The organism is Pseudoalteromonas sp. NFXS53 (assembly GCF_056629255.1).
Genome location: NZ_JBWVBR010000018.1, coordinates 1 through 111,487 on the forward strand (window position 1 = coordinate 1; position 111,487 = coordinate 111,487).

106 protein-coding genes are annotated in these 111,487 nt (G+C 41.8%); 30 read left to right on the top strand and 76 right to left on the bottom strand.

Translation table 11 applies throughout. The features are described from left to right. Window positions 1–95: 95 nt before the first annotated feature. The 3 genes from AC1HJP_RS16935 to AC1HJP_RS16945 form a co-directional block, all read right to left on the bottom strand. The gene (locus tag AC1HJP_RS16935; RefSeq protein WP_480362783.1) at window positions 96–542 is read right to left on the bottom strand and encodes an REP-associated tyrosine transposase; all 447 of its coding nucleotides are present in this window, start codon (window positions 540–542) and stop codon (window positions 96–98) included. A 350-nt stretch (window positions 543–892) separates the two neighbouring features. Next, window positions 893–2,746, bottom strand: coding sequence for a choice-of-anchor I family protein (locus tag AC1HJP_RS16940; protein WP_480362784.1), 1,854 nt, complete (start codon window positions 2,744–2,746; stop codon window positions 893–895). A gap of 103 nt (window positions 2,747–2,849) precedes the next feature. After that, the gene (locus tag AC1HJP_RS16945; protein WP_480362785.1) at window positions 2,850–3,737 is read right to left on the bottom strand and encodes a LysR substrate-binding domain-containing protein; all 888 of its coding nucleotides are present in this window, start codon (window positions 3,735–3,737) and stop codon (window positions 2,850–2,852) included. 200 nt (window positions 3,738–3,937) lie between these two features. Between AC1HJP_RS16945 and AC1HJP_RS16950 the strand changes: the two genes are divergently transcribed. The 5 genes from AC1HJP_RS16950 (at window position 3,938) to AC1HJP_RS16970 (ending at window position 8,967) form a co-directional block, all read left to right on the top strand. Further along, the gene (locus AC1HJP_RS16950) at window positions 3,938–5,068 is read left to right on the top strand and encodes an S-(hydroxymethyl)glutathione dehydrogenase/class III alcohol dehydrogenase (protein ID WP_058031687.1); all 1,131 of its coding nucleotides are present in this window, start codon (window positions 3,938–3,940) and stop codon (window positions 5,066–5,068) included. A 62-nt stretch (window positions 5,069–5,130) separates the two neighbouring features. Continuing rightward, on the top strand, window positions 5,131–5,973 hold the full coding sequence (fghA, locus tag AC1HJP_RS16955) for an S-formylglutathione hydrolase (protein ID WP_480362786.1): 843 nt from the start codon (window positions 5,131–5,133) through the stop codon (window positions 5,971–5,973). Between the two features lie 146 nt (window positions 5,974–6,119). Further along, the gene (locus AC1HJP_RS16960; RefSeq protein ID WP_480362787.1) at window positions 6,120–7,400 is read left to right on the top strand and encodes a LysM peptidoglycan-binding domain-containing protein; all 1,281 of its coding nucleotides are present in this window, start codon (window positions 6,120–6,122) and stop codon (window positions 7,398–7,400) included. A gap of 46 nt (window positions 7,401–7,446) precedes the next feature. Continuing rightward, a complete protein-coding gene (locus AC1HJP_RS16965) occupies window positions 7,447–8,238 on the top strand; it encodes a hypothetical protein (protein ID WP_480362788.1) in 792 nt (263 codons plus the stop codon). A 27-nt stretch (window positions 8,239–8,265) separates the two neighbouring features. Continuing rightward, entirely contained in the window at window positions 8,266–8,967 is a 702-nt protein-coding gene (locus AC1HJP_RS16970; protein WP_480362789.1) for a glycoside hydrolase family protein, read from the top strand. Window positions 8,968–8,974: 7 nt separating this feature from the next. Here the strand turns inward: AC1HJP_RS16970 and thpR are convergent, their stop codons facing one another. The 11 genes from thpR to AC1HJP_RS17025 form a co-directional block, all read right to left on the bottom strand. Then, a complete protein-coding gene (gene thpR, locus AC1HJP_RS16975; protein ID WP_480362790.1) occupies window positions 8,975–9,508 on the bottom strand; it encodes an RNA 2',3'-cyclic phosphodiesterase in 534 nt (177 codons plus the stop codon). A 65-nt stretch (window positions 9,509–9,573) separates the two neighbouring features. Further along, on the bottom strand, window positions 9,574–11,910 hold the full coding sequence (locus AC1HJP_RS16980; RefSeq protein WP_480362791.1) for an ABC transporter permease: 2,337 nt from the start codon (window positions 11,908–11,910) through the stop codon (window positions 9,574–9,576). Further along, complete coding sequence (locus tag AC1HJP_RS16985; RefSeq protein WP_480362792.1) at window positions 11,897–12,580, bottom strand: ABC transporter ATP-binding protein; 684 nt, start codon at window positions 12,578–12,580, stop codon at window positions 11,897–11,899. Before AC1HJP_RS16985 ends, AC1HJP_RS16980 begins: the two co-directional genes overlap by 14 nt. A 30-nt stretch (window positions 12,581–12,610) precedes the next feature. Further along, window positions 12,611–13,846, bottom strand: coding sequence for an efflux RND transporter periplasmic adaptor subunit (locus AC1HJP_RS16990; protein ID WP_480362793.1), 1,236 nt, complete (start codon window positions 13,844–13,846; stop codon window positions 12,611–12,613). Between the two features lie 86 nt (window positions 13,847–13,932). Next, window positions 13,933–14,502 (bottom strand): hypothetical protein, encoded by a 570-nt coding sequence (locus tag AC1HJP_RS16995; protein ID WP_480362794.1) that lies wholly within the window; start codon window positions 14,500–14,502, stop codon window positions 13,933–13,935. A 26-nt stretch (window positions 14,503–14,528) separates the two neighbouring features. Beyond that, window positions 14,529–15,098: a hypothetical protein gene (locus AC1HJP_RS17000; protein WP_480362795.1), complete on the bottom strand. Its 570-nt coding sequence runs from the start codon at window positions 15,096–15,098 to the stop codon at window positions 14,529–14,531. A 23-nt stretch (window positions 15,099–15,121) separates the two neighbouring features. Continuing rightward, window positions 15,122–15,673: a hypothetical protein gene (locus AC1HJP_RS17005; RefSeq protein WP_480362796.1), complete on the bottom strand. Its 552-nt coding sequence runs from the start codon at window positions 15,671–15,673 to the stop codon at window positions 15,122–15,124. A gap of 61 nt (window positions 15,674–15,734) precedes the next feature. Beyond that, entirely contained in the window at window positions 15,735–15,917 is a 183-nt protein-coding gene (locus AC1HJP_RS17010) for a hypothetical protein (RefSeq protein ID WP_480362797.1), read from the bottom strand. 217 nt (window positions 15,918–16,134) lie between these two features. After that, window positions 16,135–16,650, bottom strand: a complete 516-nt coding sequence (locus AC1HJP_RS17015; protein ID WP_480362798.1) for a hypothetical protein — start codon at window positions 16,648–16,650, stop codon at window positions 16,135–16,137. 391 nt (window positions 16,651–17,041) lie between these two features. After that, the gene (locus AC1HJP_RS17020) at window positions 17,042–20,227 is read right to left on the bottom strand and encodes a lantibiotic dehydratase (RefSeq protein ID WP_480362799.1); all 3,186 of its coding nucleotides are present in this window, start codon (window positions 20,225–20,227) and stop codon (window positions 17,042–17,044) included. Between the two features lie 3 nt (window positions 20,228–20,230). Then, the gene (locus AC1HJP_RS17025; protein ID WP_480362800.1) at window positions 20,231–21,442 is read right to left on the bottom strand and encodes a lanthionine synthetase C family protein; all 1,212 of its coding nucleotides are present in this window, start codon (window positions 21,440–21,442) and stop codon (window positions 20,231–20,233) included. Window positions 21,443–21,634: 192 nt separating this feature from the next. Here AC1HJP_RS17025 and AC1HJP_RS17030 point away from each other — a divergent pair, with 192 nt between their 5' ends. From AC1HJP_RS17030 to AC1HJP_RS17045, 4 genes are all read left to right on the top strand, one after another. Continuing rightward, window positions 21,635–21,823: a hypothetical protein gene (locus AC1HJP_RS17030; RefSeq protein ID WP_480362801.1), complete on the top strand. Its 189-nt coding sequence runs from the start codon at window positions 21,635–21,637 to the stop codon at window positions 21,821–21,823. Between the two features lie 379 nt (window positions 21,824–22,202). Next, window positions 22,203–22,424, top strand: coding sequence for a hypothetical protein (locus AC1HJP_RS17035; protein WP_421965463.1), 222 nt, complete (start codon window positions 22,203–22,205; stop codon window positions 22,422–22,424). Window positions 22,425–22,452: 28 nt separating this feature from the next. Next, a complete protein-coding gene (locus AC1HJP_RS17040; protein WP_421965464.1) occupies window positions 22,453–22,671 on the top strand; it encodes a hypothetical protein in 219 nt (72 codons plus the stop codon). A 614-nt stretch (window positions 22,672–23,285) separates the two neighbouring features. After that, entirely contained in the window at window positions 23,286–25,361 is a 2,076-nt protein-coding gene (locus AC1HJP_RS17045; protein ID WP_480362802.1) for a winged helix-turn-helix domain-containing protein, read from the top strand. Between the two features lie 6 nt (window positions 25,362–25,367). Here the strand turns inward: AC1HJP_RS17045 and AC1HJP_RS17050 are convergent, their stop codons facing one another. The 14 genes from AC1HJP_RS17050 to AC1HJP_RS17115 are packed head-to-tail and all read right to left on the bottom strand — an operon-like array spanning window position 25,368 to window position 36,104. Then, window positions 25,368–25,646: a 2TM domain-containing protein gene (locus tag AC1HJP_RS17050; protein WP_058031446.1), complete on the bottom strand. Its 279-nt coding sequence runs from the start codon at window positions 25,644–25,646 to the stop codon at window positions 25,368–25,370. Between the two features lie 6 nt (window positions 25,647–25,652). Continuing rightward, a complete protein-coding gene (locus AC1HJP_RS17055) occupies window positions 25,653–26,570 on the bottom strand; it encodes a ketopantoate reductase family protein (RefSeq protein ID WP_480362803.1) in 918 nt (305 codons plus the stop codon). 12 nt (window positions 26,571–26,582) lie between these two features. After that, window positions 26,583–26,927, bottom strand: a complete 345-nt coding sequence (locus tag AC1HJP_RS17060; protein WP_421965468.1) for a pentapeptide repeat-containing protein — start codon at window positions 26,925–26,927, stop codon at window positions 26,583–26,585. Window positions 26,928–26,962: 35 nt separating this feature from the next. Beyond that, window positions 26,963–28,195: an ATP-grasp domain-containing protein gene (locus AC1HJP_RS17065; RefSeq protein ID WP_480362804.1), complete on the bottom strand. Its 1,233-nt coding sequence runs from the start codon at window positions 28,193–28,195 to the stop codon at window positions 26,963–26,965. Between the two features lie 13 nt (window positions 28,196–28,208). Next, on the bottom strand, window positions 28,209–28,799 hold the full coding sequence (locus AC1HJP_RS17070; protein WP_058031450.1) for a hypothetical protein: 591 nt from the start codon (window positions 28,797–28,799) through the stop codon (window positions 28,209–28,211). Further along, window positions 28,789–29,172 (bottom strand): ApeI family dehydratase, encoded by a 384-nt coding sequence (locus tag AC1HJP_RS17075; protein WP_480362805.1) that lies wholly within the window; start codon window positions 29,170–29,172, stop codon window positions 28,789–28,791. Before AC1HJP_RS17075 ends, AC1HJP_RS17070 begins: the two co-directional genes overlap by 11 nt. Window positions 29,173–29,181: 9 nt before the next feature. Further along, complete coding sequence (locus AC1HJP_RS17080; protein ID WP_421965471.1) at window positions 29,182–29,553, bottom strand: hypothetical protein; 372 nt, start codon at window positions 29,551–29,553, stop codon at window positions 29,182–29,184. 2 nt (window positions 29,554–29,555) lie between these two features. After that, window positions 29,556–30,794 (bottom strand): AMP-binding protein, encoded by a 1,239-nt coding sequence (locus tag AC1HJP_RS17085; protein ID WP_480362806.1) that lies wholly within the window; start codon window positions 30,792–30,794, stop codon window positions 29,556–29,558. 33 nt (window positions 30,795–30,827) lie between these two features. After that, on the bottom strand, window positions 30,828–32,243 hold the full coding sequence (locus tag AC1HJP_RS17090; protein ID WP_480362807.1) for an AMP-binding protein: 1,416 nt from the start codon (window positions 32,241–32,243) through the stop codon (window positions 30,828–30,830). Window positions 32,244–32,259: 16 nt separating this feature from the next. After that, window positions 32,260–33,546, bottom strand: a complete 1,287-nt coding sequence (locus tag AC1HJP_RS17095; RefSeq protein ID WP_421965473.1) for a beta-ketoacyl-[acyl-carrier-protein] synthase family protein — start codon at window positions 33,544–33,546, stop codon at window positions 32,260–32,262. Between the two features lie 15 nt (window positions 33,547–33,561). Further along, a complete protein-coding gene (locus tag AC1HJP_RS17100; protein WP_480362808.1) occupies window positions 33,562–34,659 on the bottom strand; it encodes a beta-ketoacyl synthase in 1,098 nt (365 codons plus the stop codon). A gap of 12 nt (window positions 34,660–34,671) precedes the next feature. Continuing rightward, window positions 34,672–35,037 (bottom strand): acyl carrier protein, encoded by a 366-nt coding sequence (locus tag AC1HJP_RS17105; RefSeq protein ID WP_421965474.1) that lies wholly within the window; start codon window positions 35,035–35,037, stop codon window positions 34,672–34,674. Window positions 35,038–35,089: 52 nt separating this feature from the next. After that, complete coding sequence (locus AC1HJP_RS17110) at window positions 35,090–35,806, bottom strand: SDR family NAD(P)-dependent oxidoreductase (RefSeq protein ID WP_480362809.1); 717 nt, start codon at window positions 35,804–35,806, stop codon at window positions 35,090–35,092. A 19-nt stretch (window positions 35,807–35,825) separates the two neighbouring features. Continuing rightward, window positions 35,826–36,104 (bottom strand): hypothetical protein, encoded by a 279-nt coding sequence (locus tag AC1HJP_RS17115; RefSeq protein ID WP_480362810.1) that lies wholly within the window; start codon window positions 36,102–36,104, stop codon window positions 35,826–35,828. Window positions 36,105–36,910: 806 nt separating this feature from the next. Between AC1HJP_RS17115 and AC1HJP_RS17120 the strand changes: the two genes are divergently transcribed. Then, on the top strand, window positions 36,911–37,315 hold the full coding sequence (locus tag AC1HJP_RS17120; RefSeq protein ID WP_480362811.1) for a DUF2306 domain-containing protein: 405 nt from the start codon (window positions 36,911–36,913) through the stop codon (window positions 37,313–37,315). Between the two features lie 236 nt (window positions 37,316–37,551). Here the strand turns inward: AC1HJP_RS17120 and AC1HJP_RS17125 are convergent, their stop codons facing one another. The 38 genes from AC1HJP_RS17125 to rpmH form a co-directional block, all read right to left on the bottom strand. After that, complete coding sequence (locus tag AC1HJP_RS17125; protein ID WP_480362812.1) at window positions 37,552–38,073, bottom strand: DinB family protein; 522 nt, start codon at window positions 38,071–38,073, stop codon at window positions 37,552–37,554. A gap of 124 nt (window positions 38,074–38,197) precedes the next feature. Next, window positions 38,198–38,980 (bottom strand): class II aldolase/adducin family protein, encoded by a 783-nt coding sequence (locus tag AC1HJP_RS17130; protein WP_480362813.1) that lies wholly within the window; start codon window positions 38,978–38,980, stop codon window positions 38,198–38,200. Between the two features lie 39 nt (window positions 38,981–39,019). Further along, on the bottom strand, window positions 39,020–39,175 hold the full coding sequence (locus AC1HJP_RS17135; protein WP_157599100.1) for a hypothetical protein: 156 nt from the start codon (window positions 39,173–39,175) through the stop codon (window positions 39,020–39,022). A 26-nt stretch (window positions 39,176–39,201) separates the two neighbouring features. Beyond that, window positions 39,202–39,957, bottom strand: a complete 756-nt coding sequence (locus AC1HJP_RS17140; protein WP_480362814.1) for a 4'-phosphopantetheinyl transferase family protein — start codon at window positions 39,955–39,957, stop codon at window positions 39,202–39,204. Between the two features lie 12 nt (window positions 39,958–39,969). Further along, entirely contained in the window at window positions 39,970–40,740 is a 771-nt protein-coding gene (locus AC1HJP_RS17145) for an outer membrane lipoprotein-sorting protein (RefSeq protein ID WP_480362815.1), read from the bottom strand. Next, on the bottom strand, window positions 40,733–41,947 hold the full coding sequence (locus AC1HJP_RS17150; protein ID WP_480362816.1) for an ABC transporter permease: 1,215 nt from the start codon (window positions 41,945–41,947) through the stop codon (window positions 40,733–40,735). The genes AC1HJP_RS17145 and AC1HJP_RS17150 overlap by 8 nt, the downstream gene beginning before the upstream one ends. Further along, window positions 41,947–42,642 (bottom strand): ABC transporter ATP-binding protein, encoded by a 696-nt coding sequence (locus tag AC1HJP_RS17155; RefSeq protein ID WP_475163766.1) that lies wholly within the window; start codon window positions 42,640–42,642, stop codon window positions 41,947–41,949. The genes AC1HJP_RS17150 and AC1HJP_RS17155 overlap by 1 nt, the downstream gene beginning before the upstream one ends. Window positions 42,643–42,647: 5 nt before the next feature. After that, a complete protein-coding gene (locus AC1HJP_RS17160; RefSeq protein WP_480362817.1) occupies window positions 42,648–43,238 on the bottom strand; it encodes a hypothetical protein in 591 nt (196 codons plus the stop codon). A 237-nt stretch (window positions 43,239–43,475) separates the two neighbouring features. Beyond that, window positions 43,476–44,264, bottom strand: a complete 789-nt coding sequence (locus AC1HJP_RS17165) for a LytR/AlgR family response regulator transcription factor (RefSeq protein WP_480362818.1) — start codon at window positions 44,262–44,264, stop codon at window positions 43,476–43,478. Then, window positions 44,248–45,297 carry a sensor histidine kinase gene (locus AC1HJP_RS17170; protein WP_421965486.1) on the bottom strand — a complete coding sequence of 350 codons (1,050 nt, stop codon included), beginning with the start codon at window positions 45,295–45,297 and terminating at the stop codon, window positions 44,248–44,250. The genes AC1HJP_RS17165 and AC1HJP_RS17170 overlap by 17 nt, the downstream gene beginning before the upstream one ends. A 4-nt stretch (window positions 45,298–45,301) precedes the next feature. Continuing rightward, complete coding sequence (locus AC1HJP_RS17175; protein WP_480362819.1) at window positions 45,302–46,486, bottom strand: hypothetical protein; 1,185 nt, start codon at window positions 46,484–46,486, stop codon at window positions 45,302–45,304. A 169-nt stretch (window positions 46,487–46,655) separates the two neighbouring features. Further along, the gene (locus AC1HJP_RS17180) at window positions 46,656–48,785 is read right to left on the bottom strand and encodes a peptidase domain-containing ABC transporter (RefSeq protein ID WP_480362820.1); all 2,130 of its coding nucleotides are present in this window, start codon (window positions 48,783–48,785) and stop codon (window positions 46,656–46,658) included. A gap of 46 nt (window positions 48,786–48,831) precedes the next feature. After that, the gene (locus AC1HJP_RS17185) at window positions 48,832–50,076 is read right to left on the bottom strand and encodes a beta-barrel domain-containing protein (RefSeq protein WP_480362821.1); all 1,245 of its coding nucleotides are present in this window, start codon (window positions 50,074–50,076) and stop codon (window positions 48,832–48,834) included. A gap of 343 nt (window positions 50,077–50,419) precedes the next feature. Further along, window positions 50,420–51,781: a bifunctional UDP-N-acetylglucosamine diphosphorylase/glucosamine-1-phosphate N-acetyltransferase GlmU gene (gene glmU, locus AC1HJP_RS17190; RefSeq protein ID WP_480362822.1), complete on the bottom strand. Its 1,362-nt coding sequence runs from the start codon at window positions 51,779–51,781 to the stop codon at window positions 50,420–50,422. Between the two features lie 210 nt (window positions 51,782–51,991). Further along, window positions 51,992–52,219 (bottom strand): hypothetical protein, encoded by a 228-nt coding sequence (locus AC1HJP_RS17195; protein WP_480362823.1) that lies wholly within the window; start codon window positions 52,217–52,219, stop codon window positions 51,992–51,994. 65 nt (window positions 52,220–52,284) lie between these two features. Then, window positions 52,285–53,670 (bottom strand): S41 family peptidase, encoded by a 1,386-nt coding sequence (locus tag AC1HJP_RS17200; RefSeq protein WP_480362824.1) that lies wholly within the window; start codon window positions 53,668–53,670, stop codon window positions 52,285–52,287. A gap of 84 nt (window positions 53,671–53,754) precedes the next feature. Then, entirely contained in the window at window positions 53,755–54,126 is a 372-nt protein-coding gene (locus AC1HJP_RS17205; protein ID WP_480362825.1) for a hypothetical protein, read from the bottom strand. A 192-nt stretch (window positions 54,127–54,318) separates the two neighbouring features. Continuing rightward, window positions 54,319–57,180 (bottom strand): insulinase family protein, encoded by a 2,862-nt coding sequence (locus AC1HJP_RS17210; RefSeq protein WP_480362826.1) that lies wholly within the window; start codon window positions 57,178–57,180, stop codon window positions 54,319–54,321. Window positions 57,181–57,545: 365 nt separating this feature from the next. Then, complete coding sequence (locus AC1HJP_RS17215) at window positions 57,546–59,660, bottom strand: winged helix-turn-helix domain-containing protein (RefSeq protein ID WP_480362827.1); 2,115 nt, start codon at window positions 59,658–59,660, stop codon at window positions 57,546–57,548. Window positions 59,661–59,829: 169 nt separating this feature from the next. Further along, the gene (locus AC1HJP_RS17220; protein ID WP_058031477.1) at window positions 59,830–60,246 is read right to left on the bottom strand and encodes a F0F1 ATP synthase subunit epsilon; all 417 of its coding nucleotides are present in this window, start codon (window positions 60,244–60,246) and stop codon (window positions 59,830–59,832) included. 14 nt (window positions 60,247–60,260) lie between these two features. Then, on the bottom strand, window positions 60,261–61,646 hold the full coding sequence (atpD, locus tag AC1HJP_RS17225) for a F0F1 ATP synthase subunit beta (RefSeq protein ID WP_058031478.1): 1,386 nt from the start codon (window positions 61,644–61,646) through the stop codon (window positions 60,261–60,263). Between the two features lie 32 nt (window positions 61,647–61,678). Then, a complete protein-coding gene (atpG, locus tag AC1HJP_RS17230) occupies window positions 61,679–62,539 on the bottom strand; it encodes a F0F1 ATP synthase subunit gamma (protein WP_058031479.1) in 861 nt (286 codons plus the stop codon). Between the two features lie 57 nt (window positions 62,540–62,596). Beyond that, window positions 62,597–64,138 carry a F0F1 ATP synthase subunit alpha gene (gene atpA / locus AC1HJP_RS17235; RefSeq protein ID WP_138483147.1) on the bottom strand — a complete coding sequence of 514 codons (1,542 nt, stop codon included), beginning with the start codon at window positions 64,136–64,138 and terminating at the stop codon, window positions 62,597–62,599. A 14-nt stretch (window positions 64,139–64,152) separates the two neighbouring features. Further along, window positions 64,153–64,686: a F0F1 ATP synthase subunit delta gene (atpH, locus tag AC1HJP_RS17240; RefSeq protein WP_480362828.1), complete on the bottom strand. Its 534-nt coding sequence runs from the start codon at window positions 64,684–64,686 to the stop codon at window positions 64,153–64,155. A gap of 15 nt (window positions 64,687–64,701) precedes the next feature. Further along, window positions 64,702–65,172: a F0F1 ATP synthase subunit B gene (gene atpF / locus AC1HJP_RS17245; RefSeq protein WP_058031482.1), complete on the bottom strand. Its 471-nt coding sequence runs from the start codon at window positions 65,170–65,172 to the stop codon at window positions 64,702–64,704. Window positions 65,173–65,226: 54 nt separating this feature from the next. After that, entirely contained in the window at window positions 65,227–65,460 is a 234-nt protein-coding gene (gene atpE / locus AC1HJP_RS17250) for a F0F1 ATP synthase subunit C (RefSeq protein ID WP_058031483.1), read from the bottom strand. Window positions 65,461–65,516: 56 nt separating this feature from the next. Next, window positions 65,517–66,377, bottom strand: coding sequence for a F0F1 ATP synthase subunit A (atpB, locus tag AC1HJP_RS17255; RefSeq protein ID WP_058031484.1), 861 nt, complete (start codon window positions 66,375–66,377; stop codon window positions 65,517–65,519). 15 nt (window positions 66,378–66,392) lie between these two features. Further along, window positions 66,393–66,773, bottom strand: coding sequence for an ATP synthase subunit I (locus AC1HJP_RS17260; RefSeq protein ID WP_480362829.1), 381 nt, complete (start codon window positions 66,771–66,773; stop codon window positions 66,393–66,395). A gap of 138 nt (window positions 66,774–66,911) precedes the next feature. Continuing rightward, the gene (locus AC1HJP_RS17265; RefSeq protein ID WP_480362830.1) at window positions 66,912–67,868 is read right to left on the bottom strand and encodes a ParB/RepB/Spo0J family partition protein; all 957 of its coding nucleotides are present in this window, start codon (window positions 67,866–67,868) and stop codon (window positions 66,912–66,914) included. A 14-nt stretch (window positions 67,869–67,882) separates the two neighbouring features. Next, window positions 67,883–68,668, bottom strand: coding sequence for a ParA family protein (locus tag AC1HJP_RS17270; protein WP_480362831.1), 786 nt, complete (start codon window positions 68,666–68,668; stop codon window positions 67,883–67,885). 12 nt (window positions 68,669–68,680) lie between these two features. Further along, window positions 68,681–69,301, bottom strand: coding sequence for a 16S rRNA (guanine(527)-N(7))-methyltransferase RsmG (gene rsmG / locus AC1HJP_RS17275; RefSeq protein WP_480362832.1), 621 nt, complete (start codon window positions 69,299–69,301; stop codon window positions 68,681–68,683). 16 nt (window positions 69,302–69,317) lie between these two features. After that, window positions 69,318–71,207, bottom strand: a complete 1,890-nt coding sequence (gene mnmG / locus AC1HJP_RS17280; protein ID WP_138633460.1) for a tRNA uridine-5-carboxymethylaminomethyl(34) synthesis enzyme MnmG — start codon at window positions 71,205–71,207, stop codon at window positions 69,318–69,320. A gap of 425 nt (window positions 71,208–71,632) precedes the next feature. Further along, the gene (mioC, locus tag AC1HJP_RS17285) at window positions 71,633–72,076 is read right to left on the bottom strand and encodes an FMN-binding protein MioC (RefSeq protein WP_480362833.1); all 444 of its coding nucleotides are present in this window, start codon (window positions 72,074–72,076) and stop codon (window positions 71,633–71,635) included. 663 nt (window positions 72,077–72,739) lie between these two features. After that, window positions 72,740–74,104, bottom strand: coding sequence for a tRNA uridine-5-carboxymethylaminomethyl(34) synthesis GTPase MnmE (gene mnmE / locus AC1HJP_RS17290; RefSeq protein WP_480362834.1), 1,365 nt, complete (start codon window positions 74,102–74,104; stop codon window positions 72,740–72,742). A 151-nt stretch (window positions 74,105–74,255) separates the two neighbouring features. Beyond that, entirely contained in the window at window positions 74,256–75,899 is a 1,644-nt protein-coding gene (gene yidC, locus AC1HJP_RS17295) for a membrane protein insertase YidC (protein WP_480362835.1), read from the bottom strand. Between the two features lie 8 nt (window positions 75,900–75,907). After that, on the bottom strand, window positions 75,908–76,201 hold the full coding sequence (yidD, locus tag AC1HJP_RS17300) for a membrane protein insertion efficiency factor YidD (RefSeq protein WP_480362836.1): 294 nt from the start codon (window positions 76,199–76,201) through the stop codon (window positions 75,908–75,910). A gap of 81 nt (window positions 76,202–76,282) precedes the next feature. Beyond that, window positions 76,283–76,711 (bottom strand): ribonuclease P protein component, encoded by a 429-nt coding sequence (gene rnpA, locus AC1HJP_RS17305; RefSeq protein WP_058031496.1) that lies wholly within the window; start codon window positions 76,709–76,711, stop codon window positions 76,283–76,285. Between the two features lie 6 nt (window positions 76,712–76,717). Next, window positions 76,718–76,852: a 50S ribosomal protein L34 gene (gene rpmH / locus AC1HJP_RS17310; RefSeq protein WP_008488847.1), complete on the bottom strand. Its 135-nt coding sequence runs from the start codon at window positions 76,850–76,852 to the stop codon at window positions 76,718–76,720. Window positions 76,853–77,404: 552 nt separating this feature from the next. Between rpmH and dnaA the strand changes: the two genes are divergently transcribed. The 7 genes from dnaA (at window position 77,405) to AC1HJP_RS17345 (ending at window position 87,388) form a co-directional block, all read left to right on the top strand. Further along, a complete protein-coding gene (gene dnaA, locus AC1HJP_RS17315) occupies window positions 77,405–78,802 on the top strand; it encodes a chromosomal replication initiator protein DnaA (protein WP_480362857.1) in 1,398 nt (465 codons plus the stop codon). 19 nt (window positions 78,803–78,821) lie between these two features. Further along, window positions 78,822–79,925: a DNA polymerase III subunit beta gene (gene dnaN / locus AC1HJP_RS17320; protein WP_480362837.1), complete on the top strand. Its 1,104-nt coding sequence runs from the start codon at window positions 78,822–78,824 to the stop codon at window positions 79,923–79,925. Between the two features lie 3 nt (window positions 79,926–79,928). Then, window positions 79,929–81,014 carry a DNA replication/repair protein RecF gene (gene recF, locus AC1HJP_RS17325; protein ID WP_480362838.1) on the top strand — a complete coding sequence of 362 codons (1,086 nt, stop codon included), beginning with the start codon at window positions 79,929–79,931 and terminating at the stop codon, window positions 81,012–81,014. 15 nt (window positions 81,015–81,029) lie between these two features. Beyond that, window positions 81,030–83,453 carry a DNA topoisomerase (ATP-hydrolyzing) subunit B gene (gyrB, locus tag AC1HJP_RS17330; RefSeq protein ID WP_480362839.1) on the top strand — a complete coding sequence of 808 codons (2,424 nt, stop codon included), beginning with the start codon at window positions 81,030–81,032 and terminating at the stop codon, window positions 83,451–83,453. 178 nt (window positions 83,454–83,631) lie between these two features. After that, entirely contained in the window at window positions 83,632–84,531 is a 900-nt protein-coding gene (gene glyQ, locus AC1HJP_RS17335) for a glycine--tRNA ligase subunit alpha (RefSeq protein ID WP_058028283.1), read from the top strand. Window positions 84,532–84,533: 2 nt separating this feature from the next. Next, window positions 84,534–86,603 carry a glycine--tRNA ligase subunit beta gene (glyS, locus tag AC1HJP_RS17340; protein ID WP_480362840.1) on the top strand — a complete coding sequence of 690 codons (2,070 nt, stop codon included), beginning with the start codon at window positions 84,534–84,536 and terminating at the stop codon, window positions 86,601–86,603. 344 nt (window positions 86,604–86,947) lie between these two features. Continuing rightward, the gene (locus tag AC1HJP_RS17345; RefSeq protein WP_480362841.1) at window positions 86,948–87,388 is read left to right on the top strand and encodes an early set domain-containing protein; all 441 of its coding nucleotides are present in this window, start codon (window positions 86,948–86,950) and stop codon (window positions 87,386–87,388) included. Window positions 87,389–87,422: 34 nt separating this feature from the next. On the opposite strand, the gene tusA is transcribed toward AC1HJP_RS17345, so the two are convergent. The 3 genes from tusA to fadB all read right to left on the bottom strand — a co-directional run bounded on the left by tusA (window position 87,423) and on the right by fadB (window position 91,261). Then, window positions 87,423–87,662 (bottom strand): sulfurtransferase TusA, encoded by a 240-nt coding sequence (gene tusA, locus AC1HJP_RS17350; RefSeq protein ID WP_138561454.1) that lies wholly within the window; start codon window positions 87,660–87,662, stop codon window positions 87,423–87,425. Between the two features lie 262 nt (window positions 87,663–87,924). Then, the gene (gene fadA / locus AC1HJP_RS17355) at window positions 87,925–89,091 is read right to left on the bottom strand and encodes an acetyl-CoA C-acyltransferase FadA (RefSeq protein ID WP_480362858.1); all 1,167 of its coding nucleotides are present in this window, start codon (window positions 89,089–89,091) and stop codon (window positions 87,925–87,927) included. Between the two features lie 7 nt (window positions 89,092–89,098). Continuing rightward, window positions 89,099–91,261, bottom strand: coding sequence for a fatty acid oxidation complex subunit alpha FadB (gene fadB, locus AC1HJP_RS17360; protein ID WP_480362842.1), 2,163 nt, complete (start codon window positions 91,259–91,261; stop codon window positions 89,099–89,101). Between the two features lie 361 nt (window positions 91,262–91,622). On the opposite strand from fadB, the gene AC1HJP_RS17365 reads away from it, so the two are divergent. The 5 genes from AC1HJP_RS17365 to AC1HJP_RS17385 all read left to right on the top strand — a co-directional run bounded on the left by AC1HJP_RS17365 (window position 91,623) and on the right by AC1HJP_RS17385 (window position 98,190). Continuing rightward, complete coding sequence (locus tag AC1HJP_RS17365; RefSeq protein ID WP_480362843.1) at window positions 91,623–93,509, top strand: lytic transglycosylase domain-containing protein; 1,887 nt, start codon at window positions 91,623–91,625, stop codon at window positions 93,507–93,509. A 91-nt stretch (window positions 93,510–93,600) separates the two neighbouring features. Continuing rightward, a complete protein-coding gene (gene pepQ / locus AC1HJP_RS17370; protein WP_480362844.1) occupies window positions 93,601–94,923 on the top strand; it encodes a Xaa-Pro dipeptidase in 1,323 nt (440 codons plus the stop codon). A 330-nt stretch (window positions 94,924–95,253) separates the two neighbouring features. After that, window positions 95,254–95,868: a YigZ family protein gene (locus AC1HJP_RS17375; protein WP_480362845.1), complete on the top strand. Its 615-nt coding sequence runs from the start codon at window positions 95,254–95,256 to the stop codon at window positions 95,866–95,868. A 52-nt stretch (window positions 95,869–95,920) separates the two neighbouring features. Next, the gene (locus AC1HJP_RS17380; protein ID WP_058028291.1) at window positions 95,921–97,372 is read left to right on the top strand and encodes a TrkH family potassium uptake protein; all 1,452 of its coding nucleotides are present in this window, start codon (window positions 95,921–95,923) and stop codon (window positions 97,370–97,372) included. Window positions 97,373–97,500: 128 nt separating this feature from the next. Next, window positions 97,501–98,190, top strand: a complete 690-nt coding sequence (locus tag AC1HJP_RS17385) for a flagellar brake domain-containing protein (RefSeq protein ID WP_480362846.1) — start codon at window positions 97,501–97,503, stop codon at window positions 98,188–98,190. Between the two features lie 15 nt (window positions 98,191–98,205). Here the strand turns inward: AC1HJP_RS17385 and trkA are convergent, their stop codons facing one another. The 4 genes from trkA to def are packed head-to-tail and all read right to left on the bottom strand — an operon-like array spanning window position 98,206 to window position 102,358. Further along, a complete protein-coding gene (gene trkA, locus AC1HJP_RS17390; protein ID WP_058028293.1) occupies window positions 98,206–99,582 on the bottom strand; it encodes a Trk system potassium transporter TrkA in 1,377 nt (458 codons plus the stop codon). 11 nt (window positions 99,583–99,593) lie between these two features. Further along, on the bottom strand, window positions 99,594–100,877 hold the full coding sequence (gene rsmB, locus AC1HJP_RS17395; protein ID WP_480362847.1) for a 16S rRNA (cytosine(967)-C(5))-methyltransferase RsmB: 1,284 nt from the start codon (window positions 100,875–100,877) through the stop codon (window positions 99,594–99,596). Next, the gene (fmt, locus tag AC1HJP_RS17400) at window positions 100,877–101,821 is read right to left on the bottom strand and encodes a methionyl-tRNA formyltransferase (protein ID WP_480362848.1); all 945 of its coding nucleotides are present in this window, start codon (window positions 101,819–101,821) and stop codon (window positions 100,877–100,879) included. Before fmt ends, rsmB begins: the two co-directional genes overlap by 1 nt. A 27-nt stretch (window positions 101,822–101,848) precedes the next feature. Next, on the bottom strand, window positions 101,849–102,358 hold the full coding sequence (def, locus tag AC1HJP_RS17405) for a peptide deformylase (RefSeq protein ID WP_138483195.1): 510 nt from the start codon (window positions 102,356–102,358) through the stop codon (window positions 101,849–101,851). 118 nt (window positions 102,359–102,476) lie between these two features. On the opposite strand from def, the gene AC1HJP_RS17410 reads away from it, so the two are divergent. The 6 genes from AC1HJP_RS17410 (at window position 102,477) to hemF (ending at window position 107,354) form a co-directional block, all read left to right on the top strand. After that, window positions 102,477–103,598 (top strand): LysM peptidoglycan-binding domain-containing protein, encoded by a 1,122-nt coding sequence (locus AC1HJP_RS17410; protein ID WP_480362849.1) that lies wholly within the window; start codon window positions 102,477–102,479, stop codon window positions 103,596–103,598. A gap of 40 nt (window positions 103,599–103,638) precedes the next feature. After that, complete coding sequence (dprA, locus tag AC1HJP_RS17415; RefSeq protein ID WP_480362850.1) at window positions 103,639–104,736, top strand: DNA-processing protein DprA; 1,098 nt, start codon at window positions 103,639–103,641, stop codon at window positions 104,734–104,736. Window positions 104,737–104,738: 2 nt separating this feature from the next. Next, on the top strand, window positions 104,739–105,212 hold the full coding sequence (locus tag AC1HJP_RS17420) for a DUF494 family protein (RefSeq protein WP_058028302.1): 474 nt from the start codon (window positions 104,739–104,741) through the stop codon (window positions 105,210–105,212). A gap of 89 nt (window positions 105,213–105,301) precedes the next feature. Beyond that, entirely contained in the window at window positions 105,302–105,868 is a 567-nt protein-coding gene (locus AC1HJP_RS17425) for a DNA topoisomerase family protein (RefSeq protein ID WP_138561436.1), read from the top strand. Next, window positions 105,868–106,437 carry an L-threonylcarbamoyladenylate synthase type 1 TsaC gene (gene tsaC, locus AC1HJP_RS17430; RefSeq protein WP_480362851.1) on the top strand — a complete coding sequence of 190 codons (570 nt, stop codon included), beginning with the start codon at window positions 105,868–105,870 and terminating at the stop codon, window positions 106,435–106,437. Before AC1HJP_RS17425 ends, tsaC begins: the two co-directional genes overlap by 1 nt. 2 nt (window positions 106,438–106,439) lie before the next feature. Next, on the top strand, window positions 106,440–107,354 hold the full coding sequence (hemF, locus tag AC1HJP_RS17435) for an oxygen-dependent coproporphyrinogen oxidase (RefSeq protein ID WP_480362852.1): 915 nt from the start codon (window positions 106,440–106,442) through the stop codon (window positions 107,352–107,354). A gap of 73 nt (window positions 107,355–107,427) precedes the next feature. Here the strand turns inward: hemF and AC1HJP_RS17440 are convergent, their stop codons facing one another. Both AC1HJP_RS17440 and AC1HJP_RS17445 read right to left on the bottom strand, forming a co-directional pair. Further along, window positions 107,428–109,038, bottom strand: coding sequence for a methyl-accepting chemotaxis protein (locus AC1HJP_RS17440; RefSeq protein WP_480362853.1), 1,611 nt, complete (start codon window positions 109,036–109,038; stop codon window positions 107,428–107,430). Between the two features lie 101 nt (window positions 109,039–109,139). Continuing rightward, the gene (locus AC1HJP_RS17445) at window positions 109,140–109,598 is read right to left on the bottom strand and encodes a group II truncated hemoglobin (protein ID WP_480362854.1); all 459 of its coding nucleotides are present in this window, start codon (window positions 109,596–109,598) and stop codon (window positions 109,140–109,142) included. A 23-nt stretch (window positions 109,599–109,621) separates the two neighbouring features. Here AC1HJP_RS17445 and aroE point away from each other — a divergent pair, with 23 nt between their 5' ends. Next, complete coding sequence (gene aroE, locus AC1HJP_RS17450; protein WP_480362855.1) at window positions 109,622–110,440, top strand: shikimate dehydrogenase; 819 nt, start codon at window positions 109,622–109,624, stop codon at window positions 110,438–110,440. A gap of 1 nt (window position 110,441) precedes the next feature. Further along, a complete protein-coding gene (locus AC1HJP_RS17455; RefSeq protein ID WP_480362856.1) occupies window positions 110,442–110,681 on the top strand; it encodes a DUF1488 family protein in 240 nt (79 codons plus the stop codon). Here AC1HJP_RS17455 and AC1HJP_RS17460 read toward each other — a convergent pair. After that, window positions 110,664–111,206 carry a gamma carbonic anhydrase family protein gene (locus AC1HJP_RS17460; RefSeq protein ID WP_404392478.1) on the bottom strand — a complete coding sequence of 181 codons (543 nt, stop codon included), beginning with the start codon at window positions 111,204–111,206 and terminating at the stop codon, window positions 110,664–110,666. The genes AC1HJP_RS17455 and AC1HJP_RS17460 overlap by 18 nt on opposite strands. Window positions 111,207–111,487 lie beyond the last annotated feature (281 nt).

A 111,487-nucleotide genomic window follows, 5' to 3' on the forward strand; every position in this document is an offset into this window, starting at 1 on the left:
TTAATTACTCTTTGTCCCGCTAAAGCACGACCTACAGGAGTTTTACCTTCACTTGTAGGTCGTCGTTTACGGCGACATAATCATCAGAAGCCGATTTAAAGATAAACACTATTCCAATATGGATAACAGCCAATATTCGTCACTAACCCTGCTCGCAAAGGGTTAGCAACAATATATCTAGCAATCGCTATTCGCTGTTCTTCGGCTCTCAGAGCACGATCATAATAGGCACCCTGCCAAACTTTGCTATTGCCTTGGACACACTGGTTTATCATGTGGGATGAGTAACCTTTTAAATGCCCTATCACTTTACCTAATTCGGTATTTCCTAACCTTACTAGACCATGAAAATGATCTGGCATAAGTACCCAAGCCAACCAACTGCAATCGTGTTGCTGCTCGTTATATGAAATAGACTGACAAAAACGCTTGGCTAAATGATGTTCTATGAAAGTGGCATGGCGGTTGTGGCATGTAAAAGTAATAAAGTACTCGCCGAGTGGTTTTGAATAACGTCCTTTTTTCAACTTCTGCCAGCTCATTTATTGCGCCTCTTAGTAAACCAAGTTACTAAGCTTAGCTCTTTGTCGCGCTAAAGCACGACCTACAGGAGTAAAACCTTCACCTGTGAGGCGTCGTTTACGGCGACAAAATTTGCTACGCAGGTGTATTTTGCACTGAAAAAAAAGCGCACTTCTCACAAATGCGCTTTTTGGTATGGGTAAGTTGTGCAACTTTTCTAAATTGTCGCGCTGAAGCACGACCTACAGGAGCCAAGCCTAGCCTGTAGGTCGTCGTTTACGGCGACAAACTTGGTTTCGTAAATACCTCAATTTAAATCCATCTAAACTTGCTCATTTCACATTGCGCAAAAGTAATCTGCTTCGCAGATCTATTTTGCACTTAATGCAACCTGCCAAACGGCGATTGAACCTGAGATTTCATTACCAATAATCAGCAGAGGCTTGCCTGTAGCGCTTTGCTCAGCAGGCACGAATGACATGCCTTCAGGCGCTAAGTCACCAGTAATATCAGCGCCTTCAACCACGCCGCGGTTAAAGAAGTAGTCAGCAAACTTGACGTCATAAGGGTTAGTGATGTCGTACACCATAATACCGCCCATGCGCTCTAAACCGATAAACGCAAACATACGCTCGCCAATTTGGCCCAATGCCAACGCTTCTGGTTCAGCGCCTTTTGCATCAGAACGCGTGTCGCCTTCATTGGTATCTTCATCGTTGTTAAATGCAGCACCATGAACTGATGCTGTGATACGGGCAATTTCATCGCCAGAATCAAAAACAACTAAACCATTGCTGTCCCAAATCGTGAAAGAACGCGCACCATAAGTGTAAAGTGCTTCGTATTGACCATCGTTATCAGTGTCACCTTTCACTGTTGTGACTTTTAGGCGACCAATATCGTCATCATCGTTGCTTAAATAAGAGAAGTTACTGGCAAGCGTTAGGTCTTCTACTCGAGATTCATCGATATACGATAAACAACCATCTTTATCGTCAAAGTCTAGACCGCCCTTTGCGGTACAATCAGCAGCATCTGTGGCATCAAAGAAGCATTCACGACCGTCACCTTCATTGGCAGACACGACAAAGTTTGCACCTTTCCAGCTAAAGCTTGCGATGGTATCTGGCTGGTACATACCGTACAGACCCGGGTATTTCTTAAAATTGATCTTGCCGTCTTTGTCAGACGCATCCATGACTAAATTAGACCAATCTTTGAAGCCTAACCCCATTAACTTGACACTGTTGTCGCTTAAATCAACCACAGCTAAGCCATTGTTTTCTTGAATAGATACATAAGCATAACGGTTGTCTTTAGAAATACTGACATACTCAGGCTCAAGGTCCATCGCAACCGTAGTATTAATTAGCTTGCCGTTGATTGTGCGACCCGTTGGGTTTGCGAACACCATCCCCATGGCTTCTAATTCAGCCTGTTTGCCGTTGTATTCTGTGAAGGTAATCTGAGTTGCAGTATCCGCCACTGTACCGCTGGTAATCGCAATCACACTGATGCTGCCTTCAGGATCAACACTGTAATCACCCTCTGGCTCACCTTCGTTCGCCACAACGACTTTGCTGCCATCTGGGCTGAACGTCACCATGTCTGGTAATGCACCCACTGTGACATTTTTGATAAATACTGGCGCATCACCTGAAATATCATAAAACGCGATTTGACCATTTTCGCCAGTGGTTTTTGCTGCCATCGCAACCGCTAACAATTGATTGTTTTCGTCAATTGCTATGCTATTCGCATCGCCTGGGGTGTTGTCGTTTAACGTTAACGTGATCGCACTACTTAAGTTAGTCGTCGTGATCACACCTTCGTTATTTTTCACCAAACCGGCAGCATCAAAGCTGTCTGCTGCAATGATGTTTACCACAGCACTGTCACCTGAGCTATTGATTGCGTAGATCCACTTTTTAGATGCTTGGTAAGCCACGATTTCGGCCGCCCCCTCTGGACTTTGTGCGTTTAATACTGCACGACCAACCATTTGAATATCTAACAGACGATTGGCATCTTTACCATCAACTCCATTGGTGCCGTTGGTGCCATTTGAACCATCACTACCATTTGTGCCGTTTGAACCATTGGTACCAGCAACACCTGCTGGGCCTTGTTCACCTTGAGGGCCTTGTTGACCATCATCGCCATCAAGGGAACAACCTGTTAGAGCCGTTAATAAAGAGAGCGCGATCAGAGAGCGTTTAAGCATGACTAAACCTATTGTTGTTTATTGTGTAATATTTAATAACGAACAATTAAACAGCAGGTTTATGACGTTTAAGTTTCTGCGATCTTAAGGATTGATTGCAGTTTTATTGCGTATTATTGTCGGAATCTAAATGCGCATTCAGATAATCCACCAGCAATCTGACTTTAGGTGATAAATGACGATTATGCGGATACAGCGCCCAAATTCCCTCTTCAGCTTCTAAGTATTGCGATAACACTTCAACCAAGTTGCCTTGCTTTAAGTCATCTGCAATGTAGTAGTCGGGTAACTTGATTATCCCCAAACCTTTAAGTGCCGCATCTCTAAGTGCAAAGCCACTATTACAATTGAGGCGACTTTTCATTTTTAATGTGCGCTCTTTACCCTCAACGAGAAAACGCCAGTACTCGCTGTTCCCTGTTAAACAGTGGTGTTTTTTCAACTCGTCTAATGTATGAGGTGCGCCATATTGACGTAAATAATCGGGCGAGGCGCAAACATATTGAATTCGGCTGGTTAAACACTTTGCCATCATGGTTGAGTCATTCAATTTGCCAAGACGGATGGCTAGATCAAACCCTTCTGCCACCAAGTCAAAAGTTTGGTTGCTTAAAAACATTTGCACTTCGACTTCCGGGTATTGGCGCATAAAGTCATGTACTAGCGGCATGATAAACTGCTCGCCATAGGCAACTGGGGCAGTCATTTTAATTAAACCCTGCGGCGTGTCTCGCAAATTACTAATGGCGCGTTCAGCCTCTTCAAGCCCCGTTAGCGCGTGTTGGCAATGATGAAAAAACACTTGGCCCTCTTCGGTCAGGGCAACCTTGCGCGTTGAACGATAAAATAGCTTAGTACTGTGCTTTTCTTCTAATGCGGTGACTTGGCGGCTGATATGCGCAGTCGATACGCCTAATCGCTTCGCTGCTTGAGTAAAACTACCCGATTGCGCCACCGCGACAAATTCATTAATGCCCTGCCAACTATTCATATCGCCCCATTATTACCGCTGAGTAAAAGTAATTTACAAAAATAAGGGATTATCGAACAGGAGTAAACAAACTACACTTTCTCTCGTCAAAAATAATATGGCAAATACGCGTGAAGCACGTCGCGAAAACGGCTTTGAGTGCCTACGCTCTTATTTGCACAAAACACTTAAAACAATTCACTTAAAAAGCTGAGGACAACATGGCAGATCAATTTATTAAATCTAAGGCGGCCGTCGCATGGGGCCCAAATGAGCCACTCAAAATCGAAGAAGTCGATGTAATGCTACCGCGTAAAGGCGAAGTATTAGTGCGCATCGTTGCGACGGGTGTCTGTCATACCGACGCATTTACATTATCGGGTGATGATCCTGAAGGTATCTTCCCATCAATTCTAGGCCACGAAGGCGGTGGTATCGTTGAGCAAGTGGGTGAAGGTGTAACCGGTCTAGAAGTAGGTGACCATGTAATTCCACTTTACACCGCAGAATGTGGTGAGTGTAAATTCTGTACATCTGGTAAAACCAACCTGTGCCAAGCGGTACGTGAAACGCAAGGTAAAGGCCTAATGCCAGATGGCACAACGCGCTTTTACAAAGACGGTCAGCCAATCTATCACTACATGGGTTGCTCAACCTTCTCTGAGTATACGGTATTACCTGAAATCTCTTTAGCCAAAGTAAACAAAGAAGCACCGCTTGAAGAAGTGTGTTTATTAGGTTGTGGTGTGACAACCGGCATGGGTGCGGTACTGAACACAGCAAAAGTACAAAAAGGCGACACAGTAGCGATTTTTGGTCTAGGTGGCATTGGTCTTTCAGCGATCATTGGTGCAACCATGGCAGGTGCAAGTCGCATCATTGGTGTGGATATCAATGAAAGCAAATTTGATTTAGCGAAAAAGCTAGGTGCAACTGACTGTATCAACCCGAAACATTTCGATAAGCCAATTCAAGAAGTGATCGTTGAAATGACTGACGGCGGCGTAGACTTCTCATTTGAGTGTATTGGTAATGTCGACGTGATGCGTTCAGCCCTAGAGTGTTGTCACAAAGGCTGGGGTGAGTCAGTGATCATCGGTGTAGCAGGCGCAGGCCAAGAGATCTCAACGCGTCCATTCCAACTGGTTACTGGCCGTGTATGGCGTGGTAGCGCATTTGGTGGCGTAAAAGGCCGTTCAGAGTTACCTGAAATCGTTGAGCGTTACATGGCGGGTGAGTTTGGCTTACAAGACTTTATTACTCATACCATGGGCCTTGAAGACATCAATGAAGCCTTTGATTTGATGCATGAAGGTAAGAGCATTCGCTCGGTGATCCATTACAACAAGTAAACAGTTCAACACCCCAAAAGAGCTTGTATAAACAAGCTCTTTGTTCTTTATGGATATCAAAAATGAACTTAGAGAATATCAGTAATAACAAAAGCTTTGGTGGTTGGCATAAGCAATATACTCATCAGTCTGAGGTGCTAAACTGCGCCATGCGCTTTGCCATTTTTTTACCGCCGCAGGTGAACGAAGGCCATAAAGTGCCTGTGCTGTACTGGCTTTCTGGCCTAACCTGCACAGACGAAAACTTTATGCAAAAAGCCGGCGCTCAACGTGTTGCCGCAGAATTAGGCATAGCGATAGTGGCACCTGATACCAGCCCGCGTGGCGAGGGGGTGGCAAACGATGAGGGCTATGATTTAGGTCAAGGCGCAGGGTTTTATGTGAATGCAACACAAGCCCCTTGGGCGGCGCATTTTCAAATGTACGATTATATTCTTGATGAATTGCCAAACTTAATTGAAGCGAACTTTCCGGTTACCTCACAGCGAGCGATCAGTGGTCACTCTATGGGTGGACACGGCGCGTTGATGATCGGCCTTAAAAACCAATCTCGTTTTAGTTCAATCTCCGCATTTAGTCCTATCACTAACCCAACGCAGTGCCCGTGGGGTGAAAAAGCCTTTACTGCGTACTTAGGTGACAACAAGCAAGCATGGGCTGAATACGACAGTGTTGAGCTTCTTCAGGCAGGTAAACCGAGTTTACCAATCTTGGTTGACCAAGGTAGCGAAGATGGCTTTTTAGCAGAGCAATTAAAGCCTGAAAACTTAATTGCCGCAGCTAAGTCAGTCGATGCCGAGTGTGAGCTGAGAATGCAAGCAGGCTACGACCACAGCTATTACTTTATTGCCAGTTTCATAGAAGACCACCTGCGCTTTCACCACCAGCATTTAAATGCCAAGTAACTAAACGGCTTTTACAGAGTGCGCGACGTAAAGTCGCGCCTACCATGTCGCACCCTTCCCCGTAAAAATTTTCACTTAACCCCTGTAACTAACTTCTATACAATTGTTGTGATATTCAAAAATAACTCTAACTAAAAAGAATCTTCATGCGCATTGTATTTATCTCACTTTTTCTGCTTTTATCTGGCTGTGCAAGCCTAACCAACTCACCCACTGAAGTTGAAGAAACTCTTGTTCATACGCCTCCAGTAGAGGACAACGCATTCACAGAACCAAGTGAGCCAGTGGCGCCGGTATTCGTTGAAAATATCTTACCGAGTGAAGCTGAAGATGTTTGGCATCGTATTAGAATTCAATTGCAATTTGCGCCATCTAATCACGAACGTGTACAAAACCGTGTTGATTGGTATTTAAAACACCCGAACTACATGGAAACTATTACAAAGCGTGCCGAGCCATTTTTATACTACATTGTCAATGAAGTTGAGCGCAGAGGTCTGCCAATTGAATTGGCTTTAATGCCATTAATCGAAAGTGATTTTGATACCAGCGCTTATTCGCACAAACATGCTTCTGGCCTTTGGCAACTAACGCCGCTTATCGCCAAGCATTATGGTGTAAAAATTGGCCCTTGGTATGACGGTCGCCAAGACGTGATTGATGCCACTAATGCCGCACTCGATTTTTTAACCTATTTACACAAACGCTTCGATGGCAACTGGTACCATGCTATTGCCGCTTACAACACAGGTGAAGGTCGTGTTGCACGTGCCATTCGCAATAATAAGAAGCTGGGCAAATCGACCGACTTCTTCCATTTAAAGCTACCTAGGCAAACGCGTCACTATGTGCCAAAGCTTTTAGCTGCCGCACAACTACTTCGTGAAGAGCAAATGGCCTTTCCAAAAATCGCCAACCAGCCAACCATAGATGTGATTGATATGCGTCATGGGGTAATTTTAGATGACAAAAAGAAATGGGCGCAGCTTGAAGTATTAAACCCGGGTTACACCCGCTTCCCAGCGTTATTAGACGGACCTAAACACTTAGTTTTAAGAAAAGGCGAAAGTAAGAACTGGCAAGATTATGTCGCGAACTTACCCGAAATGCCAAGTGAACAATGGCAAAAGTACACCATCCGCCGCGGTGACAGTTTAAGTGTGATTGCCCAGCGTCACTCTATTACGGTTTCGCAATTAAAAAGCTTTAATCAATTAAAATCGAGCCGTATTCGCGCGGGCGACACCTTAATGCTGCCAATTTTGGCAGATAAGCAAATAGAGTATAAAGTTAAGTCAGGTGACAGCCTATGGCGCATCGCCAGACACTTTGATGTTACGGTCAGTAAAATTAAGCAGTGGAACAGCTTATCGAAAGACGTTTTACGAATTGGCGATAAGTTAACGATTTTCTTAGCCGCACCTTGAATACGATTTAAATAAAACAATAAAAATAACACGTTAAGGCAAGGACATGAGCGAACAACCCAAACAAGAACAAGCGCAACAGGTCTCAGACTCAAATAAAGAGACACTCCATGCGCTCTCTGAGCAAGCCGTGCTAGATCATCACGATGATAAAAAGCATAAGCTCAGAGCAAAGCGCCCACCGAGAAAAGGCCTTACCCGCTCAAAGATAAACTCCATGCTCGCAGTGTGTGCCATTGTGATTTCTGCAGCCTCGTTTTATGCTACGTATCTACAAGCAAAAGCCTCACAAGAACAAGTTGCTGCCGCCAAACGTCAGCTTAAAGCCGAAACCCTACCTTGGCTCAAAATGGGCTATTCTAATTTCGATATTAATCAAGAAAAACAATATATTAATATCAATATTTCTAACTCTGGCACCGGCCCTGCCATGGTTCATTACATCGAGTACATTTATAACGATGAGAACCATTTTCACATTGAAGAGTTACTCGACACTTGCTGCTCGTTAAATGCGTATAAAGAGGCCCTCGCTGAGATAGAGCAAGACCAAAGAGACATTAATTACCGCAACGCCTTCGGCTGGTTTGCTTCAAGCGATACCACCAACTTTTTACTTGCCGACGGTGAAGAATTTAATGTCTTTATGATGCAAAAGACCAACTTTAACTCAGGCCTTTGGCAGCAAATTGATCAAAGTATATTTGATGTAAAAGTGAACGCTTGCTACTGCTCTATCTTAAAGCATTGCTATATTGTTGATGAAAAGTCTAATATTGAAGAGGTACAGAGTTGTGACCTTCCTAAGCAGGAAGAAACACAAGAATTGACCGAATAATCCGTATTTTCGACAGTATGAGTAGTTATGCCGAGCAACGACACCCAGTTTATACAGCAACTAAAACGCTTTGAGGGCGAAATCGCCCATCTCTATTTAGATAGCCGAGGCAATCCCACCATAGGGGTTGGATTCTTAATGGCCAACGCAAACCAGTTTTGTGCGCTCAATCTGGTCCATAAAAAATCAGGAAAGCCCGCAAGTAATAGCGAAAAACAAGCCGAATACAAAAAGATAAGCAAACAAAAGTCAGGTTATAAGGCCAGTTGGTATGCGCAGCTTTGTGAACTGACACTACCCAGCCATGAAACCGATAAGCTCCTTCACAAACACCTCGCCCAGTTTAAGCAAGAATTGAACAAGGTCTTTAGCAAACAAAGCGGTTTTAACTGCCAATTTGAACAAATGCCACTGAGTGCCCAATACGCCTTGCTTGATATGGCCTTTAATTTAGGTACCCCGCATTTGGCGAAAAACTGGCCGAAGCTACACCAAGCCATCAAGCAACAAGACTGGCACTGTGCCGCCCTAGAATGCAGCCGCAGACATATTCAAAGTGAACGTAATGCAGCAACCGAGCAGCTTTTTAAACAAGCTATCAGCAAGCAGCCAAACAAACATCACAATGGTAAAAGCGTAAACTATCAAACTTCCTTGCTTACTAAGCTTTTCAGCGCTTTTTTTTATTGGTTACTAAAAAAAGCAAAAAAGAAGCTGTTTAAGCGCTAGCAAAAATCTAAGCATTCAGCATAAATGTTTCAATAGGCTCATATACAAGACCTCGCTTTTCACATCGGTAAGAATGGTAAAGATGAAACTGCTTCACGGTGAGCGAAAAAGGGGTAATCGCCTGCACAACCTGAGGGCAAGGTTTGTGACTGCGAAATAGCGTGATATGCGGGGCAAAACTAAATGGGTTGTGATAAATATCAAGCTTACTCCCCTTGTCTCTTAACGGCTCAGCCAGCAAAGACAACGACTGAGGTATTGAGTCGGGCTGCAAATAAAAGATGCCGTTATGCGGCCAATAGCCAGTTGCGCTAAACGTTAACGAGAATGGCGCAACCTGCAAACTGCGCGCAAACTCGACGAGTTGGTTTTGTTGATCGGATTGCACATTCGGCAAAAACGCCAAAGTGAGATGCCAGTTTTGTACTTTAGTATGTGGCTTTTTGCCTACAACTGAATTGTCTAACCAAGCCTTGATATGCCCTTTGGCTGTATCATCTAGGCCTATACCAAAAAATAACCGTTTACTCTCATTCAACATAAAAACTCTGAATTACATATTGAAGTGGCCTGAAGCAGCATAACTCAGGCCACAATTAGATTACCTTATAACTCCCGTAAAGATTGCTGGATTGGTTGGTTCAACAACTTTCTCAGCGGTAATACCACTGCTACTGCAGATAATGCAAACGTCACTAACACCGCGCTTAAAGCGGCAAGTATGTCTAGTTGCAGGGTATTGAACGAGGATGAATTGAATAGTACAAACACAGTTAAGCTCGTGAATATGGCTACAGCTAATGCCAATAGGCAATACTTCAATCGCGTCAGCAGCACAAACTGCTCAGAAGCACCGATTGCAAGCAACACACTAATAGTTTGCTTTTCAACGCGTAATTGCGCCTGAATTTGATACCACAAACCACTGAATACACCTCCCACAATCACAGCAGCAACCAATAACGCAAACCACAGTACATCTTGCGATTGCTGATCGAACACTTGGATCACCAGTTCAAGCGTCTGGGCGTCAGATACTTTGGCACTTGGTACTTGTGATTTCACCCACGCCGCTAACTGCGCATGCTGTTTTGACTGCGGTGACTGTAGCACAGTAAATACTGCCATCGTGTCTGAGTTAAGCTGCTCTAAAGGTAAATACAAAGTTGGTTGCACACTCTGAGATCGCCCCCAATGTGGTATGTCTTCAACAATACCTGTGATGGTATAGGTTTGCTCTTGCAGGCCATATTGAACCTGAGTTCCGAGTAAAGACATCTGATCATCATGTTGGTTCAAGCGCTCCGCAAATGTGCGATTGATCACAACACCACTTTGCCATTGCTTAGACTCTAACCCAGTTACTTTAGCATCGAGTACATTAAAAAATTCAGAACTGGCATGCATAGTCGCAATATTAATCTCTTGCCCGGTTTGTGGTGCTTTAAACTCATAACGATTAAGTTGAGCAAAAGAAGAGCTCAAAATCGCCTTTGCTTCAGCGCCCTTGTCTTGTGCCAATAATTGTCGCCAAGATATAGGGAAATTGCCCGTATCAACTTGAGTTTGGGTTGCAGACAAGCCAATACTGGTTTGCTGATACTGTTGCCACTGCTCTTTCACCACAAAAGTCAGAGTATAAATAGCTACTAAGGCTGCGCTTAGTTGCAACACTAAAATGCCCTGACTCAATAACTTTTGCCATAAAGAAGCACTGTGGTTGGTTTGTCGCGTAAACAAATCTTTCTTCAATAGATTCAGCAATGGAATACCGGCACAGGCCAATAAGCTCAGTATCATCATCAAAATGGCACTCAGTAACACGGCGCCATTGAGCACCATGTCTTGCTGACTAAAATACTGTTGGTAACCGGCGGTGCTTTGCACCATGGCTTTTAAGAAAGCTAAACAAGGATAAATTAAAACACAGACCACACTGGCCATGACGAACGCAAAGCGCATAGCAGAGCGAAAAAAGTCTCGGTTTTGAGCGCCTAACAACCTCAATGTTCGCAATTCATCTGCTATTAAAATCGCCCGACTGCTTGAAAGCGAGAATAGTGTAAAGATTAAAATGAGCCACAACGACACCACTAACCCAAGCAATAGCTGCCAAGTAAACACTAGGCGCTGGTAACCTTTAGGATCAAACTGAACACCAGATAAAATGGCCAGAGGCAAAGTTGATTTACCGAATGACATACCTTTCACAGACAAGTCTAGCTCAGCCAATTGCGCAGTCGCTTGGTGTGGCTCAAACTCACCCGATGCCGATACCAAACCATAATACATTGGCGCCGCCAGTAAAAAGCGATCGAGCATCATGCCACCAGTGAATGGAGCTGAATACTGCAACATGTCTTCTGGCAACCAAGCATCGAGTAATTCAGCGCCAACTTGGTCGTATTTTTGGTCAAGTACCCCCAACACTGGCAGCCCTTGTGGTAAGCGCTTAAAGCTAAACACCTTACCAACCACTTCAGGGTCACTATTTAGGTTTTCTTGCCAAAAGCGGTGGGTTAGCCAAATACCCAAGACACTACTTTGCGCCATACCTAGTCCTATATTCTCCGCTGAATTTGCAGAGAACACCGCACTATTGACCGCATTAAAGGTTTGGTTATTTAGCGAAAAACTATATTTTTTTATCACCAACCAAGAGACATCTTCAACCATAGGAAATGATTTCAGCTTCTCTAGGGCCTGCCGACTCACCGGGCTTAAACTGTTATTCTCATGTAACCTTCCAACCGTATAAAGGGGTTTGTCGGTGTTTGTCCACTGTGGATTTTCGTAAAACAGCATGCCACCTAAACGCAGCGCAATGGCCAACAAGGCTGCTGAGAAAGCAAAGCCAAATAAAATGAGTGCAAGCTTAAAATACTGACCGCGCCAACGTCGCCACTCACATAGCAACTCAAAGAGTGTATTATTCGCCGTCATAAGTCACTTGCCCATCTAGAATTCGGATCTTGCGCTGACAACGCGCGGCAACATTTTCATCATGGGTAACTATGACCAAGGTTGTCCCTTGTGCCGACAGTGACAATAATAAGTTCATGACTTCTTCACCGGTTTTTTGATCTAGGTTACCCGTAGGTTCATCGGCAAGAATTAACGCAGGCTCATTAATGAGTGCTCGCGCAATGGCAACGCGCTGCTGCTGACCTCCAGAGAGTTTGTCGGGCGTGCTATTGCTTTTATCAGCTAATCCTACCTGCGCTAATACACTTTGTGCTCGAGCGATATATTCAGCAGGTTTAATGTCAGCGTTAAACCGCATCGGTTGTATGACATTCTCGAGCACTGTCATGCTGGCGATCAGGTTAAAGTTTTGAAAGATCCAACCAATATGACGATTTCGCAGTTGGCTTTTCTGCTTTTTGGTTAATGACGTGACGTTTTCTGTGCGCAGTAAATATTCACCTTTGCAAGGCTCATCCAGTAACCCGATGATTGAAAGTAAAGTGGATTTACCACTGCCTGACGGCCCCAAAATCGCAATCGACTCACCATCGTCAATGGTCAAGTCGATGTCTTTTAAAACCGCTTCATTATTTGCTGCTTGAGCAAACGATTTGTTAACCCTGTTTAGAGCAATAAGAGTATTCACGCTTTAATCCTTAGCTTTATTGTCTGATTACTATAATTTTATTGCTGAGCGAGACTGAGGTAATGCCTTTAACACCTGCTCGCCTATTTCAACGCCCGCCAGCACTTCAATAAACTCACTGCCTTGCATGCCAATTTTTACCTGCTTTTTATGCACTTCGTCACCATCAAAGACATATAAGACTTGGCGCTCTTCACCCGCCTTTAAATACAGAGGCTTAACAACGCGAAGCGTATTGTCTTTACTGGCTAACATGACCTCGGCTGAGACCGACAAGTTATTTACCGCAGAAGAGGGAATGTGTTCTGTAAAGGTGGCTTCAAACTTAATTTGATTGGCTTCAACATTTGGGTGTACGCGCACCACTTGTGCGGCATACGTTTTGCCCTTGATGCCAATATTCACTGCCATTCCCGCCGATAAGATATCAATGGCACTTGCTGGTGCTAATAACTGAGCGAACAAGCTATTTTGACTCGATAATTTAGCCAATACTGTGCCCTTAGAGACCGCCTGACCTATTTCTATGTCTGCTAATAGCTCAGTTAAAATGCCCGACTGTGTGGTTGTTACTTGCAAATTGTAAACGTCATCTTGGGTCATCGCCAGTTGCTGCTTTTCGCTTTCAAGCTCAAGCGCCAAAGCTTGTTTTTCGTACTCTAAGGTGTTTTGAAAGGCCGCTTCACTGCGCTTGGTTAAATCGAGCTGCAATCGCAATTGCTCTAACCGCGTTTTTGCACGTAAGAAGTCCAGCTCACTCAATAGTTTGGTTTTATGCAGCTTACTTAAGGTCTCTATCTCTTGTTCTGCAAACTTTAATTCGCTGGCAGCCATCGCGACGTCGTTTTGCAATTGCGTGGCTTCTCGCTGCAATTTCGCCAGCGCTGAGACATGCTTTGCTTGCGCCTTTTGCCAGTTAAGCTTCGCGATTTGTAGCTGTCGTAATAATTGTGGGTTTGAGAGAGTAATAATAGCCGTATTGGCATCAACCTCTGCGCCTGGTAACACATTCAGTTCGCTGACATGCCCGTCGACCTGAGCCACCAAACTATTTGATGCTCTTGGCGTAAGACGGCCAAATACCGCTAAGGTCTGTGTTACTGAGCCACGTTCAACAGCAGCAAGCTGCAGCTCACTGGGTTGCTCTGCAAATAATTGTCGAGCAATAAACCATACAACCAAGGTAGTCAGAGCAACACCACTCATAACAAATATAAGCCGCTGTAAATGTCGACTGTTTGAGTCTTTTTCAGGGATTGTCAGCATCTAATATCCTTATGCTAGTTCAATTACCACAACCTATTAAACACTATATCATTATGATGAATATAATTTTTTAGCAGCATACCCTACTAAAATTGCTGATTTTTAAAGCCGATTAAAGGAATTTCTATACGATACCAAGGTACCGTCTTAAGCCCTTTTAATATTGTCGCAGCCTTTTGCCTGTGCGCCTGTGCTTTTTCTAAATACTTTCTAAAATTAGGATTATCAGAGAATTCATAATTTCCATTCTTTTTAACTGGAAGATCAAAGTAGATAAAAACATATTTATGCTTTTTTTTATCGGGAAGCGCGATATTAAAAGTACCTTCAATCTCCGAATGGCTGGCAGAAAATTGACTATTTTTATCTGTTAAAACTGGCTCAATCTCTTCGTAAATTGATATCGCATTATCATGACTTAAAACCTCTTCTGACTCTAGATCGTACAAATATCCGCATCTGTAATATGCTTTCTGACCTTTTTTTAAAAAATACTGCTCGAATGTGTCCCACCGTTTAGTCGTGCCCAATCGCCATTGCTCAATTTTATTTTGTTCATCAGTAAATCTGACCAGATCTTGAGGATGAACATGGTTTGCGAATGCAGAAAATGCCGATGCTAAAAGCAATAAGCAGCTCCATAGAAGAGTTTTCATAGTGATGTCCTTATTAAAATACACGACTAAAATTGCTGGTTTTTAAAGCCAATAAAAGGGATTTCTATACGATACCAAGGTATGGTCTTAAGCTCTTTTAATATTGTCGCAGCCTTTTGCCTGTGCGCCTTGCCCCTCTCGAGAAAGCTTCGCGCATTAGGGTCTTCAGAGAAGATATAATTTCCTTCTTTATTAACGGAAAGATCAATATAAATATAAACATATTTATGCTTCATTTTATCGGGAAGCTTTATATTAAAAGTCCTTTCTATCTCAGAGTGGCTGGCATTAAACTGCTTGTGTTTAACGGGTAAAACAGGCTCAAGCTCAGGAAAAGCTAATACTGAGTTTTCAAAGTTGAGTATCTCTTCAGACTCTAAGTCATATAAGTACCCACACCTTTGATATGCTTTCTGACCTTTACTTAAAAAATAATCTTCAAATATATCCCACCGTTTAGTCGTGCCCAATCGCCATTGCTCAATTTTATTTTGTTCATCAGTAAACCGGATAAGGTCTTGAGGGTGAACATGGTTTGCGAATGCAGAAAATGCCGATGCTAAAAGCAATAAGCTGCTCCATAGTAGAGTTTTCATTTGTGGCGCCCTTTGCTTATCACCTAGAAAGTTTGAGGCTTGTAGCCAATGAGCGGTATTTGAATTAAGTAACCCGTCACATCATGCTGTTGCTTTACAAGCTTTGCGGCGAGCTTACGCATTTCAATGCTTTTCTTTAATTGCTTTGCAAATACCTCGTTACCAGCAAACAGGTACTTGTTGTTATTATCTGTATCTATAGGCGTATCAAAGAAAAATAAGGCATATCGCTTAGCATCTCTGATATCAACATTAGTAAAACTAACAACCTCAGCCAAAGTTAATTTAACGTCCATATGCTGTACATTCAGAATGGGTTGCAAAGCGGGCTTTAGTGACTTCGCGTCTTCATAAGACAGCCATTGCTGCTTTTCAACATCATATAAATAAGCTGTTCGGAAGTAAGCATCTGAGCCATACTTAAGAAAGAAATTTTGAAATGTATCAAATCGTTTTGTGGTACCGAGTTGCCACTGTTCAGTTTTATTATCTTCGTCGGTGAAAGTGCTGGCATATGAATAGAAATTGCCAAACATCAAAAAAACAATCAATAGCAATGCTTTAACTTTTAACATACTTTTAAATACTCCTTTAAAATAGCCAGCATTCGCTGGCTAGGTAATCCTGTTATATGATTTAACAAGATATGGTGCAGCGATTATCCTCATCACAGATTTTGATGCCTGATGGTGTTTCAACAGCACAAGTCCACTTACCATTGTTATCACCGCAAACACTATCACCACAAGCTGCATACACACCGTAACTTGCACTACTTAATACCAACGCCACTAAAGTGGCTTTAATTGCTTTTGTCATTTTTAAATCTCCGTATAAATTAACAATTTTCCCTATATAGGGAAAAAGCAAAATAACAGCAGAACAAAAAACAAGCAACGATAAATAAACAATTAATTTACAATAAAAATTTAAATGGGAGCAACGTATTAAGTTACCCTTAATCAGGTATTGCTGAGGAGACTATGTGGCTAACATTGAAGTGAACCACATAGAAAGAAAGGTATTCTAGAGTGTGCTATTTGAACTTTACTTGTTTATTACTGCGCTGATAGCTACGTGACTGTGGCGCAGTCCATTCACCATTTTTTAAATATTGTGTCGAGACTTTAAACTCACCATCAACGAACTGGCTGGTGGATTTCACTTTGGTGATGCCATCTTTGTTTCCTGTTACGTCTTCATAAGCCACAAAGGCACCATTGGGTAATACCTCCATACTGCCTTGGGTGTAAAAACCAGCGGTTGTGAAATAGTAAAACACTAAGCTTTGTTTAGTTTTATCCCAAAATATCAATGACTCACCACCATACATTCCTTCATTGATTGAGTGTAGGGTGCGAATAGCTGTGCCATTCAATGCGCGCTCCCACTTACTGACATCTTGCATGGCAGGTTGACCTTTTGGCACGGCAAAATCAGCCTGCCAAGTACCAAGATAAGGTTCAAATACCTGTAACTCTTTTACCAGTGAACCTGCAAACGTGGGTATGCTGAGTAACAGAGAAATGATTAATATAAATGCTTTTTTCATGTTGTTATGTCTTTTTTAAGCGGTTTGGAATAGTAATGTTAGTCAGCATTTGATGAATAGACAATAAGCAAGAAATGGAAGCTGTTCGTTTAAGGTGGAGATAAAGACAGACCCGACATAAAGTCGGTGCTACCGAGGTTTAGAATAACTCAAAAAGCTAGGCTAAGACTAAGTGAGAAAGTTGAATAAACCCGACATAAAGTCGGTGCTACCGGGGTTTAGATTGACTCAAAAAGCTAGGCTAAGACTAAGTGAGAAAGTTGAATAAACCCGACTTAAAGTCGGTTCTACCCAAGTTTAGGCTGAGTTCAAACACTTTTAAACATGATTGTTAAGCACAAAAAAGCACTGTAGAAACAGTGCTTTTTTTACGTTGAATTGCGATAGCCTGCTAGTGGCTTTGGCCTTTGTCTGCCGAGAAATATTTACGGCGCATCAGGTCATGGATCACCAGTTCTTGCTCACGACCATAGGCTTTAAACATACGGTTGTTATGCATGTGTAACAAAGAGCTCAGCAGTGAGTCTCGACTACAGTTGAGCTTGTCTTCTTCTAGCATCTCATTGATCTGCGCAGCTACAGGTTGTGCTTGCTGTTGCCATAAGTTAAGCAATTGGGCAATCGCGTTTTGAGCCTCATCATCAGGTAACTGAGTTAAATCAGCTAGTTTCTCGAAGTCGCCTTCTAACTGAGTTTGGTAGTCGCGGTAACGATTACCTAGCTGCTTGCGCAAATGACTGGTTTCGTTAAATTCATTACCAAATCCGGTTCTTAAACCACTGATTAAGTTAAACTTGTCTTCATCATTGTAATTGAACAAGTTAAGCAGTTTATCGGTGCACTGCAGCGCCACACGCCAACGAATGTCTTCACCATACTCATCAATTAAGCCACAAGTACGGGCAATTAATTCACTGTCTAGCATGAATAATGACTCAATCAATGCCATAGACTCTGGACCACCGTAGCGCTCTACTTCACGCTCGTATGTCATTAGCTCGACCTTGTGTAGCTCGCCCGACTCAACCATAGGATCGAGCAACTGATTCAACTTAGGTAACAACTGACCACATAACTTGCTTGGCTCGCCATAGAAACGCAAACGTAAATGCCAGTCAGGATCGCCATAGCGAATGAAGAACCATTTTTCAAAATCACCTTGCTGCTCAGCAATAAATGGCAATAACTTTTCAGTTAATAGCTGCTCGACGATTGAATTACCAGAGTAAATTTTTAAGCTTAACCATTCTGAGCCAGCACTAAAGCGACGTTTAATCGGCTTAGCTGTTATATTTGCAAGTGGATCGTCTGAGAAATGATGGTGTATTGGCGCATTACCATTGAATAATGGGATCACCATTTCGTTGTTATAGTGCTGACCTTGAGTGTCGACAACACGCGAAGCATATTGCGTTGTTAGCACTTCTTTTAATTCAACGCGAGGTTGCCCCTTGGTTTCTGATAGTAATACCGCCAGCATGTCTGGATGACGCAGGTCTAGCTGAAGTACATTATCGGCCATGGCATAACATACTTGTGGATCAAGCTGATACTTGGCCAATAATGCCTCTAGCTTTTCAGATGAGAATTTGCCGTTTTTACTGATGGCTTCGAGCTCTTTACGTTCAATACGCCACGTTTTTTCATTTAAGATCAGATTATCAAGCATCACTCTAGGCACAAACGCGTCATTGGCGGTGCTACTTGGCATGCCGAAGTTCGGTGCGCGGCCTTCTTGGTGTTGCAGCATGCATAAGAACTTATAAGCACTAAGACTACGCGCTGAGTAGTTATGTGCACATGATAAACGAGGGATGATCTGCTTATTTAAACGCTTGCTCCACAGTTTAACTTTTTGCCCTTCAACCCAGACAAATAAATCACTGAGTGGAATTTGATATTCACTGTCTAAACTACTGTCGGCCATAAAGACGATTTCATACTCGCGTAGATGTGGGCGAGCAATCACGTTGCCTGGACGACCTTCTGGCATATGCGCAATTTCGGCAAAAATCACATTTTCTGAGTGCGCTTGCTCTTTTTGCAACTCATCAATCACAGACTGCTTTAGGCCATCATCTAAGTGACAAAAACGGCCCAATAAATTGGCTGATGATGGGCCAGCACAGCCGCCCAGCTTGAACACAGGGTTTGCCCTGTCGTCTTGATACGCACTGAGCATCACAGAAAAAGAGGCCGGGAAGTTTTTGCTAACGGGTTCTTTACTGTTTACTTTGCTTCTTAGCTCTTTGCTTTTTAGGACTATGCTGTCTTTGCTGCGATTCGCCGGTAAGCTCAGGGCTTCTTCAATGATCTGGTTGAGCAACGTCGGTCTTGGCGCTTCACCCGCGCCTTGATTGCCCTTAACTAGGTTTAAACCTGCCACCAGCGGGGCTTCGTATCCAGTTTCATTTGAAACGCCAATACCTGACTCGTCATCTAAGATCACATCAAGCGGTACAAACTGCCCTTCAAAACGAGCATTAAACTTAGTGATAAAGTTACTCAATGGGTTAGATTTATCGGTATCACCTAATTCAGCTAATAACTCGAGTTGCTTTTGCACCCGTTGCACTTCTTGAGCGCTTAATTGACACTGTTCAAAGGCGCGATAAACGTCGGTTTGAAAAAGCTTATTTTCTTGCGCTTTAACTGGCATATTCTGAAAGTGTTCAAGCAATTGCTTGTAAGGTTTAATCTCACCACTTTTCTCGTTATCGAGCTTTTCAATCATGGCCAGAGCGGTTGCAAGTTGATCTGCAGTTGCCAGCTCTTCCATATTTTGTAATGACTTTAACAGGGCATAGTCAGGTGAGTCGCCCGTCAACGGCAGCGGGATATCGGCCTGGAGTATTTTTTCGTCAATCAGATCTTGAATGTATGCTTCAACGTCTTCTTTTTCGGCTTCGGCATACTGTGCGCAAAAAGCATCGACCAGACCATTAAAGCTTAAGCCGCCTTTTGCAAGCTTAAGCACACACTGAAAATATTCATCACTGTCTACCGCGCTTAAACGATACTGCATGCTGTCTTCAGAGAGATAATTCTCGATATAACGACATTGCTCAGCAACAAAGTAGTGAGAAGGGTTCGGCCGGTACATCAAGTTATCGGCACGTTGTGCTTCTTTCACGAAATGCTCTTTTAATGCCGACAGATAAAACATATCAAGGCGTGTTTTACGGCTATCTTGAGTATGTGACGCACTTACAAACTCAGTGGAATCACTCACTTCACCTTTGTGGATCCCTGAGAATAAACCAAAAGGCGTCGGCCTTGCACACATACGCAACATATACTTAAGTAAAGCTTGCGCAACCTTTTTACCTTGTTTTGATTCTGGTTTTGTACGCCATTGCTCGATACGTTCTAGTAAAGAAGGGCTAGCAAGATAAATGGCTTCTTCAACCCCCTCAATTGCTAACCACTTTTCTAAAATGGCATTGGTATCGGCTGACTCTGAGCTAAATTCTGCTAAGTGCTCTAGTGATAAACGCGGCGTACGCATAACAAAAAACGGCGCATGCTGAATCGGTTTATTTTCTTGTTTTAGATTATTGTTATTCGACATCATCATTCCTTATGCCATCAATAAGCATTCAGCCCAATCTAAGTCATCGTTTAAAACTGAGATAAAGCCAACGCCAACCCCTGCATAGCCCATTAAGAAACCAAAATTCTCATAGTGCTCCATGGTTTCACCATTGTAGGCGTAAAACGCTTCAAGGCCTTTTTCTTGGTATTGCTCAAGGCTGTAGTTGAGCCAATATTTTGCAGCTTGTTCAAGCTCTGGGTGGGGCATAAGTTGATTTAAAAGTTGATAAATACTGACAAGACCAACGAAACCATGACATAAGCCAGCATCGTTTATAAAACCACTTTCGGCATCACGCTTTGCCGCTTTTAACGCCATTCGGCGTGCTTCATCGACATAACTCGGTCTATCTAGTGCATGACCTGCACGAGCAAGGGTTAATGCGATTGTCAGATCGCCATAACACCAACCGAGTCTCGATTTGTGCTCACCGCCAGAACATGAACCATAGCAGTGTTCTTCTTCATGATTTGGGTTTTGCTGGGTAAGCAACCAGTCACAAGACTGCGTGACTAACTGAGCGGTCTTATCTTTAATGGCATCTATATTTAACGCAGGAATAAGCGCAGCGATGATCCCTGGCACACCATGGGCTAACCCTAAATTGAATTCAGGCTTCTTACGGTCTTCTTTTTCAAAGCGATAGACTGAATACTCAGGTTGAGACCAACTTATTAGTTTGTCATCTACTTGCTGTGCCACACTGGCAAAGTTATCGACTATTACACCGTATAACGCGGCTTGATCTGATTGCTTGGAGCGCCTTGCGGTATAAGGGGCATAACCCGCTAGGCCAAGTACCGACTCTATCTCACCCGGCCATGGTTGAAAGTTCAGTGCGTCATAGAAGATTTGATCCATATCGCTGAGCAACTCTGGATCGTAATCTTCCATGTCAGCTTGGTTTAAATACTCTAATACCCAAGCTTGACCAGCAAGACCATTGCTGAGTTCAAACCCTTGTTGTTCTAGCTCTTCTTGGAGCTTTTCTAGTTTTTCTGAGAATAGCGTTTCATCAACAAAACTTGGGTCGATGCGGTAGGCATTATATAAAAATAATAAATGGCCAGCTAAACCACTTAACAAACCATTGGTTTCTACATTATGAAGATCTTGACTCACTTTTTCGGCCAAGCTTTTAATTATTTCGCGCACCTGAGCTGCTTGCTCTACTGACGCAATCGCTTGTGTTGGCATATCTATCCTTAGGTGAAGACACCATTTAATTATTATTCCTGCAACAACTGACCGATACCTTACTGAAGCGTCACCAAAACCTCAACAACTTTAAGATTGTTAATAAAAGTTAAACAACTTGCTAATTTAACTTGTATGAACTATTTTAATTTTGCACTTATAAAAAGTGCTAATTTTTATAAGGAAAATAAGATGAAACTTAAATTAAACAAAAAGAAAATTAAATCTCTATCTTCAGATAAGAAAAGCATTCCTGCAGCAATGACACCAGAGATCGCTGGTGGTTTTGATTATCAATTGACTGATATTGATTGTGGTCGCCTTACACTAATACCTCGTTATACATGTGGTATGGGCTATACGTGTCCGCACGTATTCTAATAAAGCGCTTTCAAATTTAAACTAACTTTTAATCAGTTAAATTTATAAAAAGCGAACAAGGGCCATGTTTTCCTTTAAATATCGCCCTTTACTCACCTTCGGAATTTTCATAACGACTTTTTAATTCCATAAAACAAAAGTACACCTCTACCTAGTTACAACTCATATACTTGTTAGTTTTTTCATAATTAGTATTTATTTAAACACTCTATTAATTACGATTTACGCAACAAGCAAAATAACAATAAAAATGCCTAGTTCAAACCAGCCGAAAGGTGAATTTGTTAAATTCAATTTAATAACTTGAAAACATTATAAAGATGAATTAATTTGAATTTGCACCTTTTTTAGGCGCTAATTTTTAAACAAGGATTAGATTATGAAATTAAAGTTAAACAAAAAGAAGATGAAAACCCTGTCTGCAGATAGCAGTAATATCCCTGCAGATATGACTCCACAAATTGCGGGTGGTACGCAGATCAATAGCAGCTACGTAACTTATCGCGATTGTCCTCCACCACGTACTATCTCAGGTGGTGCAGTATCACTATGCCAAGCACACACATGCGGCATGGGTCACACTTGCCAAGATGTTTACTAATCACAATTAATTTAGAAGGAAACTAACAATGAAACTTAAACTAAACAAAAAGAAAATGAAGACGTTATCTGCAGATAGCAGCAATATTCCTGCAGAAATGACTCCACAGGTTGCGGGTGGTACGCAAATTAACAGTAGTTATGTTACTTACCGCTGCCAACCAATTGATGGCCCAAGTGCTGATGGTGTAACACATTGTGTAGCTAATACATGTGGTCGTGGTTACACATGTGGTGAGATTTATTAATCTAAGTTTAGATTAATACGCATAAACGCCTCTTTTGAGGCGTTTTTCAATTAGGTATTTGTAAACCCATCAAAAAAATAAAAAGCAACCACACATCATGCTAGCTTGCAAAACCGCCGGCTTTTAATTTTCATTTTATCAACAAGGTGTTAACCACAAATCTAAGGCGTTCGTAATGCATGAAGCCCGAAAGTTTGCTAGGAACAATACAATAAATGTAACAAATCAAGGCCCTACCCTAGCTTGAAAAGCGAAATAAATTAACTTAACCTACCCTTGGCCTTAGTTTAGGTATTTGTTTAATTCAAGGATATAGAATCGATATTAAACAAATTAAAATGATTTAATTAACTATAACAGCCTTAGTTTAGGCATTTGTTTAACACAAGGATATGAAGATGAGATTAAACAACAATAAAGTACTTTCTCGATACAAGCTTAGTTTTTACTTTGTAATTAAAGAGCAAAATTAAAAGCTTAACATTTAGGCTCACTTAATTTTCAAATTTTATTGCCTAAGTTCAGCGTATTGGGAAATTGACTCTAGCTTTATAGCCTCCCACCCTCTGAACAACCGCATTATCAATTCTAAACTATTGTATATTAGAGAAGTTATGCAAACTTATAAAACACCACATTGGACGTTTTATTCCGCTAATAATGAACTTATTTATTCAGATGGTAAGTCTATTCAATTAGCGGCAAGACATAATGCCTGCCTATTAGCGCTTTTAGAGGCTAAAGGTGAAGCCGTTGATTACGATACTATGTTATTGAAAGTTTGGGGAACTCAGTTCCGTGATACAAATACCATAGCTTCTGTTATATCTGAGCTGAGAAAACAAATTAATTGTGGTGATCCTTCTTTAAAATACATTGTAACTATTCCCAAAAAAGGTTATCGCTTTAATAACTATGAAGAAGTAGAAGTTCTTCTAAATAGCATTCCTCACCCTCAAAAATCCCAAAGCGAAAATGACTCTAATGTACAAACTAAAGCTTTAACAACAACTAAGTCGAAAAAGCCTTTGAGTACAATTTTTAGTTTTAAAAATACAACTCTTCCAATTCTAGGCTGCTTGCTAGTTTCTGCCTTTTTTATTACTGATGTTTACTCCTTTTTATTATCCAAAGAACTTTCTCTTTCAGCTTTAACCTATGAGAAAGGCATTGAGTATGACTTTGAAGTCTCTAAAGATAGACAAACCCTTATTTATACCAACGAGCAAAAAGATAATTCTTATTTAATTTCAAAAAATATAACAACGGGTGAAAAGCAGGTCATAAAACTGGAGCCAGGCCTTGTTATTTCTTCCTTTGCGCTTTCTGTAGATGGTAATCAACTTGCTTTTATCGAACAGAAAGAAGACAGCGCTTGCCTTTATATAACCAGAGTTTCAGATAGTAAAATTCAACTTCAAGAAAAAAAGCTAATCACGACATGCGATGATAATAGCTTTCTGTTTTCTCTTGAGTTTTCTCATTCAGCAGACGCAATATTCTATGCAAAAGGCAAAAGTATCTCAGACCCTTACACAATATCTAAACACGATTTAACGACGGGTCTTGAGCGTAACCTCACTTCACCACCAACCACAGGTCGAGGTGATTATGCGCCCACACTCTCTCCTGATGGCCAAAAAGTTGCTTTTATTCGCGATATTTTTTGGGAGCGTTCGAGTGTTTGGACATTAGATTTAACATCTGGAGAAACACTTAAACTATTCGAGTTTCCTCACGTCATTGATAAAGTCAGTTGGCACAACGATGAGATGATTATTTTCACTCATTCGAATAAGTTGCTTTCTTACTCAAACGTTGATGATGACATAGAAAATATCCATGAAGCTGACTCTCCACTCTATATGCCTAACTCAGTTAATGGAACAATATATTTAAGCGCTGGCTCATTATTCAGCTCATACTTAACAAAGATACAGTTAGCGACTCTAGAGGTTGCTACAAAAGAGCAAAGTGACTATTTAGAGCACACTCCCACTCATATTTTAGACGATCAAAGCTATTATTTTTTAAGTAACCGCTCTCATAAAATGGGGATATGGAAAAGCCAAGGCTCTTCTAGTCAACTTGTTATTGATAGTGATGATTTAAAAGACGTGACCACGCTAAGGGATGCTGGTGACATGCTTTTAACGACTACACCAAGCAAGTTACTTCAGATCGACAAAACAACAGGAGATATTTCTGTTCTGAAGAGCGACATTCCCAATATAGAGAATTATTCTTACTCTAAACAGAATGGAAAAATTCTTTACAGTAAAGAAGTCGGTGAGAGCTGGTACTTAGAGTCATATAATTTAAAAACCCAAGACAAAGAGCTACTAGGTGTATCTGGTTACACTGGTCACTTTTTTGATGACATGATCTATCTAACCGAGTTTAGAGAACCAGGTCTGTGGGAATACAACCCAAACACGAGAGAGAAGCGGTTATTAATAGCTGACTTCAATAGCTTTTTTACTGATAGATGGACTGTCACACAAGAGTATATATTTCTCTTAGATAAACAGAATTTGAAGATTTGGAATAGACTAGAAGGCTATAAATTGGTTAAGAATATGCAATTAACCGACACACCAAAGCGTATTAGTTGTGGTGAGAATGAGTGCATATTCGATCAATATGCACTCGGTAGTACAGGTATTGTTTCATTAGTTGAATCTGATTAGCCTTTTTTATTTACCCGTTTGAGATAAGCTCTTTGCTATTTGCTTTTCCTCCCATCGCTTGTCAAATAAGGAGGCGAATCCAAATGTGCTTACCCACTTAACGGCAGCAATTACAGCCCATCCTGCTAAAACCCAAAGGCTCCACATATAATCACTGTTTGTCACAGCGTTAAGCAGGATCAGCATAACGCTGAGCATTAGCCCTTTTAACACAAATTTGTAGAATGACTTTATACGCGCAACATGTGTCATTGCATCTTGATATGATTCAATATCTGTTTTCATAAACTTTTACCTTAATTGGTTTTGATAAACTTCTAACTGGCTATGTACTGCGTTCATCAGTGGCAGCTTAATACTTTTCTGCTCAGCGAAATTGCATAGTTCTGAAATTAAATTAAGTTCAATTTCATGATTGTTTTGAATATCTTTCAGCATTGATGCCGAAAGCGGAGAGTTTTTCTGCTTACATGCATCTCTCGTTATCTTGTTTGATCTGGGCCTTATTTCATAACCATGTGCCTTTGCAACTGTTTGGCATTCATCAATTATTGCACTTGCTGTTTGTGCCCCATACTGTGTTTCCACAACATCTCCAACTGTGCCCCTAAGCAAAGTCGTCACACCAGCCAATGCATTAATGAATACAAACTTCTCCCATAACTCTTGCTGAATAGCCTTACTCACTCTTAAGTTAAAATTAGCCAATTTTAACTGCTCAATAAGCGCATTAACTCGCTCATCTTCACTGTAAGCTGAAGGTATCCCAATCGTCATTTCATGGATCGAATTATAATGTCGAATATGCCCATTTGATTCACGAGCAGCACTGACATTGCAGTACCCATGCAATAGCCGAGCTTTGGGGTAAGCATCTTGAATTTGTTGATAATGACCAAAACCATTTAACATTGGCAGTATGTAAGTTTTATCATTTACTGCTGCCTCGCAGTCTTTTAAACACTGTGCTAAGTCATAAGTTTTACAAGTCAACAAAATCAAATCATAGGGTTGTTTAAGTGATGCTTTTGTAATGGCGTCAACTGAGACAAATACGTCGCCTCTTGCACTAAACAACTTTAAACCTTCACTCTGAAGGCGCTGTTGTGTTTTTTCTCGGGTTAGAAAAGTCACCTTGGTGCCAGCTTCAATAAGCCGAGCACCAAAGTAACCACCAATCCCACCACAACCTACGATGAGAACATTCATTGCCAGCCCTTGTTATGCTGCAGATTGCTGCATTTGATAAGCTTGTAACAACTTGAAGACTTCTATGCCTTCGATGGTCATTCCCTCATAGTTACAACTAGAAATTTTAAGATTGTGTAGGTTGCTTCTAGTCAACGTCGCATTTTGCAGGTTAATTGAGATCATATTTGCATTTGTAAATGACACACTGTCTAACTCGGCATTTTCTAACTTCACTTTTTCTAGCTTTGACTCTGTTAAGTTAACCTGGTTAAGTGAAGAACCGGTCGCATCAACTTCTTCAAATGTACTTTCCGTCATGTCTACATTTAGTAGGTCAAAAATGTGCTCGCAGTTGTGTAGTTTAATTGTGTTCATAATTTTTCCTTATATTCTCTGTTGATATTTAAAATTTAAACTGTTGTTAATATTAATTTTTCTTGATATTTATCTTGAAGTTCACGCCACTTGCTATGGAATGACTCAGTATTAGTTGAATCAAAAACAAATAAGCTTAAGAAATCCGTACAATGTGCTGAAGCCGCTTTAAATGACCCAGGTTGAATAAATGCTTGTTTTAACTTGATACACCCATCTGTGACTGACTCTAATGGCAAGCAAGATTGCACAAAGCCTGACATATTTGAACGAATGCCAATTAATCCAGATATATCACGCTTTTCATGGTTGATAGCCGGCAAAATCTCTGAGCAGCCAGCTTCAATCGCTAATACAGCTTCACTATAATTGACGCCATATTGTGATTCGATCATCCAGACAATACCGCCGCCGCCAGGCCTTAGACCTACTTCACAGAAAGTTAGCTCACCATTTGGAGATACAAAACACTCTAAATGAGTCACACCATTCTTAATATTGAATGCTTTATTTACCTCATCAGAAAACGCGACAAGTTTACTTTTTAATGATTCATCTTCTTCAATCACACTGATAAATGGCGTACCTGCAGAGAAATCAATATTACTCATTCCCGGTAGATAAGCTGCCGGAGCGGTTAATTTGGTTTCGCCGTCAATAATGAGTGCGTTTACATGGTAAAGCTGTCCTTCAATAAACTCTTCAGCTTCAAATTGGCTTAAATTGGTTTGGTTTTTTTCTAACCATGTTGCTAATTCTTGCTGACTTGATACAAACTCAACTTCTTTACTGCCAAAACCATCTTTTGGCTTGATTACCAGCTTATTGAATTCCTGGAGCATCTCTTTAACAAGCGACTCTTCACTACAACATGCAAACTGCGGGTACTTTACAGGAGAACCCTGAAGACACTGCTTCATCGCTACTTTATCTCTGAAGAGCTGACCTTGAGCACTTTGCAAACCTTCGATATTAAGTAGTTCTCTTAAATTTGCAGCCAGCCCGACGTTTGATTCATCTAATGTTGCTATCGCTTCAAACTGATGCGCTTGATGTAGCATTTGGGCAGTTTCAAGCACTTTAGCTTCATCTGACCAACGAACCACTTCTACCGTAAATTTGTCTGTCAGCTTTGCAAAAATCTTCGCATTGCCTCTATCTGCTAAAATAACGCCTTCGCAAGGCAAGTTTTCGAAAATGCTAGAACCATCTAACTTCAAAAAACTTTCGTATTCGCCACGCGCCAAAATTAATAATTTTTTACTCATGCTCATTTCCTTTTTATGCTGTTTGCGCTTTTAGTTCTGCTTCTTTTTGAGCTTGTTCACGCATTTTTAAAGCTTTTTCTCTTACATACAGTGGGTACTTGTCACTGAATACTATTGCTGCAGTCAGCACAAAATAAGTTGTGATTAAGGTTGCCCATGGGAAGTACATTTCAAACATCATGACTAGGCCATTTATTGCAAAACATGATGCCCAAAAAGCTGAAACCACTTTGTTCGTTTTTAAGAATATTGGATGACCCCAAAACTCTTGTGGCGTCACTAATTTTGAATGTGTGATAGTGAATGGCTTATTTACTAACACCGATGTAATTGCCGTAAATGCAAAGACGCCATAACAAATTTGCGCACCATATTGCATAGCCCAATATGACCAACCGACAATACTGTTAATAAACAATGACAAAAATAGTATGGATGATACCCATGACAATGGATTGCCAGCCTTTAAGTAATTTCTACCGAAATAGGTATGTAGTACGAAAAATGCAATCCAAGACGCTGTGATCAAATCAGCAGTACCAAACCTCAAAACTAAACTGAATAGGATCCATGGCCCTACACCAAGAAGTATTTTACGCAGCATGCTCAACCTCACTCTCACTCTCACTCATGAAAGAAACTATGCCTTTGTTGTAATCTTTTCCTGCATCATCCGAAATAGAAAAGAACAAGGCCTCATTTGACCTGACTTTAAACTTACATGTGTAAGTGTTGCCCGGTACCATAGGGTTCAAAAACTTGGCATTTGAAATTGAGAACTTAACTCCCTCTTGCGTATATCGCTCAGCGACACAGAGGTTAATAAATTCCATAATTAAAGATGCAGGTACGACTGGAAACCCTGGAAAGTGCTCATCAAATAAAAAGTGCTCACTATCAAGAACAAAACTCACTTGATCATCTTGGTGCGCATCAATATTTTTAAAAATTGAATTAGCTTGTTGGAGATATTTCATTGCCATTCCTTAGACTCTTGCCACTGTTATTTGAGCGTTTATTACTTGCTCAGCAGACACTGCATCATTTACTGAGATAGTCACTCGAGCAGACGGTCCAAAAGCAGCCGCTTCACAAGCAAATTCATATTCTTTTAGCTCAACATCTGCGAGCTCAGTAAATTGGTTAATATTGACAGGTAGCACTCGAACATCACGGCTACTTGCACCTTCAATTACTTTTTTGCCCGCTCTCACAGCGACTTGATGAATGCCTTCCAGTGCCAGGAATAATGGCTTAACTGACATGCCGCCTTGATAATTGTTGAGCTTTAAGAGTCCTGAACCCTTGCCTTCTTCAACAGTGCCTAACTGGCAAATGTTTAAAAATTGACTATCCATATCTAAGCTCGCTTATCTAGAATCTGGCGATGCTTATTACGGCCAGTTAAAGTCGCACTCTGTGGAGTATCGAACTCGACAGTCACAATTCCTGTATTTTTGTCTAAAGCCTCCTTAACTTCTTCATAGCTAAGCAAAGCATCAGCGATCACCACTTCATCTTCTTTAGACAACATGTGGCTCAGCACTCGAATCGTCAGTAAGTCTTGTCCTTGCTGATTAGTATCGAGAAGTGCTTCGATAATAATGTCTGATTCACCAATGGCTGCTGCTGCAATTTGGCGTAACTCGCGAACATCCACTAAGTTTCCGACGAAGTTGAAACTTGTATCAGATCTATCAATACCAGCCATAATCACTTGATCACCGCGTGCTGTCAGCGATACGGCATCTCCGGTATCAAAACGTAAAAATGGCATTGGTAATTCGTCGTTTAAACAAGTAACGAGTAATCGACCTGCATCATTGATTTCTAGGAAATAAGCGTTTTGCCTAACTTTATACTTTTCACCCTGCTCCTCTATTGCCATAAATCCACATTCTGACAAACCATAGAAGCCAATAATGCGTACGCCAGGGAACACCGCTCTAAGCACCTTCGCCTTTGCTTCACCAAGGCGCTCTCCTGTGTATAAGATCCGCTCTATTTTTAGGTCTACACCGCTTGCTTGAACAGCATGTGCAACTTGAATTAGCGTACCTGGCGTGCCCGTTAATACATTGACCTTATGCTTCTTCATAAATACTAACTGCGTATCCGTTTGCTCTGGATTTAGCATGCCTAAAGGCAATACTGAGGCATAACATGCTTCAATAATTCGATTAAAACCATGATGCAAAATAGAATACATACCTACCATAAACAGGTTTGCAGCTATGTCTCCAGGACCCAATACACCAGCCATTCTTAGTTCAGTGATCAATTGAATGTCATCTTCGCTTGGTTTTGAGCCCGGTGTATTCGTTTTTTCAATAACTAACTTGCTTTGCCCTGAAGTACCACTTGAACCACCAATGATTAATGGCACGTCTTTATGATTTGCAAACACCTTCTCGGACAACGCAATGTATTGCTCCTTGCCCATTTCTGGAACTAGGTTTGCAAAAGACTCATAGTCACTAATCTTAGGCGCTTTTTCAGATGGAAAACTTAGTGCCCAAAACTTGTTCACAATTGCCTGAATTCTTTTCCTATCAAACGCACTATGGCGCAATGAAAGTGTATCTCTTTCATTATTCATCTTCTTATCCTGTTGATTTATATTGTTAAATTTTTATAGGCTTCTTTGGCGTAATTCTGATAAATCTAATTTGCCGTTTTCTGTTCTTGGTAACTTCGGCACTAATGAGACTCTGGAGCGCTTACCGCGCAGTGTATGCGTCATCAATGAAGTCAGCTCAGTGTGCAATGCTTCGTTCACATCTGAAGATTCAACAAATGTACAAAGCTCACCCTTTTTATTAGTGACATAACCCACACCTGATACCGCTTCAAAGTTCAGAATTTTGTTAGTGAGCGACGTCAATGGCACTAGCTCACCATTTACTTTGATGGTGTGACTACTGCGAGTAACCCAGTGCCAGCGCCCTTGTTCGTCTTGTTTGAACAAATCTCCACTGTCTGAAAATGCTTCAACACTTTGAACATCTCCACAATCAAGTAGGTACCCAACCATCTTAAAAGGCGTTTTGTAATAAAGGTTACCGACACCTGTATCTACACTTTTATTAACCAACTTAACCTTAATTGATTCATCAACTGGGTAGCCCACTGATACCGTGTTGTTGTGGCATACTTCATTTAAATCTGTGAACTGCTTCAGCTCTAAAGCGAAGATCCTTGGACCAGATTCAGTTTGCCCTAGGTTGTTCCAAAACGCTGTGGCCCATGGCATTACTTCTTGCGCCTGTGACTGCAATAACCTATCTGATGCGTTCAGTAGAATCAGTCTGTTAGGCTCAAAACCTGATAGCCATACTTGACTCAGTTCATAACTCCATTCACCTAAGATAGGTAACACAGTGACATGATTCTTCATGGCATAACTTGCAACTAATGAAGGACTTACAAACTCTCCATATGAGATTTCACTGCCGCTATGTAATGCACATAACGTTGTCGATAGGCCATACATATACTGCATCGGAAACACGCAGTAAGAACTATCTGTTTGCGTTAAACCTAAATAACTAGAAACGACTTTTGCATTGTTCACTAGCCGCGTTTCGCAATGCACCACACGCTTTGCTTTGCCCGTAGATCCTGAAGTACAAAAAACGAATTGCGCTTTACTATCACTCGGCTGAAGCGACTCTGTTGTCGCGACTAAAGTCGGTGAATAGTTTAATTCGAGCGACTTTACCTGTTGCGGAAGGACGGGTGTTTTTCTACCAATAGGTGTAACGATGACCCCTAATTTAGATACATCATATCCATCAAGTAATTTATTAAGACTTCGCGGTGAAACCACAGCGCAAGTCAGGCCTAGATATGAGCCAATGAAATAGGACAACAGTGCTTGCAAAGGACTATAAACACAAAACACATGTAATTTCTGTTTATCTAGCTCGCCAAGAGGACCTGCATTCACTGTGCTCAATAAATTAGAAACAAACTCTGCATTGATAGAATTTTTCCCGTATTTCGCAACCCAAGTTTGCTTTGCTCCTAAGAAATCGATGAAACGCATTCTAGGCTCCTTACAACTAAGCTACAGACGGGTTCTGCAGCACCATTGATGCAGCTAAACCACCCATACCAAAAGAGTTTTTAAGTACGTTAGTAATAGGCTTATATTGAGTTTCTTTTACAACCGGAACCTTAATGGCTGGGTCTTGCTGTTCAAGATTCGCTACTGCTGGAATGAAACCATCACGAAAAGAGGCCATGACACCCAATACTTCCATCGCGCCTGCAGACGCAATTAAATGTCCATGAAGTGATTTCGTCGACGTAACCGGTGGTACATTATCTTCACCGAAAATGCCTTCTAGAACCTGAGTTTCATGGTAATCGTTCAATTTCGTAGATGTCCCATGCGCATTTACAAAGCTATAAGACGCTAACGGTAATGCGGCCTCCTCAATGGCTCTTTCCATGCATAATTGCATCTCTCTACCTTCAGTATGAGGCGCAACCACATGTTGAGCAGCTAGACTTGCACCATAACCTTTCAAGCGACAATATTTTTGTCCTTCTCGAGCTTCAATGGCGCTTTCTTTTTCAAGAATGAAAAGAATTGAGCCTTCAGCCGGCATAAAGCCAGAGCGACGAATATCAAATGGACGACAGCGTGCAGGCCCTTCTAAAAGTGGATCTGTACTTACTGCACCCACAGCTTCAAGCTGGGCTAGATTAAATGGTGTCACCTTTGCTGATACACCACCGACGATCATCGCATCCGCTTTTCCATCTAAGATTGCTTGTCTTGCCATGCCAAGAGCCTGTAAAGAAGCCGAACATAAGCCAACATGACAGCGCGTGTAACCACTAAAAGGAATATGCTTGTGTATGACCTTTAATGCAGATGTAACATCTAAGTCCATCATCTCTGAAATGCGGTAAAACTCCGTTCCTTCAGGGATAAACTCATCACGCTTCTTGCATTTATCAGCACCAATCTTTGCCGTGAATTGTGTTGTTCTTTCTGGATCAACACCTGGTTCATCAATGCCGATGACACAGCCAATTCGGTCTGGGCTGTATTTTTCTAAGGGGTTGAACTGTGCAACTAACTGTTTAACTGCTTTTTCTGCGTAAATTAGCTCGCCAGGTCTGTTTGGTTGGCCTGGTCTTTTCGGCCAACGAATATTTTCATTGCCGTACTCAGGTAAACCTGCCCACTTTGTTTTGAATGTCGAAGTATCAAATTTCTTTACTTCACGGATCCCTGTGATCCCATTTTGTAAATTATGACTAATTTCATCTAATGTTTGACCCAGTGGGGTCATTGCACCATACGCGCTAATGCAAACACTATCCTGCTGATTCATTTTATTCACCTATGGCTATGATATTTTTATGTTTTTTAATTTTTTAATGACAATAAAGCCAATACCAACACTAAACCCTGCACCATTGATTAGAATCGTCGAGCCAACTGGCACACTTTCATCTACTAATGCAGCTGTAAGGTCTAAAATATTGTTTGCCTTGCTGGTGTAACCAAACGATGATTTATAGTTTTTCTGTTCAATGTTTGGGTATACATCTCTTATTGCGGCTAACTCGTTTTCATTATTTGTTTTTACGCCGTTGCAATATGAAACTATTAAATCAATATCAAGACCTTTAGATTTCACTGATTCAAGTAAGTCATACCAATCTCTTGCAGACGGAAATGGCGATGGACTATAACGACTTTCCACTGCTAGCACTTCTGCAAGCGCATCATGTTTTTCTTTACTCAGGTGAAGTGTGCCGGCACCAAACGACGGGTCTATTTCACTTTCTTTTTCGTCTTTGCTTAAAAGACCCAACTTGTCGAATACCAGTAAAGTGTCAAAGTTGCGCATACTACCTGCACCCACAACAACCCCTTGTGACTCCCGACCATGCTTAATATCAGTAAACGCATCTTCTAAAGCCTGCATGCCTGATAGGGACATGCCACGAATTGGATAGCCACCACCTCGCAGAGTTAAACGCTTTGAAGCATGATATAAAGGGTTAGTAGATAGGTATCGCATCATATTGATAGGGTTACTCATTTTACTAAGCTCACCTAAATTCTTTAGTGCACCTTCTACACCACCGTGCTTTTCAATGACTTTATGCAGTCCCGAAAAGTTATATTCAGAAACACCATCAGTGCCTGCATAAAGCGGCGTGTTTTCAGAATCTTTTACTTCTCCATCAGGACTATTAGCTAACAAATCTCCAATAGAGTTTAAAATCATGGTTGATAGATCATTTAAAATAGAGCGATCTTCTCTGGCAATTGCTGCAACCTCTGATTTAGTTAATTTCCGATTCAGAGGCTTATAGATATTCTTTTCTGCGCTTTCAGCTCGAGCCTGTCCGCGGTTTAACACCGCATCCAAGGCTGCTAGCTCATCGAAATACTCAGTTTGAATACCTGCTGCTCTTACATAAACTGCAGACATAACGAGACCTCTTTATAGTGTGCCGATTCGGTGTTGGATAAAGTCCACACTAAATAAGTTGTATAGTGACTCTGGGCTTGGGTTTTCTTCGTTTAAATCTGTAAAACCATTGAATACTTTCTTTAATGCTTCACGACCTGCGTCAGTCCATTGGCCATTTTCATAAAAATCAGGGTTATCCATCATAGTGTTGATTGGCCAAAGCTCATCTGGATCGAATTCTTTACCAGACTCACCTTTCAGTTCGAAAGCAAAGTCAACGTAATCTAGTGAAGACATTGAGTAGTCGCCGAATAGAGAGCGATCAAATTCAATTTCACTTACATCATCTAGATATAAAATATTTGCTGCGATTGTTGCGATTTCTGTTTGGTTCATTTTGTTTACCTTTATTTATTGTGTTAGTTGTTGTATCTAAAATTAGTTTTGGTTAAAGCACAGGTGCGCCGTTGGTTAATGACAACGTAATACCTGTAGATTTGATATTGCCGGTGACAAATGCCATAGCTGCATTTGCAACATCCTCGACCTCTAGAATTTCTCTCAAAGGTAGAGTGCGAATAACTTCTTTTTCTTTTCCGTTTGCAAACTGAGTAAACATAGGCGTGTTTACAAATGCAGGTGCTATATTGATTGTTCGAACCTTGAATCGGGCTACTTCAAGACTCAGTGATGCGGTGAAGCGCTCAAGCGCGATTTTCGCACTGCCATATGCGCCATTACCTGTTTTAGGGCTCTTTGCAGCAACAGAGCTGATATTTATAATGTGACCTTTACGGTTAGCCATCATCAACTCTGCTGCTTTTGCTGAAATAATCGAAGGTGACAAGAAGTTTACGGTATGCACCTTTTCCAAATTCTCTGAAATTTCACCGAATGAAAGCGCGTCATTTGTAATACCAGCGACATTCACTAAAACATCTGGTGAAAAATCTGATTTGAGCATTTTTGTAAATGCTACAACTTCTTGTGTATTTGCTAGATTTAGCTTCGCAAATTGAATGTTTGTTGGCTTATATCTAGCAACTTCTTCTGCTTTATTTTCGTTGCTGTTATAGGTAAACATCACATCATAGCCACCATCGACTAGTTTATTGACTATGGCTTTACCAATTTCTGATGTTCCGCCAATAATTAATGCCTTCATCACTTTTAACCTTTATTTTTTAGTTAGCTTTTTTGATACTGTCAGAGACACTTGAAGTGCCATCTGTTGGATTGATTTTGCATCGTGGATAAGGGTTGCATTTCATTGGCTGCTGCTCTTCCTTTTCACCGTCAATCAATCCATCTAGGCTTAACCACTTCATGATTTCTAATTCGATTGGCGCGCTAACTTTACTGTCATGACTCACTTCATTCTCTGCTAGAGAGGTAAATGATGCTGTAATTAGGCTAGCGGCAATTAAACCCTTTAAAGCTGATGTAAATTTTTTAGAAACCATGTTGTGCACTCCTTTAATACAAATATGTACGTTTTTTTATTTTGTGTAGTGAGGGTGCTTAGTGCTCCCTCGCTGTTGATGAGTGCCATTTTGTCAATCTGACGAAAAAAGTCTTTTGGGAAAGGTTCTATAAAACTTCCAAAAAAAATAAGCATTAAAATCATGGGTATGGGTTTTTCAACTCAGAAATTTAAAAGCTTTTTATAATTGGAAAGAGGTGCGATATCGATTTAACAGTGAATCAAAAAAAGCTGAGTCAGTATTTTCAGTCACTCAGAGACCTAAGAAGCAAAATTTGCATATGTGATTTGACTTCTTAAGCTTGAAATCAAGTGTTTTTCTATTCATTTTCTTGAAATTCATCCTACCTTTGAGAGATAACGGGGGAGCAGAAGCGCAAAAAACTCATTTCGAATTGAATTGCTTGGTTTATTCGAGAGTTGACGAAGAAAAGTTGTGGAATAAAAGTGTCTTTTAAGCCAAATACACTTTATTTGATCGAGATGTAAAGCGAACCTGTACTGGCCAGATCTAAGATTTGGTTAAATGCACGCTGTATCTGTAAGCATATGCAAGGAATCTTTTTATTATTATTTTAATCCGCCTTTTATTTTCGGCTAAAACTTCCCTGGTTAAATATCTAAAAAGGCATAGTAAAGTAAAAGCGTTCTATTAGGTGTTTTACTCTCTAAAGTAAGGGCTTAGAGTAAATCAATGGCGCTCAATACCCACGCCATTTGTACCTTTAAAAGAACACAGTAACTCGATACTATAAATAGATAAAAATAAACTCTAAGGAATAGTTAATGAATATTAGTATCTTATTGAATGCCTCTCACCCCATACCCCTTCACTCTTTTTTTGCCATAGCTGCACTCATTTTTGGGGCTGTTCAACTCACTAGACAAAAAGGTACACGCGCGCACAGAGCATTTGGGTATTTGTGGGTAACATCTATGGTAATTGTCTGCTGCTCTAGTTTCTTTATTAAAACCTTGCAATTTGACTTTTTGTTTGGCTTTAGCCCAATTCACTTGCTAAGTATTTGGACTTTAATTTCTATGTACTTAATGATTTCTCATGCTAGGAAAAAGCAAATACCTCAACATAAAACATGGTCAAGAAATACCTATTTTCTATCTCTCGTCGTCGCTGGCTTTTTTACTTTTTACCCTGGCAGGATCATGTATAGGGTTTTCATGGGAGCCTAGATTAAGTATTACCACCTGTTGCTATGCTTAAACACGTTCTTTGTGATGTACGCTTTTGTAAAACCAGCTCTTTTGATCAAACTGTCTAAACAAACCTGTCTACTAAACCACGCATAGCAACAAGAAAAGAAGGTAAAAAACTGATAAGTAAGGATAAATTTAGGTGATACTCATTTTTATGTTTATCACCTAATGAATCGTATTTAAACAAGATGACGACACGTAATAAAAGTTTTCTACATGTCGAAATAAGGAATTTTAGGAGAGTGTCCTAACAATCGAGCATACTGGGCTAAAGCACCTCTATGGTGAGCTGTATGATCTAACATGATTTCTATAATGTCTTCTGCACAAAAGAAGTCTGGCACTAATGAGTTTTCACCGATCGGCTGTTGTAACTCGACTTCCGATGGAATAGCAAAAGCATCACTTGCATATGCCATTGTCTTAGAGAAAACCGCCTTAATTTCTTCCATGTTAACTTCTTCATCAAACTGCTTCTTGTCGGCATTTTGAGTCCACCTCATATCCGTCACAGCGGTACTGGAACCTAACCATACTTGTCCTGGCCTAAATGAAGTATGAGTGATTTTTGAGGTAGACTCTAACGTTGCTAAATAAGCACTAACAAATAGCTCTATTGCTCCGACCGTATGCATAACCTGATCTTTTACAGAAAGCATATTTTGCTGCGGCCTAAAGCTTGAGTCTTCATCATTGAAAGCACTCAATGTACGAAGAAAAAATTCATTATGCATATGAAATTTAATTCTAAAGACATTATTCTGAAAGGCTTTATGTTCTGGCATCTCAATCCTTAAAATATCTAAATGAATCAAAAACTGGCTATAAAGTGTGGCAATACAGCCAGTTTTATCTTTCTTAATGGAATAAATCTGGCTGTTGTTTCGAGATAGACTCGTAGAGTGACATGAAGTTGAACCAACCTGTACGCTCTCGACCAATTAATTTCTGAGTCTCTTTTGCGACCGAATCCTCTATTAATTGCGGTTTGCCAGCTGTTTCAGCAAGTAGTTGAACCTGGCATGCTCTTTCCAAAGAAATATACCACCAGCAAGCAGACTCAATACTTCTGCCAACTGTCAACAAGCCATGATTTTGTAATATCATGGCCTTTTTTCGCTGTAAGGCTTCAACAATTAATTCGCCTTCCGATTTATCCAGTACAACGCCGCCAAACTGTTTGAAGTTCACACAATCATTATAGAAAGCACATGAATCCTGGGTAATCGGCAGCAGCTCTTTATTCAAGGTAGAAAATGCTTTGCCATAAGTAGAGTGCGCATGTGCTGCAGCAACAACATCTTTTCTATGCATATGAATATGCGAGTGGATAGTAAAGGCAGCACCATTTAGCAACCCTTCCCCCTCAACCACATCACCTGTGTGATTTACCAAAAGTAAATCTGAAACTGTGATGTTTGAAAAGCTTTTACCTAATGGGTTAACCCAAAAGTGGTCTTGGTACTTTGGATCTCTAGCTGTAATGTGGCCAGCTACACCTTCATCAAAACCATACTGACCAAATAATCTAAATGCAGCGGCAAGTTTATTTTTTCTATCTTGCCTGATCCCTTCAATGGATGTGCTTAACCGGGTCGGATAGCCTTGGTTTTGAGCGTTCATTACAAGTTGATTAGTCATGACTCTTTTCCTTAAAAGCTCCTTAAATGTATTCTCACGTTACTTTTTCTTGCATAGCACAAAACTACCGCAACCCGTATCTGTCGGAGATGGTAAGTCCAGTGAACCACCAGCAACTTTTGCGGTTAATTTGTCTATATTAAAATCTTTTACATTCAGATTCTTAAGTACTTTTTTATTCAGTTTAGTTTTCATTATCTTTTTTCCTGTTGGTTGATTTTTTATGCAGCCTGGGCTTCAGGCACATTTGGTAAATAGTGGAAACTGCGAAACTTAATCGCGGTATTTTTTACGTTTTTGTCATCTAATAAAGTAACAGCCAATCTGTGCTGCTTAGATATAGGCCAAAGCCAACTAAAGAAGTGACCCGATACCCTTGTTAGTTTCAAGCCATCAATACAGAAACTAGAAACAGAGTCGTTTTGTGAAAAAGAGACATTACTTAGCTTTGTGGTTAGTCCTTTTCCCGTTGCTTTTATGAGTGACTCTTTCAATGTCCATCGATCATAAAAGTATTGCTCTTGTTTAAGCTCTGATAATGCCTCGAATTCATCGTATTCACTTTCCGAGAACAGAGATTTAACCAATGCTTTGAGGTTGCGCTTAAAACGGATCCTTTCAATATCAATGCCGACTGGCTTGTCTTTACAAATGACACAAGCAAGAACATTGTCACTGTGTGATAAGTTAAACTCTAACTGATACCCTGCATTGGCAATCTCAGGCTTGCCATGCAAGCCTTGTCGGAATTCAATTTCGGTTGGCAGTAAGCCTGTATACTTGGCTAAAACAGCCCTGAGAAAAGCCCTTGATACCGTTTTAACTTTCCGCTCTGGGGCCCTTTTAAGCATGCTAATTTGCTGCTTATCTGATGCAGTAAGCAGCGTTTCCAGTTCGCTTAGTGCATTATTTTGTTCAAACAAACTTAGCGAGGTCTGCCATACGTCTATTTGATTGTTTGTTAAATGTAGTTCCAAAATTACAACCTCTTATTGCGTTAAGAGCTTATCTAAGTCGCTGCGAATTAAAATTTGTGGATTAAATAACTTGGATGGCACTTTGATTGGCTTAATTTCATCGTAAGCAATCACAGTTCTTTTTCCTGGTTGCATCTGATCTTGTAGAGACATAGCAACAACCTTTGACTTACCATTTCTTTGCCCTCGATCAAACGTGGCCGTTTTCGCATGCTTACCAGAGCGAAGATATAATTCGGCTTTTAAAGGAAATAAATCACTTTTATCAACCGTTAATTGAATCTTTTGATAACTGGCTTTGCTGGAATTAGCCGACAAATTAAAGACAATTTCACTCTTATCAGACGAAAACGAACTCACCTGATAATCCTTACTCCAACTCAAAGTTGCAATATCTCCCAAAGAAGCCTCGCCTAATAGCTTTTGCAAAGGGGTAATGCGAATTGGTCTGCGGCTTCTTGGCATAAACATCCAAAAATCGCTCTCTTTCATTAATACTTTCTGGCCTTGCTCAGAGGCTGATTTAAATACAACCAGCGAATTCTTATTGGTAGATGAGTAGACGTCGTATTGTTTCTCATTCTTTAATGAGTCATTGTCATAAGCGCGAACGGTTGCTGAAATCTTGACTGAATCAGATTCACTGCGAAAAGCATCAACGCTAATTAATGAAAGTTGGGGGTCAAACGCCTCACTATCTTCTTGATAAACGGTCTGTGCCATCGTTGATAAGGAGATCATAGAAATTACGCAAAAAGATATTTTGCTAATAAATTTAAACATGGCTTAACGCCTCCGTAATTGATTTAGAACTTCCTTTATGTGCCGCTTTAAAAGCAGCTAACACACATACCAACACCATGGTGAATAAAACGATACCTGCGATTTCCCATGAGAACGTTATCGTCAACGGATAACCTTTATTGCTGCCTGGAGGCGGTGGCATTTCTAGCCCTACGTACACCAAACCCCAAGCAATAAATGCTGATGCGATGATCCCTAAACTTGCACCTATGAAACCTATGATGCTAGATTCAAGCACAAAATTACGAATGATTTCCCATTGGTAAGATCCCATCGCGGATACCGTGCCGATCTCTCTTGTTCTCTCTGTGACAGTCATTGCCATGGTGTTAGAAATTGAGAAAAAGACTAATAGCACCATGATCCCACCAAGTAAGCCGAAGATTCTGTTATACAAATCTTTTACTGATTGGTAGTAAAATGCACGCTCCCACCAAGGTGTAAATTGCAGAGACTGATCACGCTTTTGATAATCTGACACCTTTTGCTGGGTCTTGTTTATATCGAATAAATAAACAGATAAAGAGCTTACTTTCTCGGTATAGAGAAGTGATTGAGCATCAGACAATTTGACGTATAGCTGGCGTTTATCTAAGTCAGGCACACCTGTGGTATAAATACCGCGAACAGTAAAATCAAAAGCGTTCAATGCCCCGTCTGTGGTTGTAGACATAAGTGTAATGTAATCACCCACCTGCACTTTCAAGTTACGAGCAAGCTCTTTACCTAATACCACTTCAGCTTCTTCTTCATTACCGAAGCTTGAAAGCGCTTTGCCTTCTAACATAGTTAGGAAAGGCCCTTTCACCATAAACTCTTCTGGCTCAACGCCCAGACCAATGAAGATAGAGCTCTTTTCTCCATTAGATACCAAACCATTAAAATTTATTCTCGGAAGAACACTTTTAATATCTTCATCTGATGATAGTTGCTCTATAAGTGTTTCTGTATCATCTAAACCATACTGCAGAGGCGTGTCTTCCTCTTCTTTAAGGAACTTTTGGTGTGTAATGATAAAGTTACCTTCATCTCTCGCCGCCTTTTCTGCAAGCGATTGATATGTAAATAAAGCAAATCCACTTGTTGTCAAAATCGCCGCAACGGCAACCGCAGCCACTAATATCGTAAACAATGAGCGTCGCCCGTTGCGCCATACATTAAAGAATGCAAATGAAATCCAACGCATTATCCCGCCCTCCTTTGAGTTTCGTATGGGTTGAATGTGGATAAGTTGCCGTCAGCAAGATTCAAAACTCGATGACAACGCTCTGTCATTCGATGATCGTGCGTTGCAACAATAAATGTGCTGCCCAGGTCATTGCCTAGATCACGCATCAAATCAATCACCATATTTGCAGTGGGTGTATCAAGATTTGCGGTGGGTTCATCCGCAATGACAATTTCAGGTCTTTTAACTAAGGCACGAGCAATTGCCACACGCTGCTGTTGGCCGCCTGATAGCTGATCTGGACGCTTTGAAATATGATCTTTCAAGCCTACTTTACTAATAATATCAACAACCTTATTCATCCTTTCTCTTTTGCTCATATTCAACATAAGAAGTGGATATTCAATATTTTCGTACACCGACATCACAGGAATTAAGTTGTATCTTTGAAAGATGAACCCCAACTTTTCTCGGCGGATTTGCGTCATTGCTTTTTTATCTTTAGGCACAGCTTTACCTGCAAGCCAAATATCACCGGTATAGTCGTCATCAAGTAACCCACATATATTGAGTAGTGTTGACTTCCCACTCCCTGATGGACCACATAGTGCAACTGTCTCACCTTTTTCTATGTCTGCAGAAACACCTTTAAGCGCATCTACAACAACCTCTCCAGTACGATAAGATTTAACAATATTAGAGAATTTAAGCATGACACCTATTCCTTTTCTGATTTTAAGAGCTGGGCAAATGTCTCTGATTTCTCTAACAATGATTTAGCTCTTGGCTGATCCTCTAATTTATCTGCAGCCATTGCCGCACAACGATAGGTCATTTTTTTAAGTTGATTATTTAACTTATCAAACTCACTGCGCGCTGCGATGACCTGTTTCAATAAGTGATCACCATGCTCCGCTCTATTCATCATTTTTGGTACTTGCGAAAATGTACATCCAGCAGTGATATATACTCTGGCTTGCTGCGGGTAAGGGGCCTTCTTGACTTGTTTCACGGCTTTATTGAGCTTTGAAATACCCAGCTCTGCAAATTTCATTTTTTGCCAAGGTTGATTGGTATATCTTGCCTGAGTCGTTTCTGCACTGCCTAGCATAGCCAAAGTGATTGGCGAAGGCGCTTTTTCATTTAATTCTTTTAATGCGTTGATTGCATGTTGATTTTGCGCTTGTGAGCCAGCAAGTCCCGCTTGATAAGCTTTAATAACGTGAGATGGTATTTCAGCTGCCATTGTTACAGTACTAACTATCGAAGCGCCAAAAATAGCTTTTTTAAATATAGAAAGTGGCTTCATCTTCATAATCCTTCGTTGTTCCTGTTGATGTAGCTATCTTATGAAACAATTCAGGCTTGGTGTTGCCCAGGTGATAATCGGCAACATAGAATGATAAAAGGTAAAAAATAACGATAAACGACAGCTAGGAGCCAACAGAGTGAAGGGGTTGTGTAATGAAAGATAGGCACAAAAAAAGAGGCTACTTTTAGTGCCTCTTTCTATTCAGCTGAGCGAACCTAAATAAAGGTGTAGCTTTTACATCTGTTTAAATAAGTGATGGTACTTCCTGCTTACTGATAGTTTTTCATCACTCCCCTTTAAGTTCACATAAACATGCCCTAATTCATCTTTTGATATATGCGCAATGGTATCTACCCGCACAATACAGTTCCGGTGAATACGCCAAAAAACATCGGGATCTAACTGATTTTCTAAGACTGTAATCGCAGTTTTAATTAAGTGCTTATTAAGCCCTACGGTCACTTCTGTGTATTTATTATCTGCAATGAAGTAGTCCACATCATCTACATCAACCATGTAAACGTCATTGTTCTTACTCGCTCTAATCCATTTTAGATACGTTTGTGATGAAGCATCTCCACTCTCTTGCATTAATTGAGAAAGCATTACCTGTAACTGAGTGTGTTGTTCGCTTTCAGAGTGCTCATTCGATAAAAGCTTTTGGATTCGCTGGACTGTTTTTATCAGCCTCGATTCTTCTAGTGGTTTTAATAAATAGTCAATTGCTTGGTTTTCAAAGGCAGTAACAGCATGTTCATTATAAGCTGTCACAAATACGATAATAGGTGCCTGCTCTGACTCAGATAAAATTCTAGACACTTCTAAGCCATCGATCCCAGGCATATTTATATCTAAAAACAACACTCTAGGGCTGAATGCTTCTGTTAGCTCTAGCGCTTCTTCTCCATTTGCAGCCTGACCTACAATATCGATTTCAGGCCAGACATCTTCTAACATCATTTTTAGGTGTGCACGTAAAATTGGCTCATCATCTGCGATCACTACTTTAACTTTGTGAGACATTTAATGGCACCTCCATAGTCACAACCACTTTCCCCACTTGGCTGTTGTCGTATCTCAAACTAGCCTGACCCTCGTATAGCTGTTGCAACCTTGTTTTCACATTATTCATACCTACTTGAGTCCCCTTACGGTTGCTGCCGTCAACGGGTACATTATTTGTAATGCTGATTACTAGGTTACTTTCTTCTTTTTCAACCGACAGTGTCAGCTCTCCACCGCAAGTTAATTGCTCAATGCCATGCGTCACAGCATTTTCAATCAATGGTTGCAATAACATAGGAGGGAACAAGATATCATCGGTAATTTTATCAGTAACGTCATAATTAATTACCAACCTATCACCTAAACGAATTTTCTGTATTGCGAGGTAAGCTTTGTTAAAACGAAGCTCATGACCTAATGTTAGCCATTCAGATCGGGTTCTATCTAAACTCTGTCGCAATAAAGCCGTTAATGCGATTAACATTTTATTCGCCTGCTTGGTATCAACCGCGATTAATGCCTGAATATTGGCTAACGTATTAAACAAAAAGTGAGGTTCAATTTGTGACTGCAGTAGTCTTAATTCAGTTTCGAGCAGGACTTTGTCTTTTTTAATCTGATCTAATTCAACTTGCGCCAATGATTGCTTTAAATCTTGCGCTTGAATGCTTTGATAATAAGTAAAGCTCACGACAACCATAATAAAGCTTCCGATAAGCAACATGCCAACATATTGCTGCCAATCATCTACATAGCCCCCTGTACTTTTTACAACACCAAGCAGCAATGGGGTAAGCCCCCAGACGACAAAAGAGAAGGTAACCGCTAACAGAAACTGTAAAGATAGGTTCATTTGAGGATAGTGCCGCTTTAACCATTTTCGGCATAAACGAATACTAAACCCTATCCCTAATGAAATTAATATCGAAATAATTGGGTATTTTGCCCATCCAATAAAATGAATAAGTAGACCAAGTGCAATACAAACCACTGCTAGCTTAAGATTACTCATCCAACTTTCTGATCCTGAGAAAGAGTTGATTAGAGACATGAATTTACAACTTTATTTCTACACTAAGGTACCCTGTTTTTTGATAACTTAGTTGCTCATATATTGATTTATTCCCACCAGCATAAGATCTATATCCTAAGCAAAGTTGGGTGCTCTCGTATTTAGAGTAACATAGGCCTGTATCTATTAACATACTGTTATCACTGGGGTTCATTAACCATGTTACCTCTGGTTGCCAGATTGGATTTGACGATCTTAAATGCACCATTAGGTTGTCTCTGAATAAATTTTGGGTCGCAAAGTGAGCACGATAGAGGCTTAACTGATGTTCGGAAACTCCTTCATTGGCACCAGCAATCACTTCTCGCCACTGCTGGTTACTTGGGGCTCGGCCGTCATGCCAATACTCAACAATCGCAGTAATACCAACCGAAAAACTATAATTCAGTCCAAGTAATGCCTGTATGCTCCCTTTTTGCCATACCGTTTCAACATTATTAAACCCATGATGCGCAGTTACAATTGGCGTACGATGTCGTTGCTGCCAAATAAACGACCCATGTAGCTCTAGACTATTTCCTATGACCGTCTGTGCACTGCCTCCCACTCTAAACCCTAACTCATTATCATAGTGAGCAACCGCTTGAGCTTCATAGCCATCAAAGAATTGATAATAACGACCACCACAACCATGCCCTGACTTAACTTTTTCACCTCTTTCGAGATACTCAACACGTGTTTCATTACAGATAAAAGTGACATTTCCTGACTCTGTAAAATAGTCCCCTGTAACCATTAATGTACCTGGAGGGACCGCTGTATAAATGGCTAAAGAGTCTGTTGGCGAGAACATGTCTAAAGGCCTAAAACCATAACCCACATCCCAGTCTAGTTTCTTCTTTCCAGCAGATAAGTACCAGTTTTTTATACTAAAGTCATAATATGCTTCAGATATTGTTAGCTTAGTTTCGCTACTGCCGCCCATTTTATTGATACTTGCTGTTGCAGCTAGGCGTAGCCCCTCACTTTCAGCACTCATGTCTAAAGCCGAGAAGAGTGCTGAAGTATTATCAGTTGCAAAAATTGGTTGAGATGTCGCTTTTAAACTCTGACCATGAAAACGAACTCGACTATCTAATTCTAAATTTTCTAAAAATGTCTCTGCACTCACTTCTGCAGCTAGAATTAAGGTAATTAAAAGAAAAGCTTTGTTATATACACCAAACACAACACCTATCCTACTCAAGTATTTTTAAACCAGTTTAAAAGGATCTACTGGCTGAGGTAGTTCAAGTGATAATTGGTGATATATCCTGATGAAAGGACGTAACTGTAGATAAAATGAAAGATAAATATGCCAGCTGATAATCCAACATATTTATCATCTTCATCTTAGTTTACGAGGTAGCCTCTATTTGATTTTCTGTTAGAGGTTTAACTAATTTAATCTCTCTATCAGCTGACGCAATGGTTTCTTTTCGGTGGGCGATGATCACTCGAGTGATATCTAAACGGGAAACCGCCTCATTAATGTCAGCTTCTAGATTAGTATCTAAGTGGCTGGTGGCTTCATCCATAAACAAGATCTTAGGTTGTTTATATAAAGCGCGGGCAAGAATAATACGCTGCTTTTGGCCCCCAGATAAGCTTGAGCCCATATCACCAATTAAACTGTCATAACCCATTGGCATTTGTGCAATGTCGTCGTGAATGGCAGCCAGTTGAGCACAATAAACAACGCGCTCCATATCAACGGGAGAATCAAAGAAAGCGATATTATCTGAGACCGACCCCGATAAAAGCTCGTCGTCTTGCATGACAGCCGCAATTTGCTGACGGTATTGTCGTGCACCTATCTGCTCAAGTGGCACACCATCAATGAGAATTTCGCCAGATTTGGCTTTATTTAACCCCAGTAAGAGTTTTAGTAGCGTAGATTTACCACAGCCCGAAGCACCTGTGATTGCCACCGACTCGCCTGCTTTTATCTTTAAGCTCAAGTTATCAAGTACATTCGGTGTTGCATCTGAATAAGCAAAACTCACGTCTTTGATTTCAATATCACCTTCAATGCTATGACGTTTGATATTCGCTGGCTGTAAATCTTCTTTTTCAGTCAGTGCAATATCCGCTATACGCTCAAAGTGTAAACCTAACATTTTGAACTCAATAAACTTCTCAATCAGGTTGGCGGTTTTTTCCATAAACTGGCGTTTATAAGACATAAACGCAAATAACATACCGGTACTGAATCCACCTTGGATCACTAAATGCGCCGCCAAATAGACCACCACAATGTTTTCGATACCAAATAAAGCGCGATTAATGGCTTCGTAACCAATATTAAAGTTACCAATACGAATGTTCTGATTAATGGCATTGGCATAGCGGTTTTGCCATTGCCCTTCACGCTTTACCTCAGAGCCAAATAACTTGATGGTTTGAATGCCTCGCACAGTTTCCATGAAGTTAGAGTTTTCTTCAGCTCTTGCCATGATCTCTTGCTCACTGATCGCTCTGTAAGGCTTATACATGGCAATTCGCACACCGGCATAGGCAAATACTGCCACCAGCACCACCGCAGACAGGGTTGGGCTATAGAAGAAGATCATCGCCAAAGTGATTATCGCCATTAGGCCATCAATAATGGCCTCAATAACCCCTGTGGTGAGTAATTGTTTAACTTGCTGTAGTGAACCAAAACGCGATACCACATCACCCATGTGGCGCTTTTCAAAGTAAGAAATGGGTAAACGTACTAGATGGTGGAATAAATTGGCACCGAGCTGAATATTCATTTGATTACCAAAATGTAGCAAGGTAAAACCCCGCAGCGCATTGGTGGCTATCTCAAACACTAATACCAAGAAGAAACCGACGGCGAGTACGGTCAATAAAGAGGTATCGCCTGTGAGTACAACATCATCAATGACCAATTGTATGTAATATGGTGCAGCTAGGGTGAATACTTGTAACAGCAAAGACAGTAAGAAGATCAACAATAAAGAGCGTTTAAGACCCGAGATTCGGCTCCAAAAGTCAGAGAATCTTAGCGTGGGTTTACTTTCTTGTTTTTCAAAGTCTTTAGTCGGTGTGAGTTCTAGTGCAACACCAGTGAAATGTTTTGACGCTTCTTCAAGGGTCAGTGTTTTTTCACCCTTAGCAGGGTCATGAATGACAATGCGCTTTTCATTGGCTTTCTTTAACACCACAAAGTGATTGAGATCCCAGTGTAAAATACAGGGCGTTTGCAATGCGTCGAGATCTTCAAGCTCAATACGCAGTGGTCTTGTGCTTAACTTGAGTTGTTCAGCAAATCCCATAATATCGAGCAGCGTTGCGCCCTCAAGAGAAATGCTAAATTTTTGTCGAATAGATACCAAGTCGGTTTGATAGCCATGGTAACACGCTACCATAGCTAAACTTGCTAAGCCACACTCCGCGGCTTCCGACTGTAAAATAATGGGCAATGAGTTCCTTGACCAAAACTGTAGTTTGTTGACTACACTTTCATCTTCTTCATGCATCTTTTACTGCCTTATTATTGTTATATAAATAGTCTTTTGCTGAAATTTACAGCTGACCTTTAATACTAAATACCGGATCAAATAACCAACGTAGAAGTGAACGCTCCTCGATCACGATATCTGCGTCGAGTCTCATACCCGCTCTAAGTGGTGTCGCTTTTCCATAAGCTTGAATATCTTGTTCAGAGAGTGCCACAACCACACGATAAGCAGGCTCTGTCAGCACGCCTGGCGTTGAAGCCTCTTCAGGTAATATCACTGAATTACTGATTTCTTTGATGGTGCCATCATACACCCCAAATTTTTCATATGGGAAGGCGTGGTAGCGCAAACGCGCATTTTGGCCAACATCAACAAAACCAAAAGCCGAAGTAGGCACATAGACAATTGCTTGCATTTCACTGTTTTCAGGAAGCACTGAGAGTAAGCTTTGCCCTGTTGCCACTGTTTTGCCTACTTTTGCTGTGAGGCCACTGACAATACCTGATTTAGGGGCTCTTAACTCACCTAGCCGCTGCTGCTCAATCGACGACAACTGCATTTTAAGATCGGCGCGCTGTGACTCCAATTGTGCAATACGTGTTTGCTGTTGCAAAGGTCGCTGTTCAATTTGCTTTTCGAGTTGCTGTAATTGGCTAACCAGCGACACCCGCTCTGACTTGATACTCGACGCCTGCTGTTGCAGCGACAATAAAGTATCTTTTTGTCTTTGTAGCTCTAACTCTGAAATATAGCCTGTGCCCTTTAAGCTACCAACTTGCTCAACCATCTTCTGATTTAACATCAGTCGCTGTTTAAAGGTAGCGGCTTGGCTATCTAATTCAGATAAACGCTGCTCGAGAGAGATTTTCTGCAAATGCAACTGCTCAAGATCTAAGTTATCCTGCGCGATTTGCTGGGTGATCTGTCGCTCGAGTGAATTAAGTTGAAACTGGTATTGGTTAAGTAAAGCCTGATTGAGTTCTAACTCTTGGCTGCTGTGCTTCGCAGAGGCTATTCTCAACAACGGCTCACCGGCTTCAACAAACTGACCTTCAGAAACCAGTACTTCTGAAATCAAGCCTGCTTGCGAGGCCTCAACACGTAAAAGACCGGCATCGGGTTCTATCACCCCACTCACACGCTCTTTTCGGGTGTATTGACCGAGGCTCAAAAATACCAGACTGACAACGACGACCGTTAAGATCAACACTGTGAGTCTTCTAAAAATGGGTGGCTGAATAAGCGACACAGCTCCTTCTAGTCGATGTCGTTTATGCTCCAGCACTTCTTTGCGGAATAGACTGTCCATAGGTTACTTCTTATATGTTAACGTTAAATTAACTTTGAAATTCAATGTACCACTTTGCCTACCATAAAGAAATATTTGTAACCTGAGCTCTGGATAATAAATCTATCTCCAGCGGCTACTTTCAACGTTAACTGCGTTGAACTTACTTGCAATAGGCCAGCTATTGACGCGTAAATTCGCCTTGTTATCGCTAAAAGTCTCCGGCTGCAGACTTGAAAACAACTTATTACTTCAATATCAGTATGCTAGTAAATCTCTTAACCAAAGCTCAGGTTATGTAGAGTTAAGGAAAGTAAAAGAGCGGCTGTTGCCGCTCTTTTTTAACTATGTCTTAGCCTTGATATTAGCTTTTCTTAACTGGACGCTGCCAACCATCAAGATTGCGTTGCTTACCACGTGCTACTGCCAATTGCTCGTCTTCTACCGTTGAAGTGATCACAGAGCCTGCGCCGATTGTCGCTGTTGCGCCAATTTGCACTGGGGCTACTAGAGAAGAGTTAGAGCCAATAAACGCGTTGTCACCAATGATGGTTTTTGATTTATTCACGCCATCATAGTTACAAGTAATCGTACCTGCGCCAATATTTACTTTTTCACCAACTTCAGCATCGCCTAAATAAGTCAGATGGTTTGCTTTTGAACCTTTACCTAAGCGTGACTTTTTCATCTCAACAAAGTTACCAATGTGAGAGTCTTCTTCCATCACCGCACCTGGGCGTAAGCGCGCGAATGGGCCAAGCGTACACTTAGCTGCAACTTGCGCATCTTCAATCATGGTATTGGCTTTTACCACGACACCATCACCGATAGTACAATTTTTAAGTACGCAATTTGGACCAATAACCACGTCGTCGCCGATCACAACATCACCTTCAAAGATAACGTTGACATCGATTTGTACGTCTTGACCTGTTTTTACCGTACCACGCACGTCGATGCGAGCAGGGTCTGCAAGGCTTGCACCGTTGATCATTAATTCTGCTGCTTGCCATGACTGGTAAGCGCGCTCAAGGGCTGCAAGTTGCACACGGTTGTTCGCGCCTTCAACTTCCATTGGATGATCTGGCTGAGCCGAAGTAATTTCAACGCCTTCACTGTGCGCCATAGCAACGATGTCTGTCAGGTAGTATTCACCTTGTGCATTGTTATTTGAAAGATTACTTAACCAACGCTTTAACAACTCACCATTTGCAGCCATGATACCGGTATTGATTTCTTGAATGGCTAACTGCTCAGGTGTTGCATCTTTTTGCTCTACAATACCCACAAGTTTGCCGTTTTCACGCAACATACGACCATAGCCTGTTGGGTCGTCAAGGTTCACAGTTAATACTGCTAGACCTTTTTCAGGCGTCGCGGCGAGTAGCTTTTCTAATGTCGACTTTTTCGTCAGTGGCACATCACCGTATAAGATTAAAACCGTGTCATCATCTGCAATATGCTCTTTCGCGACAGCAACAGCATGACCAGTGCCTAGCTGCTCTTCTTGTAAAACCCAGTTTACTTCATTGTGCGCAAGCGCCGCTTGTAGCTGTTCACGACCATGGCCGTATACTAAGTTTGTTTCACGCGCACCGAGTGATACTGCATTGTCGATTACGTGCTGTACCATAGGTTTACCTGCAACCGGGTGAAGAACTTTTGGAAGTTTAGAGCGCATACGGGTGCCTTTACCCGCAGCTAGGATGATAGATGTAAGTGCCATTAACACAGAGTCCTTATTCTTTGCTTGTGTTTCAGTTTCATACATATTGGTTTGCGCTTACTTTAAACAAATCACGTCTTGTGCAAATGTATACTGCAAGTTGCAGCAGCAGAACAAACGATACGTATGAAGTTTGCGCTATTGTAACGCCTTACAAGCCGATTGATAAGCATAGAACGGTTTTAAACTCCGCTGAAAACAGTTAAATTTTTATTTCTGAGTTAACTCAGCTTTCTTTTTGACGCCTTGTCCCCCATACCGATGAAAACAATAAATATTCACCATGGCGAGTATAAAAAAGAAAGGCAACATCTCGATTTTAACCGTGACACCAAAAATGTGGGTCTGATACCAGTCGAGCAAAGCGTTGTACATGATAAACATACCAAAATAGAAAAGTGACTCCCTCAATACTGATATAAAATTAGATTTGTACATGTTTTTCCTTATATATTTTTAATTTATTTTGCTACGAGCTCATTAAAACAAAATAACAGACCTATTTAATAAGCTTTAATGTGTAACGCTTTGCTAATTTCGTCTTTTATCTGTGCTAAGCAAGCTAACTGCAAACAATGAGTATGCGGCGAGACCCCATGATATTGGCTAGTAGGCCAAATATCTTGGCTTAGGTCTCTGTATGTATAGGTGGTTGGTATGCCAACCACTAGTTGAGAATAATTAAGCGTAATAAGTTTAGAGTTACCATAGTTTCTGAGGGCATTGCCATATGCAACAGAGCCAAATACTCTCGCCTTTCCTGTCCGCTTCATTTGCCCTGCAAAAATGGCGGCTGACGACGCTGTGCCACCATCAATAACAATATATATTTGCGGCGAAGTTTGAATCTTAGTAACCCGTGTTCGCGCCTCTACATTTTCACAAATAGCACTCAATTTTGGCTTAACTTCTTTATAAAAATAGGCGTCCTTAAAGCCACATTCTAAAAAAGCACTGGCTAAGAACCAAAATGGCGAACTACTTCTATTCAGCTCAGTCAGTTCTTTACTTAATTTTATTAATCGATTTTCGTGTGGCGATATATGCTTAAAACCATGTTTTGTAGTTAAAAACTCGAATAATTTGGCTGTTTTTGCCACACTACCGCCTCTGTTTCCTCTCAGATCTAAAACCAAATGTTGTTTTGAAAGCTTGTTAAATTCATTGAATAACATTTGAGGATCGAGTTTTGACATCGACGAGATTTTTACATACAAAAAGTCAGTATTTTCACTCATTAATATTGATGAAGATGAATTTGCTTTTGAAGCTAGAAAAGTGTGCTTTGTAGATGTCGTTGTTACCTCTATGGTATTACTGTCTAATAACAGCGGCAGCAAATGTTTAGAATGAGCACTAATGTAACTGTCTTCTAAGTTAGCATTAAGGCGCGGGGTTAACTCCTCTAATTCAAACCAAACTTGCTCTACAGGCATGCCATTTAAGTGTTTTATATTTCTAAGTATCTCTCCCGAATCTAACAGTAATTTAAACTCGTTATGCGACGCTTTATGCAGCTCAAATGGCAGCGACTTTTTAAAGCCACTTAAGAATAAGTGATCGGTACCGATAAAGTGAATGAGCTTTAGAGCAATCATTTTCAGATCTCGTATCGTGCAAGTATCAGGGCACAATTCACGCCTCAATTGTTGAGACTTACGTTCGATTTGTTCAATAGAGACAAAGTTATCGGCATAAGGATGTAACGCCCTTAAATTTGAAAGAAACTGGTTAATATCCGCGTCAATCTCTTCTCTAGTCAGCACCTTGTTATCGTTGGCCACTTCAGCGTCGTATAAACTAACGCTGATACTTCTCCCTGTCGCGATTAAATAAATTAAACCAATTAATATTAGGTAACAGAAAATAGTTAGTTTTTTTCTAAGCATTAAACAAAACATTCCTTGAAATAGTTACAGTAGTAACCTTGATTAAACGCATGGACTTTCTGCTGATAATGACACAAGCACACTCTAGTTTGCTGGAACACCTAAGTGCTCTATTTCTGTTCTATACACCCGAGATTTATCATCTAAGTAGACATTTAATAACGTCTGTTCTTGTTCAGAAATAGCGACTTTATAATATAAGCTGCACGCGAGTTGACTGGTCTCCTCACAGCGCTCTCCCTCTCCAAGCATATTGTTCAACTCACTGAGCGTCATATCTATTAGAGAACCTGCAGAATGAAAAGAGTAAGCTACTCTCTTTCGATAAGTATGATGCTTTAAGCTCACATGGTCTGAATATACAAACCAACTGATACGGTCAAACTCACCGTTTACTACTTCACTACTTCTGCCAAAGAAACAGAATAGAGAAATAAGAAAAACTAATTGCTTCATTTTCTAACCTGAACTCCCAAACAACCGCTGAACAATCCATACTAAAAATAAGTAGGCTGAAGATCCCCTCAACCTACTTGTACAATTTAATCAGCAAGATTTACTTAACCTGAACTTTGATTAAGAGATTTTCTAGCGTATTGATATTGAATAAGTAATCGCTGAAGATAGATTGTCTATCCAGATTGCAGGTTACTTACTAAACTCGAAATACCCTCCCTTAGAGTCATCCCCTTTTAGTTGTAGTAAGACAGTTTCTGCTTGGTACTCGAGTAAAACTTGTTTATAGACATCGAGTACCTGTTGTTTATTTAACCTTTCAAGTGCTTGCGCGTAACGCGCTCTAGAATCAAATTGATAATTACCTTTTTGCCAATCAGAGAAATACGGCTGAGATTCAACAAAAATATTCTCAGGCTTTTTCTTCAGCTCTTTTATCAAGCCTTGCTTTACTGTTGTAATATCTTGTTCTGACACTTGTTCTAAACCGCTGTAAAAACCGACTATAAAGTTGTCAAACTCGGTTTTAATCTCGTTAAGTGAAGCATCAGCGCTTTCCATAAATACACTAAATGCCGGAAACTCGTGAACTCTGAACGCCCGACTGCCAACAGCATAAGCCATTTGCTTTTCAGTTCTTAAAGTCTTAAATATGGCGTTATTAAACAGCTGATTAATCACTTTCAGAGCTGATAATACCGGTAAAGATTCTTGCGGATAGATATAGCTCTCTCTAAGGTAAGTATTATCAAACGGCGTGGTAACTTTCTTGTTAAGTGCAGAGCCTTTAACAGGTTTATATTCATCAAGATATATCGGCTTATTGACTTGGCTTGTGTCACCTAATATTGAGCGCACTGAGTTGGTAATGGTATTTATCTCACCTTCGCCGTATTGACCAAACGCGAACAAATCGACATATGTTGCGGTTAATAACTGCTTATGCATTGCTTTAACATCTGACAGTGTCACGGTCTCAAGTTGAGCAATTATTTCTTGCGGTGACCAATGCATGGCCTCAGTTTTGACTAATTGCCCAAAATAAAGCTCTGATTGCTGGATCAAAGGCAACTTATCAAGATTGCTTAAATTTTTACTATAGAGTTTTTTAGCACTGTTAAAGCGAGATTCTTTAAACTCCATATCAGCCATTGCTTGAAACAGTTTTTGAGCATAATAGCCATGTTTTGCCGTTTTCCCGGCAATGTTTATGGCTAAATTACCGTTTGATGTTTGCAATAGCATCAAATTTGTTTGATGACGCTGCTGAGCACGTACGCCAAGTCGCTGTAAGTCTTTCAGCATCATGAGGCTTAATAAGTTGGTCAACGTGTGACTTTTAAGGTCTTGGTTCAGTTTTGGGCTTTCAAGTGAAATCGCAATGACACCTTGTTTCTGAGTAAAGTGCTTACTTGTTTTTAACCATGCCCTTACCCCTTTTCCATCGAGTAGCTGTTTTGGTTTATCTGATTGCGTGATGATTTGCGCATCATGTTGTGCAGCATCTAACTCAGGTTCATGAAGATTAAACTTCAAACCAGAGCCTGCGGCGTAAACGGTTTTGTCTTTTTTCGATAATGGAGCGACCTGATACCCGCCATCGGCATAACTTAATGGGGTATCAACCTGTTCACTACCGCTGACATGCCAAATGCGCGCCTTATCAAGAGTAAGGTTATTGAGTACCTGTTCAATTGCTTTTGCATTAAAGCCTGAGAAATACGTATCAAAATGCAGAATATCTTTTGCCGGCACGCTATGCATCATACGGCTAAACTGTCTTGCTAAATGCAATGCTGAGGGTTTTTGATAGTCATTGAACAAACCTTGTAATTGCTGTTTTAGCTCTGCACTGTAGCCCTCGTTTATGCCTTCTTGCTTCAACAAAGCAACATAATCAAAAAAGGCAGCGATAATTTTATCTTTGTTCTTTTTACCTTTTTCAGTCAGTTGAAATTGTATTAGTGCTGTACCTTCGCTGCCATAAGCATTAGGAGATAACATAGGCAGCACCATATGGACTAACTCTTGCTCAATCAGTTTAGCTGCCAAAGAACCTGGCTCGTGTGAAGACAACAACATATTTAGATATGCATTGGGCTTGTATTGCCAAGTCGTAAAATTATTCTGCAGCGGGAATTGCAACATTAATAAATCAGCTGCCACTTTTGTTTTTAGCTTAATTTCTTTATTTAGCGTGTCTTGTGTGAATACTGGTAAGGTAATTCGCGGATCAGCAGCCTCTCGGTTTGGTAACTGCGCAAAGTGCTTTTTAGCCAGCTTTTTTAACTCGTCAATCGATTGATCACCAACCAAAGTTAAAGTCATGATATTCGATGAGTAGTACTTTTGATAAAAGTCTTGCATCGCTTTGTAAAGACTAAGCTGCCCTTGCCCAGTTTTATTTTGCAAGGTTGCTTTATTACCCACCCCTAATTGCTTAATTGGGTGTTCTGGGTTCACCGTATTCGCTAATGTACGATTGACCACAAACATATCTTGCTGCCTCAGACGCTGCCACTCTTGCTCTATTGCCGTGAGTTCTTTATCTATGTTTTCTTTTTTAAATAAAGGCGCACCAATGGCGTCTGACAACATTGTCAAAGCCGTGTCAAATTGTGCACTTGAAATAGTAAAGAAATACGTGGTCAGCTGTGCTTCTGTCATCGCATTGTAATGGCCGTTGTGCTTGGCAATAAAGTCTTTCAAAGTATAAGGGGTCGGGTAAGACTGAGAACCTTGGAAAATCATATGCTCAAGAAAGTGCGCCAAGCCTTGGTAGTTTTCAGGATCATGAAATTGCCCCACTCCAACACTTAAACTCAGCGCTGATTCAGCAACTGAAGGGTCTGACACAACAACGACGCGCAACCCATTATCTAAACGCATTTCACCGTAGCTACGATCGTCATGTTGGCTTTTTACAAAACCGGCTTGTGAAAGCTGTGTAGGCGTAGCCAATGTTGTATATGCGCGGTCGTGAGTGCTTTGTGCAGCAGCATAATGCGACATCAGTGCCAGCGTGATTAAAGCAAGTTTGTTTCTTAACATCATATCTGTATGTCCGTATTCGTAATCAAAGAGTGGATACATATTGCGTTGAAAAATACGCTTGCTCAAATTAGGCAAAAAATGAACTTAACTCATAATTTCATACAGTTAAGCTTAATTGTTAGGAAGCCATAAGAAACTGTTTATAAGTATATTAGCTAACAAACCTGTGGTGAGAATAAAAAGCAGCTAGTAACGGCAAATCCATCAGATTTAAAATGGCTAATGAATTAATACAAGCATAAGAAGAAACTACATTTTTAACACCCACATGCGTCTAAGAACTCACGACGTGGATAAAAGGAAGGAAAGCGCCATGATTTTAATTCAACATCTGGCGCCCTTAATAAAAAGTTAATAGCATTAACCTATTGCAGGCTAAAGCTGTGTAAAACAACCTCATTATTGCCAGATTCATCTTTGATGTAGATTAGGCTCGTCTCGTCTAACAAAATAGAAGTTAATAGCTTATCTTCATGTACTTTCTCAGGTAGTAATAGGTGTTCTTTTATAGCAAATGTTTTTAGATCAAACTGTTTCATACCTTCCCTATCTGTAAAGTAAAACCCCGTTTTTAAACGAGTAAAGGTAGGAAATAAAGTATCCGTTTTTGCTATCTGAGATTCAAATCCCAATTTTCTTAGGTCATACACGCGTAATTCACCATAGAAGTTTTGCGTAAGGCAACGATATTCCTCAAAACAGCTAAACCACATGATATCTTTTATCGGTAAGCGTTTACGCGTACCTGATAGCACATCAATAACGATGGCATTATTTTCGCCCGCAATTTGCTCTACAGCCGCCAAACGCCCACCAGACATGACTTCTATCGTTAACACTTTCCCTTCAAATTCTAGCCTTTTTATTAGCTTTCCATCTAGGTCTAACACAGATACAGCTTTATTATGCCTTACAAAAAGATACCTACCATCAAGGGAAGGTTTAATCTTAAAGCTACTTTCATCAAAAGAGAGCTCTTTCTGCTTTGTGCCTTCATCGTCATAAAAGCTCAATATGCTCGAGTTGCTTGCCGGGAATAAAGCCAAAGCAACAAGCTGTTGTGATTGCTTTAAGCGGGTTGCGCTCATCATGCTGTGTGCGTAATCAGGGTTAATTTTCGGAGCTTCATAGAAAGAATGAAAGTTTACAGTTATTTCAGAAGCATCAGTTAATGCAATACTTTGAGATTCAGATATTTTAAATACGTTTTGGAATAACCCCATCGAATCATTTTTGTGTATTTCAATACTTTGCTTATTTATCCCATCGTACTTATAGAGCGACTGTGAATAATACTCAAAAAAATATAGCTCATCGTTAACAAGGGTAATGTTTGTAACGAACAATTCACTGCTAAACAATTTTGATGCATAGCTGCCTTCAATGTCAGTGTAAAATACACCATTAGTATTGGGTAAAACCCTAATAAAATATATTCTGTTGTTAGAGATATCTATGGCTTGCAAATGATCCCCATAAGACCCCTCTCCTGGCGCTGAAATTCTTGAGGTTTGCTCGCGAACTTTATCATAGGTATAAATGGCGCGAATATTTTTTTGATCACGATAACCCAAGCGGTCGAATACTAGATAACGATCATCATATTCTATCAATGAGCGAATATCGCCACCGCATTCCATAACCTTTTCAGCCGGCGTGTCTTTTAAATAATTAACACGCCAAATACCACATTTGCTCTCAGTGTTCTCCTCCCTGTAAAAAACATCAGTATATATGGCTGAAAAGCCCAACAAAGTCAGTTTACTGCCAGTAAAAGAAATCTGTTTTGAGACCTCACCTGTTAGTGCTTGTACTGTGATACCTTGTTCACCGCCTGATTCAGTTACATAAGCGTAAATGTTGTTATTAGGGTGCACTTTAAGTTGACTAAAACTCGCGTCTTGCCAGCTTAATATTTGTGTTGATGCGTCACTGAACTTGCGAGGGGTAACCTCATTTGGCTGCGTTAGACCTTGCTGGTGGATAAACCAATAACCAATTATGGCCAAAACGAGCATCACACAGGATGCCAATAAAATACGCAATGAGAAATTATATGATGGGTGCTTTGGTTGACTCGGTGTGCTAATCGCTGGGGTATTAATTACACCAGCATTGCTCTGCTTTCCATCGAAACCGACGAGCTCTCTATCGACAACAAGGCTATAGCCTTTGCGATAGTGCGTTTTGATTATTGTCCCTTTAAACTTATCTGATTTGAGCAGTTTTCTCAGCTCAGACACCGCGCGATTTATGGCATTATCGTCAACATAGTGTTGTCGCCATACATGCTCAATTAAGTCTTCTCGAGTGATGATTTCTTCATTATTGAGGAGAAAATAACATAATAACTTATAAAGTAGGGGCTCGAGCTCTCGACTTATGTCGCCATCGCTAATGACTTGTCGTTTCGGATCAAGTTCCCACTGTGCGAACTTAACCTGCACAATGGCACTGCTAAAATTGAATTCCTTCATCATACATCTCGTTTACAGCCAAGCTAATGTCCTACTTAACTCGTTGTACCGTTTTTATACTTTATTGCTGATTCTAAAAAAATGTATAAATAACATCAATATATAGATTTTTAAATTGCAATAAAAAAGCCCGCACTTTGCAGTGCGGGCTTTTTAAACCAGATAGGATGTATTATTTGCGTAGCTGGCGAATAACACGTAGCTGAGCGATTGCTTCTGCTAACTGTACAGCTGCAGCATGCGTATCAAGCTCAGACGTCGTGCCTGAAGCCATTTGTGCTTGCGCTTCACGCTTAGCTTCTTCAGCAGCCTGCTCGTCAAGCTCTTCACCACGGATAGCAACGTCCGCAAGAACGGTTACTGTCTTAGGTTGAACTTCAAGCGTACCGCCAGCAACATAGATGATGTCTTCAGAACCATCTTGTTTAACTAAACGTACCATACCAGGTTTTAGGCCAGTCAATAGTGGCGCGTGACCAGGATGAATACCTAGCTCACCTTCACTACCTGTCACTTGAATAGTGGTTACGTCACCAGAGAATACACTCTGCTCTGCACTTACTACGTCAAGATGTACTGTCATTGCCATAACACCCTCCTAAATTACATGTTTTTGGCTTTTTCGATCGCTTCGTCGATTGAGCCAACCATGTAGAAAGCTTGCTCTGGCATGTCATCGTATTCACCGTTTAAGATGCCTTTGAAGCCAGAGATAGTGTCTTTCAGTGAAACGTATTTACCAGGTGCACCTGTGAATACCTCAGCAACGAAGAACGGCTGAGATAGGAAACGCTGGATTTTACGTGCGCGAGATACAACTTGCTTATCTTCGTCAGATAGCTCGTCCATACCTAGGATCGCGATGATGTCTTTCAGTTCTTTATAACGCTGAAGTACAGTCTGAACGCCACGTGCTGTGTCGTAGTGCTCGTTACCGATTACTTGAGGGTCAAGCTGACGTGAAGTCGAATCAAGTGGGTCTACCGCTGGGTAGATACCAAGTGATGCGATGTCACGAGAAAGTACAACTGTTGCATCTAAGTGCGCGAACGTCGTAGCTGGTGATGGGTCAGTTAAGTCATCCGCAGGTACGTATACCGCTTGGATAGACGTGATTGAACCAGTCTTAGTAGACGCGATACGCTCCTGAAGTACACCCATTTCTTCAGCTAGTGTAGGCTGGTAACCTACCGCTGAAGGCATACGACCTAGAAGTGCTGATACCTCAGTACCCGCTAGTGTGTAACGGTAGATGTTATCTACGAAGAAAAGTACGTCACGACCTTCGTCACGGAACTTCTCAGCCATAGTTAGACCCGTTAGTGCAACACGTAGACGGTTACCCGGTGGCTCGTTCATCTGACCGTATACTAGAGATACTTTGTCTAGTACGTTTGAGTCGTTCATCTCATGGTAGAAATCGTTACCCTCACGAGTACGCTCACCAACACCTGCGAATACTGAGTAACCGCTGTGCTCGATTGCGATGTTACGGATAAGTTCCATCATGTTTACGGTTTTACCTACACCGGCACCACCGAATAGACCAACTTTACCACCTTTAGCGAATGGACATACAAGGTCGATTACCTTGATACCAGTCTCTAAAAGTTCTACTGAACTTGATTGATCTTCGTATGAAGGCGCAGCACGGTGAATTGACATACGCTCGTCTTCACCAATTGGACCTGCTTCATCGATTGGCTGACCAAGTACGTCCATGATACGACCTAGGGTCTTAGTACCAACTGGAACCTTGATTGGCTCGCCTGTGCCTTCTACTGAAGTACCACGACGTAAACCGTCAGTAGTACCAAGTGCGATACCACGTACCACACCGCCACCTAGCTGCTGTTGAACTTCTAAAGTCAAACCAGCTAAGTCGCCATCTGTAACTTTTAGTGCGTCATATACGGCTGGCACGTTGTCTTGTGGAAACTCGATGTCCACAACGGCGCCGATAATTTGGACGACCTTACCTAAACTCATGTCTATTCCTCTCGTTAAACTTTGCCGAAGCGTTATACAGCTGCCGAACCGCCTACAATCTCACTGATTTCTTGTGTGATTGCAGCCTGACGGGCTTTGTTATAAACAAGTTGCAGCTCATCCATTAGGTCGCCTGCGTTATCAGTTGCGGCTTTCATCGCAACCATACGGGCAGCCTGTTCAGAGGCAGCATTCTCAACTACACCTTGGTAAACCTGTGATTCAATGAAACGAACCAATAGCGTCTCTAGGATCGCTTCTGGGCCCGGCTCATATAGGTAATCCCAAGCGTGAGCTGATACTTCTTCTTCAGCTTTTGGCAAAGGTAATAACTGTTCGATCGTTGGCTCTTGCTTCATGGTATTTACGAATTTGTTGTATACCACGAATAAACGGTCAATTTTGCCTTCAGCGAATGCGTCTAGCATTACTTTTACAGGACCAATTACGTCCTGAATTGAAGGTGCATCTCCAAGACCCGCTTTCTTAGCGAGTAAATCACCGCCGAAACGTTGGAAGAAACCAGCAGCTTTGCTACCTAAAGTAGCGAATTCAGCTTCAACGCCTTTTTCTTTCCACGCCTGTACGTCTTGTGTGATTTTCTTAAACTCGTTTGAGTTTAAGCCACCACATAGACCACGGTCTGTAGAGATAACAATATAACCAACTCGCTTCACATCACGCTCTTCTAAGAACGGGTGATGGAAGTCAAGATTTGCTTGAGCAACACGACCGATCACTTTGCGTAAGTTCTCAGCGTATGGACGGCTTGAAGCCACACGGTCTTGTGCTTTCTTCATTTTAGAAGCAGCAACCATTTCCATTGCGCTGGTGATCTTCTGAGTATTCTTGATACTCCCGATCTTGCTTTTAATCTCTTTTCCGCTGGCCATGACTCTCTCTCCGAATCAAGGTGAGTATTCTAAGAACACTCACCATCCATAACTAAATTACCAAGTTTGCGTTGCTTTGAACTTCTCTAGAAGTTCTTTAAGCTGCGCTTCGATCTCAGCGTTGTAGTTACCTGTTTCATTGATTTGAGCCATTAGCTCTGCGTAAGTGCTGTTTGCGAAACCGATTAGGCCTTCTTCGAAATCCATGATCTTAGGGATTTCGATGTCTTGTAGGAAACCTTTCTCAGCAGCAAATAGAGACAGAGACATTTCAGCAACAGACATTGGTGCGTATTGTTTCTGCTTCATTAGCTCTGTTACACGCTCACCGTGCTCAAGCTGTGCACGCGTTGCATCGTCAAGGTCAGAAGCGAACTGAGAGAACGCCGCTAGTTCACGGTACTGAGCTAGCGCTAGACGGATACCACCACCTAGTTTCTTAACGATTTTAGTTTGCGCTGCACCACCTACACGAGATACCGAGATACCAGCGTTAACAGCTGGACGGATACCTGCGTTGAATAAGTCAGTTTCTAGGAAGATCTGACCATCGGTGATTGAGATAACGTTGGTAGGTACGAATGCAGAAACGTCACCACCTTGAGTTTCAATGATTGGCAATGCCGTCAATGAACCTGTTTTACCTTTCACTTCACCGTTAGTGAACTTCTCAACGTAATCAGCGTTTACACGTGATGCACGCTCTAGAAGACGTGAGTGAAGGTAGAATACGTCACCTGGGTATGCTTCACGGCCTGGTGGACGCTTAAGTAGTAGTGAGATCTGACGGTAAGCAACAGCTTGCTTAGACAGGTCATCATATACGATTAGCGCGTCTTCACCGCGGTCACGGAAGTATTCACCCATAGTACAACCAGCAAATGGCGCTAGGAATTGTAGCGCTGCTGATTCAGAAGCAGATGCAACAACAACAATCGTGTTTTCAAGTGCACCGTGCTCTTCTAATTTACGTACTACGTTAGCAATAGTAGATGCTTTCTGACCAACCGCTACGTACACACACTTAACGCCTGTGTCTTTTTGGTTGATGATAGCATCGATTGCTAGAGCAGTTTTACCAGTCTGACGGTCACCGATTACTAGCTCACGCTGACCACGACCAACTGGGATCATCGCATCGATAGACTTATAACCAGTTTGTACTGGCTCATCTACTGATTGACGCTCGATTACGCCTGGTGCGATTTTTTCAACTGGCTCGAAACCGTCGTTGTCTAGTGCACCTTTACCATCGATAGGCTGACCTAGTGTGTTAACAACACGACCAAGTAGACCACGACCAACTGGTACTTCTAAGATACGACCTGTAGATTGTACTTTTACGCCTTCTTTAAGGTCAGCGTAAGGACCCATTACTACTGCACCTACTGAGTCACGCTCAAGGTTTAGTGCGATAGCATAACGGTTGCCAGGAAGCTCGATCATCTCACCTTGCATACAGTCAGCTAGACCGTGGATGCGGATGATACCGTCTGTAACAGATACGATAGTACCTTCGTTACGTGCTTCACTAACAACTTCAAACTGTTCAATACGTTGTTTGATCAGTGCAGAAATTTCAGTGGAATTAAGTTGCATGCTCTTTTTCCCAATTACGATTGTAGCGATACCGCTAGGCGGTCCAACTTGCCTCGGACAGTTCCGTCAATCACGGTGTCACCAGCTTTGATAACTAAACCGCCAACAACGGTTTCGTCGATGCTACAATTCAGCTTAACTTTGCGTGCGAAACGTTTTTCAAGCGCCGCGACCAGTTTGTCTTGCTGCTCAGCAGCAAGTTCAGTTGCAGAAACCACGTCAACGTCGATTTCTTTATCAAACTCTGCTTTAAATTCAGCAAAGATTTCAGCAACTGCTGGGATGGCGGCTAAACGTTCATTTTCGGCCATCAGCTTGATAAGATTTTGACCTTGTTCGTTGAGCTGTTCAGCACAAACTTTGATGAAAACATCAGCTTGTTCTGCAGCTGTTGGAATGCTAGCTAGTAATGAACTTGCTTGCTCATCGCTGGCCACTTGACCAGCGAAGAACAGCATTTCATTCCATGCTTCAACATTGCCTTTTTCAACGGCAAGTTCAAAAGCTGCTTTAGCGTATGGGCGAGCGATAGTAGTCAATTCAGACATGCTCAGACCCCCTACTTAAAGCTCAGCGACAAGTTTTTCAACGATGTCACTGTGTGCAGCTTGGTTAATCTCACGCTCTAAAATGCGCTCAGCACCAACTACAGAAAGCGTAGCAACTTGCTTGCGTAGCTCTTCTGAAACTCGGCTGCGCTCTGATTCAATCTCAGAGTGACCTTGAGCGATGATTTTTTCACGTTCTTGCTGACCACGCGTTGTCTCTTCGTCAACGATAAGCGCAGCACGCTTCTTAGCTTGTTCAACGATATCAGCTGCTTGAGCTTTCGCTTCTTTAAGCTGCTCAGCAGCTTGTTTGCGAGCAACTTCAAGTTCTTGTTCAGCTTTATCAGTGGCAGCTAAGCCATCTTCAATCTTTTTCTGGCGAGCTTCAATTGCACCATTTAACGGTGGCCATACGTATTTCATACAGAAAAGTACGAAAACCGTAAATGCAATTAATTCACCTATTAGAGTGGCGTTTAAGTTCACAACCGCTCCTCCTTACATGACATTTGTTCGACTTACGTAAGTGATTATCAAAAATTAAAGTGCGAACAACATGAACATAGCGATACCTACACCGATCATTGCTACCGCATCGATTAGACCAGCTAGGATGAACATTTTAACTTGTAGTGAAGGTGCAAGTTCTGGTTGACGAGCACATGCTTCTAGGAATTTACCACCCATGTTACCGAAGCCGATTGCAGTACCGATAGCACCAAAACCGATTAGTAAAGCTACAGCGATAAGTTTTAAACCTTCTACTAGTTCCATTTTTTTCTCCAAAGTTTCTTAAAGTTAAAGTTAAAGTTAAAAAAATCTATAAATTATTAGTGGCTATCTTTTGCACTTGCCATGCTTAGGTAAACGATAGTCAGCATCATGAATACGAATGCTTGAAGTACGATTACTAAGATATGGAATACAGCCCAAATAAAGTGCAGTGGTAACTGCATTAAACCAATTGCGCCGATTAGGATGAAGATCATCTCACCTGCGTATAAGTTACCGAACAAACGCAGTGCTAACGAGAATGGCTTAGCAACTAATGCAATTGTTTCAAGTAATAAGTTACAAGGGATCAAGAAAATCATTGCAACTTTATTGTTTGAGCTAAACGGGTGAAGTGTTAACTCAGCAATGAAACCGCCGATACCTTTGATTCGAATTGAATAACCGATCATCAGAATAAGTACACCGATAGCCAGTGCAGCAGTCATGTTGATATCAGTTGTAGGTACAATTTTCATGTACACATCGTGTGAATCCATACCGAATGCAGTTTCACCAACGAAACCAGCAAATGCAGGTAAGAAGTCAACAGGAATAAGGTCCATCAGGTTCATTAAGAACACCCAAACAAAGATTGTAAGGGCTAATGGTGCAATCAGTTTGCTGTTACCGTGATAAGTATCGCGTACGTTGTCGCCAACGAACTCAACGATCATCTCGATGAAACACTGAAATTTACCAGGTACACCTGTGGTTGATTTTTTAGCGGCGCTACGGAAGATCCATAAGAAAATAAGACCTAAACCGATTGACCATGCGAGGGTATCTACGTGCCATGTCCAGAACCCACTATCCGCACATGCTTTATTGAAGGCTAAACCGGCATCGGTTGAACACATCTTAGCATTGGTCAAGTGGTGCTGAATATGGCTCGATAGAGTCAGTTCTTCTGCAGCCATGTTTTATCCCAAAAGTTAATGATTAAAAAAAATCGGTGAAAACCACTGTGCAAACATCACTAATATATAACAGCAGAAAAATGGCAAAGCCATGACAGTAAAATGCTTAAATATTAGTGCAAACAAACACAAGGTAATCAAAAATTTTAATCCGTTGCCTCGCTTAAGCGAGTCAAACGCTTGTTCTGCTCTACTGGCGCCCATATATCTGAACGCATATATAGCAAACACAAAATTAGGAAGTACCAAAATAAGGCCGCCAGCCAGTGCTGAAACGCCCGCTTGTACTCCCCAACCAACTAAAACTATTACTGCAGCGATTGTTGCTACGATACCCTGAAGTAAAACACCTTTTAATGCGGCACGCCTGTAAGGGCCTGCTAACGAATTTGTCACTTTACATTTACCTTAATGACGCAAAAATTTATCAGGGTATGAAAACTGGCGAAATTATACTTATTTTTGGTGATTTTGCAACTTGCAGCGACGAAATGTGACGCTTTTTCGGCGCCACTTTCGTCTAATAATCAAACATTAGGAAGGTTGTTGTAGATCTGGTTGAATACGACCGAGAATGCCGTCTAATTCATCGAGATTTGCATAGGAGATAACCAGCTTTCCTTTGCCTTTTTGGTTGTAATTAATCTCAACTTTCGTCCCTAAATTTTCTGCCAACTGTTGTTCTAACAATTTGACATCAGGGTCTTTTTCTTTTGTTTGTTTTTTATCCGCTGGCTCGAGGATTGAACGCACTAATTTTTCTGTTTCACGAACCGTCAACGCTTTTGCAACTGCTGTTCGAGCCGCTTCTGATTGCACTTCACCAGTCAGTGCAAGTAAACAACGGGCATGACCCATTTCGATGTCACCATGCTCTAACAATTTTTTTACATCATCATTAAGATTATTTAAACGCAATAAATTGGTGACTGTAGTACGAGATTTGCCAACCGCTTCTGCAACTTGCTGATGGGTTAATTCAAATTCGTTCAATAAACGCTCAAGTGCAGCCGCTTCTTCCATGGCATTTAGATCTTCACGCTGAATGTTCTCTATCAGTGCAATGGCAACCGCTGCTTCATCGGCAACATCTTTAACTAAACATGGAATAACATCGAGTTGTGCCAACTGTGCAGCACGCCAACGGCGTTCACCAGCAATTATTTCGAACTTTTCATGGGCAATTTCGCGCACGACAACAGGTTGCAGTACGCCCTGCGCACGAATTGAACTGGCAAGTTCTTCTAGCGCTTCTTCAGACATGTCTTTACGTGGTTGGTATTTGCCACGCTGAAGCCACTCGATTGGTAAACGACGAAGTTCATTATCGGTTTGTGAAGTACTGGTTGTCGATGCAACTTCTTGCTCAGGTGCAGTGGCCGGTAATTCAGGTTCAGGTGCAGCTACTTCAACAGGCACAGCCGGAGCTGGTTTTGCTGAACTCAATAAGGCATCCAAGCCTCGACCTAAACCACGTTTTTTTACTGACATTTATTATTATCCTCTCACGCAACAGCAGCCGTTTGCTGCTCTTTACGTCTTAACATTTCACCGGCTAATGCTAAATATGCTTTTGCACCGCTTGATGCTCTATCGTAATACATGGCTGGCGCACCGAAACTTGGCGCTTCGGCCAAGCGTACATTTCTTGGGATCACGGTACGGTATACTTTATCGCCAAAGTGCTGTTTTAATTGTTCAGACACATCATTGGCAAGTCGATTACGCGGGTCGTACATAGTGCGTAGAATGCCTTCAATTTGTAAGTTAGGGTTTACCAACTTAGCAAGCTGAGTGATGGTATCCATCAAGGCAGTTAGACCTTCTAATGCGTAATATTCACATTGCATAGGCACTAAAACAGAATCCGCTGCCGCCATGGCATTGACTGTCAGCATATTCAATGAAGGCGGACAATCAATAAAAATAAATTCATACTGATCTTGAACTGCCTCTAAGGCATTTCTTAACCGTACTTCTCGAGCGAATAATTCCATTAATTTAACTTCTGCTGCGGTAACATCACCATTTGCAGCAATTAAATGGTATTCGCCAGACGTTTCTTTACAAACCACGTCATTGATTGGTGTTTCTTCGATTAACAAATCGTAGATGGTTGCAACCTCGCCATACTTATCAACACCACTACCCATAGTGGCGTTACCTTGTGGGTCTAGATCGATAAGTAATACTTTGCGTTTGGTTGCGGCCATTGATGCGGCAAGGTTTACGGCGGTGGTTGTTTTACCCACGCCCCCTTTTTGGTTTGCGATTGCAATAACTTTTGCCACTTTACCCTCAACTTAGTCTTTTGACAGAATAATTAAATGTCGCTCAGCATCTAATTTAGGCACATCTAAACTAATATCTTGTTCGAACTTGGTACCTGCAGGCAGATTTTCAAGTTCTTCATCAGGGAATAGCCCTTTCAAAGCAATAAATCGACCTGAGTCATCAATTAAATGCGAACACCACTGCACCATATCTTGTAATGATGCAAATGCACGGCTTAGTACCCCGTCTAATTTAACACTTGGTTGATATTCTTCAACTCGAGACTGTACTGGCGTGACATTATCTAACCCTAATGCATGTTTCACCTGCATTAAGAAGCGCACACGTTTGCCTAAACTATCTAGTAATACAAATTGAGTATCAGGTAAAGCAATGGCAAGTACAATGCCCGGTAAGCCAGGGCCTGTACCTACATCAATATAATGCTTGCCTGTTAAGTGAGGCGCTACCACTAAACTATCCATGATATGTTTCACCATCATTTCTTTCGGATCACGCACAGAAGTTAAGTTGTAGGCTTTATTCCATTTATCAAGCAATTCGACATAAGCAACCAGTTGTTGCTGTTGTTTGTCGCTTAGCACAATATCCGTTTGTGCTAATAAAGAAGTCAGTAATGGTTGTAACACAGTCTACCCTTGCGGCTTATGCTGACTTACGAAGTAAGCCCTGCTTTTTCAAATAGACTAATAATAGCGAAATCGCTGCTGGGGTGATACCAGAAATACGAGATGCTTGACCAATAGTTTGCGGTCTGGCATCAGAAAGCTTGGCAACCACTTCATTCGATAAGCCACTTACTTGGCTATAGTCGTAGTCTGCAGGTATTTGCGTTTCTTCATGACGCATCAGTTTTTCGATTTCATCTTGCTGACGTGCAATATAACCTGCGTATTTGGTTTGGATCTCAACTTGCTCTAATGCCTGCCAGTTGTCAGATTCAGATCCAAGCCCTTCGATTTTATATAGATCAGCTTGTGCGACTTCCGGGCGACGGATCAGATCTTCTAAACTTGCTTCGCGCGTTAATGGCTTTTTAAGCAGCGCATTAACTTGATCGAGTGCTGGGTGATCTTTATGGATCCAAGTACTGCGAACCCGCTGTGTTTCTTGTTCCATCACTTCGAGTTTTTCATTGAAAGCCGCCCAGCGCTCATCATCGACTAAGCCTAGTTCACGACCTTTCTCTGTTAAGCGAAGATCAGCATTGTCTTCACGCAGTAATAGACGGTATTCAGCACGGCTAGTGAACATACGGTACGGTTCTTTAGTACCTAATGTTGCGAGGTCGTCAATCAGTACACCTGTGTAAGCTTGGTCGCGACGAGGTGTCCAGGCATCTTTGCCCTGCACTTGTAATGCCGCATTCATACCTGCGATCAAACCTTGTGCACCGGCTTCTTCATAACCAGTTGTGCCATTGATCTGACCGGCGAAGAATAGACCATTAATAAACTTAGTTTCTAGAGACTGCTTTAAATCACGCGGATCAAAGAAGTCATATTCAATCGCATAACCCGGGCGACAGATGTGCGCGTTTTCAAACCCTTTAATTGAACGAACAATATCGAGCTGAATATCAAACGGCAGGCTTGTCGAAATGCCATTAGGATAAAGCTCATAAGATGTTAGGCCTTCTGGCTCAACAAAGATTTGATGTTTTTCTTTATCAGCAAAGCGAACCACTTTATCTTCAATAGATGGGCAATAACGTGGACCAATACCTTCAATGACACCCGCATACATTGGTGAGCGATGTAAGTTGTCACGGATCACATCATGGGTTTTTTCATTGGTATAAGTAATGTAACAAGGGATCTGTTGTGGGTGATCGCTTTGCTTACCCATGAAAGAGAATACCGGTGTTGGCGTATCACCAGGTTGTTCTTGCATCACTGAGAAATCAACTGTACGGGCATCAATACGTGGTGGAGTACCCGTCTTAAGTCTATCAACTCTGAATGGTAGTTCTCTTAAGCGTTTTGCTAATGCGATAGAAGGAGGATCACCGGCTCTACCGCCAGAGAAGTTTTCTAAACCAATGTGAATTTGACCACCTAAGAATGTACCAACAGTTAATACAACACTTTGCGCACTAAAACGTAGACCCATTTGAGTCACGACGCCTTTAACTTGATCTTGTTCAACAATGAGATCATCACAAGACTGTTGGAAGATCTTCAGGTTTTCTTGGTTTTGCAAAATGTCTTGGATCGCTGCTTTATAAAGTGCGCGATCAGCTTGTGCACGTGTTGCTCTAACAGCTGGGCCTTTAGACGAGTTTAAAGTTCTAAATTGGATCCCGCCTTTGTCGATCGCTTTGGCCATTGCACCACCAAGTGCATCGATCTCTTTTACCAGATGTCCTTTTCCGATCCCGCCAATTGCTGGGTTACATGACATTTGGCCTAAAGTATCCATATTATGGGTTAACAATAGGGTATTCATGCCCATGCGTGCAGCCGCTAATGCAGCTTCTGTACCTGCATGACCGCCACCAACAACTATTACATCAAAATGTTCATGATAAATCATCTACGGGATCCTACTTAAACAACCGGTGAATTTTGAAAGGATGCGTATTCTACCTAGAAAAACTCAGAAGTGAAACGCTTAAATATTAAACAACCTAGAAAATACGAAAATGTGATCACTAAATATATATAAGGATCTTTTTAAAGATCTTTTATTAGATCTTACTATTAGTGATCGTAAGATCTGTGTGTAACTCTAACTACATCTTTAAAAGCATAAACTTAGATCAGATCAATAGATGTGAATTAGATCGGATCTTACTCGGTATAAGCGTTGATCAAATCGGTGTTTTATTCACAGCCTCAGATCGAGAAATATTTATCCAAGGGATAAGTATGCGTAGATCAGCAGTTAGATCAAGGGTTATCCACAATCCGATCTTATATATGGGGATTTTGTGAATAACTTCTGTGTAAAAGATCTTTCTAATTATCTGCCAATTTATCGATCAAGTTTGGCAACCAAGCTAAAGCTGTATCTTCTGGCAAGGCTTCATCAAGCACATTGATTTCTAATGGTGCTAATAAAGACTGTGATCCTTTGCTTTTTAACAGTGCATCACAGTTCTTTGCAGCATAGTTATATGTATCGTAACTACTGTCGCCAATGCCGACAACTGCATGTTTGAGCTGTGACAAAGAAGATTGCGCTGTTATTTGCTCAATAAATGACAGTAAATTGTCTGGATAATCTCCAGCACCATAAGTAGAGGTTACCACCAGCCAGTTTGGCTGTTGGCAATCATCAAAGTTTGGCTGTTCATGTAACACGGTTTCGAAACCTTGATCTTCAAGAGCTTCTTGAAGTTGCTCAGCGACATATTCCGCTGATCCCATCTGGCTACCTACAATGATGTCGACTTGCGGCATTTAACTCATCCTATCTACTTTGAGCGGCTATCATAATGTGCCTGTGGAAGAAGTAAAGGGGGGATTTAAACTTGGGATAACTTTTAATGGCTATGAAATCAGCGTTTTTAACTTAAGTTTATGATTTGTAATCAATTAATAATTTATTCCTTGTTGTTTTTTCGTTGTTAATTTGTGGATAAACTGAGTGAAAGTTGAGTCTAGTTTATTTTATTAGGTGGGTAAACGGGCTTAAAAAGATCTTCTTTTAGGTTTTTGTGGTGATATTTTAGCAATGTGGATAGAGTGCTTGTGTGTAACTCGATCTTGTTCATTTTACTTCACTTACTTTTGGATCTAAAAAATAAGTTTATATAATTAAATGTTCTATAAATTCTAAAAATAGATCCGAATAAGATGATCAAAGGTCTATTTATTGGTCTGATCAAAGTGTGCTTTGCTGGTTGAACGGCTCTGAGGTTTGTTTTTTCTCGAATGAGATCGCTTTTTGGTGACGTTTTTCGTCTGATTTAATACAAGGAAGGCTCAAACGTTGGCCGTTCTGCAGCACTGCGATGAGAAGAGTTTAAGGTTTTTTGCTTAACTCGATGAAATAATGGGCAGGCTTTTAGGGAAATGAGCGCCACAATAGGGGAAATGCGGCGCTTTTGAGCGGGTATACTGTTATTTACCGATACAAAATGAGCTGAAGATCTTACCAAGTAGATCATCTGAGCTAAATTCACCGGTGATCTCATTTAAATGTTGTTGAGTGAGGCGTAATTCTTCAGCCAAGATCTCACCAGCTACATGCATTTCTAGCTGCGTTTGTCCGATATCTAAATGCTCGGCAGCACGCTCTAAGGCGTCTAAATGACGACGTCTTGCCATAAATCCGCCTTCAGTTGCACCGGTAAAGCCAATACATTCTTTAAGGTGTTCGCGGAGTAAATCGACACCTTCGGTGCTTTTAGCACTTAAACGAAGTAGGGGATACTGACCTGCTTTATCAAGGTTTACCGCTTCATTTGAGAGATCGATTTTGTTGCGTATCACAGTCACTTTCATGCCATCAGGCAACTGCTGCATAAACTCAGGCCAGATCTGCATTGGGTCGGTCTCTGTGGTATCTGTGCCATCAACCATAAATAGCACATGATCGGCTTGGCGAATTTCATCCCATGCGCGCTCAATACCGATTTGCTCAACTTTGTCTGGGCTTTCTCGCAGGCCTGCCGTATCAATAATATGTAGTGGCATACCATCAATGTGAATGTGCTCTCTCAGTACGTCTCGTGTGGTACCGGCGATGTCAGTCACGATGGCTGCTTCTCGTCCTGCTAGGGCATTCAGTAGCGATGATTTACCTGCATTAGGACGACCTGCTATGACCACGCGCATACCTTCACGCATAATGCTGCCTTGCTTCGCTTGTTGACGCACTTCATCGAGTTGCGTGATGATGGCTGCTAAGTCGCCTGCAACTTTACCATCTGATAAAAAATCGATTTCTTCATCTGGGAAGTCGATAGCGGCTTCAACATACATACGTAGGTGAATGACTTTTTCCACCAGCGTGTGAATGTGTTTTGAGAAGTCTCCTTGCAGCGAGTGTAGGGCACTTTTTGCTGCTTGCTCACTGGTTGCATTGATCAAGTCTGCAATGGCTTCAGCTTGGGTTAGATCCATTTTATCGTTTAAGAATGCGCGTTCTGAGAACTCACCAGGTTGCGCTAAACGTACGCCTTCAATCTGACATATCTCTTTTAACAGCATGTCTATTACAACAGGTCCACCGTGGCCTTGAAGCTCTAATACATCTTCGCTAGTGAAAGAGTGAGGGTTATTGAAGAACAGGGCAATACCTTGGTCAAGCTGCGTACCCGCAAGGCTATTGAAAGAAAGATATTCAGCATATCTAGGCTTTGGACACTTGCCTAAAATCTTTTCGGCTACGTGAGTAGATAAGCTACCCGAAACTCGGATGATGCCTACACCACCACGACCGGGCGCGGTAGCTTGTGCGACTATGGTGTCTTGATTAATCATGGATTCTTTTGCTGAGCAATTACAATACTGCAATTGTACTCTAAAGCATCAGTGTCAGCCAGATTGGCTGCTATTAGGAAATAAGAGTTGTAAAGGCTGAAACAAAAACGCCTGCAATAAGCAGGCGTTTTGGAATGTTTAAAGTAGGCGATTAGTCGCGAACTTTGATCCCTTGTTTTTCCATACCACGGTAGATGTAAAGCATCTGTGCAATGGTGATCAAGTTTGATACTAACCAGTAAAGTACTAGACCTGATGGGAATGGGAATAAGATGAAGAAGAACGTAAATACGATTGGCATGTACGTCATCATCTTTTGTTGCATAGGATCAGTCACAGTCATAGGCTGCAGTTTCTGCGTTAAGAACATACTTGCACCAAATAGAATCGGTAATACGTAGTATGGGTCTTTTGCTGATAGGTCTGTTAGCCAGAACATGAATTCAGCATGACGTAATTCAGGTGACTCTAGGAATACATAGAATAGCGCTAAGAAAATAGGCATTTGCAGTAATAACGGCAAGCAACCACCCATAGGGTTTACTTTCTCTTTGCGGTAAAGCTCCATAGTGGCTTGACCCATCTTTTGACGGTCATCACCATAGCGCTCTTTTAATTGCTGCATTTTAGGCTGTAGTGCACGCATCTTAGCCATAGACGTGTACTGTGCTTTAGTCAGTGGGTAAAGTGCCATCTTAACTAAAATAGTGATAGCAATAATTGCCACACCCCAGTTACCGATGAAGCTATAAAGTAGTTTTAGAAGTACAAGTAATGGCTGAGAAATAAACCATAACCAACCAAAGTCTACTGCTAAATCTAGGTCTTCATGAAGGGCTTCAAGTGTGTCGCCATCTTTTGGACCCATGTAGAAAGTAGAGTTGATAGTCGCAGTCGTATTTGCTTGTACATTTACTGCATCACCTTTAATACCAATGATACCTTGGTTATTACGCAGTAAAGTGTAAATGGTATTGTTTACCGACTGATCTGGTACCCACGCACTTAAGAAGTAGTGCTGAATAAAGGCAATGTAACCACCTTGGGTGTTTTTATTTAGGTTTGCTTCAGCCATATCTTCAAAGCTATATTTTTCATAAGGCTCTTCAGAAGTACCATACGTTGCACCTAAGTATGTTTGGTCGACCATGCTGCCTTTAGCTTGCACAGTACGTTTAACTTGTGTGTATAGCTGAACTTGTATTGGGTTTTCAGTACCGTTGTTAACACTGTACTCTAGACCAACATCATATTTTCCAGCCTTGAATACATAAGTTTTTGTGTACTGAACACCTTTGCTATCAACAAAAGTCAGTGGGACACGTAACTCATCGCCTGATAGTTCATACGCTTTTTGTGGCGCGGTATAAACAGGGCGACCTTCAGGGTTTGCATCCGGACCATGTAATCCAATTAAACCGCTTTGTGAAATATACTGGCGGCCTTCAAATTCACCTAACAATAGGAAAGGAGTATCGCTGCCATGTGTTTCTGCGTGTTGTAATAACTTCGCTTCAACAACATCACCGCCTTTGGTGTCAATTTTTACATCTAGTACGTCAGTTTTAACTGTGATAACTGAACGAACTGCTTTAGTAACTGCGGCTGGTACATCGTTTTGAGTTGATGCTGGCACATCATCATCTTGCGCGATTGATGAAGAAGGTGCAGTGACTTGTTGTGTAGTGGCACTGGTATCGGCATTCGCTTGAAGTTTTTCATTATTCCACTCTTGGAACAATAAAAACGACACAAGCAATAAACCGATAAATAAAAACGTGCGTTGTGATTCCATAACAGCTCTTATTTCTCGTGTTGGTGTTTAACTTTGTTGGACTTCTCAGGTACGGGGTCATCCCCACCTGCGCTTAAAGGGTGACATTTTAATATGCGTTTGAGCGCTAACCAACTCCCTTTTATCGATCCATGACAATTAATTGCCTGAATTGCATAACTGGAGCAAGTTGGATTAAAGCGACAGTGAGGACCAAGTAACGGGCTAATAAAATTTTGATAGCCTTTAATCAGCACAATTAAAGCAAGTTTCGGCAGGCTTAATAGCCATGCAATGGTCAACTTTTTTTTAGCTTGTGCCATGGTCACGCATTGAATGTTTAAAAGGTGAGCTAAAGATACCTTAAATAGGGGGGTAAAGCTATTCAGCAGAAGTTTAATACACTACTTTTGCTGAGTTTTAGCTGGTTTCTTACCTTTATAAGGACGCTTTTTGTAAGGTTTAGGTTTTGGAGCACCTGGCTTACAACGTTCATTTATTTTTAACCAAAGTTTATTAAGCTGTTTAGTTAGCTCTTCATTTGATTGTTCATCAACACCAGATTTAACCATCAAGACAATATCGATGTTATCAAGTTTATGTTGATTTAAACGAAAGCTCTCACGGGCAAGGCGTTTAATGCGGTTTCTTTGAACAGCCAGTTTACAACGTTTTTTAGCAACAGTGAGACCTAGTCTTGGTTGACCAGCTTCATTTGGTTTAGCTAATAAAGTAAAGAAGGGTGTTGCTGCACGAGCAGGTTCATTGAATATGCGGGAGTAGTGCGAGGGAGTTAACAGACGTAACTCCCTGCCAAAGCTAAAGCTTTCCACTAATGATTAAGCAGAAAGTACTTTACGACCTTTAGCACGACGACGTGCTAAAACTTTACGGCCGTTAGCAGTAGCCATACGTGCACGGAAACCGTGAGTACGCTTACGCTTTAATACGCTAGGTTGAAAAGTTCTTTTCATAACAATTCCATCCGATCGGTTAAGGTTAAAACATCCTATGCAGGTCGCGATCCTGGCACAGGTGCCATTGCGAGCGCGAGATATTAATGCCGAGGACGACGAAAGTCAATGATAATCTCATTTACAGGGTAAAATAGTTGTAAAAATAATCAACTTGATTCGCCCTATATAAAAGCGGCTGCATTATACCTGTGATCGAGATAAAAAGGATAGCAGATCTTGAAGGATCTGATCTTATTTGGGTTTTCCACAGGTCTTGGGGTCAATCTGAACAAAAGCTTGGGAAAACTTAAATTGATCACAATTATCGCGTGTGATCTTGGTTGTTTTTTGTTATGATCTATTGTTCGGATCTAAAATAAAAACTCTTATAAAACAGTTGTTTAATTATTTTTATCAACAAGATCCTAGTTTTTGCAAAAGTCAATATTGAAGTTGTGGATAAGATCAATTCATAATACCCGGCTTCCACTTATATTTTGTGATAATAATTAATCAATTCTTGTACTCTTTACTATGTACGGGAATATTAACCCATTGGAGTTGTTCAGCGTGTATCTGTCTGTTTGGCAAAGTTGTTTATATGTGTTGCAAGATGAATTGCCATCTCAGCAATTTAGTATGTGGGTCAGGCCACTGCAAGCAGAGAGTACCGATGATACTTTGACCATTTATGCACCTAATCGCTTTGTTTTAGATTGGGTTAGAGAAAAATACCTTAATCGAATCAATGAGTTATTGGTTGAAATTTGTGGTGATGAAGCGCCAGAGTTGCGTTTTGACGTTGGCACTCCTGCGGCCGCTCAAGTAAATACTGCTTCAGAGCAGACTAATAATGTCTCACCTCAAGCAACTAGCAGCGAACAAGCTCAAGTAACAGCTCAGCCTGTTGCTGAACAAAAAGTAGAGCCTGCACCTAAATCTGGTTATAAATCTAATATTAAAGAAAACTATACGTTTGATAACTTCGTTGAAGGTAAATCAAACCAGTTAGCTAAAGCGGCTGCAACGCAAGTGGCCGACAATCCGGGTAATGCGTTCAATCCTGTCTTTATATATGGTGGTACAGGTTTAGGTAAAACTCACCTTTTACACGCGGTGGGTAATGGCATCATGGAAAAGAAAAAAGATGCCAAAATTGTTTACATGCACTCTGAACGTTTTGTTCAAGACATGGTTAAAGCCCTACAAAATAATGCCATTGAAGAATTTAAGCGTTATTACCGCAGCGTTGATGCTTTGATGATAGATGACATTCAATTCTTCGCAAACAAAGAGCGTTCGCAAGAAGAGTTTTTCCATACCTTTAATGCTTTATTAGAAGGTAACCAGCAAATTATTTTAACCTCTGACCGTTACCCAAAAGAAATTGAAGGGGTAGAAGACAGATTAAAATCTCGTTTTGGTTGGGGTTTAACCATTGCCATTGAGCCACCTGAACTTGAAACGCGAGTGGCAATCCTGATGAAGAAAGCACAGCAAAGTAATATTAATTTACCGCATGAAGTGGCTTTCTTTATCGCGAAAAAATTGCGTTCAAATGTACGCGAATTAGAAGGGGCGCTTAACCGTGTGATTGCAAATGCAAACTTCACAGGTCGTCCAATTTCGATAGATTTCGTAAAAGAAGCACTGCGTGACTTATTAGCACTACAAGATAAGTTGGTTACGATCGATAACATTCAACGTACTGTTGCCGAGTACTATCGTATTCGTGTTTCTGATCTATTATCTAAACGTCGTAGTCGTTCGGTTGCAAGACCAAGACAAGTGGCGATGGCGTTATCTAAAGAATTAACAAACCACAGCTTACCTGAAATTGGTGATGCATTTGGTGGTCGAGATCACACCACTGTGTTACATGCTTGCCGTAAGGTAAAATCTCTTCGTGACGAAAGTCATGAGGTAAAAGAAGATTATCAAAATTTAATTAGAACATTGTCGTCTTAATTTTCGGGCTTAATTTATTATGCAAATTACAATTTCAAGAGAGCAATTTTTAAAGCCGTTAATGCAGGTTTCTGGTGCCATTGAGCGCAAACACACGCTACCTATTCTTTCTAATGTATTGTTAGAAATTAAAGACGGTGTGTTGGCGATGACGGGTACTGATTTAGAGATTGAATTGGTTGCAAGTTCACATCTTGAAAACCCAGCTGAAGACGCCAAACTGACTTTGCCGGCTAAGAAGCTACTCGATATCTGTAAAAGCTTACCTGATGGTTCAGAACTCACTTTTTCGATGCAAGAACATCAGGTGCTTCTGACCAGTGGAAAAAGTCGCTTTTCATTAACGACTTTAGCTGCTGAAGATTTTCCAAACCTCGAACAGTGGGATGGTGAAGTTGAATTCAAGACGACCCGTTTAGAGTTAAGACGTTTACTCGAAAGCACGCATTTTTCAATGGCTAACCAAGATGTTCGTTATTATTTGAACGGTATGTCATTTGAAGTGGATAACAGTGAAATTAAAACCGTTGCTACTGATGGTCACCGTCTAGCAATCGCTTCACAGCCATTATCTGAATCCTTGAATACACAACGTCAGTTAATTATTCCTCGTAAGGGTGTACAAGAAATTATGCGCCTTTTACCAGCTGACGATGAGTTAATTACAATTCAGTTTGGTGCGAATCATGTGCGCCTAATTGATGGTGAGTTTACGTTTACTAGTAAATTAGTTGATGGTCGTTTTCCTGATTATCGTCGTGTTCTTCCTCGTGGAGGCGATAAATTAGTGACTGCAAACCGTGAATGGTTACGTAGTGCATTTCAACGAGTTTCAATTTTATCGAATGAAAAGTTCCGTGGTGTTCGCCTTAATTTATCAAGTGGCTTATTGAAGATCACAGCAAACAACCCTGAACAAGAACAAGCAGAAGAAGTGGTTGAAGTGGGTTATCAAGGCGATGACTTAGAAATTGGTTTTAACGTTTCTTATGTTTTAGACGTACTTAATACTCTAAAAACTGAAGATGTTCAGTTCACTTTATCTGACTCAAACTCAAGTGCATTAATTGAGGGCGTAAGCCAAGATGATGCAGTGTATGTTGTGATGCCAATGCGTCTATAGTTTATGAGCTTGAATCATATTAGCCTCAATCATTTTCGAAATATTGAGGCTTTATCTTTTCAGCCAAGCGCAGACATTAATATCATCTATGGCGCAAACGGCAGTGGAAAAACCAGTCTCCTCGAAGCCATCTATTTTCTTTCTCACGGTAAATCTTTTCGTACTAACAAGCAGAAACTCCTTATTCATTACGAGCAAGACGCTTGTATTGTACATGCAAAAAAACAACACCTTAACTTGTCTATACCTGTAGGTATTAGTAAGAATAAGCAGGGTGAAACACAGCTGAAAATACAAGGTCAAGCCAGTAGAAAAATCTCTGAGCTGGCGCAACTTTTACCAGTGCAAGTTATTACACCTGAAAGCTACGAGTTGTTTTTTGGTGGCCCGAAAGAGCGCAGAAAATTTTTAGATTTAGGTGTGTTCCACGTGGAACAATCTTTTTTTAATGCCTGGCGTCAGTTTAATAAGATTCTGAAGCAACGCAATGCTCTCCTTAAATCTCGTCCACATAATTACGCCGAGCAAATCAAATTCTGGGACGTTGAATTCGTTAAGGTGGCTGATCAAATAAATATCGCAAGAAAAGCCTATATAGAGAGGTTTAATGCGTATTTTTTTGATAAAATAGTGGGTCAAATACCTATATTTTCTGGCCTAGAATTACGTTATGATGCTGGTTGGAAAGAAGACTTAGCAAGTACGTTAAAAGCTAACTTTGAGCGTGATGTTAAGCTTGGCTATACAAGTAAAGGGCCGCATAAAGCTGATTTTAGCTTTTATATAAATGGTCATAGTATAGAAAATATTTTTTCTCGGGGTCAGTTAAAACTGTTGTTGTATGCGTTAAAGATTACGCAGAACACTTTAATTGAGACCGAAACAAAAAAGCAGTCAATATTGCTAATCGATGATTTACCCTCAGAGCTAGGGGAAGAAACGATGACTAGTGTGGCTGAATTATTAAAATTATGTCAGTCACAGCTATTTATTACGGCTATTACTGCTGAAAGTATTTCTGCTGTTGTGGAACCAATACAAAGAGAAAAGAAAATGTTCCACGTGAAACATGGCAGTTTAACAACATAAAATTGGAAGAAACCCATGTCTGAAAATTACGATTCGTCCAGTATTAAAGTACTGAAAGGATTGGATGCGGTAAGAAAGCGTCCGGGAATGTATATAGGGGATACAGATGATGGCACTGGTCTTCATCATATGGTATTCGAAGTAGTAGATAACTCAATCGATGAAGCATTAGCTGGTTATTGTGATGATATCTTCGTAACTATTCATACTGACGGTTCTGTATCAGTTCGAGATAATGGACGTGGTATTCCTACCTCTATTCACCCTGAAGAAGGGGTGTCAGCTGCCGAAGTTATCATGACGGTGCTTCATGCCGGTGGTAAATTCGATGATAACTCATATAAAGTATCAGGTGGTCTTCACGGTGTAGGTGTTTCAGTAGTAAACGCGCTATCTGAAAAGTTGCAACTTACAATCCGTCGTGAAGGTAAACTTCACCAGCAAAAATATACCATGGGCGTACCAGATGCTCCGCTAGCGGAGATTGGTGAATCTGAAACTACGGGTACTGAGTTACGCTTCTGGCCAAGTGCTGAAACTTTTTCTGATACAAATTTCCACTACGATATTCTTGCAAAACGTCTTCGTGAACTTTCATTCCTTAACTCGGGTGTGAGTATTATCCTGACTGATGAGCGTGAAGAGAATAAGCAAGACCACTTCAAATATGAAGGTGGTATTCAAGCTTTCGTTGAATATCTAAACCGTAAGAAAACACCTGTACATCAGAATGTATTCAACTTCACTTCTGAGCGTGAAGATGGCATTAGTGTTGAAGTATCAATGCAGTGGAATGATGGTTTCCAAGAAAACATTTACTGTTTCACGAACAATATTCCTCAGCGTGACGGTGGTACTCACTTAGCGGGTTTCCGTGCTGCACTGACTCGTACGCTGAACAACTACATGGAAAAAGAAGGCTTTAACAAGAAAGCGAAAACAGCAAGCAACGCGACAGGTGATGATGCGCGTGAAGGTTTAACCGCTGTTGTAAGTGTTAAAGTGCCTGATCCAAAGTTCTCTTCACAGACCAAAGATAAACTTGTATCAAGTGAAGTTAAATCTGCTGTAGAACAAGCAATGGCTGAAAAGCTAACTGAATACTTACTAGAAAACCCAGGTGATGCTAAAACGGTAGTAAGCAAAATTATTGATGCAGCTCGAGCGCGTGAAGCGGCGCGTAAAGCGCGTGAAATGACTCGCCGTAAAGGTGCTATGGACTTAGCAGGTTTACCAGGCAAACTGGCTGACTGCCAAGAAAAAGACCCTGCACTTTCTGAACTATATATAGTGGAGGGTGACTCGGCGGGTGGTTCTGCGAAGCAAGGTCGTAACCGTAAGAACCAAGCAATCCTGCCGCTGAAAGGTAAAATTCTGAACGTTGAAAAAGCACGGTTTGATAAGATGCTATCTTCTCAAGAAGTTGCAACGCTTATTACTGCACTTGGTTGTGGTATTGGCCGTGACGAATATAACCCAGAAAAGCTGCGTTATCACCGTATCATCATCATGACCGATGCTGATGTCGATGGTTCGCACATTCGTACGCTACTATTGACCTTCTTCTACCGTCAGATGCCAGAAATCATTGAACGTGGTTATGTGTATATTGCTCAGCCGCCACTTTATAAAGTGAAGAAAGGTAAGCAAGAGCAGTACATTAAAGATGAAAATGCGCTTACTGGTTACTTGTTAGAATTAGCACTAAATGGTGCAGCGTTATATCCTGCTGAAGGTGCTCCTGCAATTGAAGGCAATGCACTAGCAAATATCGTTTATGATTATCAGAAAACGGTAGAAGTGTTAGAGCGATTAAATCGTAAATACCCAGCATCAGTAACAAATCGTCTAATCTATCAACCTGAGATCACAGAAGCAGATCTATCTGATAAAGACAAAGTAACAAGCTGGACAGAACGTTTAGTGGCTGACCTTGTAGAAAAAGATGAAGATGCAACTATCTTTAATGCTGAAGTAGCGTATGACGAAGAGCGTCATATGTACTACCCAGTGGTTAAGATCCGTCAGCACGGTGTTGATAAAGCTTATACACTAGACTACAACTTCATTACGTCTAAAGATTATGTGCGCATCGCAAACACAGGTAAGCAAATGGCGAACTTGATGGAAGAGAGCGGTTACGTACAACGTGGTGAGAAGACGCACCCAGTTACTGACTTTGTATCAGGTCTTGATTGGTTAGTGAGTGAATCTAAGCGTGGCTTGTATACACAACGCTATAAAGGATTGGGCGAAATGAACCCAGACCAGCTTTGGGAAACAACGATGGATCCAGGTGCTCGTCGCATGCTTCAGGTAACCATTGAAGATGCCATTGCGGCTGACCAATTATTTGCGACACTAATGGGTGACCAAGTTGAACCTCGTCGTGAGTTCATCGAAAGCAATGCATTACGTGTTGTGAACTTAGACGTTTAATCGAGTTCTAAAATAATATTTAAAAAGGCGGGTTTTCCCGCCTTTTTTTATGTTTGATGCTTAAAACCCTGCACAGCACGCGGTATACTGAGCATAATTTTCAATCACAAAACCCTGCGCTAATAGCCACTCTGTGAGCTCCACTATGCGCAATGAGCCAAATTAAATTAAGCCAACTATGCAAAAATACGATTTAAAAACCTTTCAAGGCTTGATCCTGGCACTACAGGATTACTGGGCACAGCAAGGCTGTGTGATCGCACAGCCACTTGATATGGAAGTAGGCGCGGGTACATTCCACCCACTGACATTCTTAAAATCAATTGGTCCAGAGCCAATGTCGAGTGCTTATGTGCAACCGTGTCGTCGCCCAACAGATGGCCGCTACGGTGAGAACCCAAACCGTCTTCAACATTATTATCAATTCCAAGTTGTGTTAAAGCCATCTCCAGATAATATTCAAGAGTTGTACTTAGGCTCTCTAGCTGCGATGGGCATCGATACGTTAACGCATGAAGTTCGTTTCGTAGAAGACAACTGGGAATCACCAACACTAGGTGCTTGGGGTCTTGGTTGGGAAGTGTGGTTAAATGGTATGGAGGTAACTCAGTTCACCTACTTCCAACAGGTGGGCGGCTTAGAATGCGCACCGGTAACTGGCGAAATCACTTACGGTCTTGAACGTCTTGCTATGTATATACAAGGTGTAGACAGTATTTATGACTTAGTATGGACTGATGGACCTATGGGTAAAGTCACTTATGGTGATGTATTCCATCAGAACGAAGTTGAGCAGTCGACTTATAACTTTGAGCACGCTGATGTTGATGCTTTATTTGCACAGTTTGATCAGTGTGAGAAAGAAAGTGAAAAACTGATTGAAGCAGGTTTACCACTGCCAGCATACGAGCAGGTAATGAAAGCATCTCATGCCTTTAATTTATTAGATGCCCGTCATGCTATCTCAGTAACAGAGCGTCAACGTTATATCCTTCGTGTACGCGCATTATCTAAAGCTTGTGCACAGGCATATTATGAAGCGCGTGAAGCGCTTGGTTTCCCGCTTTGTAAGGACTGATCATGACAACTGAAAATTTATTAGTAGAAATTGGTACTGAAGAGTTACCACCAAAATCACTGCGCAAACTAGCGACGGCTTTTGCAGACAACCTAACTGAAGAGTTGAAAGCATTAGAGTTATCTTTCGAAAGCATCAACTGGTATGCATCACCACGCCGTTTAGGTTTACAGGTTTCAGCGCTTGCGACTGAACAACAAGATAAAGTTGTAGAAAAACGTGGTCCTGCGACTAAGGCAGCTTTTGATGCTGAAGGTAACCCAACTAAAGCGGCCATGGGTTGGGCGCGTGGCTGTGGTATCGAAGTGAGCGAAGCTGAGACGCTAGAAACAGAAAAGGGCGCTTGGTTACTTCACCGTGCGACAGTAAAAGGTCAAGCGGCTACAGAGCTACTTGCAGATGCAATTAACAAAGCGCTGGCTAAATTGCCTATTCCAAAACCTATGCGTTGGGGCGCGAATAAAACACAGTTTATTCGTCCTGTGCATACTGTGGCTGCACTTCTTGGTGGCACACAAGTACAAGGTGAAGTACTAGGGAAAACGATCGGTAATGAACTGCAAGGTCACCGTTTCCATCATCCAGCACGTGTAACTGTAAACCACGCTGATGAGGTATTCGAAACGCTTAAGTCAGCTTATGTTGTTGCAGACTACGAAGCGCGTAAAGCACAAATTCGAGCACAAATTGAAGAAGCAGCAGCGGCTGTTGACGCGGTTGTGGCAATGGATGAAGACTTACTTGAAGAGGTGACTTCACTTGTTGAGTGGCCAGTTACACTAACAGCGTCATTCGAAGAAGAATTCTTAGCTGTGCCGGACGAAGCGCTTATCTATACTATGAAGGACGATCAGAAGTACTTCCCGTTATTAGACAAAGCAGGCAACTTAATTAATAAGTTCCTATTCGTGTCTAACATCGAAAGTAAAGATCCAAGTGTGGTTATCTCAGGTAACGAAAAGGTTGTTCGTCCTCGTCTAGCTGATGCACAATTCTTCTTTGAAACAGATAAAAAGAAAACCCTTGAAAGCCGTCTTGAGTCTTTAGGCAGCGTATTGTTCCAAAAGCAGCTTGGTACTTTAAAAGACAAGTCAGAGCGTATTGCGGCATTAGCGGGTTATATCGCTGAGCAAGTTGGTGCAGACAAGGTATTAGCTGAGCGTGCAGGTCTATTAAGTAAAACAGACTTAATGACTGAAATGGTTATGGAGTTCACTGACGTACAAGGTGTAATGGGTATGCATTACGCTCGTATCGACGGCGAGGCGGAAGAAGTTGCTTTAGCACAAAACGAGCAATATATGCCGCGTTTTGCAGGTGACAACTTACCATCTAATCCTATCAGCTATGCTGTTGCCTTGGCTGATAAGTTCGACACGTTAGTAGGTATCTTTGGTATTGGCCAAGCACCAAAAGGTGATAAAGACCCGTTCGCACTTCGTCGTGCAGCTATTGGCGCACTTCGCATCATGGTTGAGAAAGAGCTTAAGTTAGACATTCATGACATCGTTGCTAAGTCTCAGGAATTATTTGCTGACAAGTTAAGCAATGACAATGTGGCTGAAGATGTATTCGAATTTATGCTAGGTCGTTTCCGTGCTTGGTATCAAGATGAAGGTATCAGTGTTGATGTGATCCAAGCTGTATTAGCGCGTCGTCCATCTTCACCGGCTGATTTCGACCGTCGTGTTAAAGCGGTAAGTCACTTCCGTACATTGGCTGAAGCTGAAAGCTTGGCTGCGGCGAATAAGCGTGTAAACAATATTCTTGCTAAGAATAATGTGACGAGCGATGCAGCTGTAGACAACGCTTTATTAGCTGAAGACGCTGAGAAAGTACTAGCAGCACAAGTTGCAGAGTTAACCGAAGCGCTAGCTCCAGTGTACGCTGCAGGTGATTATCAAGGTGCACTAACGCAACTGGCAAGCCTACGTGAAGCGGTAGATAACTTCTTCGATAACGTGATGGTAATGGCTGACGATGAAGCGGTTAAAAATAACCGTTTAGCACTGCTAAGTCAGTTAAGTCGTTTATTCTTAAATACAGCGGATATCTCTGTTTTACAGAACTAGTTGAATTGACCAAAAAACTTAAAAAGCCAACCTCAGCGGTTGGCTTTTTGTCATTTATTGTTAGAGGTTAAATACCGATCCGCTTAATTAAATGAGCTATTTTGAGGCAGCAAAAGCTCATCGATAGCAAGGCAAAAATTTTGTGATTTAGTTTTTCTAAATAAGAAGTTTTTAACGCCGCTAGCGAGAGGTTTAGCCCCTCAAAATGATTAAGTATTATTGCGGAGCGGTATAATTCTTTTACACAATACTTCGCACTTTTACAGTTGTTTAGATTCTAATGAATAGCAATTAGAAAAGCTCAGAATAAAGCTGAGCAAAATGGCTGAGAGGAAATTAAAAGTATGAAAAAACTATCCGCAGCGTTAATGGCTTTATTACTTTCTGCGTGTTCGAGTCAGGTATATGTTCCAGGCCAAGAAATTATTCAGCCTAATGTAAAACCCCTCGATAGAGACATGTACCTTCGCGGTGACTTCACCTTATGGGATGCAGAGCCTCACTATAAACTGGGTGCACAACAGCCGGGCATTTACACAGTACGCGCAAAGTTTATGACACCAGGCAAGGTGTATGAATTTAAAATTGCCGATGAGTCTTGGAGTAAAGGTTTTAACTGTGGTTATCAGTCGTCAGGCTCACTGCAATTAAATAAACCAATACTAGCGAACTGTGACACGGTATATAACTACTTTAGTTTTGCACCGAGTAAAAAGGGCTGGTACACCATTACCTTTGATTATCGAAACTCGGCATCGCCTATGGTCATGGTGAGTAAAGGATAAGTTAAAGCGAACAAATGCTTTACAAAAAAAGGGCTTATTTGCCCTTTTTTATTAGGTAACGGAAAGGTGCTTGTTCAACTTCTTTGGCAACCAATGTATGGTCCATAAATTCACAGAAGCTTGGAATATCACGGGTGGTTGATGGGTCATCAGCGATAATTAATAACGTTTCACCATCAGACATTTTTCTCACCGCACCACGCACCATCATCACAGGCTCAGGACAACGAAGACCGATAGCATCTAATGTATGATCGGGATTAGAAAATGGCATGGTGACTCTCTTATACAAGCTAAAAATAGGGCGAATATTTTACCCACTGCGCGATGACAAATAAACCATTGCAAGCGACTAATTTAAGCTTCACACCTATAACGAAAAAAGGCAAAGCGTTTTCACACTTTGCCTTTGTACCAGCATTCATGACTGAAATACTGGTTCACCAAGTTGAGTTTTGCGTTTTGAATAATTTCTCGACAAGAGAAATGAGCGCAAGCGTTGTAACAGCTCACTCAGCAAGTGAGCTGTTATGGGCTTATTCTACGCGCTCAAACACCGTTGCGATGCCTTGGCCTAAACCAATGCACATGGTGGCTAAACCATATTTTGCACCTTTGTCTTCCATCAAGTGGATAAGTGACGTACTGATACGTGAACCCGAACAACCCAGTGGGTGCCCTAGGGCAATCGCACCACCATTTAGATTCACTTTCTCGTCAGCCACTTCAAGTAGGCCAAGGTCTTTCAATACAGGTAGAGATTGTGCAGCAAATGCTTCGTTAAGCTCAGCTACATCAATATCATCAATCGTGATACCTGCTTGCTTAAGTGCTTTCTTACTTGCAGGAACCGGACCGTAACCCATGATTGATGGATCGCAACCTGCAACCGCCATTGACTTAACACGTGCACGAATTGGTAAGCCTAGTGCTTTGGCTTTCTCTTCGCTCATTACGAGCATCACAGATGCGCCATCTGACAGTGCTGATGAAGTACCCGCAGTTACCGTGCCTGACGCTGGGTTAAACACAGGGCGAAGTTGCGATAAGCCTTCAAGTGTTGTCTCTGGACGAATTACTTCGTCGTTTTCTACTAATACTGGCACGCCATCATCATCGTGACCTTCAGTTGGTAAAATCTCACGAGCGAAACGACCTTCAACAGTCGCAGCATGTGCACGTTGGTGTGAACGTACCGCGAACGCATCTTGTTGCTCACGGCTGATACCATGAATCGTTGCAAGGTACTCAGCAGTTAAACCCATTGAACCTGCAGCTTGTGCCACTGAAGTTGATAAGCCAGGGTGGAAATCAACACCGTGTGTCATAGGTACGTGACCCATGTGCTCAACACCACCGATAAGATAAGTGTCACCAGCACCTGTCATGATTGCGCGTGCTGCATCATGCAGAGCTTGCATTGATGAGCCACATAAACGGTTTACGGTAACTGCTGGCACTGTGTGAGGAATACCAGCAAGCAGTGCCGCATTACGCGCCACGTTGAAGCCTTGCTCAAGCGTTTGTTGAACGCAACCCCAATAGATGTCGTCGATGCTTGCAGGATCAACTTGTGGGTTACGCTCAAGAATACCTTTCATTAGGTGTGCACTTAAGTCTTCTGCGCGACGGTGTTTGAATACACCGCTTTTAGAGCGGCCCATTGGCGTACGAAGACAATCAACGATTACTGCATTTTGCATAGTCATGTTATTGGCCCTCCACGGCATAGAATACTTTACCTTCAGTCGCCCATTGACGCGTCTGTTCTGATACTTGGTAAATTTCACCTAGATGTGCGTACTTGTCAGCCATAGCAACAAAGTTAGCTAGGCCAATTTGATCTAGGTAACGGAATGCACCGCCTCTGAATGGAGGGAAACCAATACCATAGATAAGCGCCATATCTGCTTCTTGTGGAGAAGCGACAATGCCTTCTTGTAAGCAAAGTAGGACTTCGTTGATCATTGGCACCATACAACGCTCAATGATGGTTTGTTTATCAAACTCAGTTGCCGCATCACAAATGCTGCTTAGTAGTGCAACTGCGTCAGCGTCTTTGCTCTTCTTAAGGCGACCGCGACGATCTGGTGCATATTGGTAGAAACCTTTTTGGTTCTTTTGACCAAAACGCTCAGCATTAGCAAGTACCGCAACCGGATCTTTATCTTGGCGAGCCATGCGAGTAGGGAAGCCATCGGCCATCACACCCGTACAATGGTTTGCTGTATCGATACCGACAACGTCTAGTAGGTATGCCGGACCCATAGGCCAACCAAATACGTTTTCCATGACTTTATCTACTTTAGTAAAATCAGCGCCTTCAACAACGAGTTTGCTGAAACCTGCAAAGTAAGGGAAAAGTACACGGTTAACGAAGAAACCCGGGCAGTCGTTTACAACGATAGGTGACTTGCCAAGTTTTAGTGCGTAATCAACCACGGCTGCAACTGTTTCATCTGAAGTCTTTTCACCACGGATGATCTCAACAAGCGGCATTTTTGGCACTGGGTTGAAGAAGTGCATACCACAGAAGTGTTCTGGTTTTTCTAGCGCTTCAGCCAGTTCATCAATGCGGATTGTTGACGTGTTTGAGGTTAAAATTGTGCCTTCAGGTAATTGCTTTTCAAGCCCTGCAAGTACTGTTTTCTTAACTTGTGGATGTTCAACAACCGCTTCAACCACAATGTCAGAGCCCGCTAAATCAGCATCATTCAGTGTTGGTTTGATCTTACCTAGCGTGCCAACCATCTTGTCTAGTTTCATGTGACCGCGTTCTACTTTTTTACCAAGTAGGGTTGCTGCTTCATTCATGCCTAGATCAAGGGCCGCTTGGTTGATGTCTTTCATGACAATCGGTGTGCCTTTGTAAGCAGATTGGTAAGCGATACCGCCACCCATGATACCTGCACCTAGTACAGCTGCTTGTTTAATCTCTGTAGAAGATTGTTTCGCTTGTTTCTTGGCAACACCTTTAATGTATTGGTCAGCTAAGAAAATACCCGTTTGCGCGGCTGCTTCTGCAGTTTTCGCTAGCTTTGCGAAGTTGGCATTTTCAATTGCCATGGCTTCATCGCGTGTTGCATTTGCAGCGGCTTTAATTGTTCTTACAGCCATCACAGGTGCAGGGTAGTGACCTTTGGTTTTACCTACCACTAGGCCTTCAGCCATTGCGAAGCTCATGCCTTGCTCAACGCGGTTTAGTTTAAGTGGGTCAAGTTTTAGCTGACGTTTTGCACGCCAATCAAGTTTGCCAGCAACAGCTTGCTCAAGAGTTTTTACTGCTGCTTCAACTAATTTGTCTTTTGCAACCACACCGTCTACAGCACCGACTTTCAATGCGTCTGCTGCACGGTTTTCTTTACCTGTGGTGATCCACGTCATGGCATTATCAGCACCGATAATACGTGGTAATCGAACCGTACCACCGAAACCAGGCATGATCCCTAATTTAACTTCTGGTAGGCCGATTTTTGCGTTTTGACTTGCGATACGGTAATCCGTTGCAAGTAGCCATTCACACCCACCGCCAAGTGCAAGGCCATCAATAGCAGAGGCAGTTGGGAACGGAAGGTCTTCGATGGCATCGAAAATATCTGTTGCTGACTTGATCCAACCAACTAGTTCTTCTTCTGGGCGTTGGAAAGTCGGTAAGAATTCAAAAATGTCGGCGCCGATGATGAAATGGTCTTTGTCACTGGTGAAAACCATCGCCGCGATATCATCGCGTTGGCTAAGTTCGGCAAATGCTTTGCCACATTCTTGTAGGGTTTGCTGAGAAAGTTTGTTTACCGAACCTGGCATACAGAACTTAAACTCAGCGATATTGCCTTTGTAAAAATCAACTACAAAGGACTCGCTCTTGTATAACATGCTTGTTCTCCCGTGCTATTACACTGGTACGATGAGTTGTTAATTTACTCAGTTTGGACCCTTTAAATTAAAATTGCAATGAAAAATTTACCCCAGGTTTACGCCTGCCTTAAAAATTTGCAGTTGAGCTGCTAAGGTGGTGGAGTGACGATTGAGTCTGAATATTTTAAGACCGTTCATCCTTGGCTTAGGTAAGCTTACTGGTGTTTAGGCACGTATGTATTTTTAGTTTGCTGTTTGAGTATAGCTTTAAAGTCAAAGAGTACATTTATTCATCTTAGAGATAGCCAAGCTTAGGCAAGATGAATGCATTAATACTTATCTCATTCATTAATTTAAAATTTAAAGTGTAAAGGTCATTATGAAATCTTGGATCATGACCATTGCCGCTACCAGTCTTGGCGCATTTAGCTGGTTTTCTTCTGCGAGCAATGATCATCAAGCATTTAAAGATGCAGAAAAAATTGCACGCTCGGGAAACTACAAAGCGTTTAAAGTGGCGATCAACGACTTAGATCATCCGCTCAAACCTTATGCCGAGCTGGCGTTTTATAAACGTTACCCTCGTCTTAAATACCAGCAAGACATCAGCCATTATTTAAGTGTCTACGATAACACGCCGTTAGAGTGGCCAGTACGCAAGAGCTGGCTAGAGTATTTGCAGCGTCGTGGAAAAAAAGCGCTCTTTGTTGAGTATTACCAGCCCACCAGCAATGCCGAATTACACTGCCGCTATTTACAGTATCAGATTGATTTAGGTGCACCGAAAGCACAGCTGCTTGACCAAGTCGATGCACTTTGGACGGTCGGTAAGTCTCAGCCTAAAGCGTGCGATAAGTTATTTAGAATTTGGCGTAAAGACGGGCGTATGACTCAAACCTTGGTCTGGCAGCGTATCACTAAAGCGGCACAGGGCGGGCAAGTTGCGTTGTTGCCTTACTTAAAAACGTTGCTCCCTAAAAAAGAAGCTTACTTAGCTGATTTATATAAAGCAGTCAGGCGTGACCCAAGTGCCTCTGCGGGTCTATACCGTTATAAGAAGCGCTCTAGTAAAGAAGCTGAAATTGCGGTTTATGGTGTGAAGCGCCTCATTTGGCGAGATCAAAAGCTTGCTTTAAGAGCATGGGATAAGCTGCAAGGCATGTTTACATTCAGCCAATCACAAAAAGATGCGGTAGCGTATCGCTTTGCATTGGCTTTGGCATCAAAAGGGCATGATGATGCACGCTTTTGGTTGAACAAAGTACCTGAAGAATTACAAGATACGAAACTTCGCCAATGGATGATGGCCAACATGCTCAAAGAGCAAGATTGGGCGGGGATTGTGGCTTTATTTACGGGGATGAAGAACTTAAGTAATGGCCAACAATACTGGCTTGCTTATAGTTATAATCAGCGTGGTGAGCCAGAAAGAGCACAACAGTTATGGCAGCCTATTGCATTAAAGCGTGATTATTATGGCTTTTTAGCTGCGGCACGTTTGAATATGCCAGTGTCGTTGAACAATCAAACCCTCGATGTACCTCAACCTATTATTGATAAGGTGTCTCAGGCGCCGGGCTTTTTAAGAGCGAAAGCTCTTCTCGAATTAAGTCGTTTTACTTCGGCCAGAAGGGAGTGGAACTATTTGACCAATACTTCGAGTGATGCAGAAAAGTTGGCAGCTTCTTTATTGGCAGCTGACCTAGAATGGTATGACAGTACCATTCGTACACTCGCGCAAATTAAAGCATGGAACTATGTAGATTTAAGATTCCCCATGGCGTTTGAAGACTTATTCACCCGTTATAGTGAACGAAACCATGTAGATGTAGCCTGGAGTATTGCAATTGCTCGCCGAGAAAGCTCATTTGCACCAGACGCAGTGTCTCATGCTAATGCCCATGGTTTAATGCAATTATTACCGAGTACGGCTAGATATGTTAGCAAACGAAAAGTATCTAAACGCCAGCTATATAAACCGGCCACCAATATTCGTTTAGGTACCGATTACTTAGAGTATCTAAAGAAAAAAAATGGCGGTAATGAGATTTTGGCAACGGCTTCTTATAACGCTGGGTATCATCGAATTAAGCGTTGGCTACCTGAGCAAGGCATGCCTGCTGAGCTTTGGATAGAGCTCATTCCATTTAAAGAAACCCGAAACTATGTGAAAAATGTGATGGCATATCGTCAGGTCTATCACACAAAGTTAGGTCGTGAAGGCAATATATTGGCCCCAATCTTGGATATGAAAATAGAAAAGTAAGTGAAGCTGGCAATCCAGCGTGTTGGCTGGATTGCGTTTCAGGCCTTATGCTAAACTGGCAAAATGAAAAACCAAACGAAATGGGTACACCATGGAACAATTAGCACATTTATACGCTGAGCATATTGCAACATTGCAGCAGCGCACCAAAACCATTATTGAGCGAGAAGGCTTAGATGGCTTAGTGATCCACTCTGGACAAGCAAAGCGCCAGTTTTTAGATGACATGTATTATCCGTTTAAGGTGAACCCTCAGTTCAAAGCTTGGTTACCTGTGATCGATAATCCACATTGTTGGATTGTAGTAAACGGCGAAGATAAGCCTAAACTCATTTTTTATCGTCCGGTCGATTTCTGGCATAAAGTGCCTGATGAGCCGAATGATTTCTGGGCTGAGTATTTTGATATCCAGCTATTATTACAGCCGGATCAGGTAGAGAAATATCTGCCATACGATAAAGAAAAGTTTGCTTACATTGGTGAGTATTTAGAAGTGGCACAGGCATTAGGTTTTAACAATGTAAACCCAGAAACTGTGATGAACTATTTGCATTTCCACCGTGCTTACAAAACGCAATATGAACTGACTTGTTTACGTGAAGCAAACCGTTTAGCTGTGTTAGGTCATAAAGCTGCACGTGATACGTTTTATGCTGGCGGTTCAGAGTTTGCTATTCAACAAGCTTACCTAAACGCTACGCAACACATGGAAAATGACACGCCGTACGGCAACATTGTTGCACTGAATGAAAACTGTGCAATTTTGCACTACACGCATTTTGACCGTAAAGCCCCTGCTAAGCATCTATCTTTCTTGATTGATGCTGGCGCAAACTTTAACGGTTACGCCGCTGATATTACCCGTAGTTACGATTTTGAAAGGAAGGGTGAGTTTGCTGAGCTAATTAAAGTTCTGAACGATCACCAAATTGAGTTAGGCAAAGGTTTACAACCGGGCAAACTATATGGTGAGTTACATATTGATTGTCATCAGCGTATTGCACAAACCTTGGCTGACTTTAAGATCGTAAACCTTGCGGCTGATGACATTGTGGCTAAAGGCATTACTTCAACATTCTTCCCACATGGTTTAGGTCATCATTTAGGTCTGCAAGTGCATGACATGGGTGGTTTCATGGCAGATGAAGCGGGTACACACCAAGCGCCACCTGAAGGTCATCCATTCTTACGTTGCACACGCAAGATTGAAGCAAACCAAGTGTTCACTATCGAGCCAGGTTTATACTTCATTGATTCATTACTCGGTGATTTAGCGAAGACGGATAACAACCAATATATTAATTGGGAAAAGGTTGACGCATTCAAGCCATATGGTGGTATTCGCATCGAAGACAACATCATTGTGCATGAAGATCGCCTAGAAAATATGACACGTGATTTAGACCTAGACTAATTGTTTTTCTGGGGTTGGCAGGATTAAGTCGACGCATTGAAACGAAATTCGTTACACTAACGGGAAGCAGTTGCTTCCCGTTTTTTATTAAAGAATCTAATACCAATCCTCTTAATTAAGTGATCTATTTTGAGGCAAGGAAAGCTTGTCGATAACGCCGCTCACGCGTCCTGCTATCGCTGAGGTACCTACTTCCATGTAGGCAAGGCGAAAATTTTGCTATTTAGTTATTCTAAATGAGAAATTTTTAACGCGGTTAGCGGCAGCTTTAATCCCTCAAAATGATTAAGTATTATTGAGTATTGGTATAAATACTGGACCCCCAACTTTATGTCAGAATTCTATATTCCGAGCGAATCCATCAGTCATCACGAAGAAATTAAGAAGAGCACTTTTTTAGTGCATATTGCGCATACGCCAACCATTGAGTCCGCGAAAGCCTTTATCCAGAAGATAAACGATGACTACCCAGATGCCAGGCATAACTGTTGGGCACATGTTGCAGGGGCGCCTGGGGGCAGTCATGTTTATGGTTTTTCGGATGATGGCGAACCCAATGGCACTGCAGGTAAACCTATGTTGAATGTGCTTATCGGCTCTGGGCTTGGTGAAATAACCGCAGTGACAACCCGTTATTTTGGCGGCATTAAGCTGGGCACGGGCGGTTTAGTGCGTGCTTATGGCGGTACGCTAAATAATGCCATTGAGGTATTAAAAACCACGTTGAAAGTGCCTGCAACTGAGCTGGTAGGGCGCTCTGATTATGCGCTGCAGGGAGTTATCGAGCAGTATTTAAATACCCATTTCACTATTTTGCAGCTGGATAAAAGCTATGACTCAGCGGTGAATTGGCAAATCAGTATTGATAGTCGACAAGTTGAACAAGCACAGCAAGAAATTTTTGATTTAACCCATGGAGTGGTTGAGTTAGTCTGTAAAGAGTAAGACAATCAAGTAATAACACTCTGTCATTCTTATTTTTGAAGCGTAACGCAGCATGCAATTTCGTACCATAATAAAAATTCTTGGCCAGCTGGTGGCCTTATTTAGTATCACAATGGTGCCGCCTGCACTGGTTTCGCTGATTTATAAAGATGGTGGGGGTGTACCATTCGTACTGGCATTTGTGTTCAGTATCATCATGGGTATGTTGGCGTATTATCCTAACCGCCATCAAAAAGGAGATTTGAAAGCCAGAGAAGGCTTCTTGATAGTAGTGTTATTTTGGCTGGTACTGGGGTCGTTCGCATCCTTACCGCTTATCTTCTTACAAACACCCAACCTCTCTTTGGCAGATTCTGTATTTGAAGCGTTTTCAGGTTTAACCACAACCGGTGCAACTGTTTTAACGGGCATTGAAACCTTGCCTAAGTCGGTATTGTTCTACCGTCAGCAACTGCAGTGGTTAGGGGGCATGGGTATCATCGTATTAGCGGTTGCGGTCTTGCCCATGCTAGGTGTCGGTGGCATGCAGTTATATCGTGCAGAAACGCCGGGGCCTGTGAAAGACTCGAAAATGACACCTCGGATCGCCGATACGGCTAAGCACCTTTGGTATATTTATGTGGCGTTAACGTTAGCCTGTACTTTGGCATATTGGTTGGCGGGCATGAACTTTTTCGATGCGTTATGTCATGCTTTCTCAACGATTGCGATTGGTGGCTTCTCGACGTATGACGCATCCATGGGTTACTTTGACAGCCCTTTAATTAACCTCATTTGTGTGGTGTTTTTGATCATTGCTGCCGTGAACTTCTCACTGCATTACGCGGCGGTCTCGAGTCGTAATGTACGAGTGTACTTACGCGATCCAGAATTCAAAGTGTTCTTATTTATACAGCTTGCTTTGGTCGTCATTTGCTTTGCTGTTTTATCGTCAAATCAAGTGTATGCCGATGGAGATGAAACCTTAGATCAGGCTTTGTTCCAAGCAGTTTCTATCAGTACGACCGCAGGCTTTGCGACAGATAATTTCTCGGCTTGGCCTCTGTTTTTACCTATCTTACTTATCTTCTCAAGCTTTATTGGTGGCTGTGCGGGCTCGACTGGTGGTGGCATGAAGGTGGTACGCGTGTTCTTACTGTATCTTCAAGGTGTGCGAGAGCTAAATCGTTTGGTTCACCCACGTGCTATTTACTCTATTAAATTAGGTCGCAAAGCGCTGCCAGACAAAGTCGTTGAAGCAGTATGGGGCTTTTTCTCAGCTTATGCCCTAGTGTTCGTGATCATCATGATTGCATTACTAGGTACTGGCATGGACAACATTACTGCATTCTCAGCGACAGCGGCATGTTTAAATAACTTAGGTCCGGGATTAGGCGATGTGGCTGCACATTATGGCGACATTACCGATTCAGCAAAATGGATCTTAACGTTAGCTATGGTATTTGGTCGTTTAGAAATATTCACACTACTGGTGTTATTTACACCGACATTTTGGCGTGGCTAGGCTAGTCTTAAGGCTTAACGAAAAATTTAGGTCAGCAGATTAAAGTCTTTGGTAGACGGCCGATATAAACAGGAATAACAAAAATAAAAGGGACACTTGTACTGACTGCAAGTTGTAAAAGGTCAAAGATGTTAAAGTCGCAAACCAGTGTAGATGTATCTATTATTTCTCAGCTGCCAACAGGGAGCACGGTAGATATTGAAGTGATCATGCCGGCAGGCTCAAAACGCTTAAAAACGGAATTTGTCGGTTATATGTCGGGGCAATATATCATTTTGAATTGCCCGTCTACACAGCGTTTAGGTGCAGCACTTGATTATGTCAAAGAGGGCACATACGTGGTGGTTCGCGCTGTACTCGAGCAAGGTGATGGGCAAATCATTGCATTTAAAAGTATGATTAAAGCCGTTACAACACACCCGACTAAACTTATCTTTTTATTTCTGCCCCGTGCTGTGCAAAGCTATCAGCTCCGTGAACAAGTGCGTATTCCGACTTTAATCCCAGCAGTATTTAATACCAGTGACCACTCTGAGGTTGGCGTGATAAAGGATATTTCTTTGTCGGGTCTTCAGTTTGATTTGCACAGTGATGATGTCTGTCCTAATGCTGATTTAAAAGAACAAGACTGTGAAATTTTACTTGAAGGAAAACAAAACCAGCAATTTAAACTCAATGGTGAGATTTGCCGAGTGAAACAAAAAGAAGGTCTGGTAATGTTGGGTATAAAATTGAAGAACGATCAGACTTTTATGGAAGCCATAATGAAAGAGTATTTGATCGACCTGTCAGTGTTACAAGCCGATCAAAAAGACTAACGCGATGGGTTGAACCTAAACGAATAGCGCGCTTACTTGGAATAGCTTTTCGACTACACCAATTTGCTTTTTATCGATTAAGAACATGATGACATGGTCGCCAGACATAATCACAGTGTCATCATGAGCAATCAGCACTTCATCATTACGCACAATGGCACCAATGGTAGTACCGACAGGCAGCTTAATATCGCTGATAGCACGGCCAACTACTTTTGAGGTATTTTCATCACCGTGCGCAACCGCTTCTATGGCTTCTGCAGCCCCTTTACGTAATGAATATACGTTGACGATATCACCACGACGAACATGGGTGAGTAGTGCAGATATAGTTGCTTGTTGAGGTGAGATAGCAATATCAATCTCACCACCTTGGACCAAGTCAACATAAGCACCACGCTGGATCAGTACCATGGTTTTCTGTGCGCCCATACGCTTTGCCAACATGGCAGCCATGATATTGGCTTCATCATCATTGGTGACTGCGATGAACACGTCGACTTGTTCAATATGCTCTTCAGAAAGCAGCTCTTGATCTGAGGCGTCTCCACAGAACACGACGGTATTGTCGAGCATTTCTGAAAGCTCAGTGGCACGCGCTTGATTACGTTCGATCAGTTTCACGCTGTGGTTCTTCTCAAGCGAACGCGCAAGGCCCGCACCGATATTACCACCACCGGCAATCATGATCTTTTTATAAGATTGCTCGAGTTTTTGTAGCTCATTCATTACCGCGCGAATGTGTTTGGTTGCGGCAAGGAAGAAGATTTCATCATCAGCTTCAATAACCGTGGTACCCAGAGGCTTAATGGCTTTACCTTGGCGGTAAATCGCCGCCACGCGAGTATCTACGTTTGGAATATGCTCTTTCAGTGCTGACAGCGCATAGCCCACTAGCAGACCACCGTAATACGCTTTTACAGCAACCAGTGACAGCATGCCATCACCAAACTGCAGTACTTGTAATGCGCCGGGGTAATCAATCAAGCGACGAATGTATTTGGTCACCAACTGCTCTGGCGCAATGTAGTGGTCTACGGGTAAGTCGTCGTTATGGAATAGCTTCTCACGATACTTCAAATATTGCTCAGAGCGGATCCGAGCAATTTTTGTTGGTGTATTGAAGATACTGTAGGCGACCTGACAAGCAACCATATTAACTTCATCCGAACTGGTCACCGCGATGATCATATCGGCATCTTCAGCACCCGCTTGGCGAAGTACATCTGGGTGTGCGCTGTGACCAGCAACCCCTTGCAAGTCATATTTATCTTGAAGCTCTCGTAAACGATCGCCGTCGATATCAACTACGGTGATTTCGTTTTGTTCACCTACAAGGTTTTCTGCTAGGGTGCCGCCAACTTGTCCGGCGCCTAAAATGATGATCTTCATAGTGTGATTAATTACTTTTTAATTATTTTTGCGTAATAAAAGCCATCGGTTAAACCAGGTAACAACTGTAAGCCGGGTGCTTCAGGTGTGTCACTCTCATGAAGAGGCTGGTGAATGGCGTCGCTGTTGTCAGCTAAAAACTGTGCGACTTGCTGTTTGTTTTCTTTTGGTAGTACTGAGCAAGTTGCATACAGTAACGTACCACCAGACTTTAACAGTGGCCAAATGTTTTTCAGGATCTGGCCTTGCAGTTCGGCAAGATCGTCAATGTCAGTTTTTCTACGAAGCCATTTAATATCAGGATGACGACGAATTACACCCGTGGCCGAACAGGGCACATCGAGTAAGATGCGATCGTATTGCTGACCGTCCCACCAGTTATCTGGCTGACTGGCATCGGCATGAATACAGTTTGCTTCAAGGCCAATACGATCAAGATTTTGCTCAACGCGAAGTAAGCGGTCACTGTCGGCATCTAGTGCATCAACGTGTGCCTTGGCAAGCTCTAAAATATGACAGGTTTTACCGCCAGGTGCTGCACAGGCATCTAAAATGCGTTCGTCATCTTGTGGCTCAAGTAAACGAGCAGCGAGCTGGGCTGCAGCATCTTGCACCGAACTGGCACCTTGTTTAAACCCTGGTAGCTTGGCCACATCACAGGCTTTATCTAAGATGATGGCGTCTTGATATTCTGGGTAGTGCTCGGCGCGAATACCCGCTTCATCAAGTGCTTCTAAGTATTCTTCTGTGCTGCCCATGTGCTGGTTAACACGCAGCCACATAGGGGCTTGTAATTGGTTTTGCTCAAGAATATCTTGCCACTGCTCAGGGTAAGCTTCTTTAACGGCTTTAATAAACCAGCCTGGGTGGTTGAATGTTAAAACATCATTACCTTGGCTGCTTTCTTCTAAAGTATCTTGCTGGCGTTGGAAGTTACGCAGTACTGCATTGACCAAACCTTTAAGGCCACCGGCGCGCATTTGCATCAATGCATTTACTGTTTCGGCAACGGCAGCATGCTCAGGCACACGCATATGTTGTAACTGATAGATACCTACATAAAGTAAAAATTGGAAAACACGGTTTTTACCTTTAAGCGGCTTTTCTAGCAGTTGCTGGCAGTAATTTTCTAAACTTGGTAAGTAGCGTAAAACGCCATAACAAATTTGTTGTAATAGTGCTTTGTCTTTTGGCGATAAGTTTTTTGCAGCAAGCGGAAGCTGTGTATTCAGCGATTGGCCTTTATCGACAACCTGAAATAGGGTTTGCGCCGCAAGGGCGCGCACATTGGTCATTATTGACCCACCTTATTACCAGCGGCGACCCACTCAGCACGACCGTTTAAGAAGTCCTGTGCAGACATAGGTTTTTTACCTTGCGGCTGTAGTTGCGTGATACGTAGTGCATTTTCACCGCACGCGATCACGATACCTTGTTTGTCGGCATGTAATACTGTTCCCGCCTCGCCACTTTGTTCAACAACATCAGCTTGCCAAATCTTCACGGTGTTTTCTTGCATTTGGGTAAAACATACTGGCCAAGGATTAAAAGCACGAATGTTACGCTCTAGTTGTGCAGCATCCATTTGCCAGTCAATATCAGCTTCTTCTTTGCTGAGCTTCTTGGCATAGTTCGCAAGGTTATCATCTTGAGGCTCTGCAACCGCAGTGCCTGCTGCCATGCTGTTTAGCGTTTCAATGAGCGCTGGTGGCCCAAGCTCGGCAAGCTTGGTATAAAGGCTGGCGCTTGTGTCTTCAGCGGTAATCGGGCAAGTCGCAATATGCAGCATATCGCCTGTATCTAAGCCTTCATCCATTTGCATAATGGTCACGCCTGTTTCGGCATCACCCGCCCAAAGTGCACGCTGAATTGGTGCGGCACCACGCCAGCGCGGCAAAATAGAGCCATGCACGTTAACGCAGCCAAGGCGAGGTGTGTCTAACACCACTTTAGGTAACAATAGGCCATAAGCAACAACAACCATTACATCGGCGTTTAGGCTGGCTAATTCTTGCTGTGCTTCTTCACTTTTAAATGATTCAGGCTGGTAAACGGGTAAATCATGCTCAAGCGCTAAGGTTTTAACCTCACTGGCTTTGAGTTTTTTACCGCGACCCGCAGGGCGGTCTGGTTGGCTATACACACCAACAACTTGGTGTTCTGAATCGATAAGTGCTTGAAGGTGGCGCGCAGCAAAATCAGGCGTACCAGCGAAAACAATACGTAATGGTTGAGTCACAGAATATTCCAATGTTGTCAGGTTAAATTAAGAACGAGCCGCTAAGCGTGCTTCTTTTTCAAGTTTCTTGCGAATACGCTGGCGCTTAAGTGGCGATAGGTAATCAATAAATAATTTACCCATTAGGTGATCAAGTTCGTGCTGAGTACAAATCGCCAGTAGGCCATCGGCTTCATAGGTGTACTCTTCACCGTTCTCATTTAACGCTTTTACTGTGACTTGCTCTGCGCGGTCAACTTTTGCGTATGACTGAGGCACTGATAAACAGCCTTCTTCGCTGATAGTAGAGCCGTCTTTCGCGATGATCTCAGGGTTGATTAATACCAGTGGCTCATTGCCTTCTTCTGATACATCGATCACCACAATACGCTTGTGAATATCAACTTGAGTAGCTGCTAAACCAATGCCATTTTCGTCGTACATGGTTTCAAGCATATCTTTAACGATTTGACGGATCTCGTCGTTTACTTCAGCCACAGGCTCTGCAACTGTGCGTAAACGCTCATCTGGGAATCTTAATACTTCTAACTTAGCCATGGTTACCTTTTACTATTGAGCTATATATGCATTCGTGTATGCTTTCATTTTAGCCATTCACGTTTCCCTTTTACAGGTTTTGGTTGATAATATCGAAAAATAACTCAAGGAAGCTTTGATGAAATATTCCATTGCTGCGTTAATGCTCTCTGTTGGCGCTCAATTTTCGGCCATGGCTGATGTTTTAAAGTTGAAAGCCGATGCGCCACAACAATATGTGGTGAAAAAAGGCGACACCTTGTGGGACATTTCGACCATGTATCTGAACACGCCTTGGCGTTGGCCTGAATTGTGGCAATGGAACCCGCAAATTGACGATCCTGATTTAATTTATCCAGGCGATGTTTTGGCGTTGCAATACGATGCCCAAGGTAACCCGCGTCTAGTGTTAAAGAAAGGGGTGAAGAAGCTTTCTCCTCGTACACGAGTTGTGGTGCAAAAAAACACCGCTATTCCGACACTACCTTTAGCCATGATAGAGCCGTTTTTGCGCTTCGACCAAGCTATTGGTGCCGATGATCTAGATGGCAAGCCAATTGTATTGGGGTCAAACCGCAACGTACTGCGTAACACCCAAGGTCAGTTGTTGTATGTAAAGGGTAATCTGAATCCATCTGCAAACTATGGCATTTATCGCCGTGGTGAGGCTTACATAGATCCTGAGAATGGTGACACCTTAGCGTATGAATCGCGTTTAGTGGGGACGGCTCGAGTATTATTTGGTGGTGATATTGAAGCGGGCCATCCGGCAAAAGTAGAAATTGAAACCGTTCGCCAAGAAATTAAAACCAATGATGTATTGATGCCGATTAATGTCGGACAAAGCTTTTCTGCACAGTTTAGTATGACGCGTCCTACTGAAGCCATCGATGGCTCGATTATTTCAAGCGACAACCAAATGCGTGAGTTTGGTTCTACTGCCATTGTGGTATTGAATCGTGGCCGTGACGACAACCTTAAAGAAGGTCATATCCTTGATATTAACAAGCAGTCACCTACAGTTATTGAAGGCGAACATGGCCCACGTTACGTTGAAGACGCCAACAAGCTAGAAAAGTTTATTACTGGCTTTAGAGAAATGTTTGGTACTGAAAACGATGAAGACAGTGTGGTGTGGACTATGCCAAAAGAAAAAGTCGGTGAGCTGATGGTATTTAAAGTTTACGATAATATTAGCTATGCGATGGTGACTCGCTCTCAACAACCAATCAGAGTGGGAGATACCATTAGCGCCAATTAAGTGAAAGCTTATAAATGAAAAGATGCTCTAAGGAGGGAGTATGGCAACACTTTCACAGTTACAAGGATTGATACTGTATTTAACCAAAGGGCTGGGCAGTGCAACGCTCTCAGCCATAGAAAGCAAAATAGATCTTGTTGAGTTATTCGACTCACCCCATGATGAACTCATAGCGCTCGGCATTAAACCCGCCATCGCAGAGCAAATAGCCAATCCCGATTTAAAGCGTATAGAACAACTCCAGCATTTTTGTGAACAACAAAATATTCAAATTATTCATACCGAGCATGAAGCTTATCCAAAATTACTTAAGCAAACCTGTCATGCGCCTTTAATACTTTTCTGCAAAGGTAATATTACATTACTTAATGAGCCGCAAATTGCCATAGTGGGGAGTCGTAACGCAACACCACCTGGGTTGGAGTGTGCCTCCGAGTTTGCCTATCAGTTAACACGTTCAAGTATAACGGTCACCTCAGGTATGGCCATGGGCATTGATGGGGCTGCGCATAAAGGGGCGCTCGCTGGAAATGGTAATACCATTGCAGTATTAGGCACAGGTGTCGATGTGGTCTATCCAAAGCGACATAACTATTTATATCAGCAATTGGCTGAGCAAGGGCTCGTTATCAGTGAGTTTCTGCCGGGTACTGTGGCAAATCAACATCATTTTCCAAGGCGAAACAGGATTATTTCGGGGTTGTCGCTAGGCACCTTAATTGTTGAAGCAGAGATAAAAAGCGGCTCTTTAGTCACAGCAAAATATGCGCTTGAGCAAAATAGAGAGGTGTTTGCGATACCGGGTTCTATCAGAAATCCCCTCGCGGCTGGGTGTCATCACTTGATAAAACAAGGGGCAAAGTTAGTAGAAAGCGTGGCCGATATTTTAGAAGATGTGAGCTTTTTGCCAAATAACGGTCTATATAATATAGAAAGGGCAGAAAATGCCCCAATAGAAGATAGTAAGGAGAATTGCCCAGTATTGAAGAGTCTTGGTTTTGAAGCGGCCAGTGTCGACGTCATAACCCATAGGACTCAATGGCCAGTAGAGAAAGTATTAGCACGACTGCTGGATCTCGAACTCGAAGATAAAGTCGCCCGCACTGCGGAAGGCTACATAAAATTAGCGAGGGGTTAATCATGTTTGATATTTTAATGTACTTATTTGAAAACTATATCCATTCTGAATCGGATATTTTTGTTGAACAAAACGAATTAACTGACGAGCTATTACGTGCTGGTTTTAATCAAGATGAGATTTACAAAGCCTTGGATTGGCTGGAGCAATTAGCAGATTTACAACATAGCGATGAAATACCTTACCTAAATGCGACGGCCGATAAAGCCATTCGTATTTATACCGAAGAAGAGTGCCAACTTCTGGATGTTGAAAGCCGTGGCTTTTTAATGTTTGTTGAGCAAGTTGGTGTGATTGATAGCACAACACGTGAAATGGTCATCGACCGATTAATGGCCCTTGAAAAGGCTGAGATCAGTCTAGATGACTTAAAGTGGGTGATCTTAATGGTGCTCTTTAATGTGCCAGGTAAAGAGCAAGCCTATGCGCAAATGGAAGATCTGATCTTCGATGAGCCCACGGAGTATTTGCACTAGACGTACTTTTATTGATGCACAATACTTGACCCTAACTTTAGCACGGTTATATTAGGCGCAATTCAAACTGAGCTAAGAGGGTGACATGTATGAGTAAGATTGATCATTCTTTATTTAATGCTGATAAACATGCATTAGAAAAGGAATATGAAATTTGTCCTAAATGTGGCTCAGAGCTGGTGATGAAGCACAGCAAAAATGGGCCCTTCTTAGGTTGTGCCAGTTATCCTAAGTGTGATTATATTCGTTCTCTCGCCCAGCATGATAATCACGACATTAAAGTACTCGACGATTCTCCTTGCCCTGAGTGCGGTGAACCATTAGTTATTCGTAACGGTCGCTACGGTATGTTTATTGGATGCACCGGATACCCTGCCTGCCATTTTATTGTGCATGAAGACGAACCCGAAGAAGAAGGGTTACCAAACTGCCCTAAATGTAAAAAGGGCAAGCTCGTTGTTCGTAACAATAAATTCGGTAAACAATTCTACTCATGTGATGCCTACCCAAGTTGTAAGTACAGTTTGAATCAACATCCCGTCGATGAGACTTGCCCGCAATGTGGTTGGGGAGTGATGGTTGAGAAATCTCGTGGCGATAAAGCTGTGTTACAATGCCCGCAGAAATCCTGCCAACATAAAGTAGAGAAATCATAGTGAGCCATGAACAACAAACCAGCAAAGATACGCCTGAAGCTGTATTGCGTGCTGGTGGCGTAATTTGTTATCCAACAGAAGCTGTATATGGTCTTGGCTGTGATCCTGATGATCACAGTGCCGTGCAGCGCATTTTGGCATTAAAGCAAAGAGAAGAAGAGAAAGGGCTGATTTTAATTGCCGATAACTTTGCTCAGCTTTTACCTTATGTCGATGAAAGCAAAATTCCTATGGATAAACGCGCTGAGATTTTTTCTTCGTGGCCAGCTGCCATTACTTGGGCTTTGCCTGCTAAGTCTTCAACCCCTAAGTGGTTAACCGGTGCTCATTCAACAATCGCGGTACGCGTTAGTGCACACCCGGTGGTGAAGCAGCTTTGTCAGCAATTTGGTAAGCCGCTGGTGTCGACCAGTGCAAACATTGCAGGGCAACAACCAGAAGCAACACTAGACAAAGTAAAAGCGGTATTTAACGATCAAATCGACTTTTATGTTGAAGGGGCACTTGGTGGTGAGACCAAACCAAGTCAAATTAAAGATGCCTTTACCACACAGCTAATTAGAGAGTAAGCATGTCAAAAGTAAATTTAGAAACAGTCAAAGCCTTCTTATTACAATTACAAGAAACAATTTGTGCAGGCCTAGAACAAGCTGATGGTAAGGCGAAATTTGTTGAAGATGCGTGGGAAAGAGCGGAAGGCGGCGGTGGTCGTACACGTGTAATTCGTGATGGTGACGTAATCGAGCAGGGGGGTGTTAACTTCTCTCACGTATTTGGTGCGTCAATGCCCGCTTCGGCAACAGCTCATCGCCCAGAGTTAGCAGGTCGCAGTTTCCATGCATGTGGTGTGTCTTTGGTTATTCACCCTAAAAACCCTCATATTCCTACGAGTCATGCCAACGTGCGCTTTTTCATTGCTGAAAAAGAAGGAGAAGCACCCATTTGGTGGTTTGGTGGTGGTTTTGATTTAACACCTTTTTATCCTGTGTTAGAAGACGTAAAGCATTGGCACCAAGTCGCAAAAGACTTGTGTGATCCATTTGGTGACACTGTTTATAACGATTATAAAAAGTGGTGTGACGAATATTTTTATTTAAAACACCGTGGTGAAACCCGCGGCGTAGGTGGTCTGTTCTTTGATGATCTCAATGAGTGGGGGTTTGAGAAGAGCTTCGACTTTATGCAAGCGGTGGGCAATGGGTTCTTAGATGCCTACTTACCAATCATTGAAAAACGTAAAGACACGCCAACTAATGATGCACAGCGTCAATTCCAGCTTTATCGTCGTGGTCGCTATGTTGAATTTAACCTAGTGTGGGACCGAGGTACCTTGTTTGGCTTACAAACAGGGGGTCGTACAGAGTCAATTTTAATGTCTATGCCACCATTAGCGCGTTGGGAATATGACTTCACACCAGAAGCCGGTTCATTAGAAGCCAATTTATATGAATCTTACTTAAAGCCAAGAGACTGGTTAAGTCTTTAACTTCAGAGCTTGAATAGCAGACCATAAAAAACGGCGCTCAATTGAGCGCCGTTTTTGTATAAAGAAGGTTTTATTAATCGACTTTAAAGCTGCGCACTTGCTCATCCAAAGAGCGCGCGAGAGTCAGAAGTTCTTCACTGACTTGTTTACTGCGGTGCGCATCTTTTAAAGATTCTTCCGCATTATCACGAATACCAATGACACTGTGATTAATTTCTTCTGCTGCCAAGTTTTGCTGCTCTGTGGCGTCGGCGATTTGTACGTTTAAGTCATTAATTTCATGCATCTGATTTGAAATATCTTTTAGTGCCTGTGCGACTTTTTTCACTTGCAAGGCTCTATCGTCTGCTTCTTCACAAGAAGCACTCATCGCCTGAACAGTTTGCGCTGCTTCGCTTTGCAGTTTTTCAATGGTGCGCTTTATTTCATCTGTAGAGTCATGAGTACGGGTTGCTAGCGTTCTTACTTCATCGGCAACCACTGCAAAGCCTCTACCCGCTTCACCTGCTCGTGCCGCTTCGATTGCTGCGTTAAGTGCAAGCAGGTTCGTTTGCTCGGCAATACTGCTGATCACTTCAAGTACCTTACCCACTTCAAGGGTTTGATTTTGTAGTTGACTTACTTGCTCAGCGGCTTGACGAACATCCTGCGCAAGTTGATTAATACTTGCTTCTGTATGCTCTGCAACGGCCATACTATCTTCTGCTAGGTGATTACTTGAATCCGACTTCTCTGAGGCAAAGTGCGTGGTGTTTTTGACTTCGCTTGATGAACTCTCTAATTCATTAATCGCAGCGGCAACTGAATCTGTGCCTTGCTTTTGCGCCAAAATAGCTTGCTCTGTGGTATCTGCTGAGTTGTAAATACTCTCTGCCGAGCGAATAAGCACATGAGAAGAGTGGGAGACTTGCGCCATATTGTCTTTAAACGCGGTCATCATTTTATTGAAGTTCGTCGCTAAACGGCCAAGCTCATCGTCAATATCATCATCAATACGCAGACTTAAATCTTTGTTCTGTGTAGCAAGGCGCATGGTGCGACCAAGAGTTTTCAGACGTACAATGAATAGTTTTCTAAATAGCATGCCTAAAATGACAAAGGCCGAGATAAAAATGGCCGACAGTAAGCCTGTACTTAACCAAGTATTACTGGTTACCGTGTTATCTATGTCTTCTAATGAATAACTGATGCGAACAACCCCTAATACATCGCCTTCTTTTGCCATGTGGCAGCCCAAACAGTTCGTGCCTTTATAGTCACTGCTGGCGATCATAGGTCTAAGAAATGTCATCACACGCATATCATCGCGTTGTTCTATGACTAATGTTTCTTTACCTCTTAGTGCATCACGCTCAGCACCAGTAGTTGGCGCCTGATTTGAATTACCTGGTCCATAAAGTTTATTGATTTGTTCGCTACGAATGATATGGGCATCTTCAATACTAGGGTGTGCACGTAGCTTCTCGCTGAGTATTTCGCGGTTGGCCATAGTGCCTGTCAGCATCATGGTATTAATTGAGTCAAAGTAGTTATCAGCTAATAATTTGATATTCTCTGCAACGGTCTCTTGAGCAAGTTTTTGTTGCTGATCTGAGCTACTCCAAATACTGGCAATGAGCACAAGTACGCCCGTTATCGCTAAAAGTGCATAAATTTTATGTTGTATCGATTTCACAGTAATCATTCAATCTCACTCATATGTTATTCCATTATGCAGCTTTTAGAGATAAGGAGGCTTGATTCAGCGCAAATGAGCCACAGCTAATTTAACAATTGATTAATAGTTTAGTCCTTATTTATCATGTGTGTAGCTAATTGCTCGAAAGATTTTCTTAGTCCCACTCTTAGTAACGGATTATCCACCTCGATTTCGAGTGCTTTATTCATGCAAAACATCCACTGATCTCTTAAGTCTTTATCTATCGAAAAAGGCATATGGCGTTTTCGCAGCATAGGGTGCCCGTATTTCTCAACAAACAGGTCTGGGCCACCTAACCAACCAGATAGAAATTCGAAAAAGACTAAGCGAATTCTATCTAAAGGTTGTGGGTGCATGTCATATAGTGGTTTTGCGTATTCTTCTTCTGCCATTACATCGTAAAATCGATTCGCTAAGGCTTTAACACCGTCCTCACCACCTAAAATTTCATAAGGTGATTTTTCCACTGTAGGGGTCTCGTGCATATTACTCTCTTGTTCTTTACTTGCATCTTTGTTGAAGATGCGTTTAATTAGCTGCTTCATAAACTATTCACTGGGCTTATTTAATGGGTAAATTCGCGGTATTTGGTAATCCGATAAAACATTCTAAATCGCCACAGATCCATAGGCAATTTGCAGAGCAGTTTTCAACGCAAATAGATTATCAAGCTTTGCTGTCGCCATTAGATGAATTTGAAGCATTCACACAAGACTTTTTTACAAACGAAGCGGGCGAGGGAGCCAATGTCACCTTGCCTTTTAAAGAGCGTGCATTTGAGCTGGTGGATGAACTCACAGAAAGAGCACAGTTAGCGGGAGCTGTGAATACCATTAAGAAGTTAGATGATGGTCGATTACTTGGTGATAACACCGATGGCGCTGGGTTAGTGGCAGACTTAATTCGTAATGAATGCAAACTAGATGGTGCATCTGTTTTGCTTATAGGTGCCGGTGGTGCAGCAAGAGGGTGTATTTATCCTTTATTGCAAGCAGGGGTGAAAGACATCACCATTGCGAATCGCACCAAAGAGAAAGCTGAGATATTGGCCGAGCAGTTTTCTGCTTATGGTCATGTGAAAGGTGTTGGCTTAGACGAGGTGTCCGATTCGACTTATCAAGTGGTGATTAACTCGACATCATCGAGTGTGACCGGTGAACTTCCAAATATATCGGAGGCTGTTTTTACACAATGTCACCTTGCCTACGATATGTTTTATAGCAATGAGCAAACTAGCTTCTTGAAATGGGTCGAGTCTATTAACTCAAATACCAAGTTAGTAGATGGAATTGGTATGCTAATAGGGCAGGCAGCAGAAGCATACTATCTTTGGCAAGGCGATATGCCTGAATTAACACCGGTAATAAATACATTTGCTAAGGGCTAACATGAATCAAGCAATCTTATTTAATGATGATGCGAGTTTTAATGCGACTCAGCAAAGAATAGAGTTCACAGCGATGAATTCTGGTTTAATCATTCGTTGCTTTGTTGCATTTGCAGGCGAAGAGGTGACAGCGCTTGCCCACTTTGCCAAACATCAATTTGATTATGAAATGCAAGCTGAGGAGCTTATCGAAGAAGAAAGCTACTCAGCAGAAGGGGAAGTATTACTTAGCCGAGTCTGACTCTGCTAGGTAATCATCTTTCAACTCAACATAATTGAGCGCTGATATTTTCAAGAAGGCTAACTCTGAATCAGTTAACGGACGAGCTTGTTTCACCGGGCTACCTACATATAAATAGCCTGATTCAAGTTTCTTATTAGGCGGCACTAATGCACCGCCACCGATGATGACATCATCTTCGACAATAGCATTGTCCATCACGATAGCACCCATGCCTACTAATATACGGTTACCAAGCTTACACCCATGTAGCATTACTTTATGACCCACAGTCACATCATCACCGATAATAAGCGGGTAACCATCAGGATTGTTGGCGCTCTTTCGCGTTAAATGAAGTACGCTACCATCTTGTATATTAGTGCGCTCACCGATCTGTATATAGTTAACATCTCCTCGCGCTGCAACTAGAGGCCAGACGCTACTATCTTCACCAATAGTGATATCACCGACTAAAACGGCTGATTCATCAACATAGACGGATTTTTCTAATTTAGGATAGATCCCTTTATAACTTCTTATCATTTGTGTAGAGCCCCGAGTTTTATTGAGATGTTATTTATGCTTTGTAATTAGTTTAGAGTCAAAGCGAGCAATTTACCATTGCTTAAAAATAGCAGTTAACACTCAGAAGTGACCAAAATTACAGCGTTAAAGTACCAAAAATAGGCGTTTCGTTCAAAATACACGCGAACAGTCAGTTTTTTGCATTTTTCTTTAAAAAAGGGCTTGCGTAATTTTCTGCTCTCCCTATAATGCGACCCCACTGACACGGGGCGAGACGCTGAAAAGCAAATCAAAACGAT

What these genes read in the sequence shown, in the direction of transcription:
- aroE (WP_480362855.1), top strand. Translation starts at nt 109,622, where the DNA reads ATGGGTAAATTCGCGGTATTTGGTAATCCGATAAAACATTCTAAATCG.
- fghA (WP_480362786.1), top strand. Translation starts at nt 5,131, where the DNA reads ATGAACTTAGAGAATATCAGTAATAACAAAAGCTTTGGTGGTTGGCAT.
- AC1HJP_RS17060 (WP_421965468.1), bottom strand. Translation starts at nt 26,927, where the DNA reads ATGAACACAATTAAACTACACAACTGCGAGCACATTTTTGACCTACTA.
- AC1HJP_RS17180 (WP_480362820.1), bottom strand. Translation starts at nt 48,785, where the DNA reads ATGCATGAAGAAGATGAAAGTGTAGTCAACAAACTACAGTTTTGGTCA.
- AC1HJP_RS17085 (WP_480362806.1), bottom strand. Translation starts at nt 30,794, where the DNA reads ATGAATAATGAAAGAGATACACTTTCATTGCGCCATAGTGCGTTTGAT.
- atpE (WP_058031483.1), bottom strand. Translation starts at nt 65,460, where the DNA reads ATGGAACTAGTAGAAGGTTTAAAACTTATCGCTGTAGCTTTACTAATC.
- rpmH (WP_008488847.1), bottom strand. Translation starts at nt 76,852, where the DNA reads ATGAAAAGAACTTTTCAACCTAGCGTATTAAAGCGTAAGCGTACTCAC.
- AC1HJP_RS17455 (WP_480362856.1), top strand. Translation starts at nt 110,442, where the DNA reads ATGAATCAAGCAATCTTATTTAATGATGATGCGAGTTTTAATGCGACT.
- AC1HJP_RS16970 (WP_480362789.1), top strand. Translation starts at nt 8,266, where the DNA reads ATGCCGAGCAACGACACCCAGTTTATACAGCAACTAAAACGCTTTGAG.
- AC1HJP_RS16950 (WP_058031687.1), top strand. Translation starts at nt 3,938, where the DNA reads ATGGCAGATCAATTTATTAAATCTAAGGCGGCCGTCGCATGGGGCCCA.
- AC1HJP_RS17065 (WP_480362804.1), bottom strand. Translation starts at nt 28,195, where the DNA reads ATGAGTAAAAAATTATTAATTTTGGCGCGTGGCGAATACGAAAGTTTT.
- AC1HJP_RS16995 (WP_480362794.1), bottom strand. Translation starts at nt 14,502, where the DNA reads ATGAAAACTCTTCTATGGAGCTGCTTATTGCTTTTAGCATCGGCATTT.
- AC1HJP_RS17185 (WP_480362821.1), bottom strand. Translation starts at nt 50,076, where the DNA reads ATGGACAGTCTATTCCGCAAAGAAGTGCTGGAGCATAAACGACATCGA.
- rsmB (WP_480362847.1), bottom strand. Translation starts at nt 100,877, where the DNA reads ATGACCAATGTGCGCGCCCTTGCGGCGCAAACCCTATTTCAGGTTGTC.
- AC1HJP_RS17020 (WP_480362799.1), bottom strand. Translation starts at nt 20,227, where the DNA reads ATGATGATGTCGAATAACAATAATCTAAAACAAGAAAATAAACCGATT.
- tusA (WP_138561454.1), bottom strand. Translation starts at nt 87,662, where the DNA reads ATGCCATTTTCTAATCCCGATCATACATTAGATGCTATCGGTCTTCGT.
- AC1HJP_RS17130 (WP_480362813.1), bottom strand. Translation starts at nt 38,980, where the DNA reads ATGACTAATCAACTTGTAATGAACGCTCAAAACCAAGGCTATCCGACC.
- mioC (WP_480362833.1), bottom strand. Translation starts at nt 72,076, where the DNA reads ATGCCGCAAGTCGACATCATTGTAGGTAGCCAGATGGGATCAGCGGAA.
- trkA (WP_058028293.1), bottom strand. Translation starts at nt 99,582, where the DNA reads ATGAAGATCATCATTTTAGGCGCCGGACAAGTTGGCGGCACCCTAGCA.
- yidD (WP_480362836.1), bottom strand. Translation starts at nt 76,201, where the DNA reads ATGGCACAAGCTAAAAAAAAGTTGACCATTGCATGGCTATTAAGCCTG.
- def (WP_138483195.1), bottom strand. Translation starts at nt 102,358, where the DNA reads ATGGCTAAGTTAGAAGTATTAAGATTCCCAGATGAGCGTTTACGCACA.
- recF (WP_480362838.1), top strand. Translation starts at nt 79,929, where the DNA reads ATGAGCTTGAATCATATTAGCCTCAATCATTTTCGAAATATTGAGGCT.
- AC1HJP_RS16980 (WP_480362791.1), bottom strand. Translation starts at nt 11,910, where the DNA reads ATGACGGCGAATAATACACTCTTTGAGTTGCTATGTGAGTGGCGACGT.
- AC1HJP_RS17040 (WP_421965464.1), top strand. Translation starts at nt 22,453, where the DNA reads ATGAAACTTAAACTAAACAAAAAGAAAATGAAGACGTTATCTGCAGAT.
- mnmG (WP_138633460.1), bottom strand. Translation starts at nt 71,207, where the DNA reads ATGATTTATCATGAACATTTTGATGTAATAGTTGTTGGTGGCGGTCAT.
- AC1HJP_RS17095 (WP_421965473.1), bottom strand. Translation starts at nt 33,546, where the DNA reads ATGAATCAGCAGGATAGTGTTTGCATTAGCGCGTATGGTGCAATGACC.
- AC1HJP_RS16965 (WP_480362788.1), top strand. Translation starts at nt 7,447, where the DNA reads ATGAGCGAACAACCCAAACAAGAACAAGCGCAACAGGTCTCAGACTCA.
- AC1HJP_RS17265 (WP_480362830.1), bottom strand. Translation starts at nt 67,868, where the DNA reads ATGTCAGTAAAAAAACGTGGTTTAGGTCGAGGCTTGGATGCCTTATTG.
- AC1HJP_RS16935 (WP_480362783.1), bottom strand. Translation starts at nt 542, where the DNA reads ATGAGCTGGCAGAAGTTGAAAAAAGGACGTTATTCAAAACCACTCGGC.
- AC1HJP_RS17210 (WP_480362826.1), bottom strand. Translation starts at nt 57,180, where the DNA reads ATGATGTTAAGAAACAAACTTGCTTTAATCACGCTGGCACTGATGTCG.
- fadA (WP_480362858.1), bottom strand. Translation starts at nt 89,091, where the DNA reads ATGCAAAATGCAGTAATCGTTGATTGTCTTCGTACGCCAATGGGCCGC.
- AC1HJP_RS17125 (WP_480362812.1), bottom strand. Translation starts at nt 38,073, where the DNA reads ATGCATAATGAATTTTTTCTTCGTACATTGAGTGCTTTCAATGATGAA.
- glyS (WP_480362840.1), top strand. Translation starts at nt 84,534, where the DNA reads ATGACAACTGAAAATTTATTAGTAGAAATTGGTACTGAAGAGTTACCA.
- yidC (WP_480362835.1), bottom strand. Translation starts at nt 75,899, where the DNA reads ATGGAATCACAACGCACGTTTTTATTTATCGGTTTATTGCTTGTGTCG.
- AC1HJP_RS17010 (WP_480362797.1), bottom strand. Translation starts at nt 15,917, where the DNA reads ATGACAAAAGCAATTAAAGCCACTTTAGTGGCGTTGGTATTAAGTAGT.
- atpG (WP_058031479.1), bottom strand. Translation starts at nt 62,539, where the DNA reads ATGGCCAGCGGAAAAGAGATTAAAAGCAAGATCGGGAGTATCAAGAAT.
- AC1HJP_RS17000 (WP_480362795.1), bottom strand. Translation starts at nt 15,098, where the DNA reads ATGAAAACTCTACTATGGAGCAGCTTATTGCTTTTAGCATCGGCATTT.
- AC1HJP_RS17425 (WP_138561436.1), top strand. Translation starts at nt 105,302, where the DNA reads ATGAGTAAGATTGATCATTCTTTATTTAATGCTGATAAACATGCATTA.
- atpD (WP_058031478.1), bottom strand. Translation starts at nt 61,646, where the DNA reads ATGAGTTTAGGTAAGGTCGTCCAAATTATCGGCGCCGTTGTGGACATC.
- AC1HJP_RS17160 (WP_480362817.1), bottom strand. Translation starts at nt 43,238, where the DNA reads ATGAAGCCACTTTCTATATTTAAAAAAGCTATTTTTGGCGCTTCGATA.
- atpH (WP_480362828.1), bottom strand. Translation starts at nt 64,686, where the DNA reads ATGTCTGAATTGACTACTATCGCTCGCCCATACGCTAAAGCAGCTTTT.
- AC1HJP_RS17155 (WP_475163766.1), bottom strand. Translation starts at nt 42,642, where the DNA reads ATGCTTAAATTCTCTAATATTGTTAAATCTTATCGTACTGGAGAGGTT.
- AC1HJP_RS17030 (WP_480362801.1), top strand. Translation starts at nt 21,635, where the DNA reads ATGAAACTTAAATTAAACAAAAAGAAAATTAAATCTCTATCTTCAGAT.
- AC1HJP_RS17090 (WP_480362807.1), bottom strand. Translation starts at nt 32,243, where the DNA reads ATGCGTTTCATCGATTTCTTAGGAGCAAAGCAAACTTGGGTTGCGAAA.
- gyrB (WP_480362839.1), top strand. Translation starts at nt 81,030, where the DNA reads ATGTCTGAAAATTACGATTCGTCCAGTATTAAAGTACTGAAAGGATTG.
- AC1HJP_RS17345 (WP_480362841.1), top strand. Translation starts at nt 86,948, where the DNA reads ATGAAAAAACTATCCGCAGCGTTAATGGCTTTATTACTTTCTGCGTGT.
- AC1HJP_RS17100 (WP_480362808.1), bottom strand. Translation starts at nt 34,659, where the DNA reads ATGTCTGCAGTTTATGTAAGAGCAGCAGGTATTCAAACTGAGTATTTC.
- atpA (WP_138483147.1), bottom strand. Translation starts at nt 64,138, where the DNA reads ATGCAACTTAATTCCACTGAAATTTCTGCACTGATCAAACAACGTATT.
- pepQ (WP_480362844.1), top strand. Translation starts at nt 93,601, where the DNA reads ATGGAACAATTAGCACATTTATACGCTGAGCATATTGCAACATTGCAG.
- AC1HJP_RS17220 (WP_058031477.1), bottom strand. Translation starts at nt 60,246, where the DNA reads ATGGCAATGACAGTACATCTTGACGTAGTAAGTGCAGAGCAGAGTGTA.
- fadB (WP_480362842.1), bottom strand. Translation starts at nt 91,261, where the DNA reads ATGTTATACAAGAGCGAGTCCTTTGTAGTTGATTTTTACAAAGGCAAT.
- AC1HJP_RS17145 (WP_480362815.1), bottom strand. Translation starts at nt 40,740, where the DNA reads ATGTTTAAATTTATTAGCAAAATATCTTTTTGCGTAATTTCTATGATC.
- glmU (WP_480362822.1), bottom strand. Translation starts at nt 51,781, where the DNA reads ATGGCACTTACATCTATCATCCTAGCTGCGGGTAAAGGCACCCGTATG.
- atpB (WP_058031484.1), bottom strand. Translation starts at nt 66,377, where the DNA reads ATGGCTGCAGAAGAACTGACTCTATCGAGCCATATTCAGCACCACTTG.
- dprA (WP_480362850.1), top strand. Translation starts at nt 103,639, where the DNA reads ATGGCAACACTTTCACAGTTACAAGGATTGATACTGTATTTAACCAAA.
- AC1HJP_RS17195 (WP_480362823.1), bottom strand. Translation starts at nt 52,219, where the DNA reads ATGTACAAATCTAATTTTATATCAGTATTGAGGGAGTCACTTTTCTAT.
- AC1HJP_RS16940 (WP_480362784.1), bottom strand. Translation starts at nt 2,746, where the DNA reads ATGCTTAAACGCTCTCTGATCGCGCTCTCTTTATTAACGGCTCTAACA.
- mnmE (WP_480362834.1), bottom strand. Translation starts at nt 74,104, where the DNA reads ATGATTAATCAAGACACCATAGTCGCACAAGCTACCGCGCCCGGTCGT.
- AC1HJP_RS17375 (WP_480362845.1), top strand. Translation starts at nt 95,254, where the DNA reads ATGTCAGAATTCTATATTCCGAGCGAATCCATCAGTCATCACGAAGAA.
- AC1HJP_RS17445 (WP_480362854.1), bottom strand. Translation starts at nt 109,598, where the DNA reads ATGAAGCAGCTAATTAAACGCATCTTCAACAAAGATGCAAGTAAAGAA.
- AC1HJP_RS17410 (WP_480362849.1), top strand. Translation starts at nt 102,477, where the DNA reads ATGAAATATTCCATTGCTGCGTTAATGCTCTCTGTTGGCGCTCAATTT.
- AC1HJP_RS17070 (WP_058031450.1), bottom strand. Translation starts at nt 28,799, where the DNA reads ATGCTGCGTAAAATACTTCTTGGTGTAGGGCCATGGATCCTATTCAGT.
- AC1HJP_RS17170 (WP_421965486.1), bottom strand. Translation starts at nt 45,297, where the DNA reads ATGTCTCTAATCAACTCTTTCTCAGGATCAGAAAGTTGGATGAGTAAT.
- AC1HJP_RS17165 (WP_480362818.1), bottom strand. Translation starts at nt 44,264, where the DNA reads ATGTCTCACAAAGTTAAAGTAGTGATCGCAGATGATGAGCCAATTTTA.
- AC1HJP_RS17080 (WP_421965471.1), bottom strand. Translation starts at nt 29,553, where the DNA reads ATGGATAGTCAATTTTTAAACATTTGCCAGTTAGGCACTGTTGAAGAA.
- AC1HJP_RS17055 (WP_480362803.1), bottom strand. Translation starts at nt 26,570, where the DNA reads ATGAATGTTCTCATCGTAGGTTGTGGTGGGATTGGTGGTTACTTTGGT.
- AC1HJP_RS17025 (WP_480362800.1), bottom strand. Translation starts at nt 21,442, where the DNA reads ATGCCAACACAAGCGATTGCGTCAGTAGAGCAAGCAGCTCAGGTGCGC.
- AC1HJP_RS17110 (WP_480362809.1), bottom strand. Translation starts at nt 35,806, where the DNA reads ATGAAGGCATTAATTATTGGCGGAACATCAGAAATTGGTAAAGCCATA.
- glyQ (WP_058028283.1), top strand. Translation starts at nt 83,632, where the DNA reads ATGCAAAAATACGATTTAAAAACCTTTCAAGGCTTGATCCTGGCACTA.
- AC1HJP_RS17215 (WP_480362827.1), bottom strand. Translation starts at nt 59,660, where the DNA reads ATGATGAAGGAATTCAATTTTAGCAGTGCCATTGTGCAGGTTAAGTTC.
- AC1HJP_RS17015 (WP_480362798.1), bottom strand. Translation starts at nt 16,650, where the DNA reads ATGAAAAAAGCATTTATATTAATCATTTCTCTGTTACTCAGCATACCC.
- AC1HJP_RS17105 (WP_421965474.1), bottom strand. Translation starts at nt 35,037, where the DNA reads ATGAACCAAACAGAAATCGCAACAATCGCAGCAAATATTTTATATCTA.
- thpR (WP_480362790.1), bottom strand. Translation starts at nt 9,508, where the DNA reads ATGTTGAATGAGAGTAAACGGTTATTTTTTGGTATAGGCCTAGATGAT.
- AC1HJP_RS16990 (WP_480362793.1), bottom strand. Translation starts at nt 13,846, where the DNA reads ATGCTGACAATCCCTGAAAAAGACTCAAACAGTCGACATTTACAGCGG.
- AC1HJP_RS17460 (WP_404392478.1), bottom strand. Translation starts at nt 111,206, where the DNA reads ATGATAAGAAGTTATAAAGGGATCTATCCTAAATTAGAAAAATCCGTC.
- AC1HJP_RS17135 (WP_157599100.1), bottom strand. Translation starts at nt 39,175, where the DNA reads ATGAAAACTAAACTGAATAAAAAAGTACTTAAGAATCTGAATGTAAAA.
- AC1HJP_RS17050 (WP_058031446.1), bottom strand. Translation starts at nt 25,646, where the DNA reads ATGAAAACAGATATTGAATCATATCAAGATGCAATGACACATGTTGCG.
- AC1HJP_RS17045 (WP_480362802.1), top strand. Translation starts at nt 23,286, where the DNA reads ATGCAAACTTATAAAACACCACATTGGACGTTTTATTCCGCTAATAAT.
- dnaN (WP_480362837.1), top strand. Translation starts at nt 78,822, where the DNA reads ATGCAAATTACAATTTCAAGAGAGCAATTTTTAAAGCCGTTAATGCAG.
- AC1HJP_RS17385 (WP_480362846.1), top strand. Translation starts at nt 97,501, where the DNA reads ATGTTAAAGTCGCAAACCAGTGTAGATGTATCTATTATTTCTCAGCTG.
- AC1HJP_RS17205 (WP_480362825.1), bottom strand. Translation starts at nt 54,126, where the DNA reads ATGAAGCAATTAGTTTTTCTTATTTCTCTATTCTGTTTCTTTGGCAGA.
- AC1HJP_RS17150 (WP_480362816.1), bottom strand. Translation starts at nt 41,947, where the DNA reads ATGCGTTGGATTTCATTTGCATTCTTTAATGTATGGCGCAACGGGCGA.
- AC1HJP_RS17035 (WP_421965463.1), top strand. Translation starts at nt 22,203, where the DNA reads ATGAAATTAAAGTTAAACAAAAAGAAGATGAAAACCCTGTCTGCAGAT.
- AC1HJP_RS17120 (WP_480362811.1), top strand. Translation starts at nt 36,911, where the DNA reads ATGAATATTAGTATCTTATTGAATGCCTCTCACCCCATACCCCTTCAC.
- AC1HJP_RS16960 (WP_480362787.1), top strand. Translation starts at nt 6,120, where the DNA reads ATGCGCATTGTATTTATCTCACTTTTTCTGCTTTTATCTGGCTGTGCA.
- AC1HJP_RS17005 (WP_480362796.1), bottom strand. Translation starts at nt 15,673, where the DNA reads ATGTTAAAAGTTAAAGCATTGCTATTGATTGTTTTTTTGATGTTTGGC.
- AC1HJP_RS17200 (WP_480362824.1), bottom strand. Translation starts at nt 53,670, where the DNA reads ATGCTTAGAAAAAAACTAACTATTTTCTGTTACCTAATATTAATTGGT.
- AC1HJP_RS17440 (WP_480362853.1), bottom strand. Translation starts at nt 109,038, where the DNA reads ATGATTACTGTGAAATCGATACAACATAAAATTTATGCACTTTTAGCG.
- AC1HJP_RS16945 (WP_480362785.1), bottom strand. Translation starts at nt 3,737, where the DNA reads ATGAATAGTTGGCAGGGCATTAATGAATTTGTCGCGGTGGCGCAATCG.
- AC1HJP_RS17380 (WP_058028291.1), top strand. Translation starts at nt 95,921, where the DNA reads ATGCAATTTCGTACCATAATAAAAATTCTTGGCCAGCTGGTGGCCTTA.
- AC1HJP_RS17075 (WP_480362805.1), bottom strand. Translation starts at nt 29,172, where the DNA reads ATGAAATATCTCCAACAAGCTAATTCAATTTTTAAAAATATTGATGCG.
- AC1HJP_RS17420 (WP_058028302.1), top strand. Translation starts at nt 104,739, where the DNA reads ATGTTTGATATTTTAATGTACTTATTTGAAAACTATATCCATTCTGAA.
- hemF (WP_480362852.1), top strand. Translation starts at nt 106,440, where the DNA reads ATGTCAAAAGTAAATTTAGAAACAGTCAAAGCCTTCTTATTACAATTA.
- AC1HJP_RS17115 (WP_480362810.1), bottom strand. Translation starts at nt 36,104, where the DNA reads ATGGTTTCTAAAAAATTTACATCAGCTTTAAAGGGTTTAATTGCCGCT.
- AC1HJP_RS17365 (WP_480362843.1), top strand. Translation starts at nt 91,623, where the DNA reads ATGAAATCTTGGATCATGACCATTGCCGCTACCAGTCTTGGCGCATTT.